This is a genomic window from Acinetobacter sp. AYS6 (genome assembly GCF_025630795.1).
GTDB lineage: Bacteria > Pseudomonadota > Gammaproteobacteria > Pseudomonadales > Moraxellaceae > Acinetobacter.
Window position 1 is genome coordinate 511,356 of record NZ_JAOTNV010000004.1, and the last position, 115,343, is coordinate 626,698.

Below are 115,343 nucleotides of genomic sequence, written 5' to 3' on the forward strand. Positions count from 1 at the left end.
AAGAGTGCAATAATCTGGATGTCATATCGACCAAAAAGAATGGCGGTAGATTTGACGCCAATCTTTAAATCATATTCACGGTCTGTAATTGCATATTGAGTGTCATAAGCCACTGTCCACGCTAGATTACCAAAATAAAGAAGCCAACAAGTCAAATCTGGGGTTTTACCTACCGCAGTAAAGGCCATTGGAATAGACCATGAAAAGGCGGCACCTAAAAAAACTTGAGGTAAGTTGGTATAGCGTTTCATAAATGGATAAATGAACGCTAAGAATAATGCTCCAAATGACCAGTAAAAGGTTTCAATGGGTAAAAAGAACAACAAACATGCGCTTGCTAAAACGAGTACCAAGAACACATATACTGCTTCTCTTGCACGAATCACCCCAGTTGCGAGGGGACGCGTTTTCGTGCGCTCAACATGCGCATCAACTTTACGGTCTGCAAAATCATTAATAGCGCAACCAGCGGCACGCATAAAAATCACGCCTAAAATCATGACAAATAAAATACCTAAATCAGGTATTCCTTTTGATGCAACCCAAAGCGCCCACATGGTTGGCCAAAAAACCAGTTCAGTGCCAATAGGCTTATCAAATCGACATAGATAATAATAAGCTTCTAAGCGCTGACGCCATGTTGTGCTTGTTGCAGTCGTCATAGTAATTCCTTGTCGTGCTGCTGATTTAAAAAAGCTTCAAAAGCCGGTAAGAATGTTTCTTGGACGATAAATTTACATCCATGCCAAGTATAGCAACTTTGTCTCGTCCAACCTTCTGGCAAACGAATGACACGACGGTCACAAAGCGGAGTTGTTCTTTGAAATAGAAAAAAGCCAATGGGTGTAGAACCAATGTGCTGAAATATACGGGCTTTTTTTTGTAGGCTTAGAATTGGAAAAATACTTTTTGCTTTCACCCATGGCTCTACTTCACTGCCATATAAATAGGTTTCCCTCACCCATGAAGTATGGGCATGAGACATCTTCATCCATTGGCTATCTGCAAAAGTTAAACGCTGAAAATGTTCTTTAAAAGGCTTCACACTAAACTTACCACCTGCAAGTTCAGTCAATTGTTGAGTCAGAGAACCAGACGCATACAACCATGTTTTCAATTCAGGATTTAATGTCTTTTCCTGCTTAAGTACTGGTTGATGTTTACGCATAATCTGCTCACATGAAAACTCGCACTTAGTTTACCCCAATTTTTTGATAAAAAACGTAGAGAATTCAATCAACATTTTAAACAATAAAAAAGCCTGCAGAAGCAGGCTTTTTTATGAAAAGATATATTACAAGCTGTAGTACATATCAAATTCAACTGGGTGAGTAGTCGTGTTAAGACGACGTACATCTTCAGTTTTAAGTTCGATGTATGCATCAAGCATTTCTTTAGTGAACACGCCGCCTTTTAACAAGAATTCGTGATCTGCTTGAAGTGCTTCAAGAGCCATATCTAAGCTATGAGCAACTGTTGGGATTTTTGCTTCTTCTTCTGGAGGAAGATCGTACAAGTTCTTATCAGCAGCTTCGCCCGGATGGATCTTGTTTTGGATACCGTCGATACCAGCCATTAACAATGCAGCGAAACCTAAGTACGGGTTCATCATTGGGTCTGGGAAACGAGCTTCGATACGCTTACCTTTAGGGCTAGAAACGTATGGAATACGGATAGAAGCAGAACGGTTACGTGCTGAGTAAGCAAGCATAATTGGTGCTTCGAAGTGAGGAACCAAACGCTTGTATGAGTTTGTAGATGGGTTTGTGATTGCGTTCAATGCACGAGCATGCTTGATTACACCACCGATGAAGTACAGTGCCATTTCTGAAAGGCCTGCATATTCATCACCAGCAAACAAGTTCTTGCCATCTTTAGAGATAGACATGTGAACGTGCATACCAGAACCGTTATCACCTACCATTGGTTTAGGCATAAAGGTTGCAGTTTTTGCATATTGGTGCGCAACGTTCCAAACAGCATATTTGAACTGTTGAACTTCGTCAGCTTTACGTACAAGTGTATTGAAGCTCACACCAATTTCTAACTGGCAAGAAGCAACTTCGTGGTGATGTACTTCTACACGACCTGGACCCATGATGTCTTCGATTTTTGCACACATTTCTGCACGCATATCTTGTGAAGAATCAACTGGAGGAACTGGGAAGTAACCGCCTTTAACACGTGGACGGTGACCAGAGTTACCTGACTCGTAATCTTTACCAGTAGACCAAGCAGCTTCTTCAGCGATCAATGTATGACGAGCGCCAGACATATCGATGTCCCACTTCACTTCGTCAAATACAAAGAATTCTGGTTCTGGACCAAAGAATGCAGTATCACCGATACCTGTAGATTTTAAGTATTCTTCTGCACGGCGAGCAATCGAACGTGGGTCACGCTCATAACCTTGACCTGTTGAAGGTTCAATAACGTCACAAGTCACAACTACAGTTGGTTCAGCAAAGAACGGGTCGATGAAACCAGTTTCTGCATCTGGACGTAAAATCATGTCAGACGCTTCAATGCCTTTCCAACCAGCGATTGAAGAACCATCAAACATTTTACCGTCTTCAAAAGTATCTTCATCAATAGAATCAGCTGGGTAAGTTACATGTTGCTCTTTACCCTTAGTATCAGTAAAGCGAAAATCGACCCATTTTGCGCCACTTTCTTGTATGAGTTGAAGGACCTTGTTCGCCATGCTCATTTTGCTCCAATGAAATTTTGTTGCACTTGTTAAGTGCGTGTTAATTGCTGGTATTTATATAGCAATTCTCATACCAACTTTATAAGACTTACCTAAAACATTGAATTGCTTATAACTATCTATGATTTAGGTCCCTTGTCTTGAACCCATTATACTGTTTGCATAGTTAAATGCACCATATTCAGACATTTTCAAATTATGGCATACAAGAATAGCTCGCAATCGCCCTAATTTAGTGCAAAATTGTTGCGCTAATATGAATCATCGCATCAATTTCTAACAGTAATTCATGATCATAATACTTTCTTATATAGAATGCTGATCTTCTTACTGCACTGAACGAAAATAATAAATGGTGACTTATGAAGTTTTAAACTTAAGTTGAGAATACGATATCTACGCCATGCTTTTGCCAAAAGGGTTCTAATATAAATATTGTTTTATAAAATCACTCTCAAAACCTTCTTAAAAAGTCATCTATCACGTCATACCTCATCCATTAAAATAAGGAGGTTTTAAGAAATTATTTTCCTTTATGACGGAGTTCTTGTTTTCAAAGTTTGTTAAAAATCTCTTAATTTACTTTTTTATTATGAAATTCGCTGCGATGAGGTAAATTTTGATCAGCTTTGGTGCAGTAAGAAGCTCAAAGGAATTTTTTTACCATTTGTTATATACCTTTTTTATACAGTACCAACTTGCTTTTCAATTTAAATAAAACTAAAAAATAAAACATAACTTTTTTTTATAACTAAACAAACTAAAAGTTTGGTTTATTAAACAATTAATACATTCAAAGGATTTGAAATGAAGCATGAACTCGAACAATGCGACACCGCTTTTTTCGGCCATCCAAAACCCTTAAAAACTTTATTTTTTACAGAACTATGGGAACGCTTTTCTTACTATGGAATTCGTCCCCTATTGGTCCTTTATATGGTTGCAATGGTCAATGACGGGGGTTTAGGCCTTGACCGTCCTACTGCCGCCGCAATTGTTGGATTATTTGCAGGTTCCATGTATTTAATGACCGTTTTAGGGGGTTGGATTGCCGATAACTGGTTAGGTCAGGCACGATCAGTATGGTATGGCTCCCTCATTATTGCATTGGGTCATTTATCGATTGCACTTACCCCTGTCTTTGATCAATTCTTTTTTTATTTCGGTTTAGTTCTTATTGTTCTTGGATCAGGGTTGTTTAAAACGTGTATTTCAGTGATTGTCGGAACATTATATAAAGCTCAGGATAGTAGACGAGATGCTGGTTTCTCCATTTTTTATATGGGAATTAATATAGGTTCTTTTATTGCTCCACTTCTTACAGGTCTATTTGCACGTGATCATAACTGGCACTTAGGTTTCGGGATTGGTGGTCTTGGAATGTTGGCTGCATTACTTATTTTTCGTATATTCGCTATTCCACAACTACGGTCTTTCAATCAATTGCGCCAGCAAACTGACAACTGGAATAAACCTGTCATAGAAAATAAAAATGCTCCCAAAATTGCTTTCTCCTTTTTACTATCTGTCGCAGTCGTTATTGCTCTTACCTACTTTGGTGTCATTCACATCAATCCAGTCGCTGTAGCAACTTATTTAACAGTTGGGATTGGTATCGGTATTATTGCTTATTTTGCGTACTTACTACTTTTCTTGAATTTAGAGCAGTATGATAAATTTAAAATTATTATTTGCTTCGTTTTATTAGCAGCATCTGCCTTATTTTGGTCAGCTTTTGAACAAAAGCCCACAACTTTTACTTTATTTGCGCAAGATTATACGGACCGTATTGTTTTCGGATTTGAGATCCCAACTGTATGGTTTGAATCAATCAATGCTCTATTTATTATTATTTTTGCCCCGATTGCAGCATGGCTTTGGGCTAGACTAGGTAAGGCAAATAAAGACCCAAGTTATATCAGCAAATTTATTATCGCATTGTTATTCGCAGCAGGTGGTTTCTTATTGATGTCACTTGCAAGCAGTTTTGCTATTGCAGGTGGATTAGTTTCACCATTTTGGTTAGTAGGTACTTTATTTCTACTTACTATCGGAGAACTTTGTCTAAGCCCAATTGGTCTATCTACCATGACTAAACTTGCACCTGATGTTATCCGTAGTCAAATTATGGGCCTATGGTTTACAGGTTCAGCTTTGGGTAATCTTATCGCTGGTTTAATTGGCGGGCACGTATCGGCGGATGGCATTAATCATTTACCTACCTTATTTATGCGGTGTGTTTTAGCGTTAGTGATTGGCGCAATCGTGTTATTTTTATTAAAGAAACCTATCAATAGATTAATGAACAAAAGTACCAGTAAAGTTCAACCTGAGTTGGAAACTATATGAGCGTTTTAACTGTTCCAGAAAAACTTGAGAAACTTCGTGAACTCATGCGCAATCAACATGTTGATGCCTTGATTGTGATGAGTGCCGATCCACATATGTCAGAATATTTACCAGACTACTGGAAAGCAAGGCAGTGGTTAAGCGGTTTTAGTGGTTCGGTTGGTACGCTCGTCGTAACCCAAAGTTTTGCGGGCCTATGGGCAGATGGTCGCTATTGGGTACAAGCTGAGCAACAACTTGTTGGGACAGGCTTTCAATTACAAAAACTGACTAGTGATGAGTCTTCAACACATCTCGCTTGGATTGAAAAGAATCTACAGCCAGAATCAGTTATTGTCGTAAATGGGCATACTTTATCGATTCAGCAATTTAAGGCACTGGAACATACTGCACGAGTTAATAATTATAAACTCGAAACCCAGCAAGATTTAGTCGGAGAAATTTGGTTAAACCGCCCAGAACTTCCATCAAAGAAAATTCATCTCATGCCTGAAGGGTTAAATGCCCTATCTCGTAAAGAGAAAATTCAGGCTATTCGTGAAACTTTACATAGCAAGAATATTGCGGGTCATTTCATTTCATCTTTAGACGATATTGCATGGATCTTAAATGCACGTGGGCAAGATGTAGAATATAACCCTGTGTTCCTTTCACATTTATATGTCAGCGCAAAACAAACTATTCTTTTTATTGATGCTGAAAAAGTTGATGTGACCATTCAACAAGCTTTGGCAGCCGATGGTATTGAAATTCGTAACTATGAAGATACAGCTCAGTTTTTATCGAATATTTCTGATGCCTCAATACTTTTAGATCCAGCCAAAGTCTCGATTTTTCATGAACAAGCCATCGCAAAAGATATTCGAGTTGTATACGACATCAACCCGAGTACACTTTTTAAATCGCGTAAGCATGAAAGCGAAATTGCTCATATCCGTCATGCAATGGTTAAAGATGGAGTCGCGCTTTGCCACTTTTTCCATTGGTTAGAGAAAGCACTTCATCATGGTGAAAGCATTTCAGAACTCACCATTGATGAAAAGATTACAGCTTTCCGTGCTCAGCAAGATGGATTTATAGGGCCAAGTTTTTCTACAATTGCCGGCTTTAATGCCAATGGTGCTCTACCCCATTACCGTGCAACTGAAGAGCACTATTCATTTATCGAAGGCGATGGTCTATTACTCATTGACTCAGGTGGGCAATATGTAGATGGCACAACCGATATTACTCGTGTTGTTCCTGTAGGTACGCCAACAGGGCAACAAAAACGTGACTATACCTTGGTTTTAAAGTGTCACATTGCTTTGGCAAAAACGATTTATCCTGAAGGTTTAGCTGCTCCTCTACTCGATTCAATTTGTCGCCATACGCTGTGGCAACATGGTTTAGATTATCGCCACGGAACAGGCCACGGCGTAGGCTTTGCGCTTAACGTTCATGAAGGTCCGCAAGTTCTTTCTTATTACGCGCCTATACATGCCTATAGTAAGTTGCGTGAAGGAATGATTATTTCTAACGAGCCGGGCTTATACCATGAGGGACAATATGGTATTCGCATTGAAAATCTGGTTGCTAACAAACTTCACTCTGGGTTTGAAAAAACTTATGGTGAATTTTTAGAGTTTGAAACGCTGACCCTTTGCCCGATTCATTTAGATTGTATCGTTGTTGATATGCTAACGAATGAAGAAAAAGACTGGTTAAATCGTTACCATCAAACTGTTCAAGAAAGACTCGCTGAACATTTGTCTGGAGAAGTTTTAGACTGGCTGATTTACAACACTAGAGCGATTTAATCTTCTTTTTTTAACTCAGGCAGAATAATTTTCTATTTCTAATGAAAAGCTTATTTTGCCTGAGTTGTACTTATATATCATCTCAAAAATGCTCACTTCTCAAAGTCTTTTTTTCTGTAAATTTCTAACGAATGAAATAGTTAAACTGATTACTTCTTTTTTTGTTATATTAGCCGCTTAGAAAGCGGCTTTTTATTTGATCAAATAAAAGTGCTTTTGAAAAAGTGAGCAATATTGTGAGTAAATCTCTAGTCACTTATTAAATATATATTAACTATCATGAGGTTAAGTTCATCATGCTTCTAATGATCGACAATTACGACTCTTTTACCTACAACATTGTCCAGTATTTTGGCGAGTTGGATCAGGAAGTAAAAGTTGTTCGCAATGATCAAGTCACATTAGAGGATATTGAACGATGGCAACCAAAATATCTAGTTATTGGTCCTGGCCCTTGCTCTCCAAGCGAGGCTGGTATTTCAATTCCTGCAATTAATCACTTTGCTGGAAAAATTCCTTTGCTTGGCGTGTGTTTAGGGCATCAAAGTATTGGGCAAGCTTTTGGCGGAAATATTGTAAGAGCCAAAACAGTGATGCACGGACGTTTATCTGATATGTACCACAGCAATAAAGGTATTTTCAGTAATCTTCCTAGCCCATTTTCGGCAACTCGTTATCACTCTTTGGTGATTGATCAGCAAACACTGCCTGATTGCCTTGAAGTAACGTGCTGGACCAATGAAGCAGATGGCTCAATGGAAGAAATCATGGGTGTTAAACATAAGACATTGCCTGTTGAAGGCGTGCAGTTCCATCCCGAATCAATCTTGAGTCAACATGGCCATCAAATCTTTAAAAACTTTTTAGACATCTACGCATAATTCAGCCATGAATAAATCGTTTTAAAAATGATTTGATAAAGTAATCCCAATAAAAAAGCCAACTATGATCAGTTGGCTTTTTTTATGGCTGAAACAATTACAACTTTAACTGTTGCACAATCGATCCATCTTGTTTTGCCACTAAAGATTCGCAGAGTTGAATACGTTCTTTAGTCTGTTTCAATCCTCTTTCAACTCCAACCAATTCTTTAGTTCGTGGTGCAAAAAAGTCATTTAACTGTACTGCCTGTTGTTGGGTACATGCGGCCCCACTAAACATTGCAGGAAAACGCCCAGCAGAAGATTTACCTAAACGATCAAACACGGCGTCATGATTTACTTTAAACCAAGACCACAAACCACCTTTTTCATCTCCATAATTATTAATGGAGTTAACCACAGTACGAACTTCACCGACTTTAACACGCGGGTTCAAAATCAACTGACGTGCTTGTTGGCGTGTTGCTTCTTGATTTGCTGAACCTAAGGCCGTAAGAATTGCAAGACGTTGTGTCGGTTGAGTCACACGTTGTAACTCACTAGATAAACGGTCAAAAGCAGGTTGGCCTTTTTCTTGTACACGTACAGCTAAAATAGTTGGCAATAATTCAGGAGTTACTTGCGCAAAGTTAAGCTGTTTTTGAGCAAATAGAGCATCTGACTGTTTTAACAGTTGTGTACGGACTTCGGGAACTTGAATATCTAAAGCAAGAAACTTAACTAACTCACTACGCCATAAACTGTCCTCAGCTGATTCATCTTTTTTGTTTACATAACCCAATTGATTTAATTTAGGTAAATATAAATTAGCCAAGACTTTTCTAAAATGTTCACGTTCAGCTTCTGTTTTTAACACATGACGATGAATGGTACTTAACTGAGAAAACAAGGCCGTACTAATTTGTCGGCTATTCGAATTGGCAAATTTCTTCGCAGCATCTACGACAGCCAATAAATTAATATCACCATGGTTAAATGCCGCTGAAATCGTGTAGGCGTAGGCCAACTGTTCAGTGTTAGAAAGCTTTTCTGTAGCAGCAGTCAGACGAGTAAACTCTTTTTGAGGCAAACTAAATTGGTAATACCCTGCCGCATCTGCATTTGGAATATACCAACTGCCAAGGCTGGCACCTTTGAGTTCAATCTTGGCTTCTGCTTGATCTACCAATTCACACTGAACTTTACTGCCTGCATTTGGAACTTCATAACGGGCACATAATGGTACGCCCCACAGGCTTCTTGCATCACCTTTTGAACCCACAGGTAAATAACGGGTTTGCCTCACATTTAAAAAGACTTTATTACCTTCTTGCTGTAGTGAAGTATTGATTAAAGGTACACCCGGTTGATCAAGGAAACTTTTCATCGCTTTGGAAAAGCGCTCACTTTGCTCAGACTGCTCTGCTAAAGCGCTAATTAAATCATTGGCTGTCGCATTACCATATTGGTGCTTATTAATATAATTGCGTACGCCTTGTTTGAATTTTTCTTCGCCTAAATAGCTTTCAAACATATTTAAAACAGCTGCACCTTTTTGATAAGTAATGCCATCAAAAGCCGTTTGAATATCGGCATTGCTTAAAATAGGCTGACGAATACGACGTACACTCACCAAACTATCACTTTTCATCGCATCGGCAGTATCTGCAATACGCTCTAAGTCTGCATTAAATTCAGGATGTAGTTTTTGAGTGATTTTACTTTGCATCCATGTGGCAAAAGATTCATTAAGCCATAGATCATCCCACCATGGCATCGTGACGACATCACCGAACCATTGATGCGCCAGCTCATGTGCATTAACGTTAAATGAATTCTGTACAAAAGAGACTGGTGAGTCCTTATCTAGCAACATTAGATAGTCTCTAAAAGTAATTAGCCCCGGGTTTTCCATTGCACCAGCGGCGAAGTCTGGTGCTGCCAGTAAATCGAGCTTGTCAAATGGATAACCAAAGGCAAAATAATCTTCTAAAGTTTTTAAAATGGCTGGCGTTTCAGATAAAGCATGCTGCATTTTTTCAGCTTTAGCATCAGGCGCAATACCACGTAACTGGATCGGTTGCTTACGCCATGAAGTTGCTCCAATATCTGGCCCTTTTTGTAATTGCCACGGTCCAACAGCCAACGCAAGTAAATACGTTGGTAGTGGTTTAGTTTGTGCAAAACTCAGTGTTTTCCAACCCGACTTCTCTGCTTGCTCAGATGTTTGCTGGGTATTAGCAAAACCTGAATATTTGCTTGGAATCGTCAAACGAATATTAAACGGCGTTTTAAAACGTGGCTCATCAAATGACGGAAATGACTGACGTGCACTAATTGCTTCCATTTGAGTCATGACATAAGGCTTACCTTCAAACTCGATTTTATAAATACCGTCGAGCTGCTGATCGTAGGCCGCATTAAAATCTAGAACGAGTTGATACTGGCCTGCTGGCAAGGTCTTGGCAAATTTAATTTTACTCACCCCATCAACCTCGGAGGCTTGCTCATATTTTGCTTTGGTTTTAGCACCCTCTGCCGATGTGATACTCACATCTTTCACCGTCAAAGATTTACCATGAATCCAGATGTGATCTGTAGCTTGAGCCAGCTTTAAATGAATAGTGGTTTTACCGGTATAGCCTTTTTGTGCGGGATCAATCTTAAAATCTAAATCATAAGATTCGGGTATGACCCACTCGGGTAATTTACCAATCGGGATTTGTTCACTGTTATTCGATGCAAAAATCTGTGTTGCCGATAAAGATAATAATGTTGTAAGTAGTAATCTTTTTTTAAATGAAGGCTTGACCGACATAAGGGATCTATCCTCTGTAGTTTTAAATAAAAAGATGCAGCAATTGCTGTACCACTTCGCTGCATCCATACATCATTCTTAGAATTTATAGTTAAACTCCAACCAACCTTGACGGCCGAATGGCGAATATAATCCTACCGGATAATACGGCCAACCGCCTGTGTCATCTCGTTTCACTTTGTCAAACAAGTTATTAATAATGATTGAAGCAGAAGCTTTTGGAGAGATTTGATAAGTACCACTCCAGTTCACTAAATATGTTGGGCTTAAATAGGCAGTCTGGTCGCCGTTTGGAATTTTGCCATAACGATTAACTAATACTGTTGATGCCCAATCACCAAAGCTCCAGCTGAGACTGGTATTAAAACGGTCACGCCAATCCTGAATATTTAAATCTTTTAAATAGTCATCTTTCTCGTGATCTTTTGATTGTTGATATTCATGTTCTAGTACACGACTATAATTTACCGTCCAGAGAAAGTTACCAAAACTGTCTGTTTTCCAACGCCATCTGCTAGTGAAATCAATCCCACGGGTATGGTCTGATGCAGCGTTAATCGGAACGATATTAATATTTTTAATCACATTTGGATCGACAACTGCATTTGCAGGGTTACGCTCTACACGTGCCAAAGCATCAATACAGGCCGCAGAGTTAATATCTTGGTTGCCTAAACGACAATCTGCTTCTAAACGTAGAATTTTGTCATCACTCAAATTTCTCACAAGATTATCAATTTTGATATCCCAGTAATCGACGCTAATGTCAAACTTATTGGTTGGCGACCAAACAAAACCTGCACCATAAGATTTACCCTCTTCAGGTTTAAGCTCTTTGTTTCCGGTTAAAGTGTAGTTCGCCCCAGGTGCGTAATCTTTAAAACTACATTTATCTAAAGGTTGTCCCGTTTGGCTACAACGTAAATAATCGGTGGTCTTTTCGAAATAACCTTTTTGTTTATTTAAAAACAGATAGTTCATATCTGGTGCACGAAAGCTGGTCGCGTAGTTACCACGCACCAATAAAGTCGGATGTGGTCTAAACTCGAGACCCGAACCGAAAGTTAGCTTATCAATACTGTTATCTGACAAAGCATAACGGTCATAACGTCCAGACAGGGTTAAATTTAACGGTTTTGCTAAAGGTAAGAACAATTCAGCACCGAGTGCTTGGCGGGTCCGCGTTCCTCCATATTCGCCGCTAGAGCTTAAATTATAATATTCACCATTTTCGATCGCCTCATCTGGCTTAATCGAGAAGCCTTGACGCCCAATTTCAGCCACAGTCGCAAGTTTGGCCATTCCTGCAGGTAACTTAAATACGTCACCATTCGCGCTTAAGGTTAAACTTTGCGCCCACGACTTATCTTTTTCTTTTGTTGTGCCCGAAATACTTTCAAATTCACTTGCTGTGAGTGGTCGACTTAAACGATCTAAATGAGGTGAATAAATAGGAATACCATCTGCATCTGTACCAAGTTGATGACCTAAGAAGTACTCATCAACATTCGAGCGTAATAAGCCTTGGCGGCGTAGCTGACTGGTATAAATAGAACCGTTATAGGCTGCTTCATAACTCCAGCTCGTCTCTCCAATATCGCCTCGAATTCCAAAATTTAAGTTAGAAGAAAGTTCTTTCCATTTTTTATTTATTCGTTCTACCCCACCTAATTCTTCAGGTGCAAAACGACGATTCCAAATTTCATAATTTCCCGAATCTTGATTTAGAAAATAACCACTCGACGCACCTAAAGAGGTCCATATCGGACTACGGGTATTATTTTCAATTTGGTTTGCCCCAATCAAAAAATCTGCAAATAATTGAGTTTTATCATTTAACTCATAATCTAAACCGAGATAACCATTTTGACTGCGATTTTGAGTTTGAACAGTCCAATAAGTCGGTCGAGCCAAACCACTAGCACAATTGTCCGCCCCTGCTTGTCCAATATTATTGACTGATCCGTTAAATAAACCATTAAAGGCCTGACACCCACCAATTGAAAGATATTTACCAGTATCAGCATTTTTACGACCCACAATAGTGTCTGGTTTTTCTCCTAAACGAGTTCGGCTCTTCATAAAATCTCGATCGGCTGCCCATATCGGTTCACGGCCGCTGAGTTCAACCCCATAAACGAGACTAAGCTTGTCTAAAGTTTTACTACCACTCAGTTGTAAACGTAAATTTTCACCGCCTTCTTTGGTTCCACCTGCCTTAATATTAAATTGTGTACCGTCTGTTTTCTTTTTTAGAATAATGTTCACCACACCTGCAATTGCATCTGAACCATAAATTGCAGAGGCACCACCGTTTAATATTTCAATCCGATCAATAATGGCAGCGGGAATATTGGCTAAATTTACGAAATTGACAGAGCCATCATAAGGTACAGGATAGTCTGCAACCCGATGTCCATTAATCAAAGTTAAAGTATGATTGGGTCCCAAGCCTCGTAAACTAATCGCATTAGCCGCAGGTGTAAACGTGTTTCCATAATCAGCACCTTGTACAAAACCCGTGTTCTGCGTCAAATTATTGAGTGCATCAAATGCATTACTAAAACCTTGTTTTTCAATATCGGCTGCGGTAATTACGGTGACACTGGTCGGGCCATCTTTTTGTGCTTTTGAAATCCGAGATCCTGTCACAGCAACACGAACTACTTTATCTGGTTTAGCTTGGTTTTGGGGTTGCTCTACGGTTTCTTGTGCATAGCTTTCTAATGGATGAAACAGTGCAACAAATACAAAAATAAATGAGCGCTTATTTTTTAAAGGCCCTAGATATTTCAAGTTATTTAAATACATATTTATTGATAGATATAATAAAGATCACCCTACTATATCCATTTTTATTTGCTTGATTTATACACATTTTTTCTAGATATATGTATGTTTAAGATATACCAAATGGTTAATTATTTATCATAAAAACTCACAATAAACTAAAACCTTTTTCAATAAATAAATTTTATTTATGAATAAAACCAACGCAGTGAACTAGCAAAAATTTTAAAACTCTTAAGGAACTACAAAAAACTTTGGTTATTTTCTGCTAACATAGCTCTCTGTAGCTAGTGAAACATGGAATGCAACACGCTGAACATCCCACTCTTGATCAACTTCACCTAAAAATTTTAATCATTAATGCTGTAAATCATGACTATGAATATCCAACAGGCGCTCAACCACATTACCAAGAACATTCATTTGACTCAGCCTCAAATGGAAGAAATTATGCGCAGCATCATGCAAGGTGAGGCAACCGAAGCACAAATTGGTGCTTTAATGATGGGGCTACGCATGAAAGGTGAAAGCATTGACGAAATGACAGCTGCTGCACGTGTCATGCGTGAATTTGCGATCAAGATCGATGTGAGCGATATCAAACATTTAGTTGATATTGTGGGTACAGGTGGTGATGGTCAAAATTTATTTAACGTCTCTACAGCTTCTAGCTTTGTCATTGCAGCAGCAGGCGCAACCATTGCAAAACATGGTAACCGTGGCGTTTCAAGTAAATCAGGTTCATCTGACTTACTTGAACAAGCAGGTATTCACCTTGATTTAGATATGCAACAAACCGAACGCTGCATCCGTGAAATGGGTGTAGGTTTCTTGTTTGCACCAAACCATCATAAAGCCATGAAATATGCTGCTGGTCCACGTCGTGAACTTGGCATTCGTAGTATTTTCAATTTACTTGGCCCACTGACCAATCCAGCTGGTGTAAAACGCTTTGTGATTGGTGTGTTCTCAGATGAGCTTTGTCGTCCGATTGCAGAGGTTATGAAGCAACTGGGTGCTGAGCATGTCATGGTTGTCCATTCAAGAGATGGTCTTGATGAAATCAGCCTTGCCGCTCCTACAGCTATTGCAGAACTCAAAGACGGCGAAATTACGGAATGGACACTTAATCCAGAAGATGTCGGCATTGAGTCACAAACCTTAAATGGCTTAGTTGTTGCTGATGCAGCAGCAAGTTTAAAACTGATTAAAGATGCATTGAGTAAAAATAAAACTGACATTGGCGAAAAAGCAGCAAATATGATTGCGCTTAATGCGGGTGCTGGTATTTATGTGGCGGGTATTACCAAAACTTATGCGCAGGCTGTTTCATTCGCTCAAGATATTATCTATGGCGGACAAGCATTAGAGAAAATGAGTGTTTTGGCTGAATTTACCAAAACATTAAAACAATGTCAGGCAGATTAAGGATTTCTCATGATTAATATTCAAAATACCATTTTAGGTAAAATTGTTGACCGTAAACATGAGGAACTTGCTGCACGTTTAAAACAACGTAATTTGCAAGACATTGAAGAATTAGCGAAAGCTGCAACTCCAGTAAGAGGATTTGCAAAAGCTTTACAGCATAAGCGCCCTGCCGTAATTGCTGAAATTAAAAAAGCATCTCCATCAAAAGGCATTATTCGTGCAGATTTTAATCCTGCTGAAATTGCCGAACAGTACGAACAAGCTGGAGCAGCATGTTTATCTGTTTTAACTGATGTTGATTTTTTTCAGGGTGCGGATGAAAATATTGCGATTGCCCGAAGTCACTGTGCTTTACCTGCTTTACGTAAAGACTTTCTGATTGATCCATATAATGTAGTCGAAGCACGTGCATTACATGCTGACTGTATTTTATTGATTGTTGCATCTTTGTCAGATCAGCAGCTCGAAGAAATGTCTAAGACTGCTTTTGAACATCAGCTTGATGTATTGGTTGAAGTTCATGATGAAGAAGAACTGGAACGTGCTTTAAAGTTGTCTGAGCAATGTTTGTTAGGTGTGAATAACCGCAATTTAAAAACCTTTGATGTAGATTTAAAAACATCAATCCGTTTAAAAAATTTACTTCCTGCTTCTCGCTTACTCGTAACTGAAAGTGGCATTGCCACTCCAGATGATGTTCGTATGATGCAGGAACATGATATTCACACCTTCTTGGTTGGCGAAAGTTTTATGAAACAACCAAGACCAGATCAAGCCTTTAACGCCCTTTTTGGACAACCCCAAACGGTTTAATAGAAGATATATGAGTAATAAAGATTCATCGCTTTCTAAAGAGCAACAAAAGTTATTGAAGCAATTTAAAAAGCAAATCTCCAATCCTCATTCAAGCAAAATCGCAAGTCAGCCTGAGGCCAAACAACCTCAAGCTGAGTCTGAAGAATTGGAAAGTGCAAATCTGTTTCAAAGCGCTGTAGCAGGTGTTAAACCCATCAATAATAGTAATATTGCTGATGTAAGAACTCCTCGCGCAAAAAAAGTTGATGCTCAAACTCTCGCTAAACGTGCAGCTGCCGAAGGCGGTCGTGACACTGAGCATGCTGAACTCTCTGATACTCAAGCTGCTTTAAATCCGGTCGCAAGCCAAGCAACATTAAGCTATCGCATTGCTACCCTTCAGCATAAAGTTTTTGAAGACTTAAAAGCTGGGAAAATACGTTGGTTTGAAGCTGTAGATTTACATGGTTGTACGATTGAGCAAGCACGTGAGGCGGTTTTACATATTATCCAAATGGCAAAAGATGAAAACCAAAATGTGATCAAAATTGTGCATGGTAAAGGCCCTGAAGCGGTCTTAAAAACCTATGTCAACGGATGGTTACGCCAACACCGCGATGTTTTAGCTTTTGTAAGTGCACCAGAAAATCAAGGTGGCACAGGCGCTGTTCTCGTACTGCTTAAACGCGCAGAAAAAAATCCCAAGTACCAACAATAAAGCGGCATTTTCTACAGAATTCAGACTTTTTATAGTTTTCTGATAGAATGCCGTTTTGTTCAACCAGTGTAAGTGAACATTCTTATGTCTATGCAGCAATCGTACGCAAATATTCTGACTGCCGTCGGTGAAGATCTTGATCGTCCCGGCCTTAAAGATACGCCTGTGCGTGCGGCTAAAGCTTTTTCATATTTAACTTCTGGCTATAGTAAAACTTTAGAAGAAGTCACCAATAATGCTGTTTTCCCATCAGATAACCATGAAATGGTATTGGTGAAGAATATTGAATTCTATTCGCTTTGCGAACATCATCTCCTCCCATTCTATGGCCGTGTACATATTGCCTATCTACCAGAAGGCAAGGTTCTTGGCTTGTCGAAATTTGCCCGTATTACTGAAATGTTTGCACGTCGTTTGCAAATTCAGGAAAACCTGACTCAGCAAATCGCTGAAGCTGTAGTTGAAGTCACGGGCGCGCGCGGTGTCGCTGTAGTCATCGATTCAGCACATATGTGTATGATGATGCGTGGTGTAGGTAAGCAAGAGTCTACTACGCGTACTGTTTCATTTATCGGAGATTTTAAAACCGATAAAGAATCACGCCGTGAGTTCTTGAGTGCCGTACCTGAAAGTTACTAATTTCTCTTTAGTGACACATTTAAAAGCCCAACTGAGTTGGGTTTTTTTATATTTAGATAAAGCACTTAGTCTATAAAACATAACAATTAAATTATGTGATTTTTGTTATAAAAGTACGCATCTTTCTTTTTAAATAATTTATGAGTTAATCATGCGATTTAAAAAAATTTCCTGCTTACTTTTGCCTTCTCTTTTCATTTTTAATACCTCAATTTATGCAGGCAATACACCCAAAGAGCAAGAAATTAAAAAACTAGTAGATCAAAATTTTAAACCGTTATTAGAAAAATATGATGTGCCTGGCATGGCCGTGGGAGTTATCCAAAATAATAAAAACTATGAAATGTATTATGGCCTGCAATCGGTTCAAGATAAAAAAGCCGTAAATGGCAATACCATTTTCGAGCTAGGTTCAGTGAGTAAATTATTTACCGCCACAGCAGGTGGATATGCAAAAACAAAAGGAAAAATCTCTTTTGAAGACACACCCGGAAAGTATTGGAAAGAATTAAAAAACACACCAATTGACCGAGTTACCCTACTTCAGCTTGCGACGTATACGAGTGGCAACCTTGCGCTACAATTCCCAGATGAAGTCCAAACAGATCAGCAAGTTTTAACTTTTTTCAAAGAATGGAAACCTAAAAACCCGATCGGTGAATATCGACAATATTCAAACCCAAGTATTGGTCTATTTGGCAAAGTTGTAGCTTTGTCCATGAATAAACCTTTCGACCAAGTCTTAGAAAAAACAATTTTTCCAGATCTTGGCTTAAAACATAGCTATGTAAATGTGCCTAAGACTCAAATGCAAAACTATGCATTTGGCTATAACCAAGAAAATCAGCCGATTCGAGTTAACCCCGGCCCACTAGATGCGCCTGCCTACGGCGTTAAATCTACTTTGCCTGACATGCTTAAGTTTATTAACGCTAACTTGAATCCACAAAAATATCCGGCTGATATTCAAAGCGCAATTAATGAGACACATAAAGGTTTCTATCAAGTAGGTACGATGTATCAAGCATTAGGTTGGGAAGAGTTCTCTTATCCAGCACCATTGCAAACTTTATTAGACAGTAATTCAGAGCAAATCGTGATGAAGCCTAATAAAGTCACTGCCATTTCCAAAGAACCTTCAGTTAAGATTTACCACAAAACTGGTTCAACCAATGGCTTTGGAACGTATGTCGTGTTTATTCCTAAAGAGAATATTGGTTTAGTCATGTTAACCAATAAACGTATTCCTAATGAAGAACGCATTAAAGCAGCTTACGCAGTGTTGAATGCAATAAAGAAATAATCTTTTGCTAAAACAAAAAAGGGAGAAATGATGTCATTTCTCTTTTTTTTATGGGCTTATTCTTTAAAAGAACCAAACATAACCTAAACTTGATTTCATCCAGTCTTGATGATTTTGTTGTTCATAATCCCAGTTTAATCGAACAGCATTATTACGATTAATCACATATTGCCACTGGGTATTAACTCTCAAATTCCATTGATTTTGGTCTTCCCAATAGGGCAATTCAATTTGTACCACAGAGTTGAAATTTTCAAACCATTGGTTCATACAACCTAAAGTTGGGCCTACACCGACACGCCACCCTTTATCTAGATTTGAACCTGCTTGTACATAGGTTTGTAGTTGCCCATAGCAAATATTTTTACGTTCATAATCTGCAAAACTATATCCAACCTGAGCGTTAAAATTCGCTACGCCGTGCTGTTTTTCTTCACTAAAAGTACCATCATGAATCGCTTCCTGACGCCAACCCAAATTAAATCCCCAACTCAGCGGTGTTTTAAAAGGTTGAATCGGGTTATAAGAATTTACTTCTAACAGATCAAGATTTTCTAGTTTTAAATGATCATCTCGCCACTGCGCACTGCCATTTAAAAAAAGTAATTGAGTGCCTGCACGGTATCCTCCTTGAGGATCTATTAAGTCATGATAGGCTTGTCGATGACCAAGTTCGAGAAACTTGTCTCCTTGAACCTCGCCTGCTTTGACTGAAATATTACGTGCATTGTGACCTTGAGTTGGCTCTTTTGTTGGTCTTTTAGGTTCTTGACGCTGTTTGTCTAAATCAATCTGGCTTCTGAGTGCTAAAAGCTGACGCAACTGCGGCTGAGCAATGCTTTCTTCTATTTGACGACTGGTAAATTGAAGATATAAATCATCGTAAGCCATCTCTAAAATTTTAGCCTGATCTTGCTCATTAAATGATTTTAAAATTTGAGAAGACTGCTGAATAGGCATCAGCGCAATTTGATGAGCTACCTTCGCTAATGAAGCACCATGCTGATGAGCTTGGGCCAATAGCTGAGTTTCTAAAGCAGGTCGATACACTGGAGCTTTGGTGAGCCCTTGCTGCTGCATCGATTTAATGGTTTCCATGGGGATGGAAGCATGAGTGAATTTCTCTTGCAGATTAGACTTAGGTTTTACTAAATCGACTAAGCCTAATAATCTGTAGGCGCAGTTATCACTCACAAAGTAATAGGGAAAGCTCACATGCTGCATTTCCCAAATATGAGCCACTAAAAACCGTGTTTCTTCAGGCGTTAAATTTAGCTCATATTCCCATAAATCACGGCTTTCAAAATCGCCGTACTCTTTTACTTTACGGTAATAAGGCATCAGTGAATATTCACCCGGATATTGCCCTGTTAAGCCTTTCCAGGCATATGACCAGTTGTCGTTTCCGGCCACAGTTGCTGCATAATTTACAGCATAGGAAACTAAATTTAATTGCTGCTGATCTTTTGGATCTAAACGCAATAAAGTATGACCAAACATTGAGCTTGGATTGCCCATAAAATCGGTCGCATAAATTAAGGTCGCTTTATGAGGCTTAATCTGTCCAATCCAGTTTTCAAATTCTGAACATTTTACTTGAGGTAATTCATTTTCTTGAATGCCTACTTTCTGCATGAGCCATTGACTGCGTGCCGGAAATTTACAGCGAATTGACTGATTATCTTGAGCAGGCATAAATAATGCCGAGATGTCGGCTTTCATTTCTTCTTTTAAATTATTTTTTCCATTTTCTGATATGAAATAGCCAGAATAAGTGACATCACTTTTATGGTTTTTATTGGCATACATGAGCCTTTGCCAAGTAATATCTTGATCTAAATTTTTCTGTTCTGCAATTGACCAATATTTTTGAATAGATGGATTTATATCTGCTGAATACGCAATATTCGCTGCCAACGAGGCAAAAACTAAAACAACTGACTTCATTAAGCTCATCAATTTTTATCATTAAATATAAGAAAAACCCTGCCAGACGACAGGGTTTTCAGTTTCAAACTTATACGTAAGCTTTTAAAACGTCGTCTTTAGCCATTACAGTTTGTAGTGATGCTAAAACTTGAAGCGTATTTTGGTTGTTTGCAGAGTAGATTTCACCAAAGTTTGCTTTTGAAACTTTAAAGAAACGTTCTTTGTCTTGAGGTTTAATTTGCATTAACTCAGCAAGTACGTTCAGGCTTTCACCTTGGCCTACTGCCATATCACGTGCTAAAGCTTCTGCATTTTCATTTGTGAATGTTACAACTTGCGCTGTTACTGTTCCGCCTTGACGGCAGCCCAAAGTACCGAAAGTGATCCCTAGTAATTGGTTAGTAAAAATACCGTTTGTTGTTGCAGCAAGAATTTTAGGCGCTACTCCTTTTTTGCCAGCCCATACTTGTGTACCCACACCACAGCCCACATCGTTATCAGCCATTGCAACACTTGAACCAGCTGCTAATAAAGCAGCTAAAGCTAATTTTTTTAACATAGATGTAAATCTCCAAAATCATTATTGATTGTTTCTTATGTGTTGTATTGTTATGTGTAATTCTTATTACACGCTATTAAAGATAGCGAGAAGGCTGTGATTTAGCAATTAAAAAATAAACAATATGATGAAAAGTGCAAAAGAAAAATTATCTTAAATTCCAGTTACCTTGATTATCCCTGTTACCTAATATTTTAAGCACCAGCACTAGACTCAAAATTAATAATAAATACCACGAACCTAGCTTACCCCAACCCACCATATGCCAAGCATTAACCTGACTTGGATAGAGCCAGATTTTATAAAATGTACTTATATTTTCAGCGACCCAAATCACAAACGCGAGCGTCAATAATATGGGTAACATCGGAATTTTAAATTTATGTTGATTAAGTTGAAAATAAAGTTTTGTTTTCCAAAAAATAAAAATACTAATGGCAAATAAAATATAGCGAATGTCGGGAACAAAAAATTTACTCATAAAATTTATATATGAGAAAAATGCCAGCAAAAGCATAGTTCCAAAACTTGGAAGCTTTTCAAAAGAAACTTGAAACAGTCGTATAGAGCGTGCAAAAAAACTACCTACAGCCGAATACATAAAGCCCGCAAATAAAGGCACTGTTAAAATTCTAAATACGGCAGGCTGTGGATATTGCCATGACGCAATCGCAGGATGCGTTAAGAATATTTCCATGACCATTGCCATGACGTGAAACAAAGCAATTACTTTAGCTTCTGCCCACGACTCCAGTTTTAAATAGAGTAAGCAAATCTGGATTAATACTGCATAGATGAGTAAATAATCATAACGATAAAAACCCATATATTCATGGCTTCCCATCGGCGCTGTTAAAGCAAAAGCAATTAAAAGCAAAATACCAAACAAGGCTGCCGAAACAGCCTTGCCGATAAATTGAAACGGTAAAGTGAGATATTGCACAAAAAACTATCCTAGATATTTAGCACTATACTCATGTACTGTATCTACAAAGATTTTTGGTTGTGCAGGGTCTACCCACTGAGTAATCCCATGGCCCAAGTTAGCGATGTAACCCGTCTTTTCACCATTTGCGTAAGCATCATCCAACATTGCTTTCACTGCTTTTTCAATTGAAGCAGCCGAACCGTATAGAACAGCAGGATCAAGATTTCCTTGTAAAGCTACACGCCCAGCCACTGTAGTTCGAGCTGTATTTAATGGTGTCGTCCAATCTAGACCTAATGCATCTGCACCTGTGGTCATCATTGGCTCTAACCATTGGCCGCCACCTTTAGTGAACACAATGATAGGAATGCGTCGGCCATCTTTCTCACGTTGTAAACCTGCAATGATTTTATTCATGTAGTTTAAAGAGAATTCGACATATTCACGATGTGCCAATGCCCCGCCCCAGCTATCAAAAATCTGAATCGCCTGAGCGCCTGCATCAATCTGAGCATTTAAATAATCAATAACTGAATCTGCTAAATGATCGAGCAACGCATGCAAAACTTCTGGTTGGGCGTACATCATTTGCTTGGTAAAACGGAATTCTTTACTTGAACCGCCTTCAACCATATAAGTTGCTAACGTCCAAGGGCTACCAGAAAAACCAATCAGTGGAACTTGACCACCTAAAGCAGAGCGAATCGTGCTTACAGCGTTCATCACATAATCAAGATCTGATTTTGCATTTAACTTTGGTAAGTTAGCCACATCTTGTTCAGTACGCACTGTTTTATGAAACTTAGGACCTTCGCCAGTTTCAAAATAAAGTCCTAAACCGAGTGCATCTGGAATAGTTAAAATATCTGAAAATAAAATTGCTGCATCTAAATCATAGCGACGCAAAGGTTGCAAAGTCACTTCACAGGCAAAATCTGTATTTTTACATAAAGATAGGAAATCACCTGCTTTTGAACGTGTTTCACGATATTCAGGCAAATAACGTCCTGCTTGACGCATCATCCATACCGGGGTGGTATCTACAGGTTCGCGTAACAAAGCACGGAGGAAACGATCATTTTTCAAAGCCGTCATTACCAATCTCTATCTTCTTTATGTGGCAGCATCATATCAAAAACAGAGACATTTTTATAATTTCAATTTCACACAAAAAACTCGTCAATCTACTAAAAAATGCATATTTACACAAAAGTCTACTGCAAGATGCGGGGTTTTCTGCAATACTTGCAACATGTTACATTGGGTTTATTGGTATTCTTTGACTCACTAAATTGCCAATCTTGGGCTCATAGAGATGAGTTATTGGTAATTTTTTGCACTTTAAGAACAGATCAATCCCCTATTGCCTATATGAAAATTCTTAAGGTTGAATTACATGTTTGTTCGCTCATTACTCGCTATGAGTTTAAGTTGTATTATTGCTAATGTTGCTTTTGCTGCTTCAACAACTGAGCAACCACTGAACCCTAAAAAGGTATCAGCTCCTGTAGAAGATCCGATTGATCCTTTAGCAGTAGATGCAGCTTCAACTGTACAAGCTCAAGCTCCGACACAAATTACCGCTCAAGAACAAAATGATCTAAATCGAGCGTCAACAACATTACAAAATTTGCAAAAAACCGAAGACCCAAATGCTGAGTCTGGTATTGCTGCGTCTACACCAGCAACTGCTAAAAGCACAACGGCGTCTAAAACCACACAAGTACCTGCTGCTTCATGGACATTAGATGGCTTGAACTCGGCAGAATGGTCTGAAAATATTGGTAAAGGCCAACTTCCAGTTTATGCACGTGCGCACGTTATGCTTAACAATGCGCATGCATCGCCAGGTGCTATTGACGGCATGAGCGGTAAAAACACATTAAAAGCAATTTCTTCATTCCAGCAAATGAATGGTTTATCACCTACTGGTGAACTGACTAAAGAAACTTGGGATGCGTTAGTTGCTAAACAAACCAAGCCAGCATTTATTGAATACACCATTTCTGATGCTGACTTAAAAGGTCCATATGCTGAGTCGATTCCTTCTGACTACGCATTACAGGCTAAAATGAAAGGTTTGTACTACACTCGTGTTAGCGAAATGTTGGGCGAGAAGTTTCATATTGATGAAGCTTTCTTAAAGAGATTAAACCCAACAGCAACATTCAAAAAAGCGGGTGAAAAAATCATTGTTCCAAACGTGCGCAATGATTTACCAGAAGACATTCATTTGATTATTGCCCACAAAGGTGCAAAACAATTGTATCTCTTCAATAGCCGGAACCAAATGATTGCCTCATTTCCTGCAACAATTGGCAGTACTGATACGCCTTCTCCGGCCGGTACTTACAAGGTAGTGGGTGTGGCACGTAACCCATGGTACAGCTACTCACCTTCGAACTTCGTACAAGGTAAAAACTTAAAACCACTTTCTTTACCACCTGGCCCTAATGCTCCTGTTGGTAATATCTGGATTGGTTTAAGTAAAAAATCTTTTGGTATTCACGGAACACCAAATCCATCTTTAATTTCTAAAACAGCGTCACACGGTTGTATTCGTTTAACGAACTGGGATGCGAACGATTTAGGAAGTAAAGTACGTTCTGGCGTAACTGTTAAATTCCTTGAATAATCAATATATTCTTTAAAAAACCTGCCTACATGGCAGGTTTTTTTATTCTAAAAAATGCATTGATATATAAAAAACTTTACAACCATATCAATTATGCAACGACATGTTGCAGTTAGCCTATTTTTATAGCCTCTATAGAACATTAAGATATTTCTCAAGAGATAAATAAAAATTTGGGAGATTAGATCATGAATGGTTATCTACATCGTGGTGAAGATCGAGGACATGTTAAAGCAGGTTGGTTAGAGTCTTATCATAGCTTTTCATTTGGTAGCTGGTACGATCCTAAATATATGGGTGTAAGTGCTTTACGAGTCATTAATGACGACAGAATTGATGCGCATAATGGTTTCGGTACACACTCGCATGACAACATGGAAATCTTAACCTGTGTGCTTGATGGTGCTATTTCACACCGCGACACCATGGGAAATGAAGGCGAGATTAATGCAGGTGAATGGCAGCTCATGAGTGCTGGCACAGGTGTTGCTCACAGTGAAATTAATAACAGTGATGCACCTGTCCATTTACTTCAAATCTGGATTATTCCTGATGAAAGAGATGCGGAACCAAATTACCAGCAAATTAATCTTGACCCAAGAAAAGAGCCCAACAAATGGCATTTAATTGCAGGTCCAGATACAAATGCTCCAATGCATATTCGCCAAGATGCAGAAGTAAAGTCTGCTGTATTGGAAAAAGGACATGAGTTAAATGTTGAGCCAGTTAAAAAAGTGAACTATGTTCACGTGATCTCTGGTGTTATTCGTATTGGTGATCAAGAAGTCAAAGCTGGTGATGCCTTTGTTTTTGAAGATAAAGCGACGATTCAAGCAACTGAAGATAGTCAATTTATCTGGTTCGATTTACCTTAAAGTCATCAAAAGCCCTTTGCATAAAAGGGCTTTTTTTTAATCTCCACCGCCACCGCTGTCACAGCTACCCGAGTCTGAAGATGACGAACAATCATTTGAATAACTTGAACTATGATGACTAGGACTATTATCGTGAAAATGATGTGTTGAAGAAGATGAATGATCATGCTCGCCAGATGACGAATTGTTTTTTAGATTTTTGAGTAGAGCAATTAAGCAGATCAGTCCAATACTAGAAAAAATTGCAATAAATATAATAATAAATATCTTCAAATAACGACCTCCTAAATCAAGCTAGAGAGATGCTTGTTGTATTCCTATTCATTTATTTAAATGAGTCATGCTCAATAAACAATTTATTTTTTTGATAGATATAAATAAATCTTAAGTTTCCTTTACATACAAATAGGCACTCGCTCTTGATATACCTAAATGTTGTGCAACTGTCTCTAAAGCCTTTTTAATGTCTAACAAACCATTATTCTTGAGCTCATGTATTACTTGCTTTCTCTCATTGAGTTTTAACATACGTGGTGTAGTGGCATGTTTTGAGGCAAATTGATCGATATATTTTCGGATTGCTTCAGTACCACTCGGCTCCAAATTTTCAATAATGTTATCAGTTTCAATTTTAGTGAAATGCTCTAAAGCGCTTTGCATACCTCTAAATAGGGTTAAATCAATATTCATGCATAAAGCAGCCACATACTGGCCCTCTTCATCTTTAATTCCAATAGACGTGCTTTTTGCAGGACGACCATCTGCAAACTGATTTGCATAGTTTGAAATAAGGTTTGGAAATTCTGGAGACATGATTCTAGCCAATCCTAGTTCAGTTGCTGGATCTCCAACTTTTCGACCAGATAAATTGTTATGTATAGAAAGTATGGCATGTTCAGGATTTGTTAAGTCATGGACCACAACTTCGCAGAAAGGAGATAGCGTTTCACTTAAGCCCTTTGCAATTGTATCTAGCTGAGTGAGTAAATGTTTATCACGATTGCCCAATGTATTTCCTCCAAATGACTTACTTACTATTTCAAACCCTAGCGTAAAGCATGCAATAGTAATTTAGACTTTTTATCTAATTTTAAACTTAATGTAAATCAAAATCTTATATCTCATTGTTATCACATTAGAAAATAAAATTAGACATTTTATCTAAAACTATATATTTTATCTAAATAAGGTCAATACATTGTGCGTTGCTTAAGCAATAGTAAATCTTGCATCCAAAAATATTGAATAAAATTAGGTTTAATTATGAAAAATTTAACCCTTCCTACTTATGAAGATGTGGCAGCCGCTGCTGAACGTATAAAAGGTTTTGCAAATAAGACTCCTGTTTTAACTTCACGTACTGTGAACAATGAATTTGAAGCAGAAGTATTCTTTAAATGTGAGAATTTCCAGCGTGTTGGCGCTTTCAAATTTCGTGGTGCAATGAATGCACTTTTGCAATTCAATGATGCTCAAAAAAAAGCTGGTGTGGTTGCTTTCTCTTCGGGAAACCACGCACAAGCGATTGCACTGTCAGCAAAAACTCTTGGTATTCCAGCCATAATCGTTATGCCCCAAGATGCTCCTGCTGCAAAAATGGCAGCAACACGAGAATACGGCGCAGATATTGTTGAATTTGACCGCTATACAGAAGATCGGGAAAAAATTGGAAAAGAAATAGCTGAAAAAAATGGCCTGACACTCATTCCATCTTATGACCATCCTCATGTAATTGCTGGACAAGGAACGGCTGCAAAAGAGTTATTTGAAGAAGTGGGTGACTTAGATTATCTGTTTGTATGTTTAGGTGGTGGTGGTTTATTGGCAGGTTCTGCCCTTTCTGCTCGCCAGCTCTCGCCTAACTGTAAAATATATGGTGTTGAACCTGCTTTAGGAAATGATGGACAAATGTCATTTAGAAAAGGAGAAATTGTTCATATTGATACGCCGCAAACCATTGCTGATGGTGCTCAAACTCAATATTTAGGCAAACTCACTTTTCCTATTATTCAACAAAAAGTGGATAACATTTTGACAGTAGAAGATGAAGACCTGATTAGCTGTATGAAGTTCTTTGCTGAAAGAATGAAGATGGTCGTTGAACCGACAGGATGTCTCGGATTTGCTGCTGCGCGTAATTTAAAGCATGAGTTAAAAGGCAAACGTATAGGCATCATTATTAGCGGTGGCAATGTCGATATTTCTAAATATGTAGAATTTTTATCTGCTTAATAAAAGTCGCTATCTATCTATGATGCCAATTAATGCGTTATAGATAGCCATTACATACTACTCGTCTCTCGACCTGTTCGCGTCTTAATTTAAATAAACTTTTGGAGATGTGATGAGATTTCTTTCTGAGTCTGAATCTTCTGCTCTCATCAATCATGAACTGGCTTATGACGCCATTTACCAAGCTTTAATCGCTGCAACTCAAACAGACACTCAAAGTTTTCCTGTAGTTCATGGTCATGCGTCCGATAGCAAAAATACATTTAGTGTTAAATCATCGGCGACTCAGCACTTAGCTGGTCTTAAAGTTGGTTCTTTTTGGGAAGATAATCCTAAAAATGGTTTGCCGCGGCATAACGCACTCATTTTATTATTTAATCAGGCCAACGGAAAAATGACAGCAGCCATTGAAGCAGGCAAAGTCAACGCATTCCGTACAGCAGCGTCTAATGCAGTTGCGACTCACGTACTGGCAAGAAAAGATTCAAAAGTATTAGCCATATTTGGTACTGGAAATCAGGCTAAATATGAATGCGAGGCTTTAACAAAAATTAGAAATTTCGAGCAGATTTTGATAGTTGGACGCAACTCAAGTAAAGCTGAAAAAATGGCAGAAGCTCTAAAGCAATTAGAGATTGAAATTAAAATTACTGATGCAAAAGAAGCTTGTGGACAGGCTGATATTATTGTGACCGCAACCTCCTCCCACATTCCTCTTTTTAAAGCAGAATGGGTAAAAGCTGGCACGCATATTTCATCTATGGGTTCGGATAAACAAGGCAAACAAGAGCTTCCGCCAGAGTTATTTGAACATAGTGGTTTATTTTGTGATCTGAATAGCCAGTCTAAAGTCATTGGTGAATTCCAACACGCGCCCGAGTCTGCAATTTTAATAAATATCGGTGATGTGCTTTTAGCAAATGCTCAAGGAAGGCAGTCTCAGGAACAAATCACAATTTATGATAGTTCAGGGTTATCTATACAAGATTTATATATCGCTCAAAAAATTTTAGAAATTTCTTAATCTTTACATTTAACTGCATCATTCAGGCTGATGCAGTTAAATTAAAACATCTTTCTTTTTATAACGCTTAGCGAATTCTCTCTTAAAATCAGAATTAATCTTGAGTAAAAATTTTGGCAAAAGACGCTATATATTGCTCGGCCTTTGCCTCATAATTTTGAAAACCTGAATCAAAAATCCATCTTTCAATTTCAGATTTTTTGACTAAATTTTGCAAATGAAGCTGATGATGTTTGTCTAATTCTTCTTTTAAACTTCTTAGCATCAGTTCATTTAAACCAGCGGGAGGATTCAGACCTGTATCTAAAATACTCGGCGCAAATGCCACACTTTGTAGTTCCAGTTGATGCGCTGTTTTTACAGCAGTTTTTATCGCAGTCTCGATTCTTTCTATCGTGAAATCTTCTGGAGCCCCTATCCCGATAAGTAAAACATTAGAGGCTTGTATGCTTGATGGAGTTTGATTTATTAAAAGAACATCATTCAATTTCGCGCTGAACCAGTTATTTTTTCGTATTTCATTTAGCCTTCCATTTAGAGCTTCATCTAAATGTGCCAAACCGCCCGAAAAAGAACGGTTATTCATTTCATGTTCAAAAATACAAGCACAGGAAAGTTCAACCTCGGCCGAAGCACAGTCCCAAGTCACGAGTTCGATGTCTAGATTTTGGTAACTTCCAATTTTTGTTTGCTTTAAATCTGTGCTCATATTTTTCTCTTCTATTTTTACCATCCATATTTAAGCTCAAGGCCTAAATAGTTTGCATCTTTACCACCTGCTCTCTTAACTGTATCTCCGACTTCAAAGTGCACTCCTTCAGCAGCAACAGACAAGTTAGCATTTATTTTTTGATCTGCTCTCAGTTGAATATATGTCCCTGTCCAGCTTGAACCTTGCTCTGCTGTGTTTGCCATGCTGTTATTACCTTGGAAATAAACTGCATCATTGGTGGTTTCACGCCATTGAAAACCTAAGGCACTTAACAGAGTAAGTTTATCCGAAGGCTTAAGTGTCAGAGATGGTTTGATATGAATAATATTGCTGTAGCCACTATACCCTGCCAAAGTAAAGTATGAGCCGTTTGCAAAGAGCTGATTAAAGGTATTGAGCTCATTATCATTAGTGTTTTTATCGCCCGTGGCTATATCAAACTGGACGCCTAAACGCGGTGCCCAAGCTTGCTCAGCAAAGGTGTATCCTGTAATGCTACTGAGTCCCCATGCCTGAATAGTTTGTCCACCAATCCTTCCATGTTGAAACATACCTTCAACATCCCAATCGATATTATTCTTTTTACCCATATGGCGAAGGTCATATAAGTCTCGAATTTCATTCCCCTTAACGCTTGTAAAAGATGCATTATCACGTTCATAACGTGAGTAATAACCAGACAACTCACCTCCCCACACATTTTGTTTATCTACGCGAAAACCGCTAAAACTTAAATTACGTTTCGAGTGGTCATTAAAAGTTGAATCTTTTTCAATTTGAACAGGTCTGGTGAGATAGCCTAAAACTCTCCAATCATCATATTCATAACCCGACCAAATGCCATCAAAGGCTTGCCTAACGTTTGGCCCCTCGCGATTTGAAATAAAGCGTTGTAAGTCAAAAGCCATCTCTTGACGGCCCACTCTAAACTTAAAAGTTCCATTGTTGAAAGGACTCACCCAAGCAATAAAAGCTTGCTCTACATCAAGTCTATTCTGGTCGGTACTACTAATATTCTTTTTATCAAACGCTCGTGCATCACTGAGCTGAGTAAATAATTGTAAATGATCGCCAATACGTGCATCTGCATGAACTTGTAATCTTTGAATTAAATAGCGATCGGCTTGATTATTTCCGCTACCAAATCTCGCATTATTATTGACTTCAAAACGCTCACGAATATTTGCACCCAATGACAAATAATTATTATTGCCAAAGGGTATATATTTGAAATCATCGCCTATTTTCTTTGGTACACACGAGTTTTTTAAAACATCCCAATTTTCTTGCCAACGATTGGTTGAAATTTTTGGACGAGTTGGACATGCATTTATATTTGAAGCTTCATTTTCTGCATGAGCAAATTCATAAAGAAATAAACTCCTCGTAAGCAAGAAACTCATTTTTATAATTTTGAGATAATTTTCTGAGGTCTTAGTGCGATATTTTCTATCATTAGAAATAGGCTGGGCCATATAATTATCCACGGTAATAAACAGGTCATTGCAGAGACTTCGTCTTTTACGCTCACACCGCCCTTAGGCCATATGAGCATTGATTTCGAACAATCATTAAGACAATAAATTACTTTGTAGCAGCATGAATTTCGGCAATATAACCACCCGGGAACTGTACCATTGCCGCCTCACGACCCTCTGATTTATAGGTATTCACCAAGACTGTCACACCCGCTTTTGTCGCTTTATCTAAAGTCTCTGATAAATTTTTGACTTCATAACCCGTCATATCGTGCCCATATGGATATGGAAGATGACCATCAATAACCAATACTGTCATTTTGCCAAAATCAGATTCAACGCGAATACGTCTATACGTTTCATTTGGGCGTCCAATCTCTACACCAGCTGCTTTTGGATTATCTGAAACCACTTTGCCGTGTGAGAAATTAACGAACTTTTTAACGAATGAATCAGCGCTTTGTTTTGAAATATAAATACGATTTTCTGGCACAGTTTCTAGTTTGTTATAGCTCGGTTTAGTGGTGTGCCAATACAGCTGCATATTTACGCCACCCGGCCATTGAATGACTGCATCACGCCCGATTGGGTCAGGAAATGCATCAACAATCACATCTGCGCCGTTTGCTTTGGCAGCCTGTACTGCCGCATCCATGTCTTTGACTAAATAGCCTGTTCTTTCTAAACCAAAAGGATGTGGAATGGGAGTTTTAAAACCAAATACAGACAGTGTTCCTACCGGAGTCAATACAAGCTGGGAAATGGTTTGGCTTGGTGTTGGTGTCACCTGAAAAACGCCCTGTTTAGATTTAGTCCCGCCAAAAGTCGCGACTAAGCTGTCAGTAAATTTATCGACGTCTTCGGGGTTAACATACACATGCGTTGTATCGTATTGAGGAGCTACACCGGGCGCTTCACTTTTTACACTGGTTGTTGTTTTGGCTAAAACTTGAGGAACAATGGCAACATTTGTGCCCACTAGCATTGTGCTTAAAAGCAAGGCTGATAATGATTTACGCATAAAGACTCCTGTAAGAATTGAGTACTACAACTTATTGTGACTTTGTTTGTTGATTAGAAAGAATGGTGACCATTACTAGAGCGGCAATGAGACCGAGGTGTTCAAAGAAACTATTAAAGGTGCTAAAAAATGCTGGACCTGTGTGATTCCAAAAATCGTTGGCGACCAGCATCGCTATTGCGGTTAGACAGCCTAAAGCCCCAGCTCCTAACCAGACAAAACGATTAAAAATAACCAAGAGCGAACCCACAATTTCAATCAAAATTGCTGTAGATGCCCAGAGCCAAGCAGGCTGTAAACCAAAACTCGCCTGCTCCTCAATCGCCATATGAAATCCGATTAATTTATTAATTCCACCGACTAAATAGGCTGAAACTAATGCAAGTCGAAGAAGTGGCAGCAATCCATGAATTGATAAGATCTTTTTTATCCACACAGGATTATTATTAATTAAATCACTCATCTATTTACCTCATTGGTATTTCGATTTTTTAACAACCCTATAAAGTTATAAAAATATTAATATTTTCAAGAAATATGATTTTAATTTAGATATTTAAAATGATTATTTATATAACTCACCAAACAAATTAATTAGCAGACTATATAAAATCAAAAATAACTGTAAACTACTAGATATTCATTTAAATACAAACTGTATCCCTAAAAGATACAATGATTGATAAGTAGAACATCATAATATAGTTTAGCGACACGCCAATTTAGCCTTTCAAAATTTAATGGATAAACTAGACTGTATTAATACTTTCATTAGTGTCGTAGAAAATGGAAATTTTAGTAATGCCTCTAGAAAATTAGGTATTACTAGAGATCAAGTTTCTAAAAGAATCTTTTATTTAGAAAGTCTATTTAGTACATCATTGTTTACGCGTAATACCAGAAAGATGGACCTTACCCGTTCGGGAGAAAAGTTCTATCAACGCTGCAAAGTCATTGTTAAAGAATTAGATTTAGCAGCCAATGACTTCATCTACGATCAAAAGTATCCTGAAGGTATATTAAAAATTAGTGTTCCTCATGCTTTTGTACAAACATGCTTTTCAGAGATTATTTCCAATTTTTTAATTCAATACCCTAACATCGAAATTGATCTTTTATTTTCAGAAAATTCAATAGATATTAATGAAAATAAATTTGATATTATTTTAAAAATTGATGAAGAAATTAAAGAGCAAGATATCTTTTTACTAGAGACTTATAAAAGAAATTTTTATGCAACGACTGCATTTTTAAATAAATATGGAAAACCTAAAAATATAGAAGAATTAAGAAAATATAATATATCACTATATTCAAGATCGGATTTAAAAAATAATTTTATTGATTCAATCCCTCAACTCATTTGCAATAATATAGAAATTCTTTTAGATTTTTGCCAAAAGAACCAAAGTCTTTTATTTATTCCCGATTTTTTAGCAAAAAGATATGAAGATGCAGGCATTATTATTAATTGCTCACAGGACATCTTTTCATCAACGGTTCATTTTTATGCAACCACACCCTATGGATCAAAAATTCCAAAAAAGGTTCAGCTTTTCTTAGACTCATTAAAGCAGCATTTTCAGTCTATTACTGAACCTTTATAGATTAGGACTTTTCGATCTCATAGAGTTATTTATTTTCATTCGCCACAAACCAACCCCACCAAAAAACAATCCAGTACCTTTTCCCGCTCGATTGCCATCTCCGAGCTTAAAAGCTGAATAATTGTGCCTTCAATCATATATAAAAATAGCTTGGCATCATGAAACGAAGCATCGTTTTTTATTTTTATGAGTTGGCTATAAATTTCATTGATGAGCCACGTTCTATATCTAACCGCGGTTTGATAGGCTTTTGGATAGCCTAGTTTCGTTTCAAAAATGGCTTTAAATAACAAATAGTAAAGACCCTCTAAATTTGTATGTAAGTAATAAAACGCTTTGAGTTTATCAATCGCGCTTGGGTAGTGGATGTGCTCAGTAATTGAAATCACTTTTTGTTTTAGGCGCTCTTTTTGCACGGTTAAGCAGATATCAATCAACCGCTCTTTTGAGTGAAAGTAATTATAAAAAGTCGCTTTGGGCATTTCACATTCTTTAATAATTCTATTGACCCCAACCGTATGAAACCCGTGATGATGGAACAGATCAATTGACTTATTTATAGCTTGGATAGCACGTGAAGAGAGAACTAAATTTGGCATAGTTTTACCGTTATAAATTCTTGTTGTTTCTAAAAGAGATACTTTTTTGGGAGAAAAAAGGCATAGCAAAGCCGTAAAGACTGTGCTTGGCACATCTCAAGTTTTATTGTGGATGCAAATTTTTTGAGCAGTAATGACTTAAAGCCTGAGAACCTTTTGGCTATCAAGCTGCTTTAATTTTTAAGTTGTGTCGTTATAGCTTTCGGCAAAGGCTGCCAAGAAATTAAGAATGTCCAAAGCCAACTCCTTTTTATTGGGAGTTCTGCCAGACATTAAAATTATGGTGGCAGAACGGAAGAAGGTTGACAGACTAGCAATAACTCAAACTAGCACACCCGAAGGTGTCCCTCTCCCGTCCTACCGCTACGGGAGGGAACGAGTGGTCCACCACACACAAAACTATTCCTCAGAAGGAAAAGCTCTGATGCGGGAGTTATTATTCAGCCTGTCAAAGCCGGCTGGCAATGTAGGCCAGCAGGCAAAGGATAGTTCCCAACACTGTTGCAGTCAAGCACACAAAATGACATTTGCTTTAAAATAGATCATTAAAAAGCAAGGTTAAATAATCAATAAGTTATTGTTAAATTGGGGTTTATAAAGGTGGGGAATTTTTAGAGGTATAGGGGTTTTGGAAAGTAAAAATGCGCTAGTGTGGCTTTCACCACCTGCACTTTATTATTAAAGCTATTGTTCAACTGAGTATTTGCAATGTGCCCTAACGCGATGACGGTTTTCTATTTTTCAGAAGAACTCTATCCTGCCGCATTAAAGCTCCTATGTTGATAAATTAATTTAACTTATCAATTTTAAAAATTTTACCAGTTGAAGTACTTTGAAAACACATTTCAAAACTCGGACGTATGTCTTCGCCTTCAACTGTAATGTATTTTAAATTTGAAAAACATTGAGTATTCGCAAAATGATGATCTACTGTTGCCTGAATGACATATTTAGTTCCAAACTGGTCTTTAACACTAATATCTTGTTTAAGCATTCTAATATCCTAATAAAATTATGGCAGAAATAATGGATCTACCTAAATATCCAATAACAAATTGAGTTTTTAACTAACTCTATAATCTAATTTAAATAGTTGATTTATAGAGGCATAAAATGTACGCCCATCTAAATTTAAATCAACTTCCACTCCAGAAGAAAGGAGAACTCTCTTACCAACTTCAACAGTTTTAAAACCATCACGTGTATTTTGTATTCTATTTAGAGGAATTAAAGACACTAAAATTTCTGTACCATTTTTAGATTTTGCAATTAAATCATTTATTTTTAACAATTTATATCCTAAATTAAATTTATTTATAATCTTAAAACAACTTTAAAATTAATTTGAAAATAAAAGCACTCATCAGTGCTTTTATTTATTCATGCTTATAATTATTTATAGAGCAACAATATTTACAGCATTTGGGCCTTTTTGGCCTTGTGCAACACTGAATTCAACACGTTGACCTTCAGCAAGCGTTCTGAAACCTGAGTTAGCGATTTCGCTAAAATGAGCAAAAACGTCTGGTCCTGATTCTGGTTGGATAAAACCGAAACCTTTAGCTTCGTTAAACCACTTAACAGTACCTTTCATGATATTTGAATTAGACATAATAAATCCTATTTTTTTAAAATTTAAACCATTTTATTGGTTAGCTATAACATCGAAATAATAAAGAATGGAGCTGAAAATCTAAAAAAAACGAAGAATTATGACTAATACTGCGGTACTTAGAGAAGTTTTTACCAAACATGACTTTTTCTAGTTATATTCATTATATATGAAAAATAAAATTAATCAAGTTTTCTAATATATATATTTATTTTATTTATAAAAAAGGTGTTGTTCTGGTTCTTAAGTGTTTATAAGGGGGTGTGCTCAATGCGAGCATTCTTTTGGCGTATCCCTTCGCTTATCTTTATAGATAATGAGATGAACAGGCATAAAAAAAGACCTATAAGCTATTAAATTGCTTATAAGTCTTTATAAATCTTGGTAGGTATATCCAGACTCGAACTGGAGACCTCTACGATGTCAACGTAGCGCTCTAACCAACTGAGCTATACACCTAGAATGGAAAGCATCATATTCATTTTTCAAAAGCAAAACAAGTGATTTTCAATTGAAAAAAATACAAATGAGCAGACTTTAAGCAAACTTTTTTCATTTTCTAAAAAAGAAAAACGGTACATGGTTTAACCACATACCGTTTTGTTTAGCTGAATATCAAGCTCAACTTAACAAGGACATTTCTTTAAAGTGCCGCCTGCTGTTGGATAACGCGCATCGACACAATAACGATAGAAAGTCTTTGCATCCATTGGTGTTAAATCAGGATGATGCGCTTTCATGTGTTCCAAATAAGTTTGGTAATCTGGCACACCAACCATGAGTCGAAAGCTTTGCTGCAAACGCTGCCACAGTGTTGCAATGCGTGACCAGTTCTTTGGAGACAACAACAGCTCTTTTTGCGAGAGCACCGTCATTTTGATGATTTTCGCAATAATGACAGTTCCATTTTTTGCAAATTTAAAATTCATCTTTACTCTCCTCGAGTGGTAACCACTTTAGGATCGGCATATACCGCAGGCGCTTCGTTTACAGTCGGTGTCCGACTTGCTAAAGCACGGCGCACAATACCAATTGAAGCAATAATCATGACAATCGATACAATCATAAAGAAGCCACAAAGCGCAGCATTAATCTGATTCGACATCACAATGTTTTGCATCTCAGCAATAGTTTTGGCTGGTTTTAATATTTCCCCACGAGCAATCGCATCTGAAAATCTATTTGCTTGCGCCAAGAATCCAATCTTTGGATTTTCGTGGAAAATCTTTTGCCAACCCGCAGTCATACAAGTCACGAATAAGAAAATTGTTGGGACGATTGTTACCCATACATATTTTTCTTTTTTCATTTTAAACAAAATGACTGTACCCAAAATGAGTGCCATTGAAGCCAGCATCTGGTTACCAACACCAAATAAAGGCCAGAGTGAATTGACACCACCGAGTGGATCAATCACACCTTGATAGACGAAGAAACCCCATCCACCCACTGCAACCGCAGTACCCACTAAGTTACCCAAGAATGAACCAGAAGATTTAACCGCAGGAATAACAATACCCACTGTGTCTTGCACCATGAAACGACAAGCACGTGTACCCGCATCTACAGCAGTTAAAATGAATAACGCTTCAAACAAAATAGCAAAGTGATACCAGAACGCCATCATTGAACGGCTATTGAAAATTTCCGAAATGATGTGTGCCATACCAATCGCAAAGGTAGGTGCTCCACCTGTACGCGATAAAATCGAAGATTCTCCGACTTCCTGTGCCAACACCGTCAACATTTCAGGAGTAACCACAAAACCTAAATTACGAACAGCTTCTGCCGCAGTTTCTACAGTCGTACCAAGTACAGCCGCAGGTGCATTAATTGCAAAGTACACGCCTGGGTCTAAGACAGTTGCACAGATCATCGCCATAATACCGACGAAAGATTCCATGAGCATGCCGCCATAACCAATCACACGAATATCAGCTTCGTTATCAATAAGTTTTGGTGTTGTACCACTGGATACAAGCGCATGGAAACCAGAAATCGCACCACAGGCAATGGTAATAAATAGGAATGGAAATAAACTTCCTGAGAAAACAGGACCAGTACCATCAATAAAGTGGGTCACTGCTGGCATTTTCAATTCAGGTAAAGCAATGATAATACCGACTGCTAAACCGAGAATGACACCAATTTTAAGGAAAGTTGATAGGTAATCACGTGGTGCTAACAGTAACCAGACTGGCAATACTGAGGCAATAAAACCATAAATGATTAAACACCAAGTGAGCTGTGTTCCCGTTAAAGTGAAAAATTCACCCCAGTAAGGATCTGCTGCAACATGTCCACCATAGACAATCGCAAGCATCATTAACACGAAGCCAATAATAGAAACTTCAGCAATACGTCCTGGGCGAATAAATCGCATATAGACGCCCATAAATAATGCAATTGGAATAGTGGCTGCAATTGTAAAAACACCCCATGGGCTATGGGCAAGTGCTTTAACCACAACTAAAGCCAATACTGCAAGGATAATAATCATTACCCCAAGTGCACCAAGCATTACAACGATTCCGGCAAAAGAACCTAATTCCTGTTTTGCCATTTCACCAAGCGACCGACCGTCTCGGCGCGTTGAAATAAATAAAACTAAAAAGTCTTGTACTGCCCCCGCGACAACCACACCAACCAGTAGCCAGATTGTCCCCGGTAAAAAACCCATTTGTGCCGCTAAAATTGGCCCGACTAATGGCCCCGCTCCGGCAATTGCAGCAAAGTGGTGACCAAAAAGTACATATTTATTGGTGGGTACATAATCCAGACCATCGGCTAAACGATGTGCTGGGGTTAAACGTCTTGGGTTTAATTCAAATACTTTAGTTGCAATAAATAGACTATAAAATCGATATGCGATGCTATATACACATGCTGCAGCGAGTACAAGCCAAACCGCATTGACATGTTCACCACGACTGAGTGCCAGCATCCCAAAAGAAATCGCACCTATAATTGCCACTAGGCTCCAGACCAGCTTGGAGGGAAGCGTAGATTTCGCTTGCATTGTGTCCATTCTTAACCTCTCAATAAATAACTACAGCATTTTTATATTGTTATGTACTGTTCCTATCAAATCCTTGTGACTGTACTCCTCCTTTCGTTTTTTTCCTCTTATACTTTCGCATAAAAAAAGGGATGATTGACATCATCCCTTCGATAATAGTTTATTTTTTAACTATTATGCACGCTCTAAATAATCGCCAGTACGAGTATCTACACGAACGCTTTCTTCTTGCTGAACAAATAACGGAACACGAACAACCGCACCTGTTTCAAGCTTAGCAGGTTTACCGCCACCGCCAGATGTATCACCACGTACGCCCGGATCAGTTTCAACAATTTTTAATACAACGAAGTTCGGTGGGTTTACAGTTAAAGGTACGCCGTTGAACAACATAATCGTACATTTTTCATTTGAATCGTCTTTTAACCATTTTGCAGCATCGCCCATTGCAGTTTTGTCTGCAGCGATTTGCTCAAAAGATACAGGATCCATGAAATTCCACATTTCACCATCGTTGTATAGGTATTCCATTTCAACTTCAACAATATCAGCAGCTTCTAAAGAGTCACCTGATTTGAAAGTTTTTTCTAATACTTTACCGGTTTTAAGGTTACGTAGTTTTACACGGTTGAACGCTTGACCTTTACCTGGTTTTACATATTCGTTTTCCATGATTGAACATGGGTTACCATCAAGCATAACCTTAAGGCCTGCTTTAAAATCATTTGTAGAATAATAGGCCATGAAAGGCACACTCCAAACTTAACAAGTCAACTATGCGATATAATGCGTTGTTGCATTATCTTAATCGTGTCAAATGATAAACTATTTATACCAAGAGCAAAACTGGCAATCACAACTGAGTGACCTTATTACTGATCCTTCTGAATTGCTAAGCCTACTCGAGTTATCCTCAGAGCAGCTATTATCGGGTGCGATTCTGGCTTCTGAACAGTTTAAATTACGTGTTCCTCGTGCGTTCGTCGGAAAAATGAACACACAAAACCCTTTTGACCCGCTTTTGCTACAAGTTTTACCTCATCATTTAGAACTTGAAGAACATCCTGAATTTGTCACTGACCCATTAGGCGAAGAAGCAGCAAATCAATTACCCGGTGTATTACATAAATATAAATCGCGCTTTTTACTGACTTTGACCGGTGCCTGTGCCGTACATTGCCGTTATTGCTTCCGTCGTCATTTTCCCTATCAAGAAAATTTGCCAAAAAATGAAGATTGGCTAAATATTAAAAATTATATCGAAGCGAACCCGCACATTAATGAAATCATTTTGAGTGGTGGAGACCCCCTTACGCTTTCTAATCGTAAATTAGCACTTTGGCTAGAACGTTTATCATCTCTCAAACAAATTAAGATTCTGAGAATTCATTCACGGGTTCCAATTGTGATTCCAAACCGGATCGACGAAGAGCTGATTTCTTTATTAAAAAACAGTAGGCTGCGTATTATTCTGGTGGTACACTCAAATCACGCTTCTGAACTCGATGACTTTACCTGTTCAAAATTGTTGCAGTTATCTGCCGAGCACATTACTGTACTGAATCAGGCAGTATTGCTTAAAGGTGTGAATGATTCTGCACAAACATTAATTGATTTAAGTTATCGTTTATTTGAAGCTCGCGTTATGCCTTATTACTTACATGTTTTAGATAAAGTAAAAGGTGCACAACATTTTGATTTAGAATCATCTGAGATAGATGATATATATCGTGATGTGTTAGCGAACCTACCGGGGTATTTGGTTCCTAAACTCGTCAGGGAAATTGCGGGCGAAAAGAATAAAACACCGCTTTTTGGGGCTACAACATTTTGAGTTATATAATAAGTGATGATGAATAATGCACTGTCGGACATTTTTCACAATCAAACCGAACTCACTCGTGAGCGGTTAAGCTTTTGTGAAGCCAATATTAAAGATCTTAATGAATGGGTCACTACCCTTTCTATTATGCAACTCGGCGATACCTCAAAAGCATTATTCACCGCTATTTTAGAGCTCAATGAATTAAAATGTAGTGAAACCTTACGTTTTGATCTCATTCAAACGCTTCACCCCACCATTAATAATGTTCTTTCAAGTCTAGAAAAAAACTTTTTTAACCAAGGTGTTATTAGTACAGACCGTAATGAACATATTATTGAGTTAGCGATGTTGCTGCGTTGCTATTTCGCCAGTATTTATTTAAATATTGCGCAAAATAGCCATGAGCAATTACAGCATCAAAAGTTTTCTTTATTTGCCTATAGACAAAAAAAGAATTTACAAACGGCACGTACTCTATCAACTTTCCATGCCCTACAACAATTAACCAGTCTCTTATATCAGCAGCATATGCTCTATAGTGAACCGGTTAAAGGGCAATGGTTAATTGCGCATCAACTCTACGAAACCGCAGTTCAACATAAATATCATCTGGTAAATATTAACCACATTCAGGGTGTACATCATCCCCTAGCAAATATTACTCAAGCATATGCACAGCTAATTTTGCTCGATATTTTAAATACGAACCAGATTCGTCAGTCAGAAATTCAGGCTTTATTTCAATGTAGTTTTGACTGGGCAAGAATGATTCATATCTTGCCAAAAGATACAGCTTTAACAAAATATGTGGTCGACCCAAATAAAGACCATCCGCCGGTTTATAACACCAAACGTAGCTCTAACTTTAGCCCAAGCATTTTTATAGGCACACAGGCTTTACTTGAGCATGTCACTGCAACCATGCATAAAAATGCACAATATATTTCCAAGAATGAAAAGTTTTATTTAAGCCCTGCTTTAAAATTTCATGTTCAAACAATTTTAGGTACGACCGCTCAACGTCGTCATGAGCGTTATGAATATAATGCAGAGCTACAAATTTGTTTCGGTTTAAGCACGGCCCACTTCTATCTTTCAAAAGCAAAAAACTTTGAAGAAACCTTACATCTTAATAATAACTACAACTTACAAAGTGAGTCTAAAGTCCTATCCAATTTAGAGAAAAAAGAACAACAAACGACATCCTATCAACGCTTAAGTCGTGAAACTAAAACTATTTATCAAACGACTGTTCTTGATATTAGTGTCAATGGATATCGTATTAAATGGTCTGGGGAAGCACCGAAAAATCTAAGAACCGGTGAATATATTTTAGTTAAAGAAACCCTGCATGGACAATGGCGTGGTGGCGTAATCCGCTGGATTAAGCAGTCGACAGAAAAATCATTAGAGTTAGGTCTAGAGATTTTGTCACAGGCCATGTTCCCTTGTGCAGTGCATATTCAAGCCGAGCGTCATACGCGTAATTATCATCCTGCACTATTACTACAAACACAAAACCTAGAAGAAATACAAAACACACTAATTTTACCGGGGTCACAAATTTTTAGAGAGCAACAAACAATTCATTTACGATTGGGGACAGAAGAAATCAAAGTGTATCTACTCAAAGCACAACTCATTACTCAAAGTTTTATTCAATTTCATTTCGAACTTCTGAATGAGCAGCAACAAAATCTGCTTGATCAATTCATGATGAAAAAGAATAGCAACTCTAGCAGTCAAGATTTATGGGAAGCACTAAAGTGAGAAACTCTTTATTATCTAAAAAGTTAAAACGTACTGAAACACGTTTACTCATTATTGATGACAACCAGCTACGTTATAACCAGATTTTAAATTTATTATTGGGGAATAATTATCAAGTCCACGCTTTACTACTTGATGATCTAAAAAGTTTCGAAAAACAGTTAAATACGCCTTGGGATGCTATTATTTTTGGTCGTGCTTATGACCTAAAAATTGAACAAACCCTCTCCCTTATTCAAGCATCTGAGCAGCCACATTTACCTGTTTTATTATTGCAACCTGAAGATTATCAACCTCAGCAATATCAAGCGTACATTCATAAAGGTATTTATGATGTAGTTCCATTAGAACCACTAGATTATTTTTATATCACGCTTATTCGGACCTTGTCGTATAGCCACTTATTGCAGACCGAACAACGTCTGACCAATGAACTAGAGACTATTCATTCTCATACACAAACATTGGTCAATAACAGTCATAAAGCAGTTGCCCTTTTTCAAGAAGGTATGCACGTTAAGGCAAACACAGAATATCTCAACCTTTTTGGCTTTAAACAAGAAGAAGAGATTATTGGCCTGCCTATTTTAGATGTGTTACAACCCAATGATTTAAATATTTTTAAACAAAGATTTAAGAAAATTTCATTAGGTCAATTTGATCAGGCACGTTTTGAAATCCAGAGTCAACATGCGGCCATTTCAGGCAATAATGCTTTAAAACTTGAATTTATTCCAAGTCAGGAAGAAGATGCCGTACAGTTAACCATTGACTATCAACTGGATTTACAAGCACCTGCAAATACAGTTTTTTCTGAAAAGGGTTACGGATCCGTTACGCCTTGGCAACAGATTAATCGACAGCTATCAACCCACCCTGCTCAAGCGAATGCATTGGTTTTATTTAGATTAAGTCAGTGCCCAGAACGTGTATTTCAACTCGATTGGCAAACGCCTGCACAATATTTTAATCAGCTGCAAAGTTTCCTGAAAGAACAAACGCAAATGCCGATTTTTAATCTTGAACTTGGGGCATATCTTGGGGTTTTGCAAGCCGAAAACAGTACAGTCCTTAACTCCCAATTGGCTAGTCTGCAAAGTTTGCAAAAAGAGCATTTATTAACGATTGATGAGCTTAATTACTCAGTACAATTCAAACTCAGTTATGCTGAAATTAGTGAACCTTTAAATGAAGCTAGCTTTGCAGAGCTTCTTGATCAAACGAATCAGCAAGAGCTACCTAAGGCGAAATCAGAAATTGAGTTAGTACCAACCATCGATATTATTTCTTCTGAACCGACCAACTCATCTATCTCGCTTGATCTTACCCTTCAACATGTCGATGCTCCTGTGCAATCATCGCTATTGCAGCAGTTAAAGCAACAGCTAGCTCGGGGTGAAATTCATTTAAAATATCAGCAGATTTATGATAAGCATGATCAAGACACTCATAACTATGAAGTAACTAGTGGCTTTATTGCAGATGAACAATGGCATGATTTAAACGATTTAGCTGCATTAAGAGATGATAGTGAACTTTCAATTCAATTAGACCGTTGGGTTTTGGTAGAGGCTTGCAAGCAACTACATAATTTCATTACGCAGTACCCGAAAGCTAAACTCATTATTAACTTGAATATTGATATCTTACTCAAAGATAAAACATTCCCTGAGCTCATTTCGAAATTACTCACTATTATTGGGAGTAAGCAAGAAAGCCCGTTGATTTTGCAATTTTCAGAGCAGGCGATTCAGCCACATCTTTCAATTGTTCAGCAACACATAACCCGCCTACGTCAACACGGTGCGGAAATTTCAATTCGAGATTTCACCTCTTCACTTTATAGCGAATCGATATTGCAACAGCTTGATGTTCAATATTTAAAATTGCAATTGAAGAAGACAGAGCTATTAAACTCAGAAGATGGGTTAGCGCAACTACAAGAAAAGATTTTGAACTATCTGGCTGTAAAACCTGTAGGGATTTTACTTGCTGATCTTAATGATATGAACTTATTTGCTAACGCTTGGAATGTGGAAGCACGTTTCTTACAAGGTCGTTATTTCCAGAAAAGACTTGATCGATTAACAGACGTACAAGACCAATAATGGTCTTGTTGTTCATAAACAAAAAACGGGCATAAAGCCCGTTTTTTGTTTCGTTTTGCAGTATTAACGCTTGATAGAGCGAGACATACCAGAAAAACGTTGTTTGAATTTGTCGATACGACCACCAGTGTCTACATTCTTTTGCTTACCAGTGTAGAATGGGTGGCAAGCTGAACATACGTCAAGGTAGATAGTGTCTTTACCTAAAGCAGAACGAGTTTCGATTACGTTACCGCAAGAACAAGTTGCTACTAATGTTGCATATTTTGGGTGAATATCGGCGCGCATCGTCGATTACTCCTAATTAGAAAGGCTTAAGCTGTCATCGCAATTGATCACTCTCAATGTAAATCGAGGAAAGCTCAAAATGAGCAGATCAACACCACAACAGACCATTCTTTTGGCCCACCGAAACCTCTAGGGTTAGAGCTAAGCACAACAAGTGGACAACATTATACGTCAAATAATTTATTTTTGCGAATTAATCTTTAGATTTAGCCCAGTAATTTGCAATTACCCCGCAAACCATTAATTGGATTTGATGAAAGATCATAATAGGTAACACAATCATGCCTAAAGGCTGGCCAATAAATAAAATTTGCGCCATTGGCACGCCACTTGCCAATGTCTTTTTTGAACTACAAAAGAAAACCGTGACTTGATCTGCGCGGTTAAATCCTAAAGCACGAGGCAGATACAGTGCTAATAGCATAATGATGGTTAATAGAACTGAACAAGCAACTGTTAGAATGAGTAAGGTTTTCCAGCTCACCTGATGCCAAAGCCCTGCGACCACTGCCCCACTGAAAGCTCCATACACCACCATCAAAATTGAGCCTTGATCGAATGCCTTAACAATACTTGGAACTTTTGCCATGTAGGGAAAAATATAAGGACGTAATATTTGCCCTAAAATAAATGGCACTAATAGCAACAATGTAATTTGTATAATTGAAGCAGTCGGGTCAAACCCATGTTGGCTTTGGCCTAAAATAAAAAAGCTGACCAACACTGGTGTAATAAACATACCAATCAAGTTTGAAAAAGATGCGCTACAGACCGCTCCAGCCACATTCCCTTTTGCAACTGATGTAAATGCAATAGAAGATTGAACCGTAGAGGGTAAAAAGCACATAAACAAAAAACCCCAATATAGCTGCTGACCTAATAGAGGTAACAGAATCGGTTTAGCTAACAAACCAATCACGGGGAAAACAAAAAAAGTAAATGCGAAGACAAGTAAATGCATTTTCCAATGCAAAATGCCTTCAATTACTGCCTCACGAGACAGCTTCGCACCATGTAAAAAGAATAAAATTGCAATCGCGACAGTAGTCAGTGTATTGAAATATTGCGCTGCTTGACCACTGACTGGAAAAAATGTTGCTAGTAGTACCATTCCAACTAACAAAATTGTAAATCGATCAAGTGCCAATAACTTCAACATAGCCACATCCTATGATTATTTTAGATAAATAAAAAACCCAGTTGATAAATTGACCATTTGGTCAAGCATTCATCATACTGGGCTAAAAAAATAAAGCTAGACTTTTAAGACCTAAATCTTAAAGCGTCATAGTCAATTTTTAGTTATTTGTCGCATTAGCATCTTGTTGAATCAATTCGACTTTATAACCATCTGGATCTTCAACAAATGCGATCACGGTAACACCACCTTTCATTGGACCCGCTTCACGCACCACTTTACCGCCACGTGCTTTAATCTCTTCACACGCTTTATAGGCATCATCAACACCAATAGCAATATGACCATAGGCATTGCCTAACTCATAACTTGATGTATCCCAGTTATGGGTAAGTTCAAGCACAGTATTGGTTTCTTCATCACCATAACCAACAAATGCCAGTGTAAAGCGCCCTTCTTCATAATCGCGCTTACGAAGTAACTTCATTCCTAATACTTCGGTATAGAACTTTAAAGATTGTTCTAAATTGCCTACTCGCAACATTGTATGAAGCATTCGCATGTTTATTCACCTGCCTTTTCTGATTCATGAGTTTGATGATCTTTTAAAAGTTTTCCAACCCAAACCACTAAAATTAAGATTGGAATACCAATAAGAGTGGTCATCAAAAAGAACTTTGGATAACCAATATTACTCACTATGGTACCTGAATATCCACCCAAAAGTTTTGGTGTGAGCGTCATGAGTGAACTAAAGATCGCATATTGAACAGCTGTAAATGAAACACTTGTTAAACTTGAAAGGAATGCAATAAATGCTGCGCCAGCTAAGCCAGAAGCTAAGTTGTCGACAATAATGGCAAAATAAAGCCATAAAGAACTATATGGTTTAATCACCTTACCGCTGATTTCAACAGATTGACCAGAGAGTGGATCAATATAAGGGAGCGGCTCAATATTCACATCTAATTCACTTGTCGCTTTTAGATTTGAGCTAACCGCATAAGGATGAGTTGCAGAAAGTATTTTCTGTTCGCCCTCTATTACAGCTACATCAAGCTCTTTACTCTTCGATGCCACTAATTTTTTCGCATCAATGGTTGCACTGAAAACACCTTTTTGATCAGACATTTTTGCATCAAAATTTTGTCCATCAAGACTAATTATGATTTTTTGTGCAGGAGTTAAAGCTTGCCCAAAGTATTGGCCTCGAACCACAACACTTCCCTCCCCCTCTTTAAGTGAAACCTGATCATTGCCCATGACAGGTAAAATTTGTAGAGGTGATTTTGCTAATTCAGTGGTCAGTAATGGCTGAGTACGTATGACAGGTAGCACACTAGTTTGTGCAGCATAAGCAGCTTTTACTTCAATTTGTTTTGTTCCACTAAAAGCAGAACTTGGAACTTCTAATTTCCATAATCCCACTTCATCTGGTTTAACTTGATAATTTTGACCGCCAACTTTTACATCAACCATATCTAATGGCTGACCAGATTTTACCAGACCAATAAAAATTAAATTCGTAGAACTTGCCAAAACTGCACCCACAAACATAAGCTTCATAATGTTTATGCGCTGTGCTAAAAGACCGCCTAAGAACCCACCAACTAGGCTAAATAAAACACCATAGATTTTGACTGCTTCGGCAATTTCTTCTTTACTAAAATTCAGATCTTGGTAAAACACATTGGAAATGACACCGGCAATAATGTCTGAAATACGGAAAAAACCAATGAGAAGTAATAAGACTAATGCGAGTTTGACACCATAACGTTTAAAGAAATCTAAAATTGGTGCAATCCATGTTTCTTTAGCCATTTGTTGGTTAACTACTCCAAATTTAACCAGTAAATAGCCCACAAAAATGGCACAAGCTGTGGCCGTTAAAAATCTTAAAGCTTCTAAACCAAATAATGCCGCGTTGTCTTTTATATTTCCAGCTTGCGAAATTGCCTCTGTTATCTGTCCAGAATAAATATAGGTGACTACAAATGAAATAACGGCAACAAAAAATACGAAAACCAAGCGGTAGTAATCACTACTCTTATAGTTTTTATAAACACGATTTACCTGAGGTTCACGAATGAGCAAAGTCGTTACAATACCGACTAACATAACCGCTGCCATGGTTAAATAAGTCATTTTCCAAGCTTCGTAAATGTAATTACCTTTAGCCGTCCCCAAATATGCAGCTAGAAATAGTGCCCCCGCTCCAGCCACAATCATTCCGATTCGATAACCAGCATTATAGGTAGATGCCAACACTGTTTGCATTTCTGTTTCTGCTAATTCAATACGGTAGGCATCAATCACAATATCTTGGGTTGCTGCTGAAAAACCAAGCAACACCGCACCCACTGCCATTTGAACAAGATAACTCTGTCCTAAAGCAGGATCAGAAAAAGCCATGATACAAATAGCAAGAACAATCAAACACTGTGCAATTAACAACCAAGCACGTCTTCGACCTAACATTTTGGTTAAAACAGGTACAGGTAACTCATCAATGAGAGGAGCCCAAACAAACTTAAAAGAGTAACCTAGAGCCGCCCAACTAAAAAAAGTGACTGCACTTTTATCAATACCCGCCTCTCCAAGCCATAAAGAAAGACTAGAGAAAATTAATAAAATTGGAATTCCGGCAGAAAAACCAAGAAACAGCATAATTAATGCACGGCGATCTAAAAATGCTTTAAAAGCAGAGACCCAACCCGAAGCTTGTGTGGTCATTCGTTTTTTATTTTCCATAAATTGTAAATGTGCCTATTCAAACCCTTCTTACAATTGCTTTCAAGATTCTTTATGCAAACATTTTTGTTTTGGCGATAAAAACCGCAAGTTTGCTTGATATTTTATGCTAAACCTGTATACCTTTAGGCTTCAAACTTCGTTTTCTTTTGCTGGATATCAACAGTGACACAAAAACTTGATCAAGTGACTATTTCAACTTTATCACTCGCTAAAACAACCACCACAAACGTCACAGTAAATGCATTTCCTTCAGCTTTTGAGCAACCTGATATAAAAATGACCTTAGATAAGACCGTTTTAAAACCCGAACAACTTACACATATCCCAGATTTTGAAAAAATTCCAGCTTCAACCAAACGCATCAAACCTCTTAATAACTTTTTAGGTCAAGATCGTGCCAAAGCATCTGTAGAGGCAGGAATTTCGTTGCCCTACTCAGGCTATAACATTTTTGCAGTAGGAACTGCTGGTTTAGGCAAACGTACCATGATCAAACGTTTGTTACAGCAGCACGCCAAAACAATGCCAACGCCTGATGATTGGGTGTATGTCTATAATTTCAAACAAGCACGTCAACCTATTGCCCTACGTTTCCCAGCAGGTCAAGGGACTAAGTTTCAGCAAGCACATGAACAAACTTGGCAAATTATTTTAAAACAACTTGAACGCCGTTTTAGTGCAGAAACTTATCATAACCGTATTGAACGGATCCGTCAGGAAACAGGTGATGTACAACAGCAAGCACTTGTTGAACTGACCAAAGAAGGTGAAGAACTCGACTTAAAACTCATTTCCCGTAATGAGAAACATGGTTTTGTGCCAGTACAAGTCAAAGATGATCAAGTTCAAGAACTTACCCAAAACGATATTGATGCGTTAAATAGTAAACAACGCGCTGAAATTGCGGCCAATATTCGCTATATGGATAAAAAGCTGGATCGCCTTGGTCTACATTTAGGTGATTTAGAAGATGATGCACGTGACAAAGTGTCTGTGTTAAATCGAGATATTGCAACGCAAGTCGTTATGCCAAGAATGGATCTTATTTTAAATAAATACGGTCAGGTTAAAGGACTCGAAGACTACTTAAAACAATATGCGCAAGATATTATTGATAATGTAGAACTGATTTTAGAACAAGAAGAAGATGATTATGCTCCTTCAATGTTCAATCGTGTTCCTGCACGTTATCAAGCCAATGTCATTGTTGCAAATAAACCAAATAGCGGTGCTCCTGTTATTTTTGAAGACTTTCCAACACACTATAATTTACTCGGTCACGTTGAACAGCTCACCCATAACGGCACAATTACCACAGATTTCACTTTGATTCGTCCTGGTTCATTGCATCAAGCCAATGGTGGCTTTTTAATGCTTGAAGCTGAGCAGCTATTAGAACAACCCTATGCTTGGCAAGGTTTAAAACGTGCACTTAAATCTGGGCAGCTTAGATTATCGTCACTCGAACATATGCTGACTTTAACAGGTAGCATTTCGATTGAACCTGCTGCAATTCCGCTCGACATTAAAGTGATCTTAATGGCTGAACCTGAAATTTATTATGAAATTTTAGAGGTTGAGCCGGAACTTGGTAGTGTCTTTAAAATTCGTGCAGATTTTACCGATACGCTTCAACGCAATGAAGCAAACGAACAGGCTTATATGCAGTTGATTGCTGACTACGTACAAGCCGATAAATTATTACCATTTGATCGTAGCGCTTTAGCAGCTTTATTAACTGATTCTAGCCGCCAAGCTGAAGATCAAAGCTCATTATCATTACATGCCTCTACTCTAGGTGACCTCATTCGGGAAGCGCATCACCATGCGTTTAAAGCCGATGATAAGATTGTCACTGAACAGCATATCAACCTAGCTCTACAACATCGACAATACCGCTTAGGCTATTTGAGAGAGTTATATTGGCAAGATCTTTCACGTGGCACACAATTAATCGAAACGTCAGGATACCGTTTAGGTCAGATCAATGCCCTCTCCGTTATTCATTATGCAGATGTTGAGTTTGGTCTGCCTTCACGTTTGACAGCCTCTGTTTATCAAGGTGGCGGTGATATTCTTGATATTGAACGTAGTGTAGAGCTTGGTGGTTCACTTCACGCGAAAGGCGTGTTGCTCATGTCTAGCTTTTTGAAAGCTCACTTTGGCCGTCAACAGATTTTGCACTTCTCTGCTGCACTTGCATTTGAACAAAGCTATGGTCAAGTCGATGGTGATAGTGCAACTGTTGCTGAGCTTTCAGCGTTGATTTCTGCGATTAGCCAGATACCAATTGATCAATCATGGGCAATTACCGGCTCTATGAACCAGTTAGGGCAAGTTCAGCCAATTGGTGGTGTAAATGCAAAAATTGAAGGCTTTTATGATGCATGTAAGCTACAAGGTTTGACTGGTAAGCAAGGTGTTATTATTCCTCGTCAAAACATGCAGCATTTAATGTTACGTCAGGATGTTATTGAGGCTGTTCGCAGTGGTCAATTCCATATCCATGCGATTGATACGATCGATCAGGCACTTGAAATTTTAATGGCTCGTCCAGTCGGTACACTCGATAAGAAGGGTAAATACAGTAAAAATTCAATTTATGCGGCAGTAATGGAACAACTTGAATATTGGCAAGCCATTGAAGATGGTGCTGAAATTGAAGAAGAGCCAAAGAAGAAAAAGAAAAATAAGAAGAAAATTAAAAAGCATGAAGAACTTACTGCTGACGATCTGCCACAAGAAAATGCAGAAGAAGTTGCCACATTAAAACAGAAGTAATAAAAAAAGGCCTGTAAAATACAGGCCTTTTTTACTTTTAGAGTGGCAAAATTAACGAACGATCTGAATCGCTCGTCCTCCTGCTAACTGGCTAAAATACTGTTTAAGTGCCTCAACACAACGTTGAATTTTCATTGGTTGCTGTTCATGCTTTGCAATCTCAGCATACAATGTAAACGTTGGTAATTTCCAATCTGGCATGAGCTCAATTAAAGAACCATTTTTTAATTCTTTTTGAGCATCCAAATATAAAATTCGTGCAATACCATGCCCTTGCTGACATAAGGCTTTTGCAACTTGTAAATTATTACTCTGCAAACGGCTTTGCATTTCAATATTCAGTGTTTCACCTGTTTTTACATGTTGGAAATTGAAATGGCGCGAGTCATTCATGACATTAATCGGCAACAGTTCATGATCTCTTAAATCATTAGGATGCACAATTGGACTAGACTGGTTCAAATAACTTGGAGAAGCTACCAAAATTTGGTCTACAAAAGCCATCGGAATGACAGAGCTACTCTCTTCTACCGGAGTAGAACTCATGCGTACTGCAATATCAATTCGCTCTTCAAGTAAATCGATATAACGATGCCCAACTTCGAAATGCACAGATAAACCGCGATGAGCAGACATCCAGTGAGATAATGCAGGAATGAGGTGTTGAACTGCTAAATCAGGAGTTGTTGCAATACGCAAATCCCCGATTAAGTCATCCCTCAATTCATTAATTCTGATTTTTCCCCTTTCAGCAGCCGCCAACATCTCTTGACAGCTTGAAAAAAAAGCCTGTCCGGCTTCTGTCAAACTCAGTTTACGAGTGGAGCGATGCAATAGAGTTACATCCATTTCATGCTCAAGCGAGCGTATTTGCTGGCTCACCGCACTTGTTGTAATTCCTAATTCACGTGCCGCACCACTAAATGAACTTTTTTCGACCACACAAGCGAAAACACCCATCGCACGAAGCTGATCTAACATAGGTTTCCTCAAATCTAATTTTAAATTTATAAAAAATGCTTATTGTTGTAATGAAAGCAACCAATTACATTATACGAGGAAACCTAAGTTTTTTGCATTAGCTATTTTGGTAAAAGATTTATAGGATTAATCGGTTTTCCATCCAAACGAATCTGGAACTCAAGCATGACTTGAGATGTTCCGGTAGAACCCATTTCGGCAATTTTTTGTCCAGCAGTTACATTATCACCGCTTTTCACCAACATCTTGCTATTGTGAGCATACGCACTGATGTAACCATCAATATGCTTAATTAAAACCAGATTTCCGTATTCTTTTAAGCCATCAGCGGCATAAACGACTTGACCATCGGCTGCGGCATAAATAGGGTCACCCTGATTTCCACCATAACGGATTCCCTTGACATTATTTGCCAAATTAAACCCTTGAATTACTGGACCATTAGTCGGTTTTATCCAACGTAAGCTCGAATTTGGTGCAACCGAAGTTACTGTAGTATTCGTTGACGGTGCAGTAGTTGACGGCTGAGTTACTGGAGTAACAGGCTGTGTGGTTGGTAAAGCAATCGTTTGACGTTTGATTTGCTCAGGTTGCGCCATGACTTGCGTAGATACTGTTCTTGGTGAAGAACCTTTCTTCAAACGCAAAGACTGATTGACATAAATACGATATGGCGCAGGAATATCATTCATTTCGGCAATACTGATATAGTCCAAACCATAACGCATTGCGATACCACTTAAAGTATCACCTGAACGAACTGTGTAATAGTTAGGAGCCATTGCATAGCGAGAACTATTATTAATTTGTGGTTTAGAAGCACATCCAGCCATAACCGCAGTAAAGCCTACTACTACAGACAGCATCATAATTTTCATTATTTTGTCTTTTTGGATATGCACTCTGTTTTGTTGCCCAATTAAATGCATTGATCTCCCTCACTAAATGCTACAAATCATTTCGGCTAAGAGTACCAAAAAAGTAAGAGGAAACACGTTCCTCTTTTTCTTTATTCACAAAGTTATAACATTCGAAGCAAATTATTGACTCAAACTGAGCTGAAGGTCTTCTAAAACGGCGTAATTTGTAGCGTCCATTTGAATAGGCGTAACACTTACATATCCGTTTGCTACCGCAAAGAAATCCGATTGAATCTGGCTGGAAACACGCTCGGGATCTGTTACCGCCTCGCCTGCTAATCCAATCCAGTAAACCTGACGGCCTCTTGGGTCGACATGACTGGTAATAGGCTTAGATTGAGCACGACGTCCCTGATACGTAATTTGTGCTCCTTGTAACTGCGGCACGTCAGGAATATTGATATTAAAAATATGTCGTGGAGGTAAAGCTGGCAGCCCGCTTGCAATAAAATCATGAACCCACTGAGCAGCCTGAGCATAATCTTCTTTATTGTTATAAGCGCGTACATCAGGACCAGCTAAAGACACAGCAATTGCTGGTTGCTTCATTAAACGACCTTCAAATGCGGCTCCTACTGTTCCAGAATATAAAACATCATCCCCTAAGTTTGCTCCGCTATTGATTCCACTTACCACCAAATCAAATTCGAAATCAAACAAACCATTCATTGATAAATAAACACAATCTGCTGGCGTACCATTTACTGCCCATACATCTTCGGCAATTTGGATTGGGCGCAATGGTCGATCTAATGTTAATGCACTTGAGAAACCACTTCTTTCACTTTCTGGGGCAACCACAACCACCCGTCCAAGTGGTTTTAATGCTTCAGCTAAAGCCTGTATACCTGGCGCAAAAACACCGTCATCATTCGCTATCAAAATATTCACTAAAATCTTTCTCTACAAATAAACCTAAAGGTTTTCACAATTGAATTATTTGTTGAATTATATATATTTATGCCTCCATAGCATTATAAAATTGTGAAAAAATGAAAACTTTTGCTCCTTTTTTTCAGGTATTGGGGATCAGTATCACATTGTGTACGCAAGCGGTTTTTGCAGATGAGGACATCTCAACACAAGAGGCTGATAGCTTAATTAAAGATGACATTGCCGCAACGCAAGTTTTACAAGAAATTTGTCCAGCTTTCGTTGGGACAAATAAAAAACTTGAGTCAAATAGTCAAAAAATTATCGCAATGTATTTAAGCGGTTATTCAAATAAATCCATTACCCTCGCCACTCTACAAAATGATGCAGAGTTTAAAACCTTGTTAAATGAAGCGCGTCTTGCGGCAAAACAAATGGACCATCATGAGCAACATGAGCTCTGTGAAGAGATCGTCAATTATAAAGAATAGATGTTTGCTCTTTTAGAGTAGAGATTTATTGAGGTTTTCTGCTTGGTATTAAGCAGAAAACCAACATAACAATACATTTTTTCCATTTTTTTAACCTGCAAATTGGTTAAGCTATCGACATATTTAAAAATTTTATTTCGGGTTATCGATGTTTATGAAGAAAAGCTTAGTTCAATCGCTCTCTTTGGTTTTACTTATGAGCATGGCAACAGTTGGTTTTGCTGCTGATAAGAAGAAAACAACTGAAAAGAAAACCGAAAATGAAAATGTTGTTGAAGTAACTCCACAACAAGGGATAACTCCTGAAGAATTGGCTGCAATTCAAGTACTTTCTGAAATTTGCCCAAGCCTTATTGGCAAAAAAGATGCTGATTTTGCTCAAGGCTACGAACGTTTAGTTAAAGACTATCTACCAAATGAAACTGATCCTGTCTCTGCTTTAGAAAAACGTAGTAAAGACAAAGGCTTCAAAAAATACTTAAAAGAAGCACGTAAAGATGCTAAAGCAGCGGGTGATGAGCAAAACACATTAGTTTGCCAAGACGTGAAAGCGTATCAATCGCAAAACTAAATTAGTAAAAAACTCTTGAGTTACAATACTGTTTGAAAAAGCCGACTTCCCCCATAGAAGTCGGCTTTGCTTTATCCTAAAATGCTAGGTTCTTCTGCTTCATACAAGATATTGGAATTACCTAGAATGACTCGAAAAAGCGCTATTGCTGCACTACTCCTCTTACCAAGTTTTTCTTATGCAGCAACTGTCTTATCAGCTCCGCCAGAATTAAATAATAAGTCTTATGTATTAATGGATTATGAGACAGGACAAATTCTCGCTTCTAAAAATGAAAACGAAAAGCTTGCACCTGCTTCTATGACAAAAATGATGACTAGTTACATCATTGAACAAAAATTATTAAAAGGTGACCTGACTGAAAATGAGCAGGTTCGCATGAACGAATCTGCGTGGTGTAAAGGAAGTAGCTCTGAATCATGTATGTATGTCCCTTTAAATGGTACAGCGACTGTTCTAGAAATGCTCCGTGGTATTATTATCCAGTCAGGTAATGATGCATCAAAAGCAATGGCTGAACATATTGCCGGAAATGAAGGCACGTTTGCTCATATGATGAATCAGGAAGCAAAACGTATCGGCATGGTAAACACTCAGTTTATTAACTCGACCGGTATGCCAGCTGAAGGTCATTATTCAACTGCAAAAGATATGGCAGTTTTAGCACAACATATTATTAAAGACAGTTCAAAATATTACCCAATCTACTCTGAAAAAGAATTTACCTTTAATGGTATTAAACAAGGCAACCGTAATGCTTTGCTTTACACAGATCCAAGTGTAGATGGTTTAAAAACAGGCCATACAGATGAAGCAGGTTACTGCTTAACTACTTCAAGTAAACGCGGTCCAATGCGTTTAATTTCAGTGATTTTTGGTACACCAAGCATGTCTGAACGTGCAGACCAAACGCGCACATTATTGGCTTGGGGTTTTGCAAACTTTGAAACTGCAAATGTTCAACCAGCCAACCAAGTTCTTGCAAAAGCAAAAGTCTGGTTTGGTAAAGAAGATGAAGTTCAAGTGGGTCTGGCTGAAAACTTTAGCGTGACCATGCCTAAAGGTAAAGCTGGGGGCATTAAAACTCAATTGGTCGTTCAGCCTAACTTAAATGCGCCGCTTCAAAAAGGCCAAGTCGTAGGTAAACTTGTTGCAAGCTTAGACGGCAAAGTCATTGCTGAAAAGCCATTAGTTGCATTAAAGCCAGTTGAAGAAGCAGGATTCTTTGCGCGCTTAATCGACCATGTTAAACAATTCTTCAGCAACTTATTCTAATTTTTTGAATAGTTGAATTAAGCACTCATGCTATTTAGCCTGAGTGCTTTTTTATTTTATAATTCGACTAAATTTTATTTTGATACTCATCATGGCAAACAACATTCGTCCTTATCTTGAACACCGCCCTCAAGTTGATAAAACTTGCTATATCGATGACATGGCTGTTGTAGTCGGTGAAGTGAGCTTAGCTGAAAATGTTTCTGTTTGGCCTTTTGCAGTGATTCGCGGTGATGTAAATAGTATTCAAATTGGTAAAAACAGTAATGTACAAGATCATTGTATGTTGCATGTTAGCCATAAAAATGATGCAAAACCTAATGGCTCACCTCTTATTATTGGTGAAGATGTAACTGTTGGCCACCATGTGACTTTGCATGGCTGCACCATTGGTAACCGTGTTTTAGTCGGAATCAATACCGTTATTTTAGATGACGTGATTATTGAAGATGATGTGATGATTGGTGCGGGAAGTTTAGTTCCACCGCGTAAAGTCTTAAAAAGTGGTTATCTCTATGTAGGAAGCCCTGTGCAGCAAGTGCGACCACTAACCGAAAAAGAATTAGCATTTCTTCCTTATTCAGCAAGACATTATGTGAAAGTACAAAATAATCATAAAGCGGCTCAAGCAGATCAAGAGTAATAAGCTCTATGAATTGCCAGTAATAAAATTCTGATTTTTTAAGCGATATGGTTTTGTAGCACTGCTCATATCGTTTAGCAGATCACCGTAGCCAAAAACCCCTAAATTTCGTATTATACGTCTTTTAAATCATGGTGCTTTTTTATGGCCGCATGGACTCCTCACGTCACTGTTGCTACAGTCGTAGAAAAAGACGGACGCTATCTTTTTGTAGAAGAACATAGCGAAGGTTTTGTACACACCGTATTTAACCAACCTGCTGGTCATGTGGAATGTGGTGAGTCATTAACACAAGCAGCCATTCGTGAAACACTTGAAGAAACAGGACATCATGTTGAAATTGATGCGTTGCTTGGTATTTATACTTATACCCCGCCGATGTTTCCGGATCGCACGTATTATCGCTTCTGTTTTTTAGCACACGTGACTCAAGTTGAAAGTAATCCGCAACTCGATACAGATATTGTAGCTGCTGTGTGGATGACACCAGATGAGCTCAAAGAATCTGCTCGTGCCCGTAGTCCACTCGTGCTAAAAGCAGTTGAAGATGCCATAAAAGGCCACCATTATCCTTTATCGCTTATTTATGAGCACCCTTTCTCTCCCTCATTAACCTCTCATTTGGATGCCTAGTCCTATGCAACAACGTGTCATCGTCGGTATGTCTGGTGGTGTAGACTCTTCTGTTTCTGCAGCACTTTTACTTCAACAGGGATATCAAGTTGAAGGTCTTTTCATGAAGAACTGGGAGGAAGACGACGGCACGGAATATTGTACGGCAATGGAAGATTTAGCCGATGCTCAAGCAGTCGCCGATAAAATAGGGATTAAACTCCATACAGCAAACTTTGCTATGGAATATTGGGATCGCGTGTTTGAACTTTTCTTAGCCGAATATGCAGCGGGACGTACACCAAACCCAGATATTTTATGTAATAAAGAAATTAAGTTCCGTGCATTTTTAGATCATGCCATGACTTTAGGTGCAGACTTTATCGCGACTGGTCATTATGCGCGTCGTGGTGAAACTGCATATAATTCAAAAGGCGAAGCATACGCCCCGTTATTACGTGGTGTAGACAATAACAAAGATCAAACTTATTTCTTGCATGCTGTTCATGGTAAAGAAATTAACAAAACCCTATTCCCAGTAGGTGAGATTGAAAAACCAGAAGTCCGCAGAATTGCTGAAGAACTTGATCTTGCTACAGCCAAGAAAAAAGACTCTACAGGAATCTGTTTTATTGGTGAACGTCGATTTAATGACTTCCTTAAACAATATTTACCCGCTCAACCTGGAAAAATTGTACTTGATACAGGTAAAGAAGTTGGTGAACATCACGGTCTGATGTACTATACGCTCGGTCAACGTGGTGGAATTGGTCTAGGTGGTTTGAAAGGTGCAGCGGAAGGTGCATGGTTCGTACTACATAAAGATATTGCCAATAACCGCCTAGTTGTTGGTCAGGGACATGAACACCCACTCATGCAAAGCACACAGCTTTGGAGTGAGTCAATTGACTGGGTGGCGGGTGAACAGAATATTCCAGTTGAAGGTTTACGCTGTACGGCTAAAACACGCTATCGCCAACCTGATCAGGCATGTACCATTTTTATTGATGAAAATAGTGAACACGGTGTACGAGTTGAGTTTGATGAACCTCAGCGTGCTGTTACACCGGGTCAAAGCGTTGTATTTTATTCAGATGAAGTTTGCTTAGGCGGGGGTGTCATTCACCATACAAATGCCCCTACACCAAATTTTATTTAAGGGAATGAATGACATGGTGGAGTTACCATTTCAACAATCACAAGCCTTGAATGTTCGCCAAAACCGTGCCCTTGCCTTGGCTGGGGTATTTCAAGCTACCCAGCTCACGCACATGACAGCTTTAACGGGTCAGCAGAGTATTGGTGAAAGTGGTAACTTCTATTTTGAGCTGTTAATCAAAGCGAGTTTAAATATTCGCCCTACAGTCAACAATGGTGTTCAAACATTAGATTTTTTTAATCAGTTGGCAGATATTTCTTTAGGGCTTAAAACACTCGAAAATTGTATTACTCAACCTTTTACAAATATGCCTAAATCTCGCCTTCCAAAAATGGGCACGGCCAAGCTTCCAATGTCCTATGCGATGTCACTTTTACAATTAGAAAAGAAGGTCTACAGCAACCCTGAATACGTCGCAATCATTGAAAAAGCGCAGCAAAAGATTTTAAAACAGCTTTCTTTTTTTGATAATAACTACTTACACCCAAGCATTTTAGCCAATTTGGCTCAAACCTATGTTGATACGGCTGGGCAAATTAACCCTCGCATTCTAGTTCGTGGTAATGCAGAAGCATTTAAAGATACCAACCATACTAACCGCATCCGCGCTTGTCTGTTTACAGGCTTGCAAATGGCCCATTTATGGCGACAACTCGGTGGTAGTTCGTGGAACATGATTTTTAGCAAACGTAAATTGCTACAAGATATTCAAGCACTTGCTCGTTTACAGTACCAAGTCATCTGACTGTAAAGAGATTATTTTTAGTTTTATGTTTATTCCAACATTAAGGAATCGTTATGAACGCTTTAACCGCACTATCACCATTAGATGGACGTTATGCCAGCAAATGTGATGCGCTACGCCCTTTTCTTTCTGAGTTTGGTTTAATTCATGCTCGTGTCACTGTAGAAGTGCGTTGGTTACAAGCGCTTTCTAACCGTCCGGAAATTGTTGAAGTTGCTCCTTTTTCAAATGAAACAAATGCAGCTTTAGATGCAATTGTTAGCAATTTTTCTGAAGAAGATGCTAACCGCATTAAAGAAATTGAACGCACAACTAACCATGATGTAAAAGCTGTTGAGTATTTCTTAAAAGAGAAAATCGCAGGTATTACTGAATTACAAAATGCAGGTGAATTCATTCACTTTGCATGTACTTCAGAAGACATCAACAACTTGTCTCATGCATTAATGCTTAAAAACGGCCGCGAAGTTTTAGTATCAAGCATGAAGCAAATTTTAAATGCAATCTCTGCTTTGGCAACAACTCACGCTGAACAACCAATGTTGTCACGTACACACGGTCAAACTGCAAGCCCAACAACTTTGGGTAAAGAAATGGCGAACGTGGCATACCGTTTAGCTCGCCAAATCAAACAATTTGAAAATGTTGAGCTACTAGGCAAAATCAACGGCGCTGTAGGTAACTACAATGCTCACCTTTCTGCTTATCCAGATGTTGACTGGGCTGGGCATGCTCAAGCTTTTGTTGAATCTTTAGGTTTAGCATTCAACCCGTACACTACACAAATCGAACCGCATGACTACATGGCAGAGTTGTTTGATGCGTTACGTCGCTTTAATACGATTTTAATCGACTTTAACCGTGACGTATGGGGTTACATTTCTTTAGGTTACTTCAAACAAAGATTGAAAGATGGTGAAGTTGGTTCTTCAACTATGCCACACAAAGTTAACCCAATTGACTTTGAAAACTCTGAAGGTAACTTAGGTATTGCGAATGCTGTATTAGCGCACTTAGGCGAAAAATTACCAATTTCTCGCTGGCAACGTGACTTAACTGACTCTACTGTACTTCGTAATATGGGTGTTGGTTTTGCGCAAAGTTTAATTGCTTTTGATGCGTGTTTAAAAGGTATCGGTAAACTTGAACTCAATGCAAACCGCTTACTTGAAGATCTTGATCAAGCTCAAGAAGTTTTAGCAGAGCCAATTCAAACTGTTATGCGTCGTTATAACGTTGAAAAGCCATATGAAAAGTTAAAAGCATTAACTCGTGGTCAAGCAATGACTCGCGACATGATGGTTAACTTCGTAAATGGTGATGAACTTTCTCAAGTACCAAGCGAAGAGCGTGCACGTTTAGCTGAACTTACTCCTGCAACTTACACAGGTAATGCAGCTGAACAAGCAAAACAAATTAACGATTTAATTAGCAAAATCTAATTAAAAAATTTATAAAAAGCGGAGCTTAGGCTTCGCTTTTTTATTACACTGATATAAATCACAATAAAGTCTTCATAAAATGATCGAAAAACAATTCAAACTTAAACACTATATTGCTCTTAGCCTTATTTTGATTGCCATTATACTGTCTGGTATTCAACCTCTTGAATTCGAAGCTTATTTACTTCATCAGGTGGGTACAGTCTTTATGTTAGTTATCCTATTTATTATTTTTAAAAAGATTGGTCTCGATTTTTTAAGTTTTACTTTCTATTTAGGGTTTTTGCTCATCCATATTATTGGTGCGCACTATCTGTACTCATACGTGCCTTACAATGACTGGATTCAACACATATTCCATTTTAATCTAGATCAATACATGGGTTGGACCCGTAATATGTATGATCGTTTAGTTCATCTGGCCTATGGGGTTTTACTCTACCCTCTTATTTATCGAGTTTTTCAAGTTTGGTTACCTACAGCGCGGCCTTTCACTCTGTTTTTACTTGTGGTCCAGTTCGTGATGGCATCTAGTGTTTTTTATGAACTCATTGAATGGGCAATAGCCATTGGTTTATCACCAGAGCAAGCTGAGAATTATAATGGTCAACAAGGCGACATGTGGGATGCCCATAAAGATATGCTATTAGCAACAATTGGTGCAATTTTCTATGGACTTGCGGCTCTTATAAAAACACCTAAACACATAGGTCATAAATAAAAAAAGCGCTCAATGAGCGCTTTTTTTAAAGGTTCTTTAGACTACCGGATAAGTCTGATCTAAAAGATTTGGCAAAATTGAAGTAGCTGTGTTTGGTAGAAGTTGATCTAGATTGGTTGTGACATCACTAATGGTGTTGCTTCCATCACTCTGTTCATGCACCACTGGTTTAGACTCTGTTGAAGATAAAAGCTTTGCAATCGAGTCAGAAGTATCTGTTGAAGAACTTTTTAATAAATCATCTAAGGACACAGATTTTTGCTGTTGATGGTTCGTTTCGCTTGTTGCATTTTGCGCGAATTTTAAAGTACTCAAACCAACACTGTCCGCCACAGAAGGAACAACTTCATGTGTATCACTACTCATAACTTCACTAGCCGCCACTTTTGGTGCGACTACATAAAAGGTGAAGGGTGAACTGACTTCACTGGTAAGACCTGCTGCATCAGTTTGAATTAAAGTAATGGTATGTTTACCGAGGGCTAAATCTTTATCAAGTGTAAATGACCAAGTCTTACTCGTACCTAAATCACCTATTTTAATAATCGAAATTGCTACACCGTTATCATAAATAGTCAAAGTCGCATTGGATTCAACTTGAACAGTAAATTTTGGTTTAGCATCATCGGTTTCAGAACCAGCTGTAATTGCTCCCTTTAAAGCACCCACATCATCATCTAAACTTTTTAAAACAGGCTTAGCTGGTGGAATCGTATCTTTATCACTACCAACAAACTCCAGCGCAACAGATTTATTTCCTGCACTGTCTGTTGCTATTACAGAACCTTTCAAGCTATCGGTTAAAGCAGGAGAAATAGTGATTGTAAATTTTCCATTCGCATCTGCTGTTCCAGTACCAATAACCTTATCTGCTGAATTTTTGATTTCTATTTTTGCATTGGCTTCGGCGGTACCAGTAACAGAAGTTCCTTCTGCATTGACTTGAGCTGTGGGTTTATCTGGCGCTATGGTGTCATAGCCAGGGGTAACCTCTAAAGGCTTAGATTTATTACCCGCTGCATCTTCAACAATGATTGTCGCCTTTTGCGATTCTTTTAAGGCCGAAGAAAGCGTAATTTGAAATTCACCTTGCGCATTTGCCGTACCAGTTCCAATGACTTTACCATCAGCATCTTTTATCTGAACTTTCGCATTAGCTTCAGCTTTTCCTTCAACCACTGTTCCTTCTTTATTGACTTCAACTAAAGGAGTCTCTGGAGGAATAGTATCTTTCCCAGCAAAGATGAGAGTCGCTTCGGATTTATTTCCAGCAGCGTCCTGAGCAATGACTTTACCACCGGCTTCACTTGTCAAAGGAGGGGTTAGCTTTAAAGAAAAAATTCCATCTGAATTTGCTTTTACAGTACCTAATAATTTTCCGCTAGCATCATAGACATTTACAGTAGCATTCGCTTCAGTTTTACCCTCTAAGATCGAACCATCTTCATTTAATTGAGCCTGAGGAGCATCTGGAGCAATTGTGTCTTTGGTACCAGTAACAACGGTGGCTTTAGAGTTATTTCCAGCAGCATCTTGAGCAATAACAGCTACTTTTTCACCGTTTACCAATGGCTTATCAAGTTTAATGGTAAAATTACCATTGCTATCGACAGTACCCGAAGCAAGAACCTGTCCTTTTGCATCTTGAATATAGATCTTTGCATTGGCCTCTGCTTTACCACTGACCGTAACAGTATCATCAGCCAGAGTAGCTGTGGGCTGATTAGGTGCAATTAAATCTGGCGCCGATGATGAGTCATCTTTATCATCTTTATCAAAAGCCCAAAGGTATAAACCCTCAGCGGCTAAAACTGCTAAGCCTGCTTTTAACACATTACCCATCGAAAAATTTGGAGAATCATCAACTGCCATGGTTGAAGCTGGCTGACTAGTACTTGTATAGGCTAAATCTGTGACATGGTCTAGACCTCTATAGTCTATAACCTTACCTTGTGCATCGAATTGTGCTTCAACAAATTTTCCTTGTTCAGTCGGAAAAACAAGCGAATGTTCTGTTGTATTTGTTGCTTCATTAAAGAAATTTTCTAAAACAAGGGTTTCTCCATTTTTTAAATGGATGATAAGACTTCCACCCTGCTTTTCCATCGATGCTATGTCTTTTTGGCTAACACCAATCTGAATGATTGCAGGTTGGTTTAAAACCACTTTATTGAGCTGACCATTTTGCAGAACGTCCAAACCCTCTTTGGATGCCACAATTATTCTTGTCATTATTTCCTATCCTGAATTTCAGTTATATTTTTAAATGTCTAACTTTTTAAATGATTCATCTAAAAGCTATTTTATTGCTGTTTAAAATATCAAAAACATGTGTTTATCACAATTCAAAAAGTATATTTATCAATAATTATTTTTGACTTTTAATTAAAATGTCTATTTCTCAAAAAAGTTATATAAGCTTTAAATATTACATATTTTAGTATTTACTTAATTTCACCTATTTTAAGACCATCATTTTACATTCTTAAGTAAAAAAAGCTAAAAGTGCCTATCAAAATCAAAAGACATAAAGCAGCCAATTTAGTAATCTTCGCATCTGATGGCGTCATTTTTAGCATACTCCAGCCCTGAAAATGTTTTGCAAAAACGCTATTTAGAATAAGAGTTGAAACATGCAACAAAACCAAAGCTAAAAATAAGTTTGCAAAAAATTCGTGTAGGTCTTTCAAAGAAAAATTAACATGCTCAGTCGCATACCCTAGCCCCACCACAATGGGAATCACGAGAAATATAAGTACAATTGAAATTTGAAAAAGTGCAATGCTGATTGAATGAATTGAATTTTTAGAAAAAATATTTCTAAAATTTGAATGGACTAAAGATTTTTTGATCGCCCTTATCGCTATAATACTTCGCTTTTTAATGCCAAACGGTGTTGTACTTGAAATACGCGGACTCAAAAAATGCCAGATCACTCTCACGGTAATACTAATAAGAAGTATGTAACCAAACATCATATGGACTTGGTGTAAATCTTCATTGTCTCCTGTGAAGTAAGCACCAATAAAGCCAAGCATAATAATGATATGTAAAATACGTATGAGAATATCAATATGTGACCATGTTTTTGTCATCACAAAAACTCAGAAGTGAAAAGTTAACTATAACTTTTACAATTGAAACTTAAACAAATATTAATCAATTTCTTTCACCCCCCCCATAAAAAAAGAGTACCCATTTAGGTACTCTTTAGTTCAAAAATTTAGGTTAATTAAAATCTAGTATCACGCATTTGAACTAAAGTTGAATTAGCTTTTGCCAAACTATCTACAAATTTATTCATTACAGCGGGAATCAAGCTATCAGCCATCTGTGCCGCTTGCAAACCTAGCTTTTCACCTAAGGTCGCTTTTTTACGAGTGTTAATTACATAGACATCATGCTGTGCTAATAAAGCCAATAGATACTCATCAGATGTTTGTAATTTATCAACTAGGTTGAGATTAAGCGCATCTTCACCATACCAATGTTCGCCTGTAGCGACTTTATCAACATTAAGCTGTGGACGATACTTTTCAACAAAGTGCTTAAATAACACATGCGTTTGTTGAAGTTCTTCTTCAAACTTCGCTTTACCTTCAGGCGTATTTTCGCCAAACATCGTCACAGTACGCTTATACTGCCCTGCCGTGTAAAGTTCAAAATCAACATTATGTTGTTTTAAAAGGCGGTTAAAGTTTGGAACTTGAGCAACCACACCAATTGAACCAACAATAGCAAATGGTGCTGTAATAATTTCATTTGCGATACATGCCATCATATAGCCGCCACTTGCTGCCACTTTGTCTACACAAATCGTCAGATGGAAACCTGCATCGCGTAAACGCACCAATTGAGCTGCTGCTAGTCCATAACCATGTACCATGCCTCCAGGACTTTCAAGGCGAACGACAACACGATCACGCCCTGCCTTAGCAGTTGCTAAAATGAGGGTAATTTCTTCTCGTAAGTTTTCAACTGCTGAAGCTTGAATATCACCTTTAAAATCTAAGACAAAGATTTTCTGATTATTTTTACGGCGAATTTTAGCTTCTTTAGCCAGTTGTTGAGCCAATTGTAAAAGTTCTAAACGGCTTGCAGTTGTTTGTGCAATTTTTTTTCTCTGTTCATTTACACGTGCATTTAAATGACTAACACGTATTTCTGCAGGGAGTTTAGGCAAATGGAATAACATAAAATTCTAAGCTCATAAGTTATCTTTTATAGCCTTAAGATGTGGTCCTTTTGACTAAAATTCAATAGCGTTTTTGCAAAATAGAGTCATTTTCATTTATATAATAAAAAAAAGAGCACATGGCTCTTTTTCTTTTCTTGATTATCAATTAACCAAAGCGACCAGTAATATAGGCTTCTGTTAACTGATGGTCAGGCTGCGTAAAGACTTTTTCAGTTGAGTTGACTTCAATCAAATCACCTAAATGGAAATAAGCAGTACGATCAGAAACACGCGCTGCTTGTTGCATCGAGTGAGTCACAATAACAATTGTATATTGCGCTGATAGATCAGAGATCAATTCTTCAATTTTTGCTGTTGCAATTGGATCGAGTGCAGAACACGGCTCATCCATTAAAATGACTTCTGGACTAACTGCAATTGTACGTGCAATACATAAACGTTGTTGCTGACCACCTGATAAACCCGTACCCGGTTGATTCAAACGGTCTTTCACTTCATCCCATAGACCCGCTTTACGCAAGCTATTTTCAACAATTTCTTCAAGATCATATTTATCGCGCGCTAGACCATGAAGTTTTGGGCCATAAGCCACGTTATCAAAAATAGTTTTAGGGAATGGGTTTGGCTTTTGGAATACCATACCAACCTGAGCACGTAATAATACGACATCAAGATTTGGATCATAAATATTGTGGTTATCGAGTGTAATCTTACCTGTTACACGACAACCATCAATTGTGTCATTCATGCGGTTTATCGTACGAAGAAAGGTCGATTTACCACAACCTGACGGGCCAATAAAAGCAATAACTTCGTTTTTGTAAATATCGAGGTCAATACCCTTAATCGCTTCAAAATCACCATAATAAACATGGGCATCTTGTGCACTAATTTTGATTTCGGTTGAGTTCTGCTTTTTTGAAGTGTGTGGTTCAAAATGCGAAACATACGAAGTGCCATGGTTCTGCGATTTATCTGTAAATTGAGATTGTTCAGTGTTCACTAACTTATCCTTTTCTAAGGAATTCGTAATATCAATAGTATTCATAATTTATCCTCTATTACCAACGCACTTCGAACTTTTTACGTAACCAAATTGCAAGACTGTTTAACCCAATCATTAAAGCAAGTAGTACGATAATCGCAGCGGCAGTACGGCCTTCGAAGAAGTTACGCAACTCATTACCTTGCCATAAGTAAACCTGGACAGGTAAAGCAGTTGATTGATCAAATGGAGTTGTTGGAATACTTGCAACGAATGCACTCATTCCAATTAAAAGTAAAGGTGCAGTTTCACCAAGCGCATGGGCAACGCCAATAATCGAGCCTGTCATAATGCCTGGTAAAGCTAATGGTAAAACGTGGTGGAAAACAGTCTGAAATTTAGAAGCTCCCAAACCTAGTGCAGCTTGTCGAATAGAAGGTGGTACTGCTTTTAGGGAAGCACGTGTCGTAATAATGACTGTTGGTAATGTCATCAAACTTAAAACTAAACCACCGACTAACGGAGCAGATAAAGGTAAATGCATCCACCCAATAAAAATTGCCGCACCGAGTAAACCAAACACAATTGAAGGAACAGCAGCAAGGTTATTGATGTTGACTTCAATAATGTCTGTAAGAATATTTTTTGGAGCAAACTCTTCAAGATAGATTGCGCTGGCAACACCAATCGGAATTGCAATAATGATCACAATCAGCATCATGAATAATGAACCCATGAATGCACCTGCAAGACCACTAATTGCTGGTGAACTACGAGAGTCCGGATTCTTAAACAAGTTCAAATTGAACGTATTTTCAAGAATACCTTTTGCTTTTAGCTCATCTGCAAGTTTACGAACTTCTGGGTCAAGTTGTTGCTGATCATCTGGCAACGAACGGTCAATATTACCTTTTAACCAGACATCGACATTCGCATCGCCTAAGAAATTAAGATTTTCTTTTTTACCAATGAGTGATGGGTCTGCAAAAACCATGTCACGTAAACGATAAGCTTCTGAACTTGCATATAGGCTACTCAAGTAATCACGCTGTGAGGCAAGTGCAGGATCTTTCGCAATCATTCCATTTACAATGATACCGTCCCAATCGACCATACCCATTTTGGTTTGCCAGTCGATATAACGCTCTTGATAATGTGCAGGTGTTTCCCCCTGCCCACGAACAGGTACAGGACCTGCATTAATCACTTGCGGATCAAAGTAAATTGGAACAGTCATACTTGTTTGCCAAAAAGCAGGTAAACCTTTTGCCAAAATACTGGTAAACAATAGCGCAACGAATGCAAGTCCAATTACGACTGCCGAGAAACCAGCATAACGAAAAGCTTTTTCTTTACGATGACGTTTAGCCAAAGATTTTTCGATGACCTTTTTACGTCGTTCACGTGATTCAGCAGCAGCTTTTGGATCAAATACGTTCTGATCCATAGGAGACGATGTATTTGATGTACTCATTCGTATTGCTCACGGTATTTACGCACAATGTACAGTGCGACAATGTTTAGACATAAGGTAATCACAAAGAGTGTTAGACCTAACGCGAATGCAACCAAAGCTTGTGGGCTGGCAAAGTCAGTATCACCAGTTAACTGTTTTACGATTGTAACGGTCACTGTCGAAACAGCTTCAAATGGATTTGCATGTAAAAGTGGGCTGTTGCCTGCTGCCAAAACCACAATCATGGTTTCCCCTACGGCACGCGAGACAGCTAATAAAAAGGCGCCTGTAATGCCCGGTAACGCAGCAGGTAAAACGACTTGACGAATTGTTTCCGACTTAGTTGCTCCAAGTCCTAAAGAACCGTCACGTAAAGCACGAGGTACTTGGGTAATAATGTCGTCTGATAAAGAAGAAACAAACGGAATAATCATAATCCCCATCACAAAACCAGCAGTTAAAGCACTGGTCGCGTTAATTTCAAGACCGACATAGGCACCCGCTGTCTTGAAAAATGGTCCAATAATCATCATGGCAAAAACACCATAAACAATTGTTGGAATACCAGCTAAAACTTCAATTGCTGGTTTTGCCCATGAGCGTAACCAAGGAGAAGCATATTCAGCTAAATAAATGGCAATCATTAATCCAATTGGTACGGCAACGAGTAAAGCAATACCGCTGACCATGAGTGTGCCCCAGAGCAATGGTAATAAACCATAACTGCCCTCGACATTACCTGAAGTACTAAAGCCAGGGTTCCACTCTGTTCCGAAGAAAAAATCAAGCGGACTTACAAAACGGAAGAAGTGCATTGCTTCGCCAAACATCGACATCACAATACCGATGGTTGTTAAAATCGCAACGCCAGAACATAAAATCAAAGCAACATTAATGGCACGTTCAACTTGGTTACGTGCACGATATTGTTGATTAATTTTTTTCTTTGCCCACACTAAACCTAATAAAGCTGCACAAACGACAACAGCAAATTTGGCAAAAGAGCCAATGGTTTGAAATTTTGCGAACTGTTGAGCAGCAGCTAACTCATAGGCTGCCGGTTTGTCACTTACCCCAAAACCTGAAGCAATCGCTTGAACACGATCAACTAATACGCTTCTTCCCGCTTCATCAAGTGAAGCACTTATCGATGCGGGAATATTATTAAAAATAATATGATTTAAAATACTTGGTTCAACCAAGCTCCAAATGATCAAAATTAAAAAAGCAGGGATACCGCACCAAAGCCCAACCAGTGCACCATAATAACCAGGACGAGAATGTAATGTCGCCGAGTTGCTTCCCTTACCTGCTAGGCTACGGCTCTTTCTCAGCCCAAGTTGATATGCGATTGCCACAAGGGCTAACAACACACCGATAAGTAGCAGATTCATGTACTCTCCACTGTTTTCTCAATTGTCATAATTTGGAAAAACAAGTTAGACAAAAAGGCTGATGAACTCTCAAGATCACCAGCCCCCTATTCAAACTAACTTATTTAACAGTTTTACCTGCTTTAAAGTCAGCCAAAACTTTTGCACGTTCAGCATCAGACATTGCGATTAAGCCATCACGTTCAGCTTTAGAACCTTTACCTGTCGCTTTTTTGCTTACGAAATATTCTACATATTGCGGTAAGCCTTTAACTGATTTTAAATGTTCGCCTTTCACATAGAAGAACAATGGACGAGATACAGGATATGTACCGTTCAATACTGTTTTCTCAGATGGAAGAACATTATTTACTGTTGCTACACGTAACTTGTCACGGTTCATATCATAGAAACTTAAACCAAACACGCCTACTGCACTTGGAGAAGTCTTTAAGCGAGCTAGAGTTTCTGTGTAGTCACCAGCAATTTCAATTACACGGCCATCTTTACGGAAAGTAGAACATGCTTTCTTCTGAGCATCTTTATCTAGGCTCTTGAAGTATTCATATGATTCACAACCAGCATCAACCATTTTCTCTTGGAAAACTTCACGCGTACCGTGGTTAGACGCAGGAATTACAAGTGTAATTGGTTCATTTGGAAGTGATTTATCAATCTGGTTCCAGTTTGTATATGGGTTTGGAACCAATTTACCTTTTGAAGGTAACTGTGCAGCTAAAGCAGCAAACACATGGTAAGGTTTTAATTTATAAGCTGCTTTGTGTGAGTTAGACGCAAATACGATACCGTCGTAACCAATTTTGATTTCTTGAATTTGTTTTACACCAGCTTTGTTACAAGCTTCAATTTCAGTGCTTTTAATTTTACGAGAAGCGTTAGCAACGTCGATTGTGTTATCGCCAACACCTTGACAGAATTGTTTTAAACCAGCAGAAGAACCGCCAGAACCAACTACAGGAGTTTTAAATTGAGGGAATGTATTACCAAACTCTTCAGCTACAACGCTGGCAAATGGTAATACAGTTGAAGAACCAGCAATTTGAATCGTATCACGAGCTGCATTTGCAGTCGTTGTTACAGCTGCCCCAGTTACTGCTAACGCAATTGCGATTTGACGTGGATTTAAGCGCATTCTGTTCTCTCTCATTAATGCAATAGGTTGTACGTCACTTTTTGTTGAGTGCTTGTACGCTCTTCGATAGCTGCATTGTGAATAGAAAATATGACAATTAAGTTACAGTATGATGACGCTTTAATGATTTCGATATTGTTAATTGTCACATTATTATTTTTTATCTATTATCAAATATTTAATTCAAACCAAGTGGGTATTTTACTTTATATATTAGTCTGTATTATGACACTCATTAAAAATATAGAATTTAAATATTCATAAAATATAAAATCAAAATATATTATAAATATTTTAAAAATCGATAATTTAACTTTATTTTTACTTTTACTACTAAAAATAATTTTATGACTAAAATTGTTATTAAATTTTGCGATAAATAATAATTTCTTTGTAACATTAAAATAATATGACAAAAGATAAAGGGTTACCTTCCGTATGTAAGGTAACCGCAATATCGTTGTAAATTTAGCGGATTAATTCGATTGTACTTCTGGCATCGCTACCATTTTTTTACGATATTTTAAGAAATACATCAGTGCTAAAACAGCAAGCCAGATGGGGCCTAAAATAACAGCCAATCTCATATCTGGCGTCATTGCCATGATAATAAGAATAAAGCATACGAAGCTAATGGTTAAATAATTACTCCACGGGCTAAGAATACTTTGAAACTTAGTTTGACGTTTTTGCAATTTCATCGCTTTAGTAAATTTCAAATGTGTGACTGAAATCATAAGCCAGTTAATAACAAGTGCCGCCACAACAAGCATCATAAAGAGCTGAAAAGCTTGACCAGGAATAAGGTAATTTACGACCACACATATTGCTGTAATAGATGCAGAAACAACTGCTGCTGGAACTGGAATACCGCGACTGTTTACTTTTTTCAAAATTGCTGGAGCATTACCCTGCTCTGCTAAACCGTGCAACATACGACTATTACAATAGATACAGCTGTTATAAACTGAAATAGCAGCAATTAAGACTACGAAGTTTAAAACGTTCGCAACGCCATTACTGTTTAATGACTGGAAAATCATGACAAATGGACTACCGCCTTCTGCCACCATATTCCATGGGTAAAGACACAGTAAGATCCCAATCGCACCGATATAAAAAATTAAAATACGATATACAATCTGATTCACTGCTTTTGGAATAGTCGTTTCAGGTTTTTTAGTTTCAGCCGCAGCAATACCAATTAATTCTAGGCCACCAAATGCAAACATAATGACAGCCAGCGCCATGACAAAACCGTGGATCCCGTGTGGGAAGAAACCACCGTGCTGCCATAAATTTGCAATACCTGCTTGCGGGCCAGCAGAACCTGTAAATAAAAGATAAGTACCAAAACCAATCATGCTTAAAATTGCAACAATCTTAATGCACGAAAATAAGAATTCAGATTCCCCGAAAAAGCGGACATTGACCAAGTTAATGCCGTTAATCAAAATAAAGAAAAATAAAGCAGTCAGCCATGTCGGAATTTCAGGCCACCAGAACTGAATGAAGGTTCCAATTGCACTGAGCTCTGCCATACTTACCAGCACATATAACACCCAGTAATTCCAGCCAGACATAAAACCAGCCATTTTGCCCCAGTATTTATTGGCAAAATAACTAAAAGAACCACTTACTGGCTCTTCAACAACCATTTCACCTAAATGACGCATAATCAAAAAGGCAATAATTCCTGCAATTGCATATCCCAATAAGATTGAAGGACCTGCCAATTTAATCGTTTGAGAAAGACCTAAGAATAACCCTGTTCCGATCGCGCCTCCGAGTGCGATGAGTTGAATATGCCGATTGGATAAGCCTTGTTTTAACTCGTGCTTATTGTTTGCATCCATAACATTATCTCCAATGTTGGTGTCACTTCCTGTACACCTTTATTCAGCACCATATCCGAAGATCAGAAACCGACCTTCGGACATAAGTTTGCTTTAATATGAGTCCATTTAATTTTTAAGAAGAATTTTCCTATCTTCTATTTAAAACGAGCTTGCATCCTTACATTTAATAGGCTGGGAACGCTCCTTTAAAATTTCATAACCACGATCACCATAGTCAAAACGTGCGATGACTGAAGCAAATTTTTTCAAACTCACTGGTGCATCCATAGCTGGCAGTTTTAATTCAATAAAAGTTAACTGATCATTTTGCTGAACATTATCTAAAACACTTCTAAGCTGCCCTGCGGTTTCAACTACATAAGTGGTATGGCCTTTTTTACCGTTAAATACAGCTGGAATTTCGGTGTATTTCCAATTTTGCACGTCGTTATAGGCTGCATTTTCACCCATGATTAATCGCTCAATGGTATAACCACCATTGTTCAGCAAGAAAATAATAGGTTTTAAACCGTGACGGATAATCGTAGAAAGCTCTTGTACCGTAAGCTGGAATGAGCCATCACCAATAAATAGAATTTGACGGCGTTCAGGAGCTGCCAGCAAGCTACCGAGCAAAGCTGGTAAGGTATAACCAATTGAACCCCAAAGTGGCTGAGCAATATATTTAGCTGTCGCAGGAAGTTTTAAACCAGACAAAGCTGAGTTTGAAGTTCCTACTTCACCAATAATCACATCATCTTCTTTTAAGAACCCTGCAATATAGTTCCAGAGCACATCTTGGCTTAGCTTTTGTTGGGCTGGAGCTTCAAAGGCTTTTTGAGGCTGTTGTTCAAGAACAGGTTTAGTTGCTTTACGCGGTGCAACTTTTTTATTTAACTCAACAAGTAATTGCCCGATCTCAATACCTGGGTAGTCCTGACCAAAAATATTCAGGCCATAAGACTTAATTTCAATATAATTTTTAGTCTCAATTTGATGAGTAAATACGGCTGAACCGACGTCTGTAAAACGTGCGCCAATACCAATTAAGCAGTCAGATTGCTCAATGATATTTTTCACATGCGGCTGGCTTGCCCCACCTACATAAGTGCCGATGTAACGTGGCGAACCTTCATCCATAATATTTTTTGCAGTATTCATACCGGCAAATGGAATTGAGCACTTTTGAGATAAATCATTAAGCAAAGATGTCACGCCAAAAACTGAAGCTTCATTATCAATGAGAAGCGCTGGGCTTTTTGCATTGTTCAAAATGTCGCAAAGTTTATTGACTACGCTGTTTAATAAATCTGGTTCAACAGCTGGGTAGCTTAAATCGAGCGGACGCTCAGTAACTTCAATTTTAACGTGAGTAATATCGCCTGGTAGTTGAATGTGCACAGGGCGGCGATCGAGGAAACACTGACGTAATACACGATCAATTTCAAAGGCTGCATTTGCAGGAGTTAAACGTGTTTGAGCAACTGTGAACTCTTTCATACAGTTCATAATATTGTCGTAGTTGCCATCAACCAACGTATGGTGAATTAAAGTGCCCTTTTGAACTGCATGTAAAGGTGGAATGCCAGAGATATGAATGAGAGGTACATTTTCTGCATATGCACCTGCAATGCCATTAATCGCGCTTAAATCACCTACACCATAAGTAGTTGCCAAGGCAGAAAAACCGTTAATTCGTGCATAACCATCTGCTGCATAGGCAGCATTTAATTCATTACAATTTCCAATAAATTCGAGTTCTGGATCTGCTTCAACTTGTTCAAGATATGAGAGGTTAAAATCACCAGGTACACCAAAGAGATGTTGGATACCCATTTGTTTTAGACGAAGATTTAAAAAGTCACCGATTTCTATGAACATTGCTCTATATCCTTTGAGACCAATTTTTATTCCATAGAAAAATAATATTTCATCTACCTTTTAGATTTCGTGCATAATGAAAACGCATTTTAATAAAAATACATGATTTGTGTATCATAAAAGGATTTTATGCAATGGATAAGTTCGACTGGCAAATCATTCAGGCGCTACAAAAGAATGGACGGCTCACCAATCAGGAAGTTGGAGATTTAATCGGTTTATCTGCTTCCCAATGTTCTAGAAGAAGACAGCTCCTTGAGCAAAAAGGCATAATTTTAGGCTACACCGCCCGCATCCAGCAGCAAGCGCTAGGACTGGAAGTCACAGCGATGATTCACATTAATTTAAGAACACACGAGGCAAAATCTCAGCAGGCATTTCAAGAACTCATTGAAGCGGAAGATAACATTCAAGATGCATTTTCAATTAGTGGTGATGCGGATTTTATTTTAAAAGTCGTTGCAGAAAACTTAGAACAGCTTTCTCAATTTGTAACCGAAAGATTGCTTTCTTATAATTTTATTGGTCACATAAAGTCTTACATTGTTCTGAAAAAAATCAAAGAACAGAATCATTTTTTAATCAAACCTAAAGGTCACGGTTACCATCACACGACTTAAGCAGTCTAGTTTTACTAAAATAATTTAAAATAAAAAGGCGGATCTATCATCCGCCTTAAAATTAATATTTAGCCTTTACTGATATGAAATGTTTGCCCAATCGTATTTTCAAGTAAACCTTCTAAACCAAACTCAGCACCTAAGCCTGACATTTTCCAACCACCAAAAGGTGCATGAGGCAGTACTTCTGCATGGGTATTAATCCAAACAGTACCGCATTGAAGCTGAGTCGCATAAGTTTGAGCAGCTTGAATATCAGAAGACCAGATTGAGCCACCCAAACCAAATTCACTGTCATTGGCTCGTGCAATTGCATCGTTAATGTCTGTATATTTTAAGATAGGTAACACTGGACCAAATTGCTCTTCTTGTACAACACGACAAGAATCAGACACTTCAGTCAAAATGGTAGGTGCAATAAAGTAACCTTGCTCTGGTAATTGCTGTTGACCAGAAAGTGCTTTTGCGCCTTGCTCAATTGCTTCGGCAATAAGTTCTTTAACCTTGTTATATTGCATTTGGTTTTGTACTGGACCAAACGTGGTAGAAGTCTCCATTCCATCGCCCACAATTTGAGCATTAGCAATGTCAGCCAGTTTTTGGGCTAAAGCATCGTATTGGCTTTCATGCACATATAAACGTTTTAACGCCGCACACGTTTGACCCGCATTCAAAAAGGCAGTATTAAAAATCTTAACTGCAATTTCATCGATATTTGCATCTGGTAATACAATACCAGCATCATTACCACCAAGTTCTAAAGTTAAGTGTTTTAGCTGCTGAGCTGCACCAGCCATAATGTGTTGACCAGTTCGAGTTGATCCCGTAAACACAACTTTTTGCACATCTGGATGAGAAGATAATGCTTCACCAATTTCACCAGCACCGACCACAATTGAAATTACACCAGCAGGAACTTCTTGCTGAATGATTTCACATAAACGCAAAGTTGATAGCGGTGTGTATTCAGAAGGTTTACTAATCACAACGTTACCCGCGCGTAAAGCAGGCATAATATGCCAAACAGCAATCATGAGAGGCCAGTTCCAAGGAGTAATTGAAGCTACCACACCTAATGGCTGACGATGACGTTCAATACGCTTGGTTTCACTGTCTTCGATAATTTCAACGGGTAAATCCATAGCAGCCGCATAACGAGTCCAACCAATTGCACCCTGCACTTCCATTTGCGCGAGTGCCAGTGGCTTACCTTGTTCAAGCACAACAAGTTCAGCGAGCATTTCAGCATGCTTTTCAATACCATCCGCAATCTTGTTCAAAATGGATTTACGTTCATCATGGGAAACGAGTTGCCATGCTTTAGAGGCTTGCTTAGCTGCAATCACAGCTTTATTTACTTGCTCAACCGATGCTTTTGCACAGCGTGCGGCAGTTAAACCTGTAGCAGGGTTAATAATTTCCAGTTCACCTTGCTCACCTGAACAAGATTGACCGCCAATAATCAGTTTAAATTCACTAAGCATATTAACTTGTTGCATTTCTTCTTCCTTGTCTTAATTGTAATTACAGCCACTTACTTTTTTCAGTTAAAACGGGATTATTTAAAGTAAGTACGATATTGATATATCAGTGTGACCAAAAATATTGTGGACATACCAATACAATAAGAAATTTGCATAAGATAGATCATGCATAATTATTTTTCTTTTAAAAAAATATGCATGTTTTGTGCATTTCATTCTCTTGCGATGCACAATTTTAATAAAAATAATATGTAATAAAAAAGCCCGGTAATAAACCGAGCTTTTTTTGTTATCAACTTAATTAGTCGATTGGTGGTACATAGTTACCAGAAGCAATTGCATCTTTAATGCGATCAGCTTCCGCCAATACTTGACCTAAAAGGTTTTTAACGTTTTCAAATGTCACAACAGGGCTTAATGTGGTCATTTTCAATGACTGTACATTACCAACTTTTGTTACACCGATATTTGCTTCACCACGTGCAAACAATTCGTCCGCTACGTTTTGGTTCAAGCTGTCGATAAACTCAACTGGGTAGCCTTGTGGAACAACACGGAATAATACCGAAGCAAACTGTGGTTCAACTAAAAGTTCTAAACCTTCAGTTGCCTTGATGTAATCTGCAACTTCACGAGTAAGTTTTACACCATGGTCAATCATTGAACCGTAAAGGTCTTCACCAAGCGATTCAATTGTCATCCACAATTTCAATGCATCAAAACGACGAGTCGTTTGTAATGACTTAGAAACAAGGTTTGGCACGCCATGTTCTTCGTCATAAGCAGAGTTCAAGTATTCAGCTTCGTAGTGCATGAAACGATAGTTCGCTTCGTCTTTCAACAAGAACGCGCCACAGCTAATGCTTTGGAAATAATGCTTATGGAAGTCGAGGGTAATCGAGTCTGACAATTCAATACCATCAAGCATTGCACGATAATCATTTGACAGAATTAATGCACCGCCCCATGCCGCATCGATATGCATCCATGAACCATATTTAGTGGTAATTTCACGGATTTTCTTCAATGGGTCAATTGCACCGGCATCAGTCGTACCTGCTGTCGCAACAACACAAGCAACCACTTTGCCTTCTGATTGCAAATGCGCCATCGTTTTTTCGAGAGCATCTACATCCATCTGTGCATTTTCATTCACAGGAACAGTCACAACTGACTGGAAACCCATGCCCATCATTGCCATATTCTTTTGCACAGAGAAATGCGCATTTTCAGAACAAATGACTTTGACGTTTTTCATTGCCTCAGCTGGAATACCATCACGCTGTACAGACCATGGATTACCATTTTCGTCTTTCCAGTTTTTCGAAATGCACCAGTCACGAGCAAGCAATACACCCATTAAGTTAGATTGAGTACCGCCAGAGGTGAACACACCTGCCTGACCAGAACCATAACCCACTTTTTGGCGTAACCAATCAATAAGCTGAACTTCCATTAATGAACCGGCGGGGCTTTGATCCCATGAGTCCATAGACTGGTTAGTTGCATTGATAAGTACTTCCGCAATCTGGCTCATTACCATCGTTGGACAGTGTAAATGTGCTAATGAATGCGGATGATGTACTTTTAAGCTTTTATTTAAGAAAAGCTCAATCATACGTTGAAGTGATTCTTGTACACCCATACCTTCTTTTGAAGGTTGGAAAGAAATTGCTGAACGCAATTCTTTAATGCTACCGCCTGTGTACATCTTTTCGTTTTGCAACCATGCTGAAACGGCTTTTACCGCTTCGCCCATTGCTGACTCATAGTCAGCAATGGATTGTGCATCATTGCAGAGTAACGCTTTACGATGTTCTGCAAAATCCACCATACTTATGCGCCTCGTACTGCAACCAATGCTTCTGCAATTGCTTTCTTAAAGCGAGCAACTACTTCAACACACTCTTCTTGAGTGATGATAAGCGGGCAAAGTAAACGAATTACTGTACCGTTACGACCACCTTTTTCAAGCAATAGTTTATTGTTGAAACAAGCAGTTTGAATTGCAGCAGCTAATTGTGAGTCAGCAGGATGCGAACCAATACGATCAGCTGGTTTACGCTCGTCAACGATCTCAACACCGATCATTAAACCGCGACCACGTACGTTACCGATACATGGGAATTCTTGAGCTAATTTTTTAAATTCAGCTTGAAGATAATCACCACGTTCTTGGGCGTTTTGAGCAAGTTTTTGTTCAGTAATCGTTTTTAATACGACAAGGCCTGTACCCATAGCGAGTTGGTTACCACGGAAAGTACCCGTGTGACCAGCAGGTTGCCACGCATCAAATTTACGTTTAATACCTAATACTGCAAGTGGTAAACCACCACCTACCGCTTTAGACATTACAACAACATCAGGTTCAATACCTGCATGTTCAAATGCAAACATTTTGCCTGAACGTGCAAAACCAGCTTGAACTTCGTCTAAAATTAAAACGATGTTGTGCTTTTCAGTCACTTCACGGATTTTTTGCAACCATTTTACTGGAGCTGTAACGACACCGCCTTCACCTTGAATCGCTTCAAGAATAACAGCAGCCGGCTTTGTTACACCGCTTTCAACATCTTCAATAAAGTTTTCAAAGTAGTAAGTTAAAGCGTCAACACCAGCTTCACCACCTAAACCAAGTGGGCAGCGGTATTCATGCGGATATGGCATGAATTGTACACCCGGCATTAAACCGTTAACTGAATTTTTTGCACTTAAATTACCAGTCATAGCAAGTGCACCATGGGTCATACCATGGTAACCGCCAGAGAAACTGATCACTGAACTACGGCCAGTGTAAGTCTTAGCAAGTTTAATTGCTGCTTCAGTTGCGTCTGCACCAGCAGGACCACAGAACTGCAAGCAATATTCTTCTTTACCACCTGGTAAATATGCTAACAATGCTTCAGTGAATGCATCTTTTAAAGGTGTGGTTAAGTCTAAAGTATGCAATGGCAAACCACTTGCCAAGGTATCTTGAATACTTTGAATCACCGCAGGATGATTATGACCTAAAGCCAATGTACCTGCCCCAGCTAAACAATCAAGGTACTCTGTACCTTCAACATCAGTAACCCAGCATCCTTGTGCTTTCGCTATCGCTAACGGTAATTTACGTGGATAGCTACGAACATTTGATTCCATTTGACTTTGGCGAGTCAAATAATATTCGTTAGTAGCATTAGTGGCAGGGTTAACGGAAGTAACGCTCATATCGGATTACCATCTCTGATAGGGGTAGAAAGAAATAAGTCTGGTGACGATTGGTCCTTTGACTCGGTGCTTTATAGAACTAGTAAAGACACTTATTTTATATCTTGTAACTAGGAGCGCGATGATACCTAATTTTACAAGAAAAAAAACGTCTTTTATGTACTTTACTCATCTAATCTTATTGAAAAAATGTATCATCCCAATAGTTATGATGAATTATCATCATACTATGTGACAACCTAAAGAAAATATTCTTTTTTTATATTACTTTGATTTTTTAAGTTACATTGAAATACTTTAATTTTAAGTCTTTATTTTTAGAAGATTTTATCTGTACCAAAATTTAAAAAATCAGTTCTAAATATTACAAATACGCCACAAAATCTGCAAAAGTTATGCATAAGTTATGTTTAACATTTCTTAATGAAAAAAATTAAATCTATATTAATTTTTAAAGGAAAAATTTATGCGTACTTTAGCTGTCTCAACTCTTCTTTTAGGTTCCCTCCTTAGCCCTTTAGTTTTTGCTCAGGATGATAATGCTTTGAACTATAATATTGTGAACGTACAAGCTGAAGCTTCTCGTCAAGTTTCTAATGATGAAATGCATGCAACTTTATATATTGAAAAAAGTAACAAACAACCGGCCGAACTTTCAAATCAAATTAATCAATTGATGAATCAAGCGCTTAATATTTCTCGTAAATATCCTCAAGTAAAAGTGGAAACTGGCGCTCAGAGCACTTATCCAATTTACGATAACGATAGTAATAAGCTCAAAGAATGGCGTGGCCGCGCTGAAATTCGTCTAGAAAGTAAAGACTTTAAAGCAGCAAGCCAGTTAGTCAATGAATTACAGCAAAACTTCCAAACTCAATCGATTAATTTTACGGTTTCTGATGAACAACGTAAAAAAGTTGAAAATGATTTGATGGTTGAAGCGTCTAAAAACTTTCAACAACGTGCTCAAATGTTGACTCAAGCATGGAATAAAAGCCAATACACGCTCGTTAACTTAAATTTAAACACTAACAACTATTTCCCACAGCCTGTAATGCGAGCGAGTATGGCAAAGTTCGCTGCTGCTGAAGCGGCTCCAGCCCAAGACATGGCAGCTGGTGAGTCTAAAATCACCGTAAATGCAAACGGTTCAATTCAATTTAAATAATTTTTTTCATCAAAAAAGCCGCTTGAAAGATGCGGCTTTTTTTGTATGTGCGGTTTAATATATTCAACTCAAATTTTGCAAAGAATCCCAAGCAGCTTTTGCCAAAATATCTTTATAAACTTTAGGATTTGAAGAAACGCGTTGCGATAACCATGCACGGCAGTAATTTTCTGTAGATCCAATGACTAATGAAAGTAATAACTCATGCGGTATAGATTTTAAAAACCCAGCCTCAGCATACTTTGAAATTTCACTAAAGATTTTCTGATTTCTTAATTTATTTTTTTGAACAAGACGCTCTTGGTCCTCACCCTGCATCACACTAAAACGAGCAGATAGTAAAAATTTAGCAAACTCAGGTTGTTCACTTACCCAATCAATATAACTATGAATAAAAGCATATAAAACGTCTTGAAGGGATTTTGCGCCTTCCAGATAGTCATCTCTTAACGTCGCTTGGTCATCTAAAGCAGCAAAGAATAAAGTCGCAACGATCCCTTCTTTATTTTTAAAGTGGTGATAAATAGCCCCTACACTACTGTCAGATTTCGAACGAATCATCTCAATACTTGTGGTTTCAATTCCATTCTCTAAGAAACAAGACAAGGCATCTAACAAAATCTGTCTCTTTAAAGCAGCTCTTCTGCCTGGATATAACCGTTCTAATAACTCTTGTGCAGATTGCATTATTTGTTCCCCAACCAGTTATCGGAGATATTCTGAATGACTTGACTCGCTTTTGTAAACAGAATTATATTCTTTAACAGAAAATAATTCTGTTTTTATTATATGGAGCCTTAAATCATGGCAACCACTTTAGAACTTTGGAACAAAGTGTCTGCTTTTCCTAAAGGAAAATGGACTTTCTCACGCATGCTATGTTTAAAAGCACCGTATTTCGGCAGTATTTCACCATTATTTATTGAGTTAAAACCGAATTATTGTGAAATAGCGATTAAGAAAAAACGTTCTGTTCTCAATCACATTGGAACAGTTCATGCGATTGCGATGTGTAATATGGCTGAACTCGCAGGTGGCACAATGACAGAAGTTACTGTGCCTAACACACACCGCTGGATTCCCAAGGGCATGACTGTCGAATATTTAAAAAAGGCAGAAACAGACTTAATTGCAGTTGCAACGCCTGTAGAAAAAAATTATGACTGGGATAAAGCTGGAGAATATTTAGTGAATGTAGAAGTCTATGATTCACAGAAAGATAAAGTCTTCCAAGCTACGATTACCATGTGGATTTCTAAAAAGAAGTAATAAAAAAGCCCTGAATTCATCAGGGCTTTTTTGATTATTTTTTAAAGGGTAAAGCATATTTAAAGATACGACCCACAACCTGACCAAACTGTTTAGCCAAACTTGCGTTGTTATAGTTCAGACCATATTTTTTACATACAGCTTCAACTTTTGGAGCCATTTGACGATAACGGCGCGCAGGAACATCAGGATATAAATGATGCTCGATCTGATGGCTCAAATGTCCGCTTAAGATATGTAATGCTTCTGAACCTTTTAAGTTTGAAGAACCACGAATCTGGCGCATATACCAATGGCCACGACTCTCTTCTTGTAAAACAGACTTTGGAAATACTTCTGCATCTTTAGTAAAGTGACCACAGAAAATAATCGTAAATGTCCAGATATTACGAAGACCATTCGCAACCAGATTACCAGTAAATACAGGTAGTGCTGCTGGACCGGCAATTAAAGGGAAGAAAACATAGTCTTTAAAAAGTTGTGTACCAATCTTTTTATTAACAGGTTTTAATTCTTCCAAAAATTTTGCCATGCTCTTACGTTTATAAAGAACGCGACCAATTTCAAGGTTCTGAATGGCTACGCCCCATTGGAACAATAAGCAAAATGGAATGCTATAAACAGGTTGAAGTAAGAAACCTGGCTTCCAGCGTTGCTCTGGGAATAAACGAAGTAAACCGTAACCAATATCATCATCTATACCTTTAATGTTGGTATAGGTGTGATGTTTATAGTTATGAGTTTGACGCCAGTTATCAGAAGTACCGACGGTATCCCATTCGTAAGTTTGACCATTAAATTTAGGATCATTCATCCAGTCGTATTGGCCATGCATAACATTATGACCAAGTTCCATGTTTTCCATGATTTTAGAAAAGCCTAATAGACCTGTTCCTAAAATCCATGCTGGTGGGAACCAACCTGCAAACAAACAAGCTCGGCCTAAAAAACTACTGTAACGAACTGCTGCATAGACACGGCGGATATATTTAGCGTCTTTTTCACCCAAATCATCCAATACTTCTTGTTTGATCTGATCGAGCTCTTTTGCAAATGCATCAAGTTCTGCTGGAGTCAAATCGCGATTTTTAGGATTTTTAAAATATTCGACTTTCACTGGCATATTCATAAAAGTTCTCTCTTAAAGATCAATAACTAGATCAGATTGTGCTGAGTTCACACAAATTTTGAGTAATTGGTTTGGTTCGGTATTTTCACTACCATTGAGTAAGTTACGTGTAGACCCTTGAGCTTTACTACAAACGCACTTATTACAAATTCCCATACGACAGCCATGTGTTGGCTTAAGGCCTTCATGTTCCAGACTTACCAAAATTGATTGGCCTTTTGGAATTGCAATGATCTTATTAGACTGGGTTAATGTGACATTTACATAACCAACTTCAGCCGTACTGTCCTGAGTTAAACTAAAAGCTTCTGTTAATACAGTCGGTGCTTTTTCAAAAAGTTGTTCTACTGTTGAAACGAAACCAGAAGGCCCACACGCATATACAGTGCTATTTTCCAAATCATCTACTAATGCTAAATGCTCTGCATTTAAACGTTCATCATTTGGTTTTTCTTGTGTGTAGAAAACCTGATAACTAAAATTTGGGAATTGCTGTGCAACTTTTTCAAAGTATTCGATAAAAGCTGCATCTGAGCGTTGCTTTACCCAATATAAAAGCTGTACTTGAACTTTATCTAACTGCTGGCTTTGTTTAATCGCAGTGATTAAGCTCAACATTGGTGTAATACCACTACCCGCAGCCAACATAATTAATTTCGGTGTTTCAATATTTTGTTGCATGTCACCGTAAGGCTGACCAAGCTCAAAAATATCGCCAATTTGGCTTTCAGTCATAAACCAATTACTGACGATACCATCTTCCACTTTTTTAATCGTTAAACGTAAATGTTGTTGGTCAATTTGCGTCAGGCTATAAGTACGTTCATAGCGACGACCAGCAATTTCAACAATGACAGGATGATGCTGACCAGCAACACCCATTTTCACTAAGCGGTTACATTTTAATGTAAGGCTTACCACGTCATGAGCGACAAATTCTTTTTTTACAATTTGAACAAGCCCATGTTTTACAGACCATAAAGGATTAACTTTTTGTAGCCAGAAATTAGCCATTTCTTTATCAAAGATGGCTTGTGTCAATGAATTGAATAGAGAATTTCTCTTTTCGATTACTTGCATAGCTGGGGCTCTGTCGCTCTTTTTTAATTATTATACACATGTATATATATTTGTATATACACCCGTACTTTTAATTACAATTTCACAAGTACAGCTTCTAAGGCTATAATCTTGTGAGTTTACAAATATATTGAACAGCATGACCCAATCTTCACTTTCTCAGAACCTGAATGACACACCTCTACAACAAGATGTCATTGAAATTAAAACAGCTACGCGTTCTGTGGGAAGAAAAGCGACAATTACTAAAGAAGAACTTTTTCAGGCTGCTCTAAATCTGATTGGCCCACAAAAGAGTATTGCTTCACTAAGTTTACGTGAAGTAGCACGAGAAGCTGGCATTGCGCCAAATAGTTTCTATCGGCATTTTAAAGATATTGATGAATTAGCAATTTCTTTAATTGACCGTGCAGGTATTGTTTTACGTAAAATTATCCGGCAGGCTCGCCTCCGTGCTTCTTTGCAAGAAAGTATTATTCGTAGTTCTGTCGATATTTTTCTTCAGCAATTAGATGCCGATGAAGGTAATTTAAGTTTATTACTACGTGAAGGTTTTACAGGCTCTACTTCTTATAAAGCTGCTGTTGATCGTCAATTAAACTTCTTCCAACAAGAACTGCAAGAAGATTTAATTCGTCTAGAGCGCCTAAATAACAATCACCTATATCATCCTGAACTCGTTGCAAAAGCAATTACGCAACTTGTATTTCACATGGGTGCCAAAGTGATTGATCTTCCAATTCATCAACGTGCGGAAGTTGCTGAGCAAACCATGATTATGATTCGAATGATTTTAGAGGGAGCTCGTCATTTGGATGAAGCAAAAATTCGTTAAAATCATCTAATAAATGGCTTGTTGATGAACAGGCCATTTTTTCCTCTAACTCCTCTATTTCCCAATAAAAATATAATTCACCGATTGAAGCGAATAGCTTGCGAGAGTATAAATAATTATTCCATTTGCTCTTTCTTCTATATTCCCAACGATCTCAGGGATCAACATGCAAAATTTGAATAATCGTCAAAGTCTGATTGCAAGCTACATTCTTATGGGCATCTTTTTGCTTTCGGTTATCCCATTACATCTATTAGCAAGTTTTTTTGCAGGTTTTCTTATTTATGAAATTATTATTAGCTTAAGCTCGGTTGTAGAGCGCTATATTGATGGTCAAAGAGCTCGTATTTTTATTAGTATTTTATTAAGTATTATTACCATTTCCCTTATTGGTTTTTTCATTACAAGTCTGATTAGCTTTGTTGTATATGACCTAAAAGGCGTTGGATTACATAGTATTAATGCAAAGGTCGATCAAACTCTACTGCATTTACAAGCTGAAATTGGCAAATATCTTCCGGGTTATATTCCCGATAGCGTGACGGAATTAAAAGACGAAATTTTCGCGTTTATGAAAGATAATGTGACCATATTAAAAAATACCAGTTCCGATATCTTACATAACTTCGTGACGATGGTTATGGGACTTATTATCGGTATTTTGGTGGCTATACATGGTTTTCATCACCGTAGTCCCCAACCTGTTTTTAAGTCTCTTTTGATTCAACGTATCCAGAAATTATCAATTTCATTTAAAAACGTTGTTTTTGCACAAATCAAAATTTCAGCTATTAATACGCTGCTCTTTATTTTATTTGCCTTTATTTTATTACCGCTTTGGGGAGTCCACCTTCCTTTTGCTAAAACTCTCACTATCTTGACCTTTATGTTTGGACTGATTCCAATTTTAGGTAATCTTATTTCTAATACTTTAACGTTTATTGCCGCTCTTACTGTTTCTCTGGGACTCGCAGGGGTAGCATTACTTTATCTCGTTTTGGTTCATAAACTCGAATATTTCATTAACGCTAAAATTATTGGACATAAAATCAATGCAAATGCATGGGAGATTTTATTAGCGATGCTGGTATTTGAGTCAATTTTTGGCTTAGGCGGTTTAATTGCAGCTCCAATTTTCTATGCATATTTAAAATTAGAACTTAAAGATGCTGGTCTCATCTAATTGAAAATCGATCTATAAAAAAAGCGCCCTCTAGGCGCTTTTTTTATTTTGAGTTAATTATGGCTTAACCACAACCAACACCTGAATCGCTTCTGGTGTAACAGTTAAACCATCAAGCAAGCTCAAGCCTTCTTTTTGCAGCTTTTGTAAACGATCAATTTCATCTTGACGGATACTTGGGTTGAACTGTTTTAGATAAGTTAAACGGTCAATTTCATATTGCCATTTATTGCCATAATGTTCTTTCGCTTGCTGCTGAAGCTGTGGCAAATCCACTTTCGCGATATCCAAAGCTTGTTTATAACGTTGCTCAATAATATCACGGCGGGCTTTAACCACCTGACGACAGCTATTGCCATCTAGGTGATGCAAATATGGTTTCAAAATTGTTGGATCAATTTTTTCAGACAAATCCTGACCATTTTCGCTTAATAACACGCGAATTAACTGCTTAGGCAAGCTCGATGGTAGATTCAACGCCTTAGGCGCAACTACATCGACTTTAAACCACACTTCAATTAATACTGAGCCCTGCTTTAATGCATTAGATTTAAGTACAGCAACATTTGTACTACCAAATGATTGTGTACGGATCATTTCCATCACACTTTCAATAAATGGATGCTCTAAAGTTAAATATTGGGCATCTTCACGAAGCTGAGCCTGATCACGATAGAACGTTGCTGTCATACCTTCTTCGTCTAGCGCCAAACCTTGCACTTGCATTTGGTCTGTTGGACGAATAATCACAGTACCGTTACTTTGCTCATCAAAGTCGATATTGGTTGATGACATAAAGCGCTTCACAAACATTGGTAGCGTTGTATTGTCATCATAATCTTCTAAGGCCTGAACAATCTTTTGTGCCACAACTGGACGACAAGAGTTATATTCAAGTAAACGGTCTCGGCCTGCTTGAAGTTCAGCTTCTAAAGCTTGACGTTGAACATTCACTTCTTCAAGCAAATCTTCAAATGTTTGGCCTTGGTCTGCAAGCAAACAGTCTTTTAATTCAACAATAAAGTTTTCTTGCAACGTTTGCGCTGTCGGCGAAATATTGCTGAAAATATTAAGTGCTTCATTGTACCAACGGAACATACGCTCTTGAGCTGTTCCTACAAGATATGGCACATGAATCTGAATACGGTTTTCTTGACCAATACGGTCTAGACGTCCGATACGTTGCTCTAAAACATCTGGGTTCGCAGGTAGATCAAATAAAATTAGATCACTGGCGAATTGGAAATTACGGCCTTCTGAACCAATTTCCGAACACAGTAGAATCTGTGCACCATAGCTTTCTTCAGCAAAATAAGCAGCCGCTTGGTCACGTTCAAGTAAGCTCATTCCTTCATGGAACATTGCAGTACGGATACCTGCATGCAAACGCAATACGTTTTCTAAAGCTTCAACAACTGGTCCACTACGCGCAATTAAAAGCACTTTTTTATGCTTGAGATCTTTGCGCAGAATTTCCATTACCCATAGTACACGTGGGTCATTTTGCATCCATGAACCATCAAGTTGTGCTTCTTCAGGCCACATCTGCTCACGCAATTTTCCATCTTTTGACCAATCTTCTGGCGCTGGTAATGGTGCTGGCTGACAATCACGCCCTGGGAAGCCTTGAATTGCTTCACGCGTATTACGGAATAAAATACGACCTGTACCGTGACGGTCTAATAATTCGTGAATTGCTCTAAAACGCTGGTCAGGTTGGTCTTCAATAGTGTGACCTAACAAGCCTTCTAAAGCAGATAAATGCTCAGGCGTTAAAGGCTGATCAGACATGAGCACTTCAGCAATTTTTGCTGTCTGCTGGTATTGAGTTTCTTCATCTAAGAAGCGCTCTAAACTACTAAAACGCTGTGGATCAAGTAAGCGTAAGCGAGCGAAATGGCTTTCCACACCTAATTGTTCAGGTGTTGCAGTGAGTAATAAAACCCCTGCTGTATTTTCAGCAAGCTCTTCAATTAAATCGTAGCGATCATTACCGCCTTCTTCTTCGCTCCACATCAAATGATGTGCTTCATCGACCACGAGCAAATCAAAACCAGCTTCTATTGCTTGTTCACGTAAATCATCATGGTCAACCATCAAATCAACGCTAGCAATAATGCATTGCTCAGTTAAGAATGGATTGAGTTCTGGATCATGTTCTTTAATAGATGCAGTGCGTGTTAAATCAAACAGAGAAAATTGCAAATTAAAACGACGGCGCATTTCAATCATCCACTGATACTGTAAAGAATCAGGGACTAAAATAAGAATTCGTTCTGAACGTCCGGTTTTAAGCTGTTGGTGGATAATTAAGCCAGCTTCAATTGTTTTACCCAAGCCCACTTCATCAGCAAGTAAAACACGAGGTGCAAAACGTTTACCAACTTCGTGTGCGATATAAAGCTGATGTGGAATTAAACCAACACGTGCCCCAACCATCCCACGTAGAGGGCTATTCTGCATTTGTGCTTGCATAAGCATCGCTTCAATACGCAGGTCATACCACTCTTTATAGTCGACCTGACTTGCAAGCAAACGATCTAAAGGTTTCGATAACTGAATTTGCGCACCGATACGGGTTTCATTCAGCGCTTTACGATCTTGTTCGCCATTTTCTAAGGTACGAACAACGTTGTAACGTAAAACACCATGTCGGTCTTCAACAGACTCAACAATCCACTTCTTGCCTTCTTGATCTTGAACTTCATCATTTGTGTTAAAGATGATACGAGATAGTGGCGCATTATTACGTGCATATACACGTGTCTCATCACTTTTGGGGAATAAAATGCTGACAGATCTTTCATCTACATCAATAAGCACACCTAAACCGAGCTCAGTTTCTGTGTCTGATAGCCAACGTTGACCAATAGCATACTGCTGCAATTTTTCCACCTTTCTCTCAAGTTCGCACTACATATTGTACGATGCAAATTAGCTTATTTTTGCATCTTTTTATGTAGTCTTTAAAGCAAAATTTTGAAGCAAAAACCAATTAAATGACTTTGCTACAAAAAATCACGCATTAAAATTTTTACATTAAAACGGTACAGGACAGTCAAAAGTTAATGTTTCTGCTGTGACAGGATGATTAAAACTTAACTGTTTGGCATGCAAACATAAACGCGGAACAAGTTGTTGCTCCGGTGTTGCATACAGCGTGTCACCTACAATTGGATGTCCAAGATATTGCATGTGTACACGGAGTTGATGGGAACGACCCGTAATTGGTGTTAATTTCACACGAGTTACAGGCTGTCCCTGAATCTGAAAATGTTCTAGTACCTGCCAATGAGTTAAAGCAGGCTTGTTGTGAGAAGCGTCGACAATATGTAAAGGTGGTCGGCTTGGATCATAGATAACAGGAATATCTACAGTCCCCTCACCCTCTAAATGACCAGCAACCAATGCTTCATATATTTTTGAAGTCTGACGGTCTTGGAATTGACGAGCAATCGCACTTTGACCGCGCTTGGATAAACCAAATACCAAAATACCTGAAGTGTCTCGATCTAGACGGTGAATGAGCAAAGTTTTAGGCTCAATCGCAACCAACCTTGTCAAAACGCTATCATGTAAATCACCCTTACCAGGAACACTCAAGATGTCCGAAGGTTTATGAATCACCATAAAATCATCATCACGATAGATCAGATGTTCACTTAGAAAATCACTCAAAGTTGTATTCCCAAGGCAAGATGAAAAACAAGCGGGCAATAATAAAAAGCTTACGTCCGAATTACAATGCCGTTCGGGTAAATTAACAGCATAATTTGCAAATATTATGGATCACTTGGAGTCTATAGTTAGTCAAGGCTTCAATAACTGCATAATATGCTGCAATGTCGGTGCTTGCATTAACTCTTCAGCGCTCAAGCTCGCACCATTTGCACGCCAAAGTTCGACCAGATAATCCACAGCAGACTGATCTAAACCGTAGTTTCGTAAATCTATTTCCGGGTGAAGCTCCATGGGGTGTCGCCCCACCTGTTCAGCAATTGCCAATAAGATTCCTTTATCCGACAAAATATATTCAGACGGCGCACTTAACGACCATAGGCGCATTAAGGTCTGTGTATTTAAGTGTTTTATATGGTCAAAACTAATCTTTTCAACCCATTGAATGTGCTGCTCTAGATTAGCCGCCAAGATCGCATCATTTACAATAGCTACATAATCGGTAATAGATAAAACAAGCTGCATGACTTGTTTAAACAGAGGTGACAAATCACCTACCATCACAACTTGGGCTTTAGCATTTGACGACAGTCGCTGCCCCAACTGCAACATGGTTTGCTGAAGCTGAGATGCATCAATAAAAATAACTGGAATTTCGAGTGCCTGTGCTCTTTTACTTAGCAATTCTAAATGATCGGCTAATGGCTGGTGCGCCCAGTCAGGTGATTTCTCAAGTTCATTTAGCCCAACCATGAGCAAAATACTTTGTGTAGATTCAATCGACCAATTTGAAGTATTTGCTGCTAATTGGATTTTTCGAGGTAAGGGATAAAACATTGTTCTCAACAAGTAAAAAATAGCTCAAATTAAAAAGCCCGTTTAACACGGGCTTTTTTGCTTACTTCATTTCAGCGAAAGTTTCTTTTGCGGCCTGAATTGTAAACGCAATATCTTCATCAGAGTGAGCAGATGAAATAAAGCCTGCTTCAAATGCTGATGGTGCCAAGTTTACCCCACGCTTTAACATACCGTGGAAGAACTTTTTGAAAGCTTCAATATCACATGCCAACATTGAGTCAAAGCTTGTAATGTCTTCTTGGTCTGTAAAATAAAGACCAAACATTGCACCAGCTTGTTGAGTTTTAAATGGAATACCCGCTTCATCAGCTGCAGCTTGTAAGCCCGCAAGTAACTTTTCAAGTTGAGCAGATAATTTGCTGTAAAAGTCTGGTTGACGTAAATGTTTGAACATCTCGATACCAGCGCGCATAGCAAGTGGGTTTCCAGACAATGTACCTGCTTGGTATACACCGCCTAAAGGTGCGATGCATTCCATAATTTCACGCTTACCGCCAAACGCACCAACTGGTAGACCTGCACCAATAATTTTACCTAACGTCGTTAAATCAGGTTTAACGTTATAAACTGATTGCGCACCGCCTAAAGCAACACGGAAACCTGTCATCACTTCATCAATAATGAATACAGATTTATATTCATCACACACATCACGAATGGCTTGTAAGAAACCGTCGATTGGTTTCACCATATTCATGTTACCCGCAACAGGTTCAATAATGACGCCCGCAATCTCATGACCAAACTTGGCAAAGCACTCTTTTAATGCGGCAATATCGTTGTAAGGCAGCGTTAATGTATGTTTAGCAAAATCAACAGGAACACCTTTTGAAGTCGGCTCACCCTCACCTAAAGTGAGTAAGCCCGAACCTGCTTTTACTAAAAGTGAGTCTGAATGCCCGTGGTAACAACCTTCAAACTTCACAATCTTGTCACGGCCAGTATAACCACGTGCTAAACGAATAGCCGTCATGGTCGCTTCTGTACCAGAGTTCGTCATACGTACCAATTCAATTGATGGCATGATTTCACAAATAATATCTGCCAGCGTTGTTTCGTGTACGGTTGGTGCACCAAAACTTAAACCATCTTCTGCGGCTGTTTGCACTGCTTTAATAATTTCTGGATGAGCATGACCCAAAATCATTGGTCCCCAAGAACCAACATAGTCAACATAACGCTTACCATCTACATCCCATAAATAAGCACCTTTTGCTTTCTCGATGAAAACAGGTGTTCCTCCAACGCCATTAAAGGCACGTACCGGAGAGTTCACACCACCTGGAATGTGTTTGCTGGCTTGTTTAAATAACTGTTCTTGCTTTGGAGATAAACTCATGGAAATGCTCGTCTTAAATATCTAAAAAATAATTTTGAAAGCTTAAGAAAATAATTGTGCCCACGCTTGTACACGGGCAGGAATTTCAGCAGTTGATCGGCCTAATATATCACTAATGACTGCACACAGGTCAGCCCCAGCCTCAATCACAGGCTTTGAGTTTTCAACCGTTAAACCACCAATCGCACAAATTGGTAAATCATATTGGGCTGCCGCTTGCTTAATCACGTCGATACCCACATTACCTGCTTCAGGTTTTGTAGAGGTCGCGTAGACTGCACCAAATGCAATATAAGTCGCGCCATCTGTAATTGCTTTTTGTGCAAGCTCTAAAGAATTTAGGCAAGTACGACCGATAATAACACCTTCCGGTAATTGCGATTTTGCATCGGTAATTTCGCCATCACTTTGCCCTAAATGCACACCTAATCCAAATTGAGCGGCCAGTTTTAGGTCATCATTAATCACAAAAGGAACCTGATATTTTTCACATAAAAGTTTGATTTGTTCAACTTCAGCAGGCTGGTCGGCTTTTTCTATTTTCTTACGGCGGTACTGTAAAATTGCGACCTGATGAGTTGCGAGCGCGGCATCTAGTTTTTCTAATAATAATTGGATTGGGTCATCATTGGTAATGAGATATAAACCGCGCATACTCTACTCTCGCTTTAAAAAACTTCGCTAGTATAACGGATTTATAGGACATCATAAGTACCGATTGATATAGGTCTATTAGTACCAATCGGTATATTAAAATTAGAAATGAAAAATTAACTCGGAATTTTATCGTGCTTGCGATCAGTCAAACTCAATCGGCCACATGCAACATCCGATAACATTCGCCAATCAGAAATAAAGCTATAGAAAGGTTGTTTAAAACTCGCAGGCTTATTTTTTTCAAACACAAAATGTCCAACCCAAGCATTTGCATAACCCGCTACCAAACCATAGAGAACATATTTGGCTTGCTTTTTACGAATGGCTTTAGAAAAAAAGTATATGCCAATACTACTACCCACCACATGTAAGCGTCTGCTCATGATGTTACGGTGTTCAGTTAAATAAAAACGATAAAATTCCTGATAGTTTTTAACCGGCAATTCAAACTCTGGCTGAGCTTCATGGCTAAAGTTTACTGGTGCATTCACGATCATCTTCCTGATTTTTATTTGATCAAAACATCACCTGATTGTACACCTAAATAAAAGTGTAGCGTCATATGTTTGATTGTAACTTTCTCTATCAAAACCATTATTTTTAGCACTAAGCTATTATACTTATTCAAGATAGTTAAATACCTGATTCAGGGAGATATATTATGGTCGAAGTCGAGCTAAAGTTTCAGTTACCTGAATCGAAGAAAAAAACTGTCCAGCAATACTTAAAAAAACATAAAGCAAAGAATATTCACTTACAGGCAAAGTATTACGATACTCCTGATCGATTACTTGCAAAAAATGGCATGGCCTTACGTCTACGTAAAGAAGATGATCAATGGGTACAAACATTTAAAGCCGCAGGTCAAAGCCACCTTCACCGTGTTGAAGAAGAAATTCATTTAGGTGCGTGTGACCAAGAACCTGACTTAAACCTTGCGTTATATCAAGATAATAAAGTCGTAACTGATTTAATTAATACAGCTCTAGGTAAAGAAGCTGAAAAGTTAAGTTTGCAATTTGAGACGGATGTACAGCGTACTTATCATGTATTTGAAGCAGACAATACAGCTATTGAGGTTTGCCTTGATGACGGTGTTGTAAAAACAGCAAATACACAAAGTGTAATTTGCGAAGTTGAGTTTGAACTCAAGCAAGGTGCAGTGAAAACGCTCATTCAGTTTGCACAGCAATGGATTAATCGTTATGCCCTTTGGCTTGATGTAAGAAGTAAAGCTGAGCGTGGTAATTTATTGGCATTAGGGCAAGCGGTCTCACCTGCTGTTCATGCTAAAGCACTATCTTTAAATAAAGATATTACTGCTGAACAGGCCCTCAAAAAGATTATTGAAAACTGTTTAGGACAATTTTTACCAAATATGGCTGCAATCGCCGATGGTGTTACCGAAGCTGAACATATTCATCAGGCGCGTGTGAGTTTGCGCCGTTTACGTAGTGCACTTAAGCATTTTTCTGGCTGGTCAAGCGAGTTAAATCCCCTTTGGGAAGAACAAATTGCCGAGCTTTTTCGCCAGCTTGGGGACACTCGTGATGAAGATGCTATTCGTACCGAAGTGTTACCTATTATTCAAAAACATGGCTCACCTGAGCTTTTACTGCCAGTTTCAGCACAGCCCCCAAAAGAACTCTCAACACTTTTTACCTCTGCGGACACGATTAAGCTATTACTCGATTTATTAGCATTTGCGTATTCAGAAGAAGATTCAAAGAACAAAAGAAGTGGCTTAAAAAAACATATTAAAAAGAGTTTAGATAAGCTACATCATAAAGTGATCAGCAATGCTGAACATTTCTCTGAACTTGAAATTGCTGAACAGCACAAAATACGAAAGCAAGCTAAACAGTTACGTTATTGTGTTGAGTTTATTTCGAGTCTTTATCCGGACAAAAAAGTACAGCAGTATTTAAAACAGCTACAACCAGTACAAAATACCTTAGGTCACTATAACGACTTATTTATTGCAGAAGGTATTTTCAATAAAGTTGTCGAAAATGACTCGTCTTTCTGGTTTGCTCTAGGCTGGGTAAAAGCCAAACAGCCTCACCTACAAAAGCGCTCGGCAAAAGCTTTACAAACTTTTAGTCAGGCTGAAACTTTCTGGTAATTTATAAAAAGTCGCTGTAAACACGCAGCGACTTTTTATCGATACTTACCAAATACTTTCCATACACCATTATCTGCTAACGGATCACTATAGCTATCACTACGTTGCTTTCTTGGTTTATCGCGAGCATCGACCAATTTAAAATGCGGCTCAACCCCTAGCACAATACCATTGGTGTAAAACCGTGAACGTGTATATTCGCTTTGCCCATGCTGGAATACATAGGTTCTTAAGTCAATGAACTCACGATGAGCAACCAAAGCCGCGGTATCATCGCTCTGCAGCCATTCTTGCATCGTAAAAATCTGGTCTGTTTCAAACTGCCCACATTTTTCAATAAGACTCGCAACACCACGGAAAGTTTTAGATTCTTTTGCGCGTGTTTTATTAATCCGAATTCGGTCTACATGAAAAAAGAACAATGGTAAATTTAAATGACTTGGCAAATGAATCGCATCTGGTAATTCATCTTCCATAAATGGCTGAAAAAGTTCTTGTGCCCTTTCAATTAGCCCCTGCCATTGCTGGTAATAATTTTCGACTTCTTCTTGCAAGCCATAATAAATCGGTAATCCTTCGACATGCTCTAAATATTGAGGTGGGAAAACATGCTGGCGTAATAAAGCAATGTCTGTTTTTAAACTTTGAATCGCAATTGCATCTTGCATATTAGTCTCTCCTACCAATACTTAGGCTATTTACAGACTAAGTCAAAGGTTTTGTTTCCGCAAGCGTTTGCCTATAATAAGCAGCTCTATTTTTGCGGGAATAAGTCATGTCTCAAAAGATTAATGCAACAGATATTACTGAAGAAGAAGCATTAAATGCTGTTTTCTTTGAGCGTGCGGATGAATTCATTAAACAAGCCAATGATTTTTGTCGCCCGCCAAAAGGTGAAAAGCCTGATCCAGCCGAGCTGCGTGGTCAAGTAAGTGCCGCAATGTTGTTTGCGAGCGCCCGTTTTAACACATGGGTAGCAGCAAATAATTTTAAAGATAGCGAAGAAATGCGCGCTGCTAAAGATCAAGTCATGTCTTATCTTGTGCAACAATTTCAAATGATGCTTGAAGATAACTTTGATGAATATTGTGAACAGTTCGAAAATTATTTACGTTTCCGTAAAAATGAAGATTTTCACGCGCATAAACATGATCATTAAGATGATTTAAATAGCCAAATAAAAAGCCACAATTTAGTGGCTTTTTATTTAAAAGAAGACTTTATTTTTTTGCTGCCTGACCATATTGATCAGCCATAACTTCAACTAAATGTTCAAGTTTAATATACTTTTTAATGACTTTATTTACGTCTGCAACAGTCAGTTTAGTCAGCTCTTGATCATGTCGAATTCGATCTTGTAATGTTTTATCAGACTCGAGCTGAAGATTTAACATACCATGAATATTACGTTCATCTTCTAATGCCGTAACTCGTTTCTTCATGATATCTGCTTTAGCAGCTTCAAGCTCTTGCTCAGTCACACCATTTTTCAACAAGTCATTTAATACTTTGTGTATTGATGCAGAAACTTGCGCTGAACGACCCGAAGTATAATTTGCGCTAATGCTTAAGGCTCCAACATTCGTATCACGATCAAGCTGTAACCCACTTCCAAAACCATACACTAATGCATTTTTCTCACGAAGCTCTTGAGCCAAACGTGATGAAATTTGAGACTCACCTAAAATATAGTTAAGTAAAATTAAAGCAGATGCATCAGGATGATTTTTCCCGACTGGTAGAGCGAGCACACTTTGGTAGCTACCAAATTCACGCTGCTCAGATAAAACATGCACTTGCTGAGCCGGAAAATCCACATGATCAATCAAGATTTTTTGATAAGGCTGCTTCCCATTCCAACGACCAAATTCCTGATTAAGTAATTTCTGCATTTTTTTTGCATCAAATTTACCCGTAATGGCAATTTGAGCGTGGTTCATTGCAAAGAAACGCTCATACAACTCTTTCACTTGCTCTTGAGTTGCATTCTTCAATTGCTGTTTTGCCAGTTCAGGTTCGAAGTGATAGCGTAAATCACCCGGTTGATATTCTTCAAGCAAACGTGAAAGTGTTAGGCCTGCTACTACATCGGGCTCGGTATAAGGACGATCTAGACTTGATAAACTCTGTGATTTAATTAAATCAAATTGAGATTGCTCAAATTTCGGATTTTTCATCACATCAAGAACAAACTTAAAAAACTCATCAAATTTTTCTGATTTAGACTGAATGTTAATGGTCATACCATTGCCATCAGCACTCGCATAAGCCGCACCGCCCGCATCAATTGATTTATCAGCAATATCTTGCAAACTGTATTTATCAGAACCACGTAGTAATAAATATGAGGTTAAATCGACGACCGTACCTTTATTAAATAAAGATTTTTCTGTCCCGAAATCCATTGTAATCGTTGCATAAGTGCGATCATCACGTGTTTCGACTGGGAATAAAGCGTACTTCATTCCATTTTTCAGTTTTCCACGAATAATCTTTTTCTCATTACTTTCTACATATTGTTTTGAAGCTTTTAAAAACTCTGTCACTTCTTGTTGATAAGCTTTCGGGTCTTTTAAAGGCTCTGCCTTTGCTTCTACCTGATCGAGAGTTTTAGGTGCCTCTTTTGAATTTTGCTGTTGAGCTTTTTTCTGGTCTTCAGGTGTTGGTAAAATATCACCATCAATACGATGATCAGCAACAAGGAACTGTTTTAAAGTTTGATTTACTTGATCTAACTTAACATTTGCTACTGAATCTAAATCTTTAAAATATTGATCCCATTGCCCACCAGCGACCGTGTAATCACTCAAACGTGACCCAAGTGCTACTGCATCTTTAGTGATTAAATCGCCTTGTGTTTTCATTAAACTCTTAACACGATTTAACTCAACTTCAGTGAAGGGCTTCCCTTTCTCAATACCGGCAAGCAAAGAACTTTCAACTTTTTTAGGGTCATTACTTGGCGCATAAATGGCACCCAGAAATACCACATTAAAATCTTGGTCTAACCAAGTACTCGCCTCAACATTGGTAGTAATACCTGTTTCAACCATGTTCTGATATAAATGACCACTTGGCTGCATGGTATATAACAAAGGAGCTAACGCGAGTGTCGGCTGAATTTTGGTATTTTTACCATTCATATAGATATGGAATTTAGCAAGATCACTCCCCTTTTTCACTACAAACTGACGATCTTTTATTTTTGTAGAGTCAAGCACAGGAATCTGTACAGTCTTCGGGACTTCTCTTGCCGCAATTGGACTAAAATATTGATCAATTGTTTTTAAAACATCTGTTTTATCAAACTTACCTGAAATCACCATGACTGCATTATTGGGTGCATACCAGCTACGATAAAAGCGGTCTAGCTCAGCCATTTTAATCGATTTAAGCTCAGGTAAATCCCCAATCGGTAAACGACCTAAATATTGATTACCATAAGCCGATTTCCACATTTGATCCATCAAGACAGCAAATGGCTGATCCATACGGACTTCGCGTTCACGTTTTACGATTTCAATTTCTGAAGGAACAAATTTTTCTTGTAAAACTAATTTATCCATACGTTCCGATTCAAGATACAGCACTTGATCTAGTGCAGTCTTTTCTGGACGAACGATATTCGTATATTTGGTTGAATAATAATCTGTGCTTGCGTTCGTCATCAATGTATATTGATCTAAACGACGCTGGAATTCTTCCCCTTTAACGTTCTTGGTGCCTTTAAAAGCCAAGTGCTCAAGCAAATGAGCTAAGCCACTTTTGCCTTGCGGGTCATTTAATGAACCTGTTAAATAAATGGTATTAATAAAGATTTTATTTTCTTTGTCATTCGGCGCAAGTACAATCCGAAAACCATTATCTAATTTATATTCCTCAATATTTTGCTTACTTTTTACTAGTGTAGTTTGTGCCCAAGACGCAGCACTTAAACCAAGAATACATAGGGAGAGAGTCAGTTGTTTAAACTGCATAAACATATAAATACCAATTAATTTGAATAATAAAAAATCAATAGTTGTGGGACTATAGTAGGAAATTTAAGCTGACTTTCATAGTAAAGTTTTGAAAAAAAAGCCGTTTATTTAAACGGCCTTATATTTTAAGGAAAAATTTCAGCTTGCATATAAAGTTTCCCATAACCTGAAATTTCAATACGATCTTCAGACAGGATGTTGCAATATAAAACGCCTCCACGGTTAGAAGCCTGATAAGCCATAATATTATTTTTGCCCAGCTTTTCTGCCCATAACGGCGCTATAGCAGTATGGATCGAACCTGTAACAGGGTCTTCATCAATACCAGCGACAGGAGCAAAATAACGAGAAATGCAGTCATATTGCAGGTCGGCTTTTGAAGTTATTGCCACGTCCATACCTGTAGTTGTAATTGCAGTCCGTTTACCTAAATTTTTGAGTAAGTTCATGTCAGGCTGTTCATCTAATACATCTTGAACTGACTCATATTCAACAATGTAAGCTTGAACATTTTGATAAACGGCTTTAAAGGGCTTAGTTAATGCCTCACGTAAAACAGCCGGATAATCTTCGACTTGATGAGCTTTACGAATCGGAAAATCCATTCTGATTTTGCCATCATCATCTTGATGAACGATAAAAAGACCTAAGTTTCGTACATGAAAATTAATCGTCTTCTTGTCAGTAAAATCTTTAAATATTACAAAAGCGCTAGCCAGTGTGGCATGCCCACAAAAATCGACTTCAACCGTTGGCGTAAACCAACGAATTTCATAATTTTCAGCATCTATAATTTTTACAAAGGCAGTTTCAGATAAGTTATTTTCAAGTGCTATCTTCTGCATTAGCTCTTCATTTAGCCATTCTTTTTCAACAACGACAGCAGCGGGATTGCCACGAAATAACTCTTTTGTAAAAGCATCGACTTGATACATTTTCATGATATTTAACTCTTATAATTTAGCTCATTTTCTTCAATTTTTTTAAATATAAACAGACACAGATTTTAAAAAATTAGCATCACAGTCATCATTCACTCGTAAAAAAACGACCCAATCAAATTGATTGGATCGTCTCTTACAGTGTATTAGTGATGTGTTAATTCAATTTCATCTTCACTGTTTAATATATCTTTATCTGTCTGGCCCATCAATTGACTGGTCACAACACCAGCAGTCATCGAACCATTTACGTTTAACGCAGTACGGCCCATATCAATGAGTGGTTCGATTGAAATAAGAAGTGCAACTAAAGTCACAGGTAAGCCCATAGCTGGAAGAACAATCAGCGCAGCGAAAGTCGCACCACCGCCTACTCCTGCAACACCAATTGAACTTAAGGTCACAATACCCACTAACGATGCAATCCACATTGGGTCTAATGTGTTAATTCCCATGGTTGGCGCAACCATAACTGCTAGCATTGCTGGATATAAACCCGCACAACCATTCTGACCAATGGTCGCACCGAAAGAAGCTGAGAAACTTGCAATCGATTCAGGAATACCTAAACGGCGAGTTTGCGCTTCAATACTCAGTGGAATACTGGCAGCGCTTGAACGGCTGGTAAATGCAAAAGTCAGAACAGGAGCAACTTTTTTAAAGAACTTAAGTGGAGAAACACCTGTCAGGGTCAAAATAATGGCATGCACAACAAACATGATGGCTAAACCTAAATAAGATGCCACCAAGAAGCCGCCTAAGTTTAAGATATCTGCGACATTCGAACTTGCCACAACTTTGGTCATAAGCGCAAAAACACCGTAGGGTGTTAATGTCATAACGAGACGAACCAACTTCATGACCCAAGACTGTAAAGTCTGGATTGCGGTTAAAATACGCTGACCTTTCTCTGCATCATCTTTCATTAGGTTGAGCGCTGCTATTCCTAAAAAGACAGCAAAAATAACCACACTAATAATTGAAGTTGGGTTGGCACCAGTTAATTCAGCAAATGGATTACTTGGAATAAAGGAAAGAATAAACTGCGGTACACTTAAATCGGTAACTTTACCCACATAATCTGTATTAATAGCAGTTAAGCGTGCAGTTTCAGCAGCGCCTTGCACCAAACCTTTCGCAGTTAAGCCAAACAGGTTAGTAACAAATACCCCTACCAGTGCAGCAATCAGCGTTGTAAAGAGTAAAGTGCCGATCGTATAAAAACTGATTTTGCCTAAAGATGAGGCTTGGTGTAATTTTGCAACTGCTCCCAAAATAGACACAAATACCAAAGGCATAACAACCATTTGTAAAAGTTTTACATAGCCGTTTCCAACGATATTAAACCAGCTAATAGATTCAGCAAGAATCGGATGGCCACCGCCATAAATCAAATGTAGTCCTAAACCAAACACCACACCGAGAATTAAGCCAGCCAGAACTTTTTTCGATAAGCTCCAATCTGTTTTACGTGTTTGGGCGAGTAAAAATATTAACCCGACGAAAACCACAATATTGATGATTAAGGGTATATTCATTCCCAAACTCCAAATTATTGCTTGTGTCATCTTTCAAGGGGGCATATTTGACCATAGCCGGCCTATATAAACTACCCTTTTCCACAATTTTATAGCATCAAGATGATTACAAACTTGCGTGAGAATATAAAATGACTTTTAAATACATATATATCACTTTTAATTTATAAATTACGTAGGATATTTATGTATAAAAATCAACCTCTACCTAAGCAACCTTTAATTCAAATTGTTGCTCAATAAAATAAATAAACTGCTTTAAATTGCTTCCCCAGGTTTCTGGTGACTGGGCAACTAAATATGTAGTGAAATAAGCAGATTCAGTATTTAGATCAAAACAATTGACTGACACTTTATCTGCAACTTTTGTGAGATATGACTTCGGTAATAAAGCAAAACCCACTCCCAGCTCTACACAGCTCACGATTCCATCCAGACTTCCCATTTCCATAATTTGTGAGGGTGGAATACTAAAGTCATTCAAGAAAAGCTCTATGGCATGTCGATATGAGCAACCTTGTCGAAAGGCAATAAATCTAGTTTTTGCAAGGGTTGCCATGTCTGGAAAGCTTTCTTGTTGCTTAGGACAAACCAGAACCAGCTCTTCATGCCACACAGGAAAACTATATAACTCAGGAATAGAATGTTTAGATGCCACAAAAGCACAGTCTAATTCACCCTGATGTACCGCATTTAATAAATAACGCGTCGGATGAGTTTGGAGCTCAATGGGTAAAGTAGGATATTGCTGCATACATTGATTGAGTAACTGTGGCAAACGTATTGCGGCAGTTGTCTCCATGCTTCCAAGGCGAATTATTTCATTAGGATCAACTCCACCTTCTTGAAAGATCTTCTTAGCTTTATTGTGTAGTGTAATCATTTGAACAGCATAACTATGTAGCTGTTGTCCGGCATTCGTTAAAGTCACAGGATTATTACGATTGAATAAAATCACCCCTAACTCTTCTTCAAGTTTTTTTATATGACTCGTAATATTCGATTGAACCGTATACATTTTTTGCGCAGCTAATGAAAAACTTCCACTCTCTGCCACTGCTAAAAAAAACTCTAGAGACTTAAGTAACATACCTTTATCTCAAAACAAGATAACTACAATCATATTAAATCATTTTTAATGATGAAGAAACTCGCTTTTAATAATAAAAAAATTGAGCGTCTTCTCATGTCTACGTTTTATCGAATGAGCTTAATTGTCTTTTTGGCAACTTGTTTGGGAATTGGTGTTTTTAGATTTTCCTATACCGCACTCATGCCCATCATGATCGAGCAGTACCACTGGACTCATGATTTTGCCAGTTACTTAGGCAGCGCAAATTTATTGGGTTATCTCATAGGTGCCTTATTAGCGCTATTGAGTATTAAAGAAAAGTACGTCCCATCCATGATTGTATTTTCAACTATTGCGGGTAGCCTCAGCCTACTAGGCTGTTCATTCATGGATATGCCTCTGGTGTGGTTCATTTTCTGGCGCACAATTTCAGGTATTGCTGGTGGCTTACTTATGATTTTAGCGCCTAGCTTTGCAATGAAATACATCCCCACCACGCAAAGATTAAAAGTTAACTTTTTAGGATTTAGCGGAATTGGTGTAGGTGTGTTATCTGCCACCATTATTATTCCCCTACTTAAAAATATGCCCGTACATTATGTTTGGGATATTTTTGCAGGTATTTCTTTATTAGGAAGCTTAACTCTTTATCACTTATTAAGTAGCAATACTGCCCAGATGATTAAGTCACCATCTGCTACTTTACAAACCTCACAAAAATCACATTTAGGTCTGATTATTATTATTGCCTATATGTGTAGTGCCTTTGCCTATATTCCACATTCTTTGTTTTGGATGGATTATTTATCTGGGACTCTGCACTTTCCCTTACAGCAAAGGAATTTATTTTGGGTTCTCTATGGAGTGGGAAGCTGCATTGGTGCATTTGTCGCTTATTGCTTAAGCCGAATAGTGGGATATATACAGGCGATTAAATGGTTATATGGCATTTACTGCCTAGCCGTTGTTTTACCTTTCCTTTCACAGACCACTTCTTTACTCGCCCTATCTTCTTTTCTGACCGGCTTACTGACCCCCGCAACGGTGTTTATTAGCTCTTATAGTTTGCTACAGATTTATGAACAGCGTTATCAAAAGCTCTGGAGTCTTGCCACGATTGGGTTTGCTAGCACTCAGCTTTTAGGTGGCGTAGTCATTAGTACTTTGCATCATTTGCATTGGTCTTATGCCCACCTCTTTCTTTTGGGTGGAATCGTTCTTCTCTTTGCAATTTGCCTTTTACTACCTGTACGCCCTTCTTTCACCTCAACTCTCGGAGAAACCGAATCATGAAAACTCTGCTCTTTCCTTTATTTCTAGTTGCTTTCGTTCTCGTTATTCAGGCCCTAGATCAGAGTTATCAAAAGAAAATCGGTCTTATTAAAACTCCGAAACATCCCGAATTTATGCAATAAAAAAAGCCCTCAACTGAGGGCTTGCTTATGCAACATTTTTCAATCTTCCATATGTTTTATAATCGCACCACCAAATTCAGAGCAACGTAACAAGGTTGCACCTGGCATTAAACGCTCAAAATCGTAAGTTACGGTTTTAGCGGCAATCGCTCCTGAAATCCCTTTAATGATCAGATCAGCAGCTTCTCTCCAACCCATATCACGTAACATCATTTCCGCAGAAAGAATGATAGAACCCGGGTTTACTTTATCCTGACCCGCATATTTAGGTGCAGTACCATGCGTCGCTTCATAAACTGAAATTGCACCACCAATATTTGCACCCGGTGCAATACCAATGCCGCCTACTTCTGCCGCCAAAGCATCAGAAATATAGTCTCCATTTAAGTTAAGCGTTGCAATAACAGAGTAATCGGCTGGACGCATTAAAATTTGCTGTAAGAACGCATCTGCAATCACATCTTTAATGATGATGTCTTTACCAGTTCTCGGGTTTTTAATTTTAACCCATGGACCGCCATCAATTAGTTCTCCACCGAAGCGATCTAGAGCCAGCTCATAACCCCACTCTTTAAATGCCCCTTCGGTGTATTTCATGATATTACCCTTGTGAACAAGGGTCACAGAAGGCTTGTCATTTTCGATTGCGAACTGAATGGCTTTACGAACTAAACGCTGAGAACCTTCTTTTGATACAGGTTTAATTCCAATACCACATCCTTCAGGGAAACGGATTTTCGTCACACCCATTTCCTCTTGAAGAAATCTAATTACTTTTTTAGCTTCTTCAGAATCGGCTTTCCATTCAATACCTGCATAAATATCTTCCGAGTTCTCACGGAAAATCACCATGTCAGTTAATTCTGGGTGTTGAACTGGAGAAGGAACACCTTCAAACCAACGCACCGGACGTACGCATACATACAAATCTAACTCTTGGCGTAAGGCAACGTTGAGTGAACGAATACCACCACCTACGGGGGTGGTTAAAGGACCTTTAATGGATACAACAAACTCACGAAGCGCTTCAAAAGTTTCTTCTGGCATATAGCTGCTATAAATTTTATTTGCTTTTTCACCGCAATACACTTCCATCCATTCGATCGAACGTTTGCCACCATAAGCTTTTAAAATAGCAGCATCTACGACTGCTTTCATGGTTGGTGTAATATCCACACCAATACCATCACCCTCAATGAAAGGAATAATTGGATGATTTGGTACGTTCAGCGACAGGTCTGCATTTACTGTAATTTTGACGCCATCTGCAGGAACCACAATCTTCTGATAACCCATTGTGTGAATTCTCCCTTTTATAATATTTAATTAACTAAAAATAATTATCGATACACAATACTTTCAACGCTTCTTAACGCATAATAGCTTAATTGAATTTAATCATTTTTGGGATTTATATGAGAAATAATAAAATTTCTCACTTAAATAAACCTCAATGTTTTCTCTAGTTATTTGAAAGAAGAAGCCATTTTTTATGAAAATTGTCATTCTCAACAAACCATATGACGTTCTCTCCCAGTTTCGTAAAGACGAAGCGCATATGACCGTCTCTGACTTTGTTGATGACCCGACTTTGCGTTTGGCAGGCCGTCTTGATATGGACTCTGAGGGTTTAGTTTTTTTAACCGATCATGGTGGTCTGAATCAGTTCATTACCAACCCTGCGAATAAAAAATACAAAACCTATTTAGTTCAAGTTGATGGCGATGTAACTGAAGAAGCGCTTGAGCAGCTTCGTAAAGGTGTAGAACTTAATGATGGTATGACGCTTCCTGCCACAGCCATTAAAGTAAGTGAGCCAGAATGGTTATGGGAACGTAACCCACCTGTACGTTTTCGTGCAAATATTCCAACATCTTGGATCGAAATTTCAATTTGCGAAGGCCGCAACCGTCAAGTTCGTCGTATGACTTCTGCGGTTGGTTTTCCAACTTTACGTTTAATTCGTACTAAAATTGGTTCAATTGATCTAGTTCAACTCGGCTTAAAACCAGGCGATGTTAAAGAAATTGAACCTTTGCTTTACCCTGACTTTAAAGATGTTCCAGCTGAAGAACCTTATCGTTCACGTTCATATGTGAAAAAACCAGGCGGTACTGGCGGTAAACCAATGGTTCGTAAGAATAAAGATGGTTCTGCGAAAAAGTCTGGTACAAAACGTATTTGGCAGATGGATGAAAGTGAGAAGCCGCGTCGTAAGACCAACGGTACAACTCGTCCAAATGCTAAAGCACCACGTGGTCGTGGACGCAATGCTCGATAAGATCTAAATTTTCAAAGCCCACCTAGGTGGGCTTTTTTAATGCCTTTTATTTTTATAAAAATAAAAAAGCCGATGTATAAACACCGGCTTTTGAGCTATTTACTAACGAATTAGTAATTAAGCTTCAACAGTTGCAAGAGCTGCATTAAATGTAGCACTTGGACGCATTACAGCGTCTACTTTTGCTTTATCAATTGCATAGTAACCACCGATATCAGCTGGTTTACCTTGTACTTGAGCAAGTTCAGCAACAATCTTCTGTTCTTCTTCAGCTAAAGTTTTTGCAAGAGGAGCAAATTTAGCTTTTAACTCAGCATCTTCGTCTTGTGCAGCAAGCGCTTGAGCCCAGTAAAGTGACAAGTAGAAATGGCTACCACGGTTGTCAATCTCACCTGTACGGCGTGATGGTGACTTACCATTGTCAAGTAACTTGTCAGTCGCTTCATCAAGAGTCTTCGCAAGCAACTTAGCACGAGCATTATTTTCTTTAATACCCATTTCTTCTAAAGAAGCCGCTAAAGCAAGGAACTCTCCAAGTGAATCCCAACGTAAATGGTTTTCTTCAACAAGCTGTTGTACGTGTTTTGGCGCTGAACCACCTGCACCAGTCTCGTACATACCACCGCCCGCCATAAGCGGAACGATAGACAACATTTTTGCAGAAGTACCAAGTTCCATAATCGGGAACAAGTCAGTTAAGTAGTCACGTAAAATGTTACCAGTCACAGAAATAGTATCTAGACCACGTACTACGCGTTCAAGTGTGTAACGCATTGCACGTACTTGAGACATAATCTGGATATCAAGACCAGTCGTGTCATGATCTTTTAAGTACTTTTGTACTTTCTTGATCAATTCATTTTCGTGTGGACGGTACGGGTCAAGCCAGAAGATTGCAGGCATGCCTGAGTTACGTGCACGAGTTACTGCAAGTTTTACCCAGTCACGAATCGGAGCATCTTTAACCTGACACATACGCCAGATATCGCCTTCTTCAACATTTTGAGTCAATAACACTTCACCAGTGTCAAGATCGGTAATGTTTGCAATACCAGCTTCTGAAATTTCAAAAGTCTTGTCGTGAGAACCGTATTCTTCAGCTTTTTGAGCCATCAAACCAACGTTCGGTACAGTACCCATAGTCTTCGGATCGAAGTTACCATGCCACTTACAGAAGTTGATCATTTCTTGGTAAATACGGGCAAATGTTGATTCTGGCATAACGGCTTTAGCATCATATTGCTTACCATCAGCACCCCACATTTTACCACCGGCACGGATCATTGCTGGCATAGAAGCATCAACGATGATGTCGTTTGGTGAATGGAAGTTAGTGATGCCTTTCGCCGAGTCAACCATTGCAAGTGCAGGACGGTGTTCTTGACAAGCATGTAAGTCTTCAATGATTTCTTCACGTAATGAGGTTGGAAGAGTTTCGATTTTCTCGTATAACCCAGCCATACCGTTATTAACGTTAATACCTAATTCGTCAAATAACTTACCATGTTTTTCGAAAGCTTCTTTGTAATAGATTTTCACACAGTGACCGAAAACAATCGGGTGTGAAACTTTCATCATTGTCGCTTTTACGTGTAAAGAGAATAAAATTCCCGCTTCTTTACAATCATCAAGTTCTTTTTCATAGAAATCACAAAGTGCTTTCTTGCTCATGAACATTGAGTCAATGATTTCGCCTTCTTGAAGCGCAACTTTTGGCTTAAGAACAATGCTCTTACCACTGTTCGTGATAAGTTCCATTTTCACATTACGTGCGCGATCAAGTGTCATTGATTTTTCGCCATGGTAGAAGTCACCTTCTTCCATATGTGAAACGTGAGTTTGTGACCACTGTTTCCACTCGCTCATTGAATGAGGGTGTTTTTTCGCATAGTTTTTAACTGCTGCTGGAGCACGGCGGTCAGAGTTACCTTCACGAAGGACAGGGTTTACTGCTGAACCAAGGCACTTACCATAACGAGCTTTGATTGATTTTTCTTCTTCGGTTGCAGGATTTTCCGGATAATCAGGAATTGCATAACCTTTTGATTGAAGCTCTTTGATACATGCAGTTAATTGCGCAACAGACGCACTAATGTTCGGGAGTTTGATAATATTAGTATCTGGATCTTGTGTAAGACGACCAAGCTCTGCAAGGTTGTCGGATACCTTTTGCTCTTCACTTAGGTAATCAGCGAATTCTGCGAGCACACGTGCAGCTACAGAGATGTCACTTTTAATAATCTCGATGCCAGCTGGCTTAGTAAAGGTCTCAATGATCGGCAGTAGCGAATAGGTCGCCAATAGTGGCGCCTCGTCAGTCAGTGTGTAAATAATAGTTGACTTTTCACCAGCCATATATAGCCCCTTCCGTTTGATTGAGTGTTGAGGACCGAGCTTTTGACCCAGTGCCTACGAACCGATATGCTTAAATAAAACCCTGAGAGTATCGGCTCTCATTGCCTTCCAGTCAACGAAATATCCAGTGATAACGACATTTCGCAGTGAAATAATACATAATTCAAATGTATAGATAATTTTCTGATATCTAAGTCATTGTAATACGCATATACAGATCACATTTTAGACATTAAACATCATTAAAATACATGAGATATCTTTCAGTGTTCTAACAATTATTATACTTTTCATTCAAAATAAACTCAAAGGTAAATCGGATTTCACCATTGGGAAGTACTTAAAAGTAAAAACCGATGTGCAAAACATCGGTTTTTTATAAACTATTTAGCTTTAATTTAAGCTTTTAGCCATTTTTCAGTTTTAGCTTGATCTTCAACGATGAGTTCAACTTCAGTTAAATCAGTTGTAGTGCAATCGACTTCAAAAGATATTAACTCATCACGACGGAAAGCAAAGACAGTATAAGTACCACCTTGTTTTGAATATTTCTCAATAAGCTTGGTGGTCGCTTTTAAACCATCAATTGCAATAATCATATCATTGGCAGAAATACCTGCTTTCGCTGCTGCACTATCACGGCGAGCACTTTGCACAAGCACACCTTCTGGTTTATCGACAAGTTTTAAGCCTAATGGCAAAGATTTGTCGGTTTTAACTCTATAGCTTAAGCCAAATTCAGGAAACAATTGATCAAGCGGTAATTCATCAGTCGTGTTAATCAAATGATTAATTTGTTCAATCCAATTATCACCCGTCAGTTCTTTACACAAATCAAAAATGGTTCTTTCGTTTACTTGCATGCCATTTTGAGTATTTTCATATAATCGACGCATTAAAGCATCAAGACTAGAACCACGTAGACGTAAACCTAAATCTAGGCACAACGCAACTAAAGCACCTTTATTGTAATAACTGGTGCCTGCGTTATTTGAGTTCTCATCTTGACGATAAAATTTAATCCATGCATCAAAACTTGATTCGGCAACGGTTTGAACAAAACGGCCCGGGTTTTGTAAATAGCGATCAATTTGTGCTTTGAGTAAATCAAGATAAGACTTCTGAGAAATAACGCCGCTACGCAACAAAATCAGGTCGTCATAATATGAAGTAAAGCCTTCAAATATCCAAAGCAAAGAAGTATAGCCTTCTTGATGCAAATTATAGTTTGCAAAGTTTTCTGGACGGATAAATTTTACTAACCATGAATGAAAATATTCGTGACTACATAAGCCTAAAAAGCGTTGATAATCTTTAGAAGGTTCAGTTGGTTCATTCGATTTTGGCAAATCTTCGCGTGGTGTAATCAGACTGGTGCTATTGCAATGTTCTAAACCACCATAACTATTCCCGGTTGCCATCGTCATAAAGGTATAGTTTTTAAATGGCGCTGAACCGAACATATTTATTTCGGCTGCACAAATCTTTTCAATGTCGGCTTTTAAGCGATCAATATTGGCATTATGTGGGCCGGAAATTACAAACTCATGTTCAATGCCATGTGTTTCAAAATTAAAGCGTGTTTGGTCAGCCAGTTCAAATGGGCTATCAATCAGTTGATCATAATGATCAGCTTTTAAAGTAAAGCGACCTTTGACTAGGCTTTTTGAGGCTAAGCCCGTTGCTAACTGAAAATGCTTTAATTCATCTGGCAAGAAAACTTCGACTTCACAAGCAGACTGTTCTTGCCCTTCTAATGCTAAACATACACACGCCGGATTAATATATAAGCGCGTCTGGTCTACATAGGCACCGCGTACAGACAAATCATATGCATAAACATCATATTCAATTGTCATTAATTCATGGTCGGTATTAAATAAACGCCAGCGATTTTTGCTCGTTTTTTTAATATCCAGCATGCGTCCAGCTTCATCATAAGCTTTAACGGATTCAATGTGTTTTGAGAACTCTCGAATTAGATAACTACCCGGAATCCACGTTGGCAGCCAAAGCTCCTGATTCGGATTGGCTAAAAAACGAATTGTTACGTGAACAAGGTGCTGTTTGTAATCATCGAACTCAATTTGATAATGCAACATAAATTCTTCAATTTAAAATAAGAACGGCTTCACATTAGCTTAGCATTTTTTTATATCGTCTTGCGTAGATGTATTTTTTGGCAACAATTCCCACTAGCCTTCCACGAAAAAAAGGCATAGCATGCTGTGCATCTGTGCCCCGTATTTGCTCGTAAAAGTTAAGGTCATCCGTGAAATTTTTTCTATCTCTTTTTACCCTCTTCAGTATTTTTTGCACCACCCTAACCAATGCTGCGTTACTCAATATTGCACCTGAAAGTGTAGAAGCCGCAGCATGGACTATTGTAGATACTCAATCGGGTCAAATCATTGCCGAGCATAATAGCCATGTGCAACGCGCACCAGCATCTTTAACAAAAATGATGGTTGCTTATATTGCTTTAAAAGAGATTAAAGCTGGAAGGCTTAAAAAAGAAGAAATCATTACTGCAACGCCGGTGGTTGGTGTGGTGCAGTGGGATGAATCACAAATGTATCTTAAAGCTGGTGAACAAATTTCAGTTGATCAGTTATTAGCAGGTTTAATTGTGATGTCGGCAAATGATGCAGCTGTGACTTTAGCTGAAAAAATTTCTGGCGATGTTCCTCACTTTGTACAACGTATGAATCAGGAAGCTCAAGCGTTGGGCATGAAAGATACTCACTTTAGTAATCCTCCTGGGATTACAATGCCTGATCATTACACCACAGCGCATGATTTAAGCTTATTAGGTCAGGCTGTAATTAAACAAACTCCTGAATATTTACATTATTCAAAAATGCCAAGCTTTAGCTACAACCAACGTTTCCATCATGCGACTAACCTTGCACTGAAATATGACCCATCTGTTGATGGCTTAAAAACGGGTTACACGAAAGCAGCGGGTTATAATTTGGCATTAACGGCATCTCGTCCTTCATTTTCATCTGACTTAGCTCAAAGACGTTTATTGGTGATTGTTTTAGGTACACCGAGTGCGGTAAAACGCGCTGAGATCGCAGATAAATTAATGAATCTTGCTTATGCCTATACACGCGATGAAGTCATTATTCCTGAGCAAAAAATAATTGCTGAACTGCCTGTTGTAAAATCAACTTTAAAAATGTTTAAGGTAGCAACAAAGCAACCAACAATTGTTACGACATCTTTATATGCAGACCCAGCACCGATTGACTTAAATACTTTTGATAATGTGACTCAACGCGTTCAAGTACTTGATAGCAACCTGCAACCAAAGGTTATTGCTCCACTTGAAACGACACAAACGCGTGTAAATATTGAACTCAATGAAAAACAGTTAACTGCGCCATTAATGAAAGTCATGAGTTTGGCAACAGTATCTATTTATCAAAACAACCAGCTTATTCGTAGTCTTCAAATTGAAGATAACGTGCATATTGAAGAAGCCAATATTTTCCAAAAAATCATGATGTGGTTTTCTGGCCTTTTCTCTATTTTTTCATCGAGTGAACATAGTGCCGCAAAACTCTACCCTGTAGATTCGCACTAAAAACATCAAATTGTGCACAGACGCACAATAAATTCTATAAAAAAAAGATGGCATAATTCAGCCATCTTTTTTTTATAGAAAAATAATTAGGTGATAAAAATGACCCAAAATTTACATCATATTGTAATTGTTGGTGGTGGTGCTGGAGGCTTAGAACTGGCGACACAACTGGGTGAAACTTTTGGGAAAAATCGTAAAGCGAAGATTACGTTAATTGACCAAAACCTAACGCATATCTGGAAACCCTTACTTCATGAAATTGCTGCTGGATCTTTAAACCCACACGAAGAACAAACTAATTATTTTGCACATGCAGAAAAGCATCATTATGAATTTGTGCTTGGAACCTTAACTGGGGTCAATAAAGATAAAAAATTAATTGAGTTAATTCCTCCTCAAGTGTCTAAAGATCAACAGAATCACCCGCAAGAGCTCAGTTATGACACGCTTATTTTAGCGCTTGGTTCAGTATCAAATGATTTTAATACCACAGGTGTGCGTGAAAACTGTCATTTCCTCGACAGCAGAAAGCAAGCCGATGTTTTCCAGCAAGACTTATTACATCTTTATATTGAAGCTCAAAATCAGCCAAATCAGCGGACTTTAAATATCGGAATCGTTGGTGCTGGAGCAACTGGTGTAGAACTTGCGGCAGAATTAATTGAAACAACAAAAAACTTTTATAAATATGGCTTAAAAAAGATTCATCCTAATCAAGTTAAAATTACACTCATTGAAGCTTCTGAACGTATTTTACCTGCTCTGACCGATAAAACTGCTGAACACAGTGCCGAGCAACTCAAAAAAATGGGCGTTGAAATTTTAACTCAACATCGCGTTGAAAAAATTGATAAGCATTGCATCTATTTTAGTAATGGTAACCAATTAAAAAGTGATATTACCGTCTGGGCTGCGGGCGTAAAAGCACCTAAAGTACTAGAAAACTTTACTGATTTTAAACGCGATAACATTAACCGTTTAATGGTCTATGCAACTTTGCAAACTTATTCCGATCCAAATGTTTTTGCCTTTGGTGACTGTGCGCATTGCCAACTTGATGCAAGACAACCTCCACTTGGGCCGCGTGCACAGGTTGCAAGCCAACAAGCGAGCTTTTTAGTCGATGCGATGGCAGCTCGATTAAACAATCGTTCACAACCTATGTTTACCTTTAACGACAAAGGTTCTCTCGTGTCTTTAAGTCGTAATAAAGCCGTTGGAGAATTACTGGGTGATGTAAGTATACAAGGCTATATTGCCAAAACCATGTACGTATCTTTATATCGTTTACATCAAGCAACAATTCATGGATACACACAAGCTGGACTACTCACAATGAAAGATTTACTTACAAGACGTGTACGTCCAAAAATTAAGCTGTATTAAGTTGAATTTTTTAAATTCATCCCTATTTATATAAAAACGCATCAGAAAAAGTGACAAAGATTAAGATTTTGTAGTCTACAAAATTTATTTTTCACTTTATGATGTACGCTTTAATTGATTGAATGGATCAAAAACATGACTGCTATTGCAAATAACCACGTGGTTTCATTCCACTACAAATTAACAAACGCTGAGGGTGAAACACTTGATCAATCTCAAGGTGAACCACTTGCCTATTTGCACGGTGCAGGCAATATCATTCCTGGTCTAGAAAATGCATTAACAGGTAAAACTGTTGGTGAAAAATTTACTGTTAATGTACCAGCAGCTGAAGGTTATGGCGAATACAACCCAGACCTAGTACAAGAAGTTCCAGCTCAAATGTTCCAAGGTGTTGAAAACATTCAACCTGGTATGCAATTCCAAGCGCAAACAGATGACGGCGTTCAGATCGTAACTGTTAAAGCAGTTGAAGGCGACAACATTGTTGTTGATGCTAATTTCCCACTTGCTGGTCAAGATTTAACTTTTGAAGTTGAAATCGTAGAAATCCGTGAAGCTTCTGAAGAAGAATTAGATCACGGTCACGTACACGGTGCGGGTGGTCATCACCACTAATTCATCTTTAAAGATGATAAGAGCAAAGCTTCGGCTTTGCTTTTTTTATGTATTTATTTTATATAATATTTTGATAATAAACCTCTAAATCACTCAACATTATAAGGGTAGCTTTCATGTCAAACGTAAATCAGCTGATTTGGTTTCGTCAGGATTTGAGAGTTCGGGATCATGCTGCCTTATGGCATGCCTGCCAGCAAGGACCTTCGATCGGGTTAATTATTTTGTCGCCTGAACAGTGGGAAATACATCACGATGCGCCTATAAAAATTAATTTTTACTTACGCCAGCTTCAACAACTTAAAAAAGAATTAGAACAGCTTAATATTCCACTTATCATTCAAGTCATTCCCTACTGGCAAGATATTGCAGATTATATTTGCGAACTTACACATCAACTTCATATCGAAAATGTTTACTCAAATATAGAAGTCGGTGTGAATGAATTAAAAAGAGATAAAACTGTACAACAAGCTTTGAATCAGCAGAATAAAGAACTTTTTTTATTCCATGACCGTACGATTTTCCCTTTACGTTCCATTCGCAATCAGTCACAGCAACCCTATCAAGTTTTCGGTGCATTTAAAAAAGCATGTTATTCGAAACTAGATATAAGTGGTTTGCCTCAGTGCTATCCCATTCCCGGAAAGCAAACAGCCAATCCCGAGTCTGATTTAAATATCAAAAGTTTAGGTCTAGAAGATATTGAAGCTTTTTTCGACTCATCTGTTTCTAAAGAGCAACAAGACCTATGGCCTACCGGAGAAGACTATGCTCTAGAGCAGCTCGATTTATTTATTGAAGATCATTTATCTCATTATAAATCAGAACGTGACTTTCCAAATGTAGAAGGAACTAGCCAACTTTCTCCGTATTTAAATCTTGGAATTTTGTCTATTCGTCAATGCTTACAAGCCCTTTTTCGAGCTGAACATGGCAACTTCCATCTTGCAAACGAAGGCCAGCAAACATGGTTAGATGAGCTTCTTTGGCGCGAGTTTTATCAACATATTTTATTTGATTTTCCAAAGGTTTCTAAGCACTATCCTTTTAAACAAAATATGCAAAATATTAAATGGGAAAATAATCAAGCGCACTTATTGGCTT

Annotated in this window: 97 protein-coding genes, 1 tRNA gene and 1 pseudogene (2 of these 99 cut by a window edge); 40 read left to right on the top strand and 59 right to left on the bottom strand. The window is 38.3% G+C overall.

Translation table 11 applies throughout. The features are described from left to right. From ubiA to glnA, 3 genes are all read right to left on the bottom strand, one after another. On the bottom strand, positions 1–662 hold the 5' portion of the coding sequence (ubiA, locus tag OD757_RS03265) for a 4-hydroxybenzoate octaprenyltransferase (protein WP_009389888.1). The gene continues 217 nt to the left of window position 1, outside the view; only the first 662 of its 879 coding nucleotides appear in the window; it begins with the start codon at positions 660–662; its stop codon lies beyond the left edge, outside the window. Beyond that, positions 659–1,168, bottom strand: a complete 510-nt coding sequence (locus tag OD757_RS03270; protein WP_263030845.1) for a chorismate--pyruvate lyase family protein — start codon at positions 1,166–1,168, stop codon at positions 659–661. The genes ubiA and OD757_RS03270 overlap by 4 nt, the downstream gene beginning before the upstream one ends. 126 nt (positions 1,169–1,294) lie before the next feature. Next, the gene (gene glnA, locus OD757_RS03275; RefSeq protein ID WP_171056845.1) at positions 1,295–2,710 is read right to left on the bottom strand and encodes a type I glutamate--ammonia ligase; all 1,416 of its coding nucleotides are present in this window, start codon (positions 2,708–2,710) and stop codon (positions 1,295–1,297) included. Positions 2,711–3,517: 807 nt separating this feature from the next. On the opposite strand from glnA, the gene OD757_RS03280 reads away from it, so the two are divergent. From OD757_RS03280 to OD757_RS03290, 3 genes are all read left to right on the top strand, one after another. Further along, positions 3,518–5,059 carry a peptide MFS transporter gene (locus OD757_RS03280; protein WP_263030846.1) on the top strand — a complete coding sequence of 514 codons (1,542 nt, stop codon included), beginning with the start codon at positions 3,518–3,520 and terminating at the stop codon, positions 5,057–5,059. Further along, a complete protein-coding gene (locus tag OD757_RS03285; protein ID WP_263030847.1) occupies positions 5,056–6,858 on the top strand; it encodes an aminopeptidase P family protein in 1,803 nt (600 codons plus the stop codon). The genes OD757_RS03280 and OD757_RS03285 overlap by 4 nt, the downstream gene beginning before the upstream one ends. Before the next feature lie 296 nt (positions 6,859–7,154). Continuing rightward, positions 7,155–7,739 (top strand): anthranilate synthase component II, encoded by a 585-nt coding sequence (locus tag OD757_RS03290; RefSeq protein WP_003650566.1) that lies wholly within the window; start codon positions 7,155–7,157, stop codon positions 7,737–7,739. Positions 7,740–7,836: 97 nt separating this feature from the next. On the opposite strand, the pseudogene OD757_RS03295 reads toward OD757_RS03290, so the two are convergent. Together OD757_RS03295 and OD757_RS03300 are read right to left on the bottom strand one after the other, a co-directional pair. Beyond that, positions 7,837–10,601, bottom strand: a pseudogene (locus tag OD757_RS03295) (M1 family metallopeptidase). A gap of 13 nt (positions 10,602–10,614) precedes the next feature. After that, on the bottom strand, positions 10,615–13,347 hold the full coding sequence (locus OD757_RS03300; RefSeq protein ID WP_263030848.1) for a TonB-dependent receptor plug domain-containing protein: 2,733 nt from the start codon (positions 13,345–13,347) through the stop codon (positions 10,615–10,617). A 357-nt stretch (positions 13,348–13,704) separates the two neighbouring features. On the opposite strand from OD757_RS03300, the gene trpD reads away from it, so the two are divergent. From trpD to blaADC, 5 genes are all read left to right on the top strand, one after another. Next, complete coding sequence (gene trpD / locus OD757_RS03305; protein ID WP_081400068.1) at positions 13,705–14,754, top strand: anthranilate phosphoribosyltransferase; 1,050 nt, start codon at positions 13,705–13,707, stop codon at positions 14,752–14,754. Between the two features lie 9 nt (positions 14,755–14,763). Then, positions 14,764–15,570 carry an indole-3-glycerol phosphate synthase TrpC gene (gene trpC, locus OD757_RS03310; RefSeq protein ID WP_263030849.1) on the top strand — a complete coding sequence of 269 codons (807 nt, stop codon included), beginning with the start codon at positions 14,764–14,766 and terminating at the stop codon, positions 15,568–15,570. Positions 15,571–15,580: 10 nt separating this feature from the next. Further along, entirely contained in the window at positions 15,581–16,270 is a 690-nt protein-coding gene (locus OD757_RS03315) for a Smr/MutS family protein (protein ID WP_009389787.1), read from the top strand. A gap of 90 nt (positions 16,271–16,360) precedes the next feature. Beyond that, complete coding sequence (gene folE / locus OD757_RS03320; RefSeq protein ID WP_171061966.1) at positions 16,361–16,909, top strand: GTP cyclohydrolase I FolE; 549 nt, start codon at positions 16,361–16,363, stop codon at positions 16,907–16,909. 151 nt (positions 16,910–17,060) lie between these two features. After that, positions 17,061–18,212, top strand: a complete 1,152-nt coding sequence (blaADC, locus tag OD757_RS03325) for an ADC family extended-spectrum class C beta-lactamase (RefSeq protein ID WP_263030850.1) — start codon at positions 17,061–17,063, stop codon at positions 18,210–18,212. Between the two features lie 63 nt (positions 18,213–18,275). Here blaADC and OD757_RS03330 read toward each other — a convergent pair whose 3' ends face one another. The 4 genes from OD757_RS03330 to hemE all read right to left on the bottom strand — a co-directional run bounded on the left by OD757_RS03330 (position 18,276) and on the right by hemE (position 22,723). After that, positions 18,276–20,168: a DUF4105 domain-containing protein gene (locus OD757_RS03330; RefSeq protein WP_263030851.1), complete on the bottom strand. Its 1,893-nt coding sequence runs from the start codon at positions 20,166–20,168 to the stop codon at positions 18,276–18,278. Positions 20,169–20,229: 61 nt separating this feature from the next. Further along, positions 20,230–20,700 (bottom strand): DUF3015 domain-containing protein, encoded by a 471-nt coding sequence (locus OD757_RS03335; protein ID WP_263030852.1) that lies wholly within the window; start codon positions 20,698–20,700, stop codon positions 20,230–20,232. A 148-nt stretch (positions 20,701–20,848) separates the two neighbouring features. Further along, positions 20,849–21,643, bottom strand: coding sequence for a DUF817 family protein (locus tag OD757_RS03340; protein ID WP_009389935.1), 795 nt, complete (start codon positions 21,641–21,643; stop codon positions 20,849–20,851). A gap of 6 nt (positions 21,644–21,649) precedes the next feature. Next, positions 21,650–22,723, bottom strand: a complete 1,074-nt coding sequence (hemE, locus tag OD757_RS03345) for a uroporphyrinogen decarboxylase (RefSeq protein WP_263030853.1) — start codon at positions 22,721–22,723, stop codon at positions 21,650–21,652. Positions 22,724–23,024: 301 nt separating this feature from the next. Between hemE and OD757_RS03350 the strand changes: the two genes are divergently transcribed. Next, a complete protein-coding gene (locus OD757_RS03350) occupies positions 23,025–24,263 on the top strand; it encodes a L,D-transpeptidase family protein (RefSeq protein ID WP_009389879.1) in 1,239 nt (412 codons plus the stop codon). A 188-nt stretch (positions 24,264–24,451) separates the two neighbouring features. After that, the gene (locus OD757_RS03355) at positions 24,452–25,138 is read left to right on the top strand and encodes a pirin family protein (RefSeq protein WP_263030854.1); all 687 of its coding nucleotides are present in this window, start codon (positions 24,452–24,454) and stop codon (positions 25,136–25,138) included. A gap of 36 nt (positions 25,139–25,174) precedes the next feature. Here the strand turns inward: OD757_RS03355 and OD757_RS03360 are convergent, their stop codons facing one another. Together OD757_RS03360 and OD757_RS03365 are read right to left on the bottom strand one after the other, a co-directional pair. Then, positions 25,175–25,411: a hypothetical protein gene (locus OD757_RS03360; protein WP_263030855.1), complete on the bottom strand. Its 237-nt coding sequence runs from the start codon at positions 25,409–25,411 to the stop codon at positions 25,175–25,177. Between the two features lie 111 nt (positions 25,412–25,522). After that, positions 25,523–26,146: a transcriptional regulator gene (locus OD757_RS03365; protein ID WP_263030856.1), complete on the bottom strand. Its 624-nt coding sequence runs from the start codon at positions 26,144–26,146 to the stop codon at positions 25,523–25,525. Positions 26,147–26,401: 255 nt separating this feature from the next. Between OD757_RS03365 and OD757_RS03370 the strand changes: the two genes are divergently transcribed. Both OD757_RS03370 and OD757_RS03375 read left to right on the top strand, forming a co-directional pair. Continuing rightward, positions 26,402–27,370, top strand: coding sequence for a threo-3-hydroxy-L-aspartate ammonia-lyase (locus OD757_RS03370; RefSeq protein WP_263030857.1), 969 nt, complete (start codon positions 26,402–26,404; stop codon positions 27,368–27,370). Between the two features lie 112 nt (positions 27,371–27,482). Then, positions 27,483–28,394 carry an ornithine cyclodeaminase family protein gene (locus OD757_RS03375; RefSeq protein WP_263030858.1) on the top strand — a complete coding sequence of 304 codons (912 nt, stop codon included), beginning with the start codon at positions 27,483–27,485 and terminating at the stop codon, positions 28,392–28,394. Between the two features lie 94 nt (positions 28,395–28,488). Here the strand turns inward: OD757_RS03375 and OD757_RS03380 are convergent, their stop codons facing one another. The 4 genes from OD757_RS03380 to OD757_RS03395 form a co-directional block, all read right to left on the bottom strand. Further along, complete coding sequence (locus OD757_RS03380) at positions 28,489–29,103, bottom strand: M17 family peptidase N-terminal domain-containing protein (RefSeq protein WP_263030859.1); 615 nt, start codon at positions 29,101–29,103, stop codon at positions 28,489–28,491. Positions 29,104–29,120: 17 nt separating this feature from the next. Next, on the bottom strand, positions 29,121–30,581 hold the full coding sequence (locus tag OD757_RS03385) for an alginate export family protein (protein WP_263030860.1): 1,461 nt from the start codon (positions 30,579–30,581) through the stop codon (positions 29,121–29,123). 109 nt (positions 30,582–30,690) lie between these two features. Further along, positions 30,691–31,605 (bottom strand): VOC family protein, encoded by a 915-nt coding sequence (locus OD757_RS03390; protein WP_263030861.1) that lies wholly within the window; start codon positions 31,603–31,605, stop codon positions 30,691–30,693. A 31-nt stretch (positions 31,606–31,636) separates the two neighbouring features. Further along, positions 31,637–32,068, bottom strand: a complete 432-nt coding sequence (locus OD757_RS03395) for a DoxX family protein (protein ID WP_263030862.1) — start codon at positions 32,066–32,068, stop codon at positions 31,637–31,639. Positions 32,069–32,345: 277 nt separating this feature from the next. Here OD757_RS03395 and OD757_RS03400 point away from each other — a divergent pair, with 277 nt between their 5' ends. Continuing rightward, positions 32,346–33,212 carry a LysR family transcriptional regulator gene (locus tag OD757_RS03400; RefSeq protein WP_263030863.1) on the top strand — a complete coding sequence of 289 codons (867 nt, stop codon included), beginning with the start codon at positions 32,346–32,348 and terminating at the stop codon, positions 33,210–33,212. Between the two features lie 35 nt (positions 33,213–33,247). Here OD757_RS03400 and OD757_RS03405 read toward each other — a convergent pair whose 3' ends face one another. The 8 genes from OD757_RS03405 to efp form a co-directional block, all read right to left on the bottom strand. Continuing rightward, on the bottom strand, positions 33,248–33,811 hold the full coding sequence (locus tag OD757_RS03405; RefSeq protein WP_263030864.1) for a TetR/AcrR family transcriptional regulator: 564 nt from the start codon (positions 33,809–33,811) through the stop codon (positions 33,248–33,250). A 787-nt stretch (positions 33,812–34,598) separates the two neighbouring features. Continuing rightward, positions 34,599–34,805 carry a hypothetical protein gene (locus OD757_RS03415; RefSeq protein WP_263030865.1) on the bottom strand — a complete coding sequence of 69 codons (207 nt, stop codon included), beginning with the start codon at positions 34,803–34,805 and terminating at the stop codon, positions 34,599–34,601. A gap of 69 nt (positions 34,806–34,874) precedes the next feature. Further along, positions 34,875–35,102: a hypothetical protein gene (locus OD757_RS03420; RefSeq protein ID WP_009386874.1), complete on the bottom strand. Its 228-nt coding sequence runs from the start codon at positions 35,100–35,102 to the stop codon at positions 34,875–34,877. 105 nt (positions 35,103–35,207) lie between these two features. Next, positions 35,208–35,423: a cold-shock protein gene (locus tag OD757_RS03425; RefSeq protein WP_003650532.1), complete on the bottom strand. Its 216-nt coding sequence runs from the start codon at positions 35,421–35,423 to the stop codon at positions 35,208–35,210. Between the two features lie 382 nt (positions 35,424–35,805). Further along, positions 35,806–35,882: transfer RNA gene (locus OD757_RS03430), tRNA-Val, on the bottom strand. Positions 35,883–36,049: 167 nt separating this feature from the next. Then, complete coding sequence (locus OD757_RS03435; protein ID WP_009393620.1) at positions 36,050–36,352, bottom strand: YbdD/YjiX family protein; 303 nt, start codon at positions 36,350–36,352, stop codon at positions 36,050–36,052. A gap of 2 nt (positions 36,353–36,354) precedes the next feature. After that, the gene (locus tag OD757_RS03440; protein ID WP_263030866.1) at positions 36,355–38,451 is read right to left on the bottom strand and encodes a carbon starvation CstA family protein; all 2,097 of its coding nucleotides are present in this window, start codon (positions 38,449–38,451) and stop codon (positions 36,355–36,357) included. Positions 38,452–38,616: 165 nt separating this feature from the next. Continuing rightward, complete coding sequence (gene efp / locus OD757_RS03445; RefSeq protein ID WP_004790907.1) at positions 38,617–39,186, bottom strand: elongation factor P; 570 nt, start codon at positions 39,184–39,186, stop codon at positions 38,617–38,619. A gap of 73 nt (positions 39,187–39,259) precedes the next feature. On the opposite strand from efp, the gene epmB reads away from it, so the two are divergent. From epmB to OD757_RS03460, 3 genes are read left to right on the top strand one after another with little or no spacing between them, the layout of a single operon-like run. Then, positions 39,260–40,276, top strand: a complete 1,017-nt coding sequence (gene epmB, locus OD757_RS03450; protein ID WP_009393625.1) for an EF-P beta-lysylation protein EpmB — start codon at positions 39,260–39,262, stop codon at positions 40,274–40,276. Positions 40,277–40,291: 15 nt separating this feature from the next. Then, on the top strand, positions 40,292–42,037 hold the full coding sequence (locus OD757_RS03455) for a hypothetical protein (protein WP_009393472.1): 1,746 nt from the start codon (positions 40,292–40,294) through the stop codon (positions 42,035–42,037). Further along, a complete protein-coding gene (locus OD757_RS03460; RefSeq protein ID WP_263030867.1) occupies positions 42,034–44,145 on the top strand; it encodes an EAL domain-containing protein in 2,112 nt (703 codons plus the stop codon). The genes OD757_RS03455 and OD757_RS03460 overlap by 4 nt, the downstream gene beginning before the upstream one ends. Positions 44,146–44,208: 63 nt before the next feature. On the opposite strand, the gene rpmE is transcribed toward OD757_RS03460, so the two are convergent. The 4 genes from rpmE to OD757_RS03480 all read right to left on the bottom strand — a co-directional run bounded on the left by rpmE (position 44,209) and on the right by OD757_RS03480 (position 48,322). After that, entirely contained in the window at positions 44,209–44,433 is a 225-nt protein-coding gene (gene rpmE / locus OD757_RS03465) for a 50S ribosomal protein L31 (RefSeq protein WP_003650476.1), read from the bottom strand. Positions 44,434–44,626: 193 nt separating this feature from the next. Then, positions 44,627–45,598 carry a bile acid:sodium symporter family protein gene (locus OD757_RS03470; protein WP_171058576.1) on the bottom strand — a complete coding sequence of 324 codons (972 nt, stop codon included), beginning with the start codon at positions 45,596–45,598 and terminating at the stop codon, positions 44,627–44,629. A 133-nt stretch (positions 45,599–45,731) separates the two neighbouring features. Then, positions 45,732–46,133 (bottom strand): lactoylglutathione lyase, encoded by a 402-nt coding sequence (gene gloA / locus OD757_RS03475; protein WP_009393535.1) that lies wholly within the window; start codon positions 46,131–46,133, stop codon positions 45,732–45,734. A 2-nt stretch (positions 46,134–46,135) separates the two neighbouring features. After that, a complete protein-coding gene (locus OD757_RS03480; RefSeq protein WP_009393541.1) occupies positions 46,136–48,322 on the bottom strand; it encodes an AmpG family muropeptide MFS transporter in 2,187 nt (728 codons plus the stop codon). A 165-nt stretch (positions 48,323–48,487) separates the two neighbouring features. Here OD757_RS03480 and OD757_RS03485 point away from each other — a divergent pair, with 165 nt between their 5' ends. Continuing rightward, positions 48,488–51,106 carry a Lon protease family protein gene (locus OD757_RS03485; protein ID WP_009393549.1) on the top strand — a complete coding sequence of 873 codons (2,619 nt, stop codon included), beginning with the start codon at positions 48,488–48,490 and terminating at the stop codon, positions 51,104–51,106. Positions 51,107–51,157: 51 nt separating this feature from the next. Here OD757_RS03485 and OD757_RS03490 read toward each other — a convergent pair whose 3' ends face one another. From OD757_RS03490 to surE, 3 genes are all read right to left on the bottom strand, one after another. Further along, entirely contained in the window at positions 51,158–52,087 is a 930-nt protein-coding gene (locus OD757_RS03490; RefSeq protein ID WP_009393673.1) for a LysR family transcriptional regulator, read from the bottom strand. A gap of 101 nt (positions 52,088–52,188) precedes the next feature. Next, positions 52,189–53,016, bottom strand: a complete 828-nt coding sequence (locus tag OD757_RS03495; RefSeq protein WP_263030868.1) for a peptidoglycan DD-metalloendopeptidase family protein — start codon at positions 53,014–53,016, stop codon at positions 52,189–52,191. 111 nt (positions 53,017–53,127) lie between these two features. Further along, a complete protein-coding gene (surE, locus tag OD757_RS03500) occupies positions 53,128–53,898 on the bottom strand; it encodes a 5'/3'-nucleotidase SurE (RefSeq protein ID WP_009393519.1) in 771 nt (256 codons plus the stop codon). 101 nt (positions 53,899–53,999) lie between these two features. Here surE and OD757_RS03505 point away from each other — a divergent pair, with 101 nt between their 5' ends. From OD757_RS03505 to OD757_RS03545, 9 genes are all read left to right on the top strand, one after another. Next, a complete protein-coding gene (locus OD757_RS03505) occupies positions 54,000–54,371 on the top strand; it encodes an MCR_0457 family protein (protein ID WP_263030869.1) in 372 nt (123 codons plus the stop codon). Positions 54,372–54,519: 148 nt separating this feature from the next. Continuing rightward, complete coding sequence (locus OD757_RS03510) at positions 54,520–54,942, top strand: MCR_0457 family protein (protein WP_263030870.1); 423 nt, start codon at positions 54,520–54,522, stop codon at positions 54,940–54,942. Between the two features lie 126 nt (positions 54,943–55,068). Then, positions 55,069–56,217: a D-alanyl-D-alanine carboxypeptidase PBP5/6 gene (gene dacC / locus OD757_RS03515; protein WP_009393588.1), complete on the top strand. Its 1,149-nt coding sequence runs from the start codon at positions 55,069–55,071 to the stop codon at positions 56,215–56,217. Positions 56,218–56,308: 91 nt separating this feature from the next. Next, complete coding sequence (locus OD757_RS03520) at positions 56,309–56,860, top strand: gamma carbonic anhydrase family protein (protein ID WP_263030871.1); 552 nt, start codon at positions 56,309–56,311, stop codon at positions 56,858–56,860. A gap of 144 nt (positions 56,861–57,004) precedes the next feature. Next, positions 57,005–57,493, top strand: coding sequence for an NUDIX hydrolase (locus tag OD757_RS03525; RefSeq protein ID WP_263030872.1), 489 nt, complete (start codon positions 57,005–57,007; stop codon positions 57,491–57,493). Between the two features lie 4 nt (positions 57,494–57,497). After that, positions 57,498–58,631: a tRNA 2-thiouridine(34) synthase MnmA gene (gene mnmA, locus OD757_RS03530; RefSeq protein WP_009393647.1), complete on the top strand. Its 1,134-nt coding sequence runs from the start codon at positions 57,498–57,500 to the stop codon at positions 58,629–58,631. A 13-nt stretch (positions 58,632–58,644) separates the two neighbouring features. Beyond that, positions 58,645–59,376 carry a high frequency lysogenization protein HflD gene (hflD, locus tag OD757_RS03535; RefSeq protein WP_004643577.1) on the top strand — a complete coding sequence of 244 codons (732 nt, stop codon included), beginning with the start codon at positions 58,645–58,647 and terminating at the stop codon, positions 59,374–59,376. A gap of 53 nt (positions 59,377–59,429) precedes the next feature. Further along, positions 59,430–60,818 (top strand): adenylosuccinate lyase, encoded by a 1,389-nt coding sequence (gene purB / locus OD757_RS03540; RefSeq protein WP_263030873.1) that lies wholly within the window; start codon positions 59,430–59,432, stop codon positions 60,816–60,818. Between the two features lie 79 nt (positions 60,819–60,897). Further along, on the top strand, positions 60,898–61,539 hold the full coding sequence (locus OD757_RS03545) for a DUF2238 domain-containing protein (RefSeq protein WP_263030874.1): 642 nt from the start codon (positions 60,898–60,900) through the stop codon (positions 61,537–61,539). A gap of 36 nt (positions 61,540–61,575) precedes the next feature. Here OD757_RS03545 and blp2 read toward each other — a convergent pair whose 3' ends face one another. The 9 genes from blp2 to OD757_RS03590 form a co-directional block, all read right to left on the bottom strand. Further along, a complete protein-coding gene (gene blp2, locus OD757_RS03550) occupies positions 61,576–63,771 on the bottom strand; it encodes an Ig-like repeat protein Blp2 (protein WP_263030875.1) in 2,196 nt (731 codons plus the stop codon). A 245-nt stretch (positions 63,772–64,016) separates the two neighbouring features. Further along, complete coding sequence (locus tag OD757_RS03555) at positions 64,017–64,634, bottom strand: cytochrome b/b6 domain-containing protein (RefSeq protein WP_263030876.1); 618 nt, start codon at positions 64,632–64,634, stop codon at positions 64,017–64,019. 137 nt (positions 64,635–64,771) lie between these two features. After that, positions 64,772–65,734, bottom strand: coding sequence for a protease SohB (gene sohB, locus OD757_RS03560; RefSeq protein WP_263030877.1), 963 nt, complete (start codon positions 65,732–65,734; stop codon positions 64,772–64,774). 148 nt (positions 65,735–65,882) lie between these two features. Next, positions 65,883–66,785 (bottom strand): phosphate ABC transporter ATP-binding protein PstB, encoded by a 903-nt coding sequence (gene pstB / locus OD757_RS03565; RefSeq protein WP_009393441.1) that lies wholly within the window; start codon positions 66,783–66,785, stop codon positions 65,883–65,885. Between the two features lie 13 nt (positions 66,786–66,798). Beyond that, the gene (gene pstA, locus OD757_RS03570) at positions 66,799–68,196 is read right to left on the bottom strand and encodes a phosphate ABC transporter permease PstA (RefSeq protein WP_034679048.1); all 1,398 of its coding nucleotides are present in this window, start codon (positions 68,194–68,196) and stop codon (positions 66,799–66,801) included. Next, positions 68,193–69,572: a phosphate ABC transporter permease subunit PstC gene (gene pstC / locus OD757_RS03575; RefSeq protein WP_009393725.1), complete on the bottom strand. Its 1,380-nt coding sequence runs from the start codon at positions 69,570–69,572 to the stop codon at positions 68,193–68,195. The genes pstA and pstC overlap by 4 nt, the downstream gene beginning before the upstream one ends. Before the next feature lie 100 nt (positions 69,573–69,672). Continuing rightward, a complete protein-coding gene (locus tag OD757_RS03580) occupies positions 69,673–70,704 on the bottom strand; it encodes a substrate-binding domain-containing protein (protein ID WP_009393506.1) in 1,032 nt (343 codons plus the stop codon). A gap of 476 nt (positions 70,705–71,180) precedes the next feature. Continuing rightward, positions 71,181–72,560, bottom strand: coding sequence for an amino acid permease (locus OD757_RS03585; protein WP_009393651.1), 1,380 nt, complete (start codon positions 72,558–72,560; stop codon positions 71,181–71,183). 141 nt (positions 72,561–72,701) lie between these two features. Further along, positions 72,702–74,423: an alpha-keto acid decarboxylase family protein gene (locus OD757_RS03590; protein WP_263030878.1), complete on the bottom strand. Its 1,722-nt coding sequence runs from the start codon at positions 74,421–74,423 to the stop codon at positions 72,702–72,704. Positions 74,424–74,557: 134 nt separating this feature from the next. Here OD757_RS03590 and OD757_RS03595 point away from each other — a divergent pair, with 134 nt between their 5' ends. Beyond that, positions 74,558–75,043 (top strand): Lrp/AsnC family transcriptional regulator, encoded by a 486-nt coding sequence (locus tag OD757_RS03595; RefSeq protein WP_004643588.1) that lies wholly within the window; start codon positions 74,558–74,560, stop codon positions 75,041–75,043. A 68-nt stretch (positions 75,044–75,111) separates the two neighbouring features. On the opposite strand, the gene OD757_RS03600 is transcribed toward OD757_RS03595, so the two are convergent. The 3 genes from OD757_RS03600 to OD757_RS03610 form a co-directional block, all read right to left on the bottom strand. Further along, complete coding sequence (locus OD757_RS03600; protein WP_263030879.1) at positions 75,112–76,542, bottom strand: aldehyde dehydrogenase family protein; 1,431 nt, start codon at positions 76,540–76,542, stop codon at positions 75,112–75,114. A gap of 286 nt (positions 76,543–76,828) precedes the next feature. Continuing rightward, complete coding sequence (locus OD757_RS03605; RefSeq protein WP_263030880.1) at positions 76,829–78,361, bottom strand: pyridoxal phosphate-dependent decarboxylase family protein; 1,533 nt, start codon at positions 78,359–78,361, stop codon at positions 76,829–76,831. A gap of 2 nt (positions 78,362–78,363) precedes the next feature. Then, positions 78,364–79,737 (bottom strand): diaminobutyrate--2-oxoglutarate transaminase, encoded by a 1,374-nt coding sequence (locus OD757_RS03610; protein WP_263030881.1) that lies wholly within the window; start codon positions 79,735–79,737, stop codon positions 78,364–78,366. A gap of 466 nt (positions 79,738–80,203) precedes the next feature. Here OD757_RS03610 and OD757_RS03615 point away from each other — a divergent pair, with 466 nt between their 5' ends. Then, on the top strand, positions 80,204–80,905 hold the full coding sequence (locus OD757_RS03615; RefSeq protein ID WP_009393520.1) for an SIMPL domain-containing protein: 702 nt from the start codon (positions 80,204–80,206) through the stop codon (positions 80,903–80,905). A 63-nt stretch (positions 80,906–80,968) separates the two neighbouring features. Here OD757_RS03615 and OD757_RS03620 read toward each other — a convergent pair whose 3' ends face one another. Continuing rightward, a complete protein-coding gene (locus OD757_RS03620; RefSeq protein WP_263030882.1) occupies positions 80,969–81,592 on the bottom strand; it encodes a TetR/AcrR family transcriptional regulator in 624 nt (207 codons plus the stop codon). A gap of 117 nt (positions 81,593–81,709) precedes the next feature. Between OD757_RS03620 and OD757_RS03625 the strand changes: the two genes are divergently transcribed. Then, positions 81,710–82,174 carry a hotdog fold domain-containing protein gene (locus OD757_RS03625; RefSeq protein ID WP_009393665.1) on the top strand — a complete coding sequence of 155 codons (465 nt, stop codon included), beginning with the start codon at positions 81,710–81,712 and terminating at the stop codon, positions 82,172–82,174. A 34-nt stretch (positions 82,175–82,208) separates the two neighbouring features. On the opposite strand, the gene OD757_RS03630 is transcribed toward OD757_RS03625, so the two are convergent. Both OD757_RS03630 and OD757_RS03635 read right to left on the bottom strand, forming a co-directional pair. Next, on the bottom strand, positions 82,209–83,303 hold the full coding sequence (locus OD757_RS03630; protein WP_009393562.1) for a fatty acid desaturase family protein: 1,095 nt from the start codon (positions 83,301–83,303) through the stop codon (positions 82,209–82,211). 12 nt (positions 83,304–83,315) lie between these two features. Next, entirely contained in the window at positions 83,316–84,383 is a 1,068-nt protein-coding gene (locus OD757_RS03635; protein WP_263030883.1) for a ferredoxin reductase, read from the bottom strand. Positions 84,384–84,522: 139 nt separating this feature from the next. On the opposite strand from OD757_RS03635, the gene fabR reads away from it, so the two are divergent. Both fabR and OD757_RS03645 read left to right on the top strand, forming a co-directional pair. Beyond that, the gene (gene fabR, locus OD757_RS03640) at positions 84,523–85,218 is read left to right on the top strand and encodes an HTH-type transcriptional repressor FabR (RefSeq protein WP_009393459.1); all 696 of its coding nucleotides are present in this window, start codon (positions 84,523–84,525) and stop codon (positions 85,216–85,218) included. Between the two features lie 166 nt (positions 85,219–85,384). Continuing rightward, positions 85,385–86,401: an AI-2E family transporter gene (locus OD757_RS03645; protein WP_009393722.1), complete on the top strand. Its 1,017-nt coding sequence runs from the start codon at positions 85,385–85,387 to the stop codon at positions 86,399–86,401. Between the two features lie 57 nt (positions 86,402–86,458). Here the strand turns inward: OD757_RS03645 and rapA are convergent, their stop codons facing one another. The 6 genes from rapA to OD757_RS03675 form a co-directional block, all read right to left on the bottom strand. Beyond that, positions 86,459–89,296: an RNA polymerase-associated protein RapA gene (gene rapA / locus OD757_RS03650; RefSeq protein WP_263030884.1), complete on the bottom strand. Its 2,838-nt coding sequence runs from the start codon at positions 89,294–89,296 to the stop codon at positions 86,459–86,461. 144 nt (positions 89,297–89,440) lie between these two features. Beyond that, positions 89,441–90,079 carry an RluA family pseudouridine synthase gene (locus OD757_RS03655; RefSeq protein WP_009393487.1) on the bottom strand — a complete coding sequence of 213 codons (639 nt, stop codon included), beginning with the start codon at positions 90,077–90,079 and terminating at the stop codon, positions 89,441–89,443. A 132-nt stretch (positions 90,080–90,211) separates the two neighbouring features. Beyond that, positions 90,212–90,916, bottom strand: coding sequence for an acyl carrier protein (locus tag OD757_RS03660; protein ID WP_263030885.1), 705 nt, complete (start codon positions 90,914–90,916; stop codon positions 90,212–90,214). 61 nt (positions 90,917–90,977) lie between these two features. Continuing rightward, a complete protein-coding gene (hemL, locus tag OD757_RS03665) occupies positions 90,978–92,276 on the bottom strand; it encodes a glutamate-1-semialdehyde 2,1-aminomutase (RefSeq protein ID WP_263030886.1) in 1,299 nt (432 codons plus the stop codon). 42 nt (positions 92,277–92,318) lie between these two features. Then, entirely contained in the window at positions 92,319–92,930 is a 612-nt protein-coding gene (gene thiE / locus OD757_RS03670) for a thiamine phosphate synthase (RefSeq protein WP_263030887.1), read from the bottom strand. A 116-nt stretch (positions 92,931–93,046) separates the two neighbouring features. Continuing rightward, positions 93,047–93,430, bottom strand: coding sequence for a DUF962 domain-containing protein (locus tag OD757_RS03675; protein WP_263030888.1), 384 nt, complete (start codon positions 93,428–93,430; stop codon positions 93,047–93,049). A gap of 164 nt (positions 93,431–93,594) precedes the next feature. Here OD757_RS03675 and OD757_RS03690 point away from each other — a divergent pair, with 164 nt between their 5' ends. Further along, positions 93,595–95,058 (top strand): CHAD domain-containing protein, encoded by a 1,464-nt coding sequence (locus tag OD757_RS03690; protein ID WP_411267178.1) that lies wholly within the window; start codon positions 93,595–93,597, stop codon positions 95,056–95,058. A 35-nt stretch (positions 95,059–95,093) separates the two neighbouring features. Here the strand turns inward: OD757_RS03690 and OD757_RS03695 are convergent, their stop codons facing one another. Further along, positions 95,094–95,726, bottom strand: coding sequence for a hypothetical protein (locus OD757_RS03695; protein ID WP_017387283.1), 633 nt, complete (start codon positions 95,724–95,726; stop codon positions 95,094–95,096). Positions 95,727–95,833: 107 nt separating this feature from the next. On the opposite strand from OD757_RS03695, the gene OD757_RS03700 reads away from it, so the two are divergent. Beyond that, entirely contained in the window at positions 95,834–96,217 is a 384-nt protein-coding gene (locus tag OD757_RS03700) for a DUF3144 domain-containing protein (RefSeq protein WP_263030889.1), read from the top strand. Positions 96,218–96,278: 61 nt separating this feature from the next. Here OD757_RS03700 and OD757_RS03705 read toward each other — a convergent pair whose 3' ends face one another. The 4 genes from OD757_RS03705 to OD757_RS03720 all read right to left on the bottom strand — a co-directional run bounded on the left by OD757_RS03705 (position 96,279) and on the right by OD757_RS03720 (position 102,607). Continuing rightward, positions 96,279–99,041: a M16 family metallopeptidase gene (locus OD757_RS03705; protein ID WP_263030890.1), complete on the bottom strand. Its 2,763-nt coding sequence runs from the start codon at positions 99,039–99,041 to the stop codon at positions 96,279–96,281. Positions 99,042–99,163: 122 nt separating this feature from the next. Continuing rightward, entirely contained in the window at positions 99,164–99,979 is an 816-nt protein-coding gene (locus OD757_RS03710) for a PhzF family phenazine biosynthesis protein (protein ID WP_263030891.1), read from the bottom strand. A gap of 146 nt (positions 99,980–100,125) precedes the next feature. Beyond that, on the bottom strand, positions 100,126–101,517 hold the full coding sequence (locus tag OD757_RS03715; protein WP_263030892.1) for an L-cystine transporter: 1,392 nt from the start codon (positions 101,515–101,517) through the stop codon (positions 100,126–100,128). Positions 101,518–101,725: 208 nt separating this feature from the next. Beyond that, a complete protein-coding gene (locus OD757_RS03720) occupies positions 101,726–102,607 on the bottom strand; it encodes a LysR family transcriptional regulator (protein ID WP_263030893.1) in 882 nt (293 codons plus the stop codon). Between the two features lie 48 nt (positions 102,608–102,655). Between OD757_RS03720 and OD757_RS03725 the strand changes: the two genes are divergently transcribed. Both OD757_RS03725 and OD757_RS03730 read left to right on the top strand, forming a co-directional pair. Then, positions 102,656–103,882 (top strand): MFS transporter, encoded by a 1,227-nt coding sequence (locus tag OD757_RS03725; RefSeq protein ID WP_263030894.1) that lies wholly within the window; start codon positions 102,656–102,658, stop codon positions 103,880–103,882. Further along, positions 103,879–104,004 (top strand): hypothetical protein, encoded by a 126-nt coding sequence (locus OD757_RS03730; protein WP_009393577.1) that lies wholly within the window; start codon positions 103,879–103,881, stop codon positions 104,002–104,004. The genes OD757_RS03725 and OD757_RS03730 overlap by 4 nt, the downstream gene beginning before the upstream one ends. A 39-nt stretch (positions 104,005–104,043) precedes the next feature. Here the strand turns inward: OD757_RS03730 and icd are convergent, their stop codons facing one another. After that, a complete protein-coding gene (gene icd, locus OD757_RS03735) occupies positions 104,044–105,300 on the bottom strand; it encodes an NADP-dependent isocitrate dehydrogenase (RefSeq protein ID WP_263030895.1) in 1,257 nt (418 codons plus the stop codon). 196 nt (positions 105,301–105,496) lie between these two features. Between icd and OD757_RS03740 the strand changes: the two genes are divergently transcribed. Then, on the top strand, positions 105,497–106,285 hold the full coding sequence (locus OD757_RS03740; RefSeq protein ID WP_034679063.1) for an rRNA large subunit pseudouridine synthase E: 789 nt from the start codon (positions 105,497–105,499) through the stop codon (positions 106,283–106,285). Between the two features lie 117 nt (positions 106,286–106,402). Here OD757_RS03740 and OD757_RS03745 read toward each other — a convergent pair whose 3' ends face one another. Both OD757_RS03745 and OD757_RS03750 read right to left on the bottom strand, forming a co-directional pair. After that, the gene (locus tag OD757_RS03745) at positions 106,403–108,640 is read right to left on the bottom strand and encodes an NADP-dependent isocitrate dehydrogenase (RefSeq protein ID WP_263030896.1); all 2,238 of its coding nucleotides are present in this window, start codon (positions 108,638–108,640) and stop codon (positions 106,403–106,405) included. 398 nt (positions 108,641–109,038) lie between these two features. Further along, positions 109,039–110,742, bottom strand: coding sequence for a M61 family metallopeptidase (locus tag OD757_RS03750; RefSeq protein WP_263030897.1), 1,704 nt, complete (start codon positions 110,740–110,742; stop codon positions 109,039–109,041). Between the two features lie 170 nt (positions 110,743–110,912). Here OD757_RS03750 and OD757_RS03755 point away from each other — a divergent pair, with 170 nt between their 5' ends. The 4 genes from OD757_RS03755 to OD757_RS03770 all read left to right on the top strand — a co-directional run. Further along, positions 110,913–112,232: a D-alanyl-D-alanine carboxypeptidase PBP6B gene (locus OD757_RS03755; RefSeq protein WP_263030898.1), complete on the top strand. Its 1,320-nt coding sequence runs from the start codon at positions 110,913–110,915 to the stop codon at positions 112,230–112,232. 99 nt (positions 112,233–112,331) lie between these two features. Further along, positions 112,332–113,618: an NAD(P)/FAD-dependent oxidoreductase gene (locus tag OD757_RS03760; RefSeq protein ID WP_009393578.1), complete on the top strand. Its 1,287-nt coding sequence runs from the start codon at positions 112,332–112,334 to the stop codon at positions 113,616–113,618. Positions 113,619–113,753: 135 nt separating this feature from the next. Then, a complete protein-coding gene (locus tag OD757_RS03765) occupies positions 113,754–114,236 on the top strand; it encodes a peptidylprolyl isomerase (protein WP_003650377.1) in 483 nt (160 codons plus the stop codon). 116 nt (positions 114,237–114,352) lie between these two features. Further along, on the top strand, positions 114,353–115,343 hold the 5' portion of the coding sequence (locus OD757_RS03770; protein WP_263030899.1) for a cryptochrome/photolyase family protein. The gene runs 452 nt beyond the window's last position; only the first 991 of its 1,443 coding nucleotides appear in the window; it begins with the start codon at positions 114,353–114,355; its stop codon lies off the right edge, out of view.

Excerpts from the sequence above, each read along its gene's own strand:
- OD757_RS03270 (WP_263030845.1), bottom strand. The coding sequence starts at position 1,168 with ATGCGTAAACATCAACCAGTACTTAAGCAGGAAAAGACATTAAATCCT.
- glnA (WP_171056845.1), bottom strand. The coding sequence starts at position 2,710 with ATGAGCATGGCGAACAAGGTCCTTCAACTCATACAAGAAAGTGGCGCA.
- OD757_RS03280 (WP_263030846.1), top strand. The coding sequence starts at position 3,518 with ATGAAGCATGAACTCGAACAATGCGACACCGCTTTTTTCGGCCATCCA.
- OD757_RS03285 (WP_263030847.1), top strand. The coding sequence starts at position 5,056 with ATGAGCGTTTTAACTGTTCCAGAAAAACTTGAGAAACTTCGTGAACTC.
- OD757_RS03290 (WP_003650566.1), top strand. The coding sequence starts at position 7,155 with ATGCTTCTAATGATCGACAATTACGACTCTTTTACCTACAACATTGTC.
- OD757_RS03300 (WP_263030848.1), bottom strand. The coding sequence starts at position 13,347 with ATGTATTTAAATAACTTGAAATATCTAGGGCCTTTAAAAAATAAGCGC.
- trpD (WP_081400068.1), top strand. The coding sequence starts at position 13,705 with ATGAATATCCAACAGGCGCTCAACCACATTACCAAGAACATTCATTTG.
- trpC (WP_263030849.1), top strand. The coding sequence starts at position 14,764 with ATGATTAATATTCAAAATACCATTTTAGGTAAAATTGTTGACCGTAAA.
- OD757_RS03315 (WP_009389787.1), top strand. The coding sequence starts at position 15,581 with ATGAGTAATAAAGATTCATCGCTTTCTAAAGAGCAACAAAAGTTATTG.
- folE (WP_171061966.1), top strand. The coding sequence starts at position 16,361 with ATGCAGCAATCGTACGCAAATATTCTGACTGCCGTCGGTGAAGATCTT.
- blaADC (WP_263030850.1), top strand. The coding sequence starts at position 17,061 with ATGCGATTTAAAAAAATTTCCTGCTTACTTTTGCCTTCTCTTTTCATT.
- OD757_RS03330 (WP_263030851.1), bottom strand. The coding sequence starts at position 20,168 with ATGAGCTTAATGAAGTCAGTTGTTTTAGTTTTTGCCTCGTTGGCAGCG.
- OD757_RS03335 (WP_263030852.1), bottom strand. The coding sequence starts at position 20,700 with ATGTTAAAAAAATTAGCTTTAGCTGCTTTATTAGCAGCTGGTTCAAGT.
- hemE (WP_263030853.1), bottom strand. The coding sequence starts at position 22,723 with ATGACGGCTTTGAAAAATGATCGTTTCCTCCGTGCTTTGTTACGCGAA.
- OD757_RS03350 (WP_009389879.1), top strand. The coding sequence starts at position 23,025 with ATGTTTGTTCGCTCATTACTCGCTATGAGTTTAAGTTGTATTATTGCT.
- OD757_RS03355 (WP_263030854.1), top strand. The coding sequence starts at position 24,452 with ATGAATGGTTATCTACATCGTGGTGAAGATCGAGGACATGTTAAAGCA.
- OD757_RS03370 (WP_263030857.1), top strand. The coding sequence starts at position 26,402 with ATGAAAAATTTAACCCTTCCTACTTATGAAGATGTGGCAGCCGCTGCT.
- OD757_RS03375 (WP_263030858.1), top strand. The coding sequence starts at position 27,483 with ATGAGATTTCTTTCTGAGTCTGAATCTTCTGCTCTCATCAATCATGAA.
- OD757_RS03380 (WP_263030859.1), bottom strand. The coding sequence starts at position 29,103 with ATGAGCACAGATTTAAAGCAAACAAAAATTGGAAGTTACCAAAATCTA.
- OD757_RS03385 (WP_263030860.1), bottom strand. The coding sequence starts at position 30,581 with ATGGCCCAGCCTATTTCTAATGATAGAAAATATCGCACTAAGACCTCA.
- OD757_RS03390 (WP_263030861.1), bottom strand. The coding sequence starts at position 31,605 with ATGCGTAAATCATTATCAGCCTTGCTTTTAAGCACAATGCTAGTGGGC.
- OD757_RS03395 (WP_263030862.1), bottom strand. The coding sequence starts at position 32,068 with ATGAGTGATTTAATTAATAATAATCCTGTGTGGATAAAAAAGATCTTA.
- OD757_RS03400 (WP_263030863.1), top strand. The coding sequence starts at position 32,346 with ATGGATAAACTAGACTGTATTAATACTTTCATTAGTGTCGTAGAAAAT.
- OD757_RS03405 (WP_263030864.1), bottom strand. The coding sequence starts at position 33,811 with ATGCCAAATTTAGTTCTCTCTTCACGTGCTATCCAAGCTATAAATAAG.
- OD757_RS03415 (WP_263030865.1), bottom strand. The coding sequence starts at position 34,805 with ATGCTTAAACAAGATATTAGTGTTAAAGACCAGTTTGGAACTAAATAT.
- OD757_RS03425 (WP_003650532.1), bottom strand. The coding sequence starts at position 35,423 with ATGTCTAATTCAAATATCATGAAAGGTACTGTTAAGTGGTTTAACGAA.
- OD757_RS03435 (WP_009393620.1), bottom strand. The coding sequence starts at position 36,352 with ATGAATTTTAAATTTGCAAAAAATGGAACTGTCATTATTGCGAAAATC.
- OD757_RS03440 (WP_263030866.1), bottom strand. The coding sequence starts at position 38,451 with ATGGACACAATGCAAGCGAAATCTACGCTTCCCTCCAAGCTGGTCTGG.
- efp (WP_004790907.1), bottom strand. The coding sequence starts at position 39,186 with ATGGCCTATTATTCTACAAATGATTTTAAAGCAGGCCTTAAGGTTATG.
- epmB (WP_009393625.1), top strand. The coding sequence starts at position 39,260 with ATGATAAACTATTTATACCAAGAGCAAAACTGGCAATCACAACTGAGT.
- OD757_RS03455 (WP_009393472.1), top strand. The coding sequence starts at position 40,292 with ATGATGAATAATGCACTGTCGGACATTTTTCACAATCAAACCGAACTC.
- rpmE (WP_003650476.1), bottom strand. The coding sequence starts at position 44,433 with ATGCGCGCCGATATTCACCCAAAATATGCAACATTAGTAGCAACTTGT.
- gloA (WP_009393535.1), bottom strand. The coding sequence starts at position 46,133 with ATGCGAATGCTTCATACAATGTTGCGAGTAGGCAATTTAGAACAATCT.
- OD757_RS03480 (WP_009393541.1), bottom strand. The coding sequence starts at position 48,322 with ATGGAAAATAAAAAACGAATGACCACACAAGCTTCGGGTTGGGTCTCT.
- OD757_RS03490 (WP_009393673.1), bottom strand. The coding sequence starts at position 52,087 with ATGTTAGATCAGCTTCGTGCGATGGGTGTTTTCGCTTGTGTGGTCGAA.
- OD757_RS03495 (WP_263030868.1), bottom strand. The coding sequence starts at position 53,016 with ATGCATTTAATTGGGCAACAAAACAGAGTGCATATCCAAAAAGACAAA.
- OD757_RS03505 (WP_263030869.1), top strand. The coding sequence starts at position 54,000 with ATGAAAACTTTTGCTCCTTTTTTTCAGGTATTGGGGATCAGTATCACA.
- OD757_RS03510 (WP_263030870.1), top strand. The coding sequence starts at position 54,520 with ATGTTTATGAAGAAAAGCTTAGTTCAATCGCTCTCTTTGGTTTTACTT.
- dacC (WP_009393588.1), top strand. The coding sequence starts at position 55,069 with ATGACTCGAAAAAGCGCTATTGCTGCACTACTCCTCTTACCAAGTTTT.
- OD757_RS03520 (WP_263030871.1), top strand. The coding sequence starts at position 56,309 with ATGGCAAACAACATTCGTCCTTATCTTGAACACCGCCCTCAAGTTGAT.
- OD757_RS03525 (WP_263030872.1), top strand. The coding sequence starts at position 57,005 with ATGGCCGCATGGACTCCTCACGTCACTGTTGCTACAGTCGTAGAAAAA.
- mnmA (WP_009393647.1), top strand. The coding sequence starts at position 57,498 with ATGCAACAACGTGTCATCGTCGGTATGTCTGGTGGTGTAGACTCTTCT.
- hflD (WP_004643577.1), top strand. The coding sequence starts at position 58,645 with ATGGTGGAGTTACCATTTCAACAATCACAAGCCTTGAATGTTCGCCAA.
- purB (WP_263030873.1), top strand. The coding sequence starts at position 59,430 with ATGAACGCTTTAACCGCACTATCACCATTAGATGGACGTTATGCCAGC.
- OD757_RS03545 (WP_263030874.1), top strand. The coding sequence starts at position 60,898 with ATGATCGAAAAACAATTCAAACTTAAACACTATATTGCTCTTAGCCTT.
- blp2 (WP_263030875.1), bottom strand. The coding sequence starts at position 63,771 with ATGACAAGAATAATTGTGGCATCCAAAGAGGGTTTGGACGTTCTGCAA.
- OD757_RS03555 (WP_263030876.1), bottom strand. The coding sequence starts at position 64,634 with ATGACAAAAACATGGTCACATATTGATATTCTCATACGTATTTTACAT.
- sohB (WP_263030877.1), bottom strand. The coding sequence starts at position 65,734 with ATGTTATTCCATTTGCCTAAACTCCCTGCAGAAATACGTGTTAGTCAT.
- pstB (WP_009393441.1), bottom strand. The coding sequence starts at position 66,785 with ATGAATACTATTGATATTACGAATTCCTTAGAAAAGGATAAGTTAGTG.
- pstA (WP_034679048.1), bottom strand. The coding sequence starts at position 68,196 with ATGAGTACATCAAATACATCGTCTCCTATGGATCAGAACGTATTTGAT.
- pstC (WP_009393725.1), bottom strand. The coding sequence starts at position 69,572 with ATGAATCTGCTACTTATCGGTGTGTTGTTAGCCCTTGTGGCAATCGCA.
- OD757_RS03580 (WP_009393506.1), bottom strand. The coding sequence starts at position 70,704 with ATGCGCTTAAATCCACGTCAAATCGCAATTGCGTTAGCAGTAACTGGG.
- OD757_RS03585 (WP_009393651.1), bottom strand. The coding sequence starts at position 72,560 with ATGGATGCAAACAATAAGCACGAGTTAAAACAAGGCTTATCCAATCGG.
- OD757_RS03590 (WP_263030878.1), bottom strand. The coding sequence starts at position 74,423 with ATGTTCATAGAAATCGGTGACTTTTTAAATCTTCGTCTAAAACAAATG.
- OD757_RS03595 (WP_004643588.1), top strand. The coding sequence starts at position 74,558 with ATGGATAAGTTCGACTGGCAAATCATTCAGGCGCTACAAAAGAATGGA.
- OD757_RS03600 (WP_263030879.1), bottom strand. The coding sequence starts at position 76,542 with ATGCAACAAGTTAATATGCTTAGTGAATTTAAACTGATTATTGGCGGT.
- OD757_RS03605 (WP_263030880.1), bottom strand. The coding sequence starts at position 78,361 with ATGGTGGATTTTGCAGAACATCGTAAAGCGTTACTCTGCAATGATGCA.
- OD757_RS03610 (WP_263030881.1), bottom strand. The coding sequence starts at position 79,737 with ATGAGCGTTACTTCCGTTAACCCTGCCACTAATGCTACTAACGAATAT.
- OD757_RS03615 (WP_009393520.1), top strand. The coding sequence starts at position 80,204 with ATGCGTACTTTAGCTGTCTCAACTCTTCTTTTAGGTTCCCTCCTTAGC.
- OD757_RS03620 (WP_263030882.1), bottom strand. The coding sequence starts at position 81,592 with ATGCAATCTGCACAAGAGTTATTAGAACGGTTATATCCAGGCAGAAGA.
- OD757_RS03625 (WP_009393665.1), top strand. The coding sequence starts at position 81,710 with ATGGCAACCACTTTAGAACTTTGGAACAAAGTGTCTGCTTTTCCTAAA.
- OD757_RS03630 (WP_009393562.1), bottom strand. The coding sequence starts at position 83,303 with ATGAATATGCCAGTGAAAGTCGAATATTTTAAAAATCCTAAAAATCGC.
- OD757_RS03635 (WP_263030883.1), bottom strand. The coding sequence starts at position 84,383 with ATGCAAGTAATCGAAAAGAGAAATTCTCTATTCAATTCATTGACACAA.
- fabR (WP_009393459.1), top strand. The coding sequence starts at position 84,523 with ATGACCCAATCTTCACTTTCTCAGAACCTGAATGACACACCTCTACAA.
- OD757_RS03645 (WP_009393722.1), top strand. The coding sequence starts at position 85,385 with ATGCAAAATTTGAATAATCGTCAAAGTCTGATTGCAAGCTACATTCTT.
- OD757_RS03660 (WP_263030885.1), bottom strand. The coding sequence starts at position 90,916 with ATGTTTTATCCCTTACCTCGAAAAATCCAATTAGCAGCAAATACTTCA.
- hemL (WP_263030886.1), bottom strand. The coding sequence starts at position 92,276 with ATGAGTTTATCTCCAAAGCAAGAACAGTTATTTAAACAAGCCAGCAAA.
- thiE (WP_263030887.1), bottom strand. The coding sequence starts at position 92,930 with ATGCGCGGTTTATATCTCATTACCAATGATGACCCAATCCAATTATTA.
- OD757_RS03675 (WP_263030888.1), bottom strand. The coding sequence starts at position 93,430 with ATGATCGTGAATGCACCAGTAAACTTTAGCCATGAAGCTCAGCCAGAG.
- OD757_RS03690 (WP_411267178.1), top strand. The coding sequence starts at position 93,595 with ATGGTCGAAGTCGAGCTAAAGTTTCAGTTACCTGAATCGAAGAAAAAA.
- OD757_RS03695 (WP_017387283.1), bottom strand. The coding sequence starts at position 95,726 with ATGCAAGATGCAATTGCGATTCAAAGTTTAAAAACAGACATTGCTTTA.
- OD757_RS03700 (WP_263030889.1), top strand. The coding sequence starts at position 95,834 with ATGTCTCAAAAGATTAATGCAACAGATATTACTGAAGAAGAAGCATTA.
- OD757_RS03705 (WP_263030890.1), bottom strand. The coding sequence starts at position 99,041 with ATGTTTATGCAGTTTAAACAACTGACTCTCTCCCTATGTATTCTTGGT.
- OD757_RS03710 (WP_263030891.1), bottom strand. The coding sequence starts at position 99,979 with ATGAAAATGTATCAAGTCGATGCTTTTACAAAAGAGTTATTTCGTGGC.
- OD757_RS03715 (WP_263030892.1), bottom strand. The coding sequence starts at position 101,517 with ATGAATATACCCTTAATCATCAATATTGTGGTTTTCGTCGGGTTAATA.
- OD757_RS03720 (WP_263030893.1), bottom strand. The coding sequence starts at position 102,607 with ATGTTACTTAAGTCTCTAGAGTTTTTTTTAGCAGTGGCAGAGAGTGGA.
- OD757_RS03725 (WP_263030894.1), top strand. The coding sequence starts at position 102,656 with ATGATGAAGAAACTCGCTTTTAATAATAAAAAAATTGAGCGTCTTCTC.
- OD757_RS03730 (WP_009393577.1), top strand. The coding sequence starts at position 103,879 with ATGAAAACTCTGCTCTTTCCTTTATTTCTAGTTGCTTTCGTTCTCGTT.
- icd (WP_263030895.1), bottom strand. The coding sequence starts at position 105,300 with ATGGGTTATCAGAAGATTGTGGTTCCTGCAGATGGCGTCAAAATTACA.
- OD757_RS03740 (WP_034679063.1), top strand. The coding sequence starts at position 105,497 with ATGAAAATTGTCATTCTCAACAAACCATATGACGTTCTCTCCCAGTTT.
- OD757_RS03745 (WP_263030896.1), bottom strand. The coding sequence starts at position 108,640 with ATGGCTGGTGAAAAGTCAACTATTATTTACACACTGACTGACGAGGCG.
- OD757_RS03750 (WP_263030897.1), bottom strand. The coding sequence starts at position 110,742 with ATGTTGCATTATCAAATTGAGTTCGATGATTACAAACAGCACCTTGTT.
- OD757_RS03760 (WP_009393578.1), top strand. The coding sequence starts at position 112,332 with ATGACCCAAAATTTACATCATATTGTAATTGTTGGTGGTGGTGCTGGA.
- OD757_RS03765 (WP_003650377.1), top strand. The coding sequence starts at position 113,754 with ATGACTGCTATTGCAAATAACCACGTGGTTTCATTCCACTACAAATTA.